We start from the raw sequence: 112,302 nt of genomic DNA, 5'->3' as shown, positions 1-112,302 counted from the left end.
GTAACCGGCGCGCCAGCGATGCCCGCAGCGTAAAGGCCGGGATCCGCCTCCAGCATCTTCAGTGTAAGATAGCCGCCATAGGACCAGCCATCGATGGCGATCCGCCCGGCATCTACATAGGGCCGCGATTGCAGGAACATCGCACCCGCTTTCTGATCCGCCACTTCGACCGTGCCCATTGCCTGCCGAATTGGACGTTCAAAAGCGACACCGCGGTTGGCGCTGCCCCGGTTGTCGATCTGGAACCAGATGTATCCTGCATCCACGATCGCCTGTTCCAGCGCGCCACCCCAGCCATGGGTCACCACCTGCACGTGCGGTCCGCCATAATGGGCAAACCATACCGGGTATCGCAGATCCGGATCCATCGTGGGCAGGATCATGCGATAGTGCAGGGTTGTCCCGTCATCGCCTGTCAGCGTGCCGAACACGGGCGTTCGATGGCTTGCTGCGTGCGGGGCATAGGGGTGATCGGCATCCAGCGCGTTTTGCGCCACCCAGGCAAGGCGCTGGCCGGCAGCGTCCGCAAGATAGGTCTGCGGCGGCTGAACAGGCGATGATCGCGTCACGATCAGCGTTGTCGCGCTCCGATCCATGCGCGCGTCATGCGTAAACCCCAGTTCGGTCAGACGCACAGGCATGCTGCCCTGTTGCTGTTCCTGTTCCTGTTCCTGTTCCTGTTCCTGTTCCTGGCCGGCTTCCGAGCGCACGTCCGGTCCGTAATCCACAGAATATACGTGATTTTCGAGCACATTGTCGCGGGTTCCGGTCAGCCACAGCCGTTGCCGCGCCTCATCCACCGCGAGGAGATCTGTAACCACCCAATTGCCTGTAGTCAGCTGCGTCCATTGACTATCCACAAACCGGTAGAGATGGCCGAACCCGTCCCGTTCGGACCACCAGATTATCGAACCGTCCGCAAGGAACCGGTAATTGGATGTCTGGTTCAACCAGTGCCCGTCGGCCGCCGTTTCGCTAAACAGGATGCGGCTTTGCCCAGTACCAGGATCGACGCGGAGCATATCCATCCTGGTCTGGGCGCGGTTCTGCCGCTGCACGTACACGGCACTGGAGTCCGGTGCCCAATCGACGCGCGTGACATAGATGTCGGCATCATCGCCCAGCTGTGCTTCTATCAAGCCTGCTCCATCGGGTTTTACAAAAAACAGACTGATTGCGACATTAGGTGTGCCAGCCGCCGGGTAGCGCTGCTCGAAAACCTGTGTGTTGCCTGCGCCGATGGCGGTGCGCTGCACGATGCCCACTTGCGCCTCGTCGAACCGCAAGACGGCAATCTGTGTTTCGTCGGGTGACCACCAATACCCGGTGTCACGTCCCATTTCTTCCTGAGCCACGAATTCAGCTTCGCCCCAATGCACCGTTGTACTCGCCTGCGCCGGCGTCACGGGTGCAGGTTCGGCACCGACAGGCGCGACGAACAGGCGTCCATCGCGAACAAAGGAGAGGAACGTGCCTTGCGGGCTGAGCACGGGATTGAGCTCGCTCTGCGCACTGTCAGTCAGGCGCCGGGTCGATCCATCCAGCCGCGCCAGGTACAAATCGCCGTCGAGCGGCACGAGGATCGACTGTCCATCTGCACTCCAGCTGTAGGAAACAATGCCGGCAAGATCTCCGATCCGGGCGCGTTCGCGCTGCATCTTTTCCGCTTCGGACAAAGCGCGGCCTGCACCCAGTTCTTGCGAATCGACCAGCATGGACATGGTGCCGGTAGCAAGATCCTGCACCCATAGGTCAAACCTGTTGCGATCATCCATCCGGGGCCGCAACACGCTCAGATATCTGCCATCAGGAGACAGGCGCAGCTCGCGCGGCGCAGACCCGTCAAGCGCGGGGCTGGCGAACACTCTTTCCAGCGTCAGCGGCTGCTGCACGACGGGCGGTACCGGCATGTCGAGGCCAGGCAGTTGCGGTCCAGATGAACGCGCAGTCGAGAGGGCGGACACCCGGGCGTCCTGCGCGTTAGCACCAGGCGCTGCACACGCCATCAACACAAATCCTGCAAATGCGGTGGCGAATGCATGCACCATGTCAGGCTTTTCCTTTCGGTAATGCAATCACCAAATGCCCTCTTCGGCGTAGTGCTGCGCCACGCCACATGGGGCGGCATCCTGAAGGAAACCGCCCCATCGAAACATGCTTGCACAGGCACAGCAGACAGGCTGCGATCAGCCGTTCTTGCGATCGTCCCGGCGCTCCGCGATGCGGGCGCGCTTGCCGGTGCGTCCACGCAGATAATAAAGCTTGGCGCGGCGCACGATGCCGCGGCGCACCACGGTGATTTCGTCCACGATTGGCGAATACAGGGGAAACACGCGCTCCACCCCTTCGCCAAAGCTCATCTTGCGCACGGTGAAATTCGAACCCATGCCGCGGTTCGAGCGGGCAATGCACACGCCTTCGAAGTTCTGCACACGCTCACGCGCACCCTCGACCACGCGCACGCCGACGCGAACGGTGTCACCGGCGCGAAATTCCGGGATTTCCTTGCCTTGCTTCAGGCTCTCGATGGCTTCTGCCTCAAGCTGCTGGATCAGGTTCATGTCCTGGTACTTTCAATCATCGTGCCGCGCGCCAGAGGCAGGCTGAATCCGACCGTCACAATAACGATCCCAAAGATCCGGCCTGCGTAACCGTGTGTCATCCTCCGCCCTTTGTCTACGCCAGGCGGCGATTTTCGCATGATCCCCCGATCGCAGCACTTCGGGAACCGTGCGCCCTTCCCACTCAGCGGGCCGGGTATATTGCGGATGCTCCAGAAGGCCGTTCTCGAACGATTCCTCCACACCGCTATCCGCCGCGCCCATTACGCCGCGCAACAGCCGAATGCAAGCATCCAGCAGCAGCAGCGCCGCCGGTTCGCCGCCCGATAGGACCACGTCGCCGACGCAGATTTCTTCCACGTGGCGCCCGGCAAAGATCCGTTCGTCGAAACCTTCAAACCTGCCGCACAAGACGGTGACGCCGCTCCCCTGCGCCAGCATGCGTATGCGGCGCTGCGTCAGCGGGGCACCACGCGGCGTCATCGCCAGCACCGGCGCTGTGGGGGAGGTGGCGCGCACATGATCTATCGCCCGCGCCAGCACGTCGGGTTTGAGCACCATGCCCGCACCGCCACCCGCTGGGGTATCATCAACCGTGCGATGCCGGTCCTGTGCAAAATCACGCAGCTGGACCGTATCCAGCGACCAAATCCCCGTAGCCAGTGCCCGGCCAGCGAGCGACATGCCCAGCGGCCCCGGGAACATGGCGGGGTAAAGCGTCACGACCGTTGCGGCAAAACTCATCCTGCCGACGCTCCGCACATGCGGTGATCAGTCATCGTGAAAGCCGTCGGCGACCTGAAGGCACAGCTCATCCCATTCGGGTACTGCTTCTGCCGTCATCGGCACCATGAAGCGCTTGCCGTTCATGCGTTCGATTTCGACCACATCTCCGGCGCCGAAATTCTCCACCGCCACCACAGAGCCAAGCGGCTGCCCGGACGTGGTGGTAACCCGCAGCCCCAGCAGGTCAGCATGATAATATTCGCCCTCGCCGGCCGGGGGCAGCATTTCGCGCGGCACGGTCAGCACGCTGCCGCGCAGCGCTTCTGCCGCATTGCGATCAGCTATCTCGGCAAAGCGGGCGATTGCCCCGCCCTTGCCATCCTCACGCAGCTTCACCAGCGCCAATGCGCCATCGTTGAAGACGCGGAACCGCCGCAGCGATTCCACGCCTTCACCAAACAGCTTGAGCCGCACCTCGCCCGTCACCCCATGCGCGCCTGTGACGGCAGCAAGGGTGACGACGCGCTGCACCAAGGGTCAGGCCTCCGCCGGCTGTTCGCCACCCTCGGCAGGCGCCTGCGTGGACTCGCCCGCAATCGGCTCTCCTGCATCGCCGGCTTCGCCGCTCGGCGTGGCGACATTGGCGTTCTGGGTTGCTGCCTGCGCTGCGGTCAGAGCCTCTGCCGCTTCGGCGGCCTTGGATGCACGCTCTTCCTCGCGCTCCTTGGCCTTCTCGCCCGGCTCACCCTTCTTGGGGTTGCTGCGTGCAGCACGTTCCTTGATGCCCGCCTTGTCGAGGAAGCGAGCGACCCGATCGCTCGGCTGCGCGCCGACGCCCAGCCAGTAGCGCACGCGATCCTCGGTCAACTTGACGCGGTTTTCATCGTCCTTGGCGAGCAGCGGATTGTAGATACCCACCTGCTCGAGATATTTACCATCACGCGACGACCGGCTGTCGGCAACAATGATCCGGTAATAAGGACGCTTTTTTGCACCGCCACGCGACAAACGCATTGAAATTGCCATTGTATATCAACCTCTTTCGTTAAATTTATACATTCGTTAGATCATTTGTTGCCAAGCAGCTTCGCCAGATCAGGCGGCAATTGCCCACCCGCACCTGCTCCGCCGCCAAGCCCCGGCATTGCGGCATCCAGCCCACCCTTGCCGAACAGCGCGCCCAGACCCTTGAGACCGCCCATCTTCTTGATCTGCTTCATCGCCTTGGACATTTCCTGGTGCATCTTCAGCACCTTGTTCACGTCCTGCACCTCAACGCCCGATCCCGCCGCAACGCGCCGCTTGCGCTTTGCGTTCAGCAGGGCCGGCTTGGCCCGTTCGTCCGGCGTCATGGACGAGATGATTGCATCCATGCGCAGCAAGACGCGGTCGTCCATGTTGGACGCGGCCATCGCCTGCTTTGCCTTTTTCATCCCCGGCATCATTCCGGCGAGCGCACCCAACCCGCCCATCTTGGTCATCTGCTGCAACTGCATGCGAAGGTCGTTCAGATCGAATTCGCCCTTCTCCATCCGTTTTGCGAGACGCTCGGCATCCTCGGCCTTGACCGATTCGGCTGCCTTTTCGACGATGGACACGATATCGCCCATGCCAAGGATACGGTTGGCAACCCGGACGGCGTGAAACTCCTCGATCGCGTCGAGCTTTTCGCCCGTGCCAGCAAACTTGATTGGCTTGCCCGTCACCGCGCGCATGGACAGGGTGGCGCCGCCACGCGCATCGCCGTCCATCCGGGTCAGCACGACACCGGTCAGCGGCACTTCGCCAGTAAAGCTCTGCGCGACATTGACCGCGTCCTGTCCGGACAGGGCATCGACGACAAGCAGCACTTCGCGCGGGACGGCAACGGACGCAACCGCCTTCATTTCCGCCATCAGGGCTTCATCCACATGCAACCGGCCGGCGGTGTCCAGCATCAGCACGTCAAAGCTTTGCAGCCGGGCCGCCTGAAGCGCGCGATTGGCGATCTCCACCGGCTGCTGCCCTGCAACGATGGGAAGCGTGGCGACATCGGCCTGCTGCCCCAGAACCGCAAGCTGTTCCTGTGCGGCGGGGCGGTTGACGTCGAGCGACGCCATCAGCACCTTCTTGCCTTCTTTCTCGCGCAGGCGCTTGGCAATCTTGGCCGTGCTGGTCGTCTTGCCCGACCCCTGCAAGCCGACCATCATGATGACGACCGGCGGCTTGGCATCGAGGTCCAGACGCGACGCATCCTCGTCCCCGCCGCCCAGCATCTCGACCAGCGCATCATTGACGATCTTGATGACCTGCTGCCCCGGCGTGACGGACCGCAGCACCTGCTGGCCGACGGCCTGTTCGGTGACCTTGTCGATGAAGCGACGCACCACGGGCAGCGCGACATCCGCTTCCAGAAGGGCGATCCGGACCTCGCGCATGGCGGCGCGGACATCGTCCTCCTGCAGGGCGCCGCGACCACGCAACGAATCGAACACGCCGTTGAGCCGGTCGGCCAGCGATTCAAACATGATGCAACTCCTCTGACGCACGCGCCTTGCGCAGGACGTGAGCACCTTACGCGAAAAACGCCGGTGGGCGAAACCTCGCCAACCAGCGCAGCGCGATGCAGCGCGCATACGATATCGTCACGATCGGCACTCATGGCCGGGTCGTGAACGGCAGTCTCTTACGGCAAACACTTCTGTCCGGCAAGAGGCAGACGATACTCTGGCAAGGGTGGACGCAATCAGCGCTTGCGCATAGAGCGTGCGCGATGCGCGTACCCTTCACCAAAATGCACGGCCTCGGCAATGATTTTGTCGTGTTCGACGCGCGCGAAGCGGTGCTGCCACCCCTCACCCGCAGTGTCGCAACCGCGCTTGCCGACCGGCGCACCGGTATCGGTTGCGACCAGATCGTGCTGATCGAAGCATCGGTGATTGCCGATTGGAAGATGCGGATCATCAATGCCGATGGCAGCGAAGTGGAAGCCTGTGGCAACGCTGCGCGTGCTGTAGGGCTGCTGCTCAAGGCTGCGGCAACGCTGGAGACACTTGGCGGCGTGATCTCCATCCGGCCGGATGGCGAGGCGAACGAGATTGCGGTGAACATGGGCACGCCCTCGTTCGACTGGTGCGCGATCCCGCTCGCCTATGCGATGGACACGCTTGCGATGCCCGTGGCATGGGATAGCCTCGACCGGCCCGTAGCAGTCAATGTCGGCAACCCGCACCTGGTCTTCTTCGTTGCCGACGCAGAGGCAGTGCCGCTCCATGAACTTGGTCCGCAGATCGAGAACGATCCGCTTTTTCCTCAAAGGGTCAATGTCAATGTAGCAGCGGTTGACGCGCGCGACGCCATCACCCTGCGCGTGTGGGAACGCGGCGCCGGGCTGACCCGTGCCTGTGGTACAGGTGCGTGCGCCACGGCGGTTGCTGCCATGCGTCTGGGCCTGGTGGACCGCAAGACCAGCGTGTCCTTGCCCGGCGGGGTGCTTGCGATCGAATGGGCAGACGATGACACGATAATGATGCGCGGGCCTGCTGCCATTTCCTTTACCGGCTCGTTCGACTGGGGTGATTACGCATGAGCCAGGCTCAGGTCGTGACTTTGGGATGCAGGCTCAATCTTGCCGAAAGTGAGTTCATCGCCGCCATGCTGGAACGGGGCGGCGATGGCGGCCGCACGGTCGTTGTGAACAGCTGCGCAGTTACTGCCGAAGCAGTGCGCCAGACCCGCCGGGCCATCCGCCGCCTGCGTCGTGACCATCCCGACGCACGCCTGCTGGTTACAGGTTGCGCGGCCGAGATCGACCGCAAGGCGATTGGCGCAATGGACGAGGTAGACGGCATCATCCCCAATGCCGCGAAGCTCGACGCGAGAAGCTGGAACCTGTCGCCGCCGCCCGCCGGTGCCGGTATCCAGCCGCGCAATCGGGCACACACCCGCGCCTTTGTCGCGGTGCAGAACGGCTGTGATCATGCCTGTACCTTCTGCGTTATCCCGCAGGGGCGAGGCGCAAGCCGGTCACTGCCGGTGGTTGAAGTGCTGCAAAGGGTGGATGATCACCTTGCCGCAGGCGCAGCGGAAATTGTCCTGACAGGCGTGGATGTGACCTCCTGGGGGCACGACCTTGCTAACGCGCCTTCTCTGGGCAAACTGGCTGCGGCGATCCTGGATGCCTTCCCCGAGCTTCGCCGGCTGCGGCTCTCCTCGGTGGATGGGGCCGAGATGGACCCGCTGCTCATCGAGCTTTTCATGCAGGAGCCGCGCATGATGCCGCACGTCCACCTGTCGCTTCAGTCAGGCGACGACATGATCCTTAAGCGGATGAAGCGTCGCCACAGCCGGTCCGATGCCATTGCGCTGACCGAACGCTTGCAAAAGGCACGTCCCAACATTGCGATCGGCGCCGATCTGATTGCAGGGTTTCCGACCGAGACACGCGCCATGCATGAAGCGACGCTGGCGATCGTGCGCGAATGCCGGATCGTGCACGGCCATGTCTTCCCGTTCTCACCCCGGCCCGGCACGCCTGCTGCACGCATGCCGCAGGTCGATCAAGTCGACATCAAGGCGCGCGCGGCACAATTGCGCGAGGCAATTGCCAACGAACGGGCCGCATGGCTGCAAACGCTGGTCAATACCCGGCATGTCGTCCTCGCCGAGGGCGATGGCACCGGTCATGCGGAAAACTTTGCCCGCTTCCGCCTGCCGGCCGGGGTCGCTGCGGGCACCATCATCGAATTAACGGCCACCGCTGTCGAAGACGGGCTGTTGCTGGGGAGTGTTGCATGACGCAAAGCTGGTCTGACCGCATTCTCGGCGGATTTCGCAAGACATCGGCCCGCCTGTCGCTGAACCTTGCCGGGATCGTGGGCAAGACCCGGCTGACCGACGCGCAGCTCGACGAACTGGAGGACGCGCTGATCATGTCTGATCTTGGTCCTGCTGCGGCTCTGCGCATCCGGGAAAGGATTGCCGAACACCAGTTTGACAGCGGCGCCGATGAACAGGCGATCCGACTGGTGGTTGCAGAAGAAATCGCCAGCATCTTGCGGCCTGTGGCAAAACCGCTCGATATCGTGGCCTTCCCCCGCCCGCAGGTCATTCTCGTCATTGGCGTGAACGGGTCGGGCAAGACGACAACCATCGCCAAGCTGGCGCATCTGTTCCAGGAACAGGATTACTCCGTCATGCTGGCTGCGGGTGATACATTCCGCGCCGCCGCGATCGGTCAGCTGAAAATCTGGGCGCAACGGCTGAACATCGACATTGTGACAGGACCCGAAGGCGGCGATCCTGCCAGCGTGGTGTTCGACGCAGTCAAGGAAGCGACGCAGCGCGGCATTGATGCGCTCATCGTGGACACCGCCGGGAGGCTGCAGAACCGGCGCGAACTGATGGATGAGCTTACCAAGATTCGCAAGGTGCTTGGCCGCCTCAACCCCGAAGCGCCGCATGATGTGGTGCTGGTGCTGGATGCCACCAACGGACAGAATGCCTTGCAGCAGGTGGAGGTCTTCCAGCAGATGGCCGGAGTGACGGGATTGATCATGACCAAGCTTGACGGCACCGCACGCGGCGGTGTGCTGGTTGCAGCGGCACAGAAGTTCGCGCTGCCCATCCATGCAATCGGAGTGGGGGAGCAGCTCGACGATCTGCGCCCCTTCGATGCCGACCTTGTCGCGCGGGTTATCGCAGGAGTGGCATGATGGCGCAGCAAAGTCAGGAAAAGGCCAGATCGGGCTGGTTGAACATCGCGGTCGATTACGGGCCGCTGCTGATCTTTTTCCTTGTCTATCGCTATTACAGCCCCGACGGCGACAATGATGCGGTCGGTGAAGTGTTCGCGGTGGTGAAGGGCACTGGTGCGTTCATCGTCGCAGCCCTCATCGCGCTTGCATTATCCAAGTGGAAACTGGGCCACGTGACGCCCATGCTGATGCTTTCAACCGCTCTCATCGTGTTTTTTGGCGGGTTGACCATCCTGTTCCAGGATCCGGTGTTCGTGCAGGTGAAACCGACCATCATCTATGCCTTGTTCGCTGCAGCGCTGTTGATCGGCGTGTGGCGCGGCAAAGCTTTGCTGCGCACTTTGCTCGATGCCGCGTTCGAGGGGTTGTCCGATCGCGGCTGGATGCTGCTGTCGCGCAACTGGGGCGTTTATTTCATTTTTCTGGGCGCGCTGAATGAAGTGCTGCGCCAGACGCTGAGCTTCGATGGTTGGCTTGCGGCCAAGCTGTGGGTATTCCTGCCGCTGTCGTTCCTGTTCACCTTCACCCAGCTGCCGATGATGATGCGTGAGGGGCTGGGCAAGGAGCAGGAGGCCGAAGCGCTGACCAAGCAGCCGCCGACCGGGGAATGACGGTTCAGATCTTGAGCTGACTGCCCAGTTCCACCACCCGGTTGGTCGGCAGGCGGAAGAACTCCATCGCGCTGGCCGCATTGCGCAGCATCCAGGCAAACAGCTTCTCGCGCCACAACGCCATGCCGGGTTTGTCTGCGCTCAGCAGCGTCTGGCGTGACAGGAAGAAGCTCGTTTGCATCATGTCGAACGTTTCGCCGCACATGCGCACCTCCATCAATGCGCGCGGCACGTCGGTTTCCTCCAGGAAGCCGAAATGCAGCTTCACGCGGTAGAAACTCTCGCCGAACTGCTCGACCGACGAACGATGTGTATCGGCCACGTAAGGCACATCCTCGATGACCACGGTCAACACCACCACGCGTTCGTGCAGAACCTTGTTGTGCTTGATGTTATGCAGCAGCGCCGATGGCACGCCGGCATGGGCTGAAGCCATGAACACGGCAGTGCCCGGCACCCGTGCTGCAGAATTGTGCGCCGATTTGGCAAATACGCCCAGCGGAATGGATTCCACCGCCATGTTCTGCCGCATCAGCGCACGGCCGCGGTTCCACGTCGTCAGCATGGTGAAGATGATGAGCCCCATCACCAGCGGCACCCAGCCGCCATCGGGAATCTTGGTGAGATTGGCGGCCAGATAGGCAATGTCGAGCACGAAGAACAGCGTCAGCAAAGGCGCCGCTTTCCACCAACTCCAGTTCCACAGCTTGCGCAGGACGACGGCCAGCAGGAAATTGTCGATCAGCATCGCGCCTGTCACTGCGATGCCGTAGGCAGCGGTCAGGTTCGAGGAACGCTGGAACACCGCCACCAGCACGAGCACTGCGATCATCAACGCCCAGTTCACCACCGGGATAAAGATCTGTCCGGCGGTTTCCGACGTGTGCTTGATCGTCATGCGCGGCACGAAACCCAGCTGTATTGCCTGCTGCGTCACGGAGAAGGCGCCTGATATCACCGCCTGGCTCGCAATGACAGCCGCCATCGAAGCGATGAGGAGCAGCGGCCACTGAAACCATTGTGGCGCAAGATAATAGAACGGACTTTCAAGAGCGGCCGGGTTGCGCAGCAGTAAGGCAGCCTGCCCCAGATAGTTGATGGTCAGCGCCGGCAGCACGAACACCAGCCATGAAACCCGGATCGGTGGCCGACCGAAATGGCCCATGTCGGCATACAGCGCCTCTGCCCCGGTCACGGCCAGAACCGCCGCGCCCATGGCAAGAAAGCCGCGCAAGGGATCGGCGATGAACATGGTGATGGCGTAATGCGGTGAAAGCGCGGCCAGAACCTCGGGCATGCGCACGATGCTGGCAATGCCCAGCACCGAAATGGTGGCGAAATAGACCAGCATGACCGGGCCGAACAGGCGCGCAACCCGCGCGGTACCGCGCGACTGGATGAAGAACAACCCGACGATGATGACCATCACGATCGGCACGACGACATCCTTCAGGCCCGGCGAATAGACCGCCAGCCCCTCGATCGCGCCCATCACCGACACCGCCGGCGTAATCATGGAATCGCCGTAGAACAGCGCGGTGGCGAACACGCCCATCAACACGACGTAACGGGTGCCGCGCTTGTCCTTGCGCAGCGCGCCCTGGATCAGGGCAATAAGCGCCAGGCTGCCACCTTCACCGCGGTTGTCGGCGCGCATGATGATGGTGACATATTTGACCGTCACGATGATGATCATCGACCAGAACATGAGGCTGATGATGCCGAACACATGCAATTCATCGAGCGGAAGGGGATGATGCCCGGCAAAGGTGTCGCGCATGGCATAAAGCGGGCTGGTGCCGATATCGCCGAACACCACGCCAATCGCGCCGACCGCCAGCTTGAGCACGTTCTTCTCGTGCGCCCGATGCTGGTCCGCCGGCAGGCCTGCGGGCAATGTTGAGACTGTCTCGTCGCGGACGATATCGCTCATCGGTGTTCAATGCCCCCAAGGCTGTATCGCACCGCAGAACCTAAGCTTGGCCCTGCAGCAGCGCGCTGAGCCGCTTAGCAGCAGCCTTCAGGCCCGGCAAGCAGATCGGCCATCGGAGCACCAAAGGTCAGCGAGGAGGCGGTGCCGCCGGAGCTTGTATCGGGCTTGCCTGCTTCGGGCCCGGCGATTGTAGCGGTTCCAAAGCCTGCTCCTGCTCCTGCCCCTGTGCTTGGGCCGACCCCTGTCTCTGGAGCGCGAGGATCATGTCCAACTGCTTCACCCTTGACGCAAGATCCGCTTTCCACGCAGCATCGGCGTCGCCCGGCTTGGCCAGCAGCTCTGCCCAGATCGCTCTGGCATCGGCGAACCGGCCCGATTGGGCGAGCGCCAGGCCGGTGAAAAATGGGGGGCCAGGATGATCAGGCGCAATTTCCGCGGCGCGCTTGTATGCCAGAAGCGCAGCAGGTGTGATGACGCCGTCGGTATGACCAACCAGCGCGTTGCCCAGCGCCAGCCACAGATCCGCATCGTCAGGCGACTGCCGGATTGCGCCACGCAACAGCCCCGCCGCCGTGCCGAACTGTCCCCGGCGGGCAAGCGCGTCGGCGGTAATGAGGAAAGCGGAACCCGAAATTTCTCCACCGCCCAATGCCTTGCGCAGCTCCACTGCTCCATCAAGGTCGGTAGTGACTGTCTCGCGAATTGCGCCGGGCGATCCTGCAAAACCGGGGCTGCCTTGTGCGGCATAACCGGCAAGGCCGATCACGATTGCAGCGCCTGTGACTTCCCACAGCCTGCGCGGCAGCTTCAGGACAAGGACCATGATGGCAAAGGACGCAAGCCCCAGCGCGACGGCGAGGATCAGACCCATCTGAACAGGCTCACGGTTCGCTCGATCCGACGTTCGCCTTGCGAAACCGCCGCCGCAACAGCAGTACCGCAAGCAGGATCAGCAACAAGGGAGCAGCAAACAACGGCCATGTGGAGGGGTTCACCACTGGCTTGTAGCTGACATAATCGCCGTATCGCTCCATCAGCCACGCGCGGATCGCCTCCGGGTCCTCCCCCGCCGCGATCCTGCTACGCACTTCGTTTCGCATGTCTCCGGCCATGGGAGCGTCGGAATCGGCGATGGACTGGCTCTGGCAGGTGAGGCAGCGCAGGCTTTCCATCAGCGTTTGTGCCTGCGCCTCGGCCATGGGATCTTCGAGCTGAACATAAGCGTAGGGTGCCGGCGGCAAGCTTTGCTGCGCCAGCACATCCGTGCCGCCAGGGAGCGACAGCAGTAGCGCGCATGAAAGAGCCTGGCGCAGACTGCGCGGCAGCCGAAGCGGCGAGCGGGGCATCATGCCGGCAGCGGCCTTTTCGCTTTGCGCCATTCCGAAATGATCCGGGGTATGTCACGATCCATGATCGGCCCGATATGCTGATACCGGATAATGCCGGCGCCATCCACGACAAAGGTTTCCGGCACTCCTGAAGAGCCGATGGCCAGCTGCACCTTGCTGACATCGTCCTTGCCGATCGTACGGTAAGGGTTGCCATGTGCATCAAGGAACGCTGCGATATCTTCACGGCGGTCGCGGATCGCGATGCCATCGATCGCGATGCCTTCCTGCGCCAGCGTGGAAAGCTGCGGCGCTTCGACTGCACAAGGCACGCACCAGCTGGCAAAAATGTTGAGCAGACGCGGTTGACCAGCACCAAACGCGGCAGAGGACAAGCCGACGGCACTGTCGAGTTCCTCGTCAGCTTTGTCGCCGAGTGCCGGCGGCAAGGCAAATTCGGGCAGCGGCCGGCCGATCATGGCGCTTTGCACATCGCGTTCCGCAGGAGCGAAGAGGCCGCTTAACGCAAGCGCAATGAAGCCGGCGAACAGTGCCAGCGGCAGCCAGACTGCCCAGCCGCGGCCGCTGTGCCGGCCCGCCTTCATGCCAACGCCGCGCTATCCTGGCGCCGTTCGGCAATGCGCTGACCGATCGCGCGACGCTTCACATCTTCCGTAACCCGCCCAGCCAGAGCGATTGCGCCGCCAAGTGCGACGAGCAGGCCACCGATCCAGATCAGCGGGACAAACGGCTTCCACCAGACCCGCAACTGCCAGCGGCCATCATCCGCCTGTTCTCCCAGTACCGCATAAAGCTGCCCGTTCCATCGGGTGACAAGCGCCGATTCGCTGGTGGTCATTTGCGGCATGGTAAAATTGCGGGACTGTGGATGCAGCAGGATTTGCGGACCTTCACGATAGGAAGCGACCAGCCTGGCCTCCAGCGCGGTCCAGTTCTGTCCGGCAACAGGTTCGATGTCCAGCAAGCCCAAAGTCCACGGCCCCACCATTAGCGTGTCGCCGACAGCAGTGGCCGCAAGTCGTTCTGTGGTAAAGGCAGCGTTGCTGGCCATGCCGGCAAGCGCAACCGCAATGCCGAAATGGCTGATCACCATGCCCCATAAAGGCAGCTTGGCACGGCGGAGGTCACGCCGGACCAGCGGCAGCAGGCTGGCAATCGCCAGCATGAAGGCAAGAGCCAGTCCCCCGAGCGGCAGCAGCCCCATATCGGGCGCAAACACCCAACCGACTAGCAATGTAAGCACAAGAACAGCGAAGGGCACAATCAGCCGCCCGGCAATCCGGGACAGGCTGTCATCGCGCCAGCGCAGCAGCGGACCAATGGCCATGACCACCAGCATGGGAAAGACAAACACCGCGCTGGCCGGATTGAAATAGGGTGGCCCGACCGATACCCGAACCCCAAACGCTTCGGTGACAAGCGGATACAGCGTGCCAACCAGCACGATCCCCAGTATCGCTGTCAGTGCGACATTGTTGAACACCAGACTGGCTTCGCGGCTGGACCATGCAAACTGCTTGCCTTCGTTCACCGTACTTGCCCGCAAACCGAACAGGGCAAGCGCGCCGCCGATGTAGATGCACAGCAAAGCAAGGATGAAACTGCCTCGCTCCGGACTGACGGCAAAGGCATGCACGCTCGTCAGGATGCCCGACCGCACGAGGAACGTGCCAACCATTGACATGGAAAACGCGATCACACCCAGCATGATCGTCCAGATTCGCAGGGCATCGCGCGCGGCAAGCACGCTGACCGAATGCAGCAGCGCCGTCGCAGCCAGCCATGGCATGAGCGAGGCATTTTCCACCGGGTCCCAGAACCACCAGCCACCCCAGCCCAATTCATAATACGCCCAGTAGCTTCCCGCCGTGATGCCGATGGTAAGAAAGATCCAGGCACCCAGCACCCATGGCCGCATCGCACGCGCAAAATCAGGGCCGACCTGCCGCGTGACCAGTGCGCCTACTGCAAAGCTGAATGCCACCGACAGACCGACGTAACCGAAATATAATGTCGGTGGATGGAAGGCGAGCCCGATATCCTGGAGCAGCGGGTTCAGACCCGCACCTTCGGTAGGAACCGGCTTGATCCGTTCAAAGGGATTGGAGGAGAATAGCAGGAACGCGTAGAACCCCAGACTGACAAACGCCTGCGCGGCCAGCGTCGCTATCATGGTGCGTTCGGGCAACCTTCTTTCAAGCAGCGCCACAAGCGTGCCGGAAAGCGCCATGACCGCCACCCACAGCAGCATTGAACCTTCGTGGTTGCCCCAAGATCCGGCAAATTTGAAGATGAGCGGCTTGAGCGTGTGCGAATTGGTGGCCACCAGCAGCACGGACAGATCGGTCCGCAAGAACAGCCAGATCAGCAGGAAGAACGATAGCGTCGCCAACACCCCTTGGGCAATCGCCACAGGCCGCACCGCCTCTGCGTAAGGAGCCCCTGCGGAGCGCAGTGCCAATGCTCCTGTGACAAGTTGCAGTAGCGCCAGCGCCGCCGCGAGCCACAGCAGGACAAGACCGGCTTCTGCAATCACCCGCTCGTTCCCGGCCTGCTTTTCCCGACCAGACCTTGAGCCTGCGCGTCCGTCATGTCCTGCAATTCACGCGGAACGTAATTTTCATCATGCTTGGCGAGCAGATTATCGGCAACGAAAATGCCATCTGCGGAAAGCCGACCTTCAGCGACGACTCCCGAACCTTCGACAAACAGGTCAGGCGTGATGCCGGAATACTGCACCGGAACAATCGCGGTGCCGTCGCCGACCAGGAAGCGGACGGTTACCCCGTCGGCCTGCGTGACCAGCGAGCCTTCCTGCACCATGCCGCCCAGCCTGACTGCCTGATCGGGCGTAGGTGACGCTGCGAGCATGTCACTTGGAACATAGAAATAGCTTGCCTGATTGCGCAGCGCATAGGCCGCCAGCAGCCCTGCTGCGATGAGCACGAAAACAGCGACGATCAGCAACACCAGCCGCTGATGCTTGGGCCGCAGGCGTGTTGCCGCAAGTCCCGTCATTTGCGGCGCACCTCTTCCCGGCGCTGTTCAGCGCGTTTCATGCCGAACCAGCTCCATGCAACCATGGCCAGTGTTGCACAGACACCGATCGCGTAGGCGGCAATGACAAAAGGCCAATGCTGCAGACCTTCGTTCATGATGCGCATCCTGCCATCCTGCAATGCCCTTGCCTTACGATAACGCCCTGCGGCGCAGGCGTGCTTCTGTCTGGACCTGCGCCAGCAAGGTGCGCATGCGCGCCAGCACTATTCCTGCAAACAACAGCGAAAATCCGAGCGTTGCCAGCAGGAGCGGCAAGAGAAACACGGTGTCGATGGCCGAATTGCCCAAGGTGATGCTTGGCGGCTGATGCAGCGAGTTCCACCAGATCACCGACCGGTTGATGATGGGAATATTGACCGCGCCGACAAGCCCGAAAATTGCCGTCACCCGGTTGCCGCCAGCACCCGCCGACATATCGCGCTGCGCTGCGCCCGCGAGCGCGAGATAGCCAAAGTAGAGGAACAGCAGCACAAGCATCGAGGTAAGCCGGCCGTCCCATACCCACCATGTTCCCCATGCCGGCCTGCCCCAGATGGAGCCGGTTACCAGGCAAACAGCGGTAAACACCGCGCCAGGTACGGCCGCCGCGCGTGCCGCAATCGCCGCCAGAGGGTGACGCCATACCAGTTCGACCACGCTGGCAATCGCGATCATGGTCCAGCCGCCCATGCCCAGCCAGGCAGCGGGAACATGGAGGTAGAGAATACGCACCGTCTCGCCCATCAGCCGGTCCGCCGGTGTGGCAAAGACGCCCCAGAACATGGCGACCGCCGTCAGCACCAGACCTGCCACAAGCAGCAAAGGAGTCAGCCAGCGGGCCATGCGCAAGAACCGGGCGGGATTGGCAAAACCGTGCATGTCGTATCCAGCCATGCTTTGACAGCGCCGGGCCAAAGCTGCAACCCGTAGAATCGGGATCTTGCAAGGAAATGCCGGCCTTCATGCCGATTGTCAGGCGCGTCCCAGCCGCGCCCGCGCCATTGCATCGGCAACAGCGGACGGAGTTCTGCCGGTGCTTTCACTTTCGCTCCAGATCTCGCGAAGCCGGTTCGGGATCTGCTCGATCCTGCCTACCACTTCCTCACGTTCGGCAATGCGCCCGTCCTGTCGGGCAAGGTATTCGATTGCGACCGAAATGATGCCGCCTGCGTTCAGAACATAGTCCGGAGTGTAGAGAACGCCGTTTTCCTCCAGTATGCGGCCATGCTCGGGCCGCGCCAGCTGGTTGTTTGCTCCGCCTGCGACAATCTGCGTCCTGAGCTGTTCGATGCCATGATCGTCGAGGATCGCGCCGAGGGCGTTGGGGCTGAACACGTCGCACGGAACGCTCATGATGCGATCGGCGGATACTGCCTCCGCGCCCAGTTCCGCAGCCAAGGCCTGTGCACGCTTTGCATCCACGTCACCCAGCGTGAGCCGGGCGCCGTCACGGGCAAGCAGACGCGCCAGCCGCCCGCCCACGCTGCCTGTCCCCTGTATCACGACATGAACACCGGCCAGATCTTCCCTGCCCAGCCGATGCTGCACTGCGGCCGCAAGTCCAAGGTAGATTCCCATGGCCGTGAACGGCGACGGATCGCCGCCCGCGCTGTGTTCGCCCTGTACCGGAAGGCCCGTTACATGAGTGGTGTGTGCGGCGATCCGGACCATGTCCTGCTCGGACATGCCGACATCCTCGGCGGTAACATACTGCCCGCCCAGAGCCTCTACCGCCTTGCCGAAGGCGGCCAGCATCTCCGGCGTCTTTGTTGCTTGCGCATCGGCAATGATCACTGCCTTGCCGCCACCCATGGGCAGGTCGGCCATTGCGTTCTTGTAGCTCATGCCCTGGGAAAGGCGCAGCGCGTCTGTCACTGCATCGTCACGATCGGGGTAGTGCCAGAACCGCGTGCCGCCGGCACCGGGTCCAAGATGCGTCGAATGAAGCGCGATCACTGCGGCAAGCCCGCTTCTGACATCGTGGATCAGCGTCACCTTCTCATGATCGTCGAAGGCGGGATTATTCCACATCAGCATGTCTCCGGAGGACGTGCGGCAGCGCGCCTGCTGCTGCGTGGCGAGCAGCGCAAGCGAATACCATTGGAAAAATGGGGCGATCGACGGGTCTTGAACCCGCGACCTCCGGTACCACAAACCGGCGCTCTAACCAACTGAGCTACGATCGCCACAACGAGGCGAGGTCATCTTCGTCATGACCCGAACCGCCTGTTTTCACTGCCCTGCCTCTACGTCAAGCGCTAAGGCAAGCCTGCGCGCCCTCTTGCACAGGATGCCGGTCTTGTGAAGGAAAAACGATGCCATTGACAGATGATGCGCAACAAAATGCTCGCGGGACCCGGACTGCGCAAAGCGCGGGCGTGGCCATCAGCGCCGCCGTGATTCGCCGCATGATCAGGAAAACCCGCGATCGCCTGTCCCATCAAGCAAGCTCGAGTATGGAATCGCTGCGTGCAAGAACGTAAAGTGCAAGACCTGCGTCTCTTGCACGGCGGATCGCCATGCTGGTCGGCGCCGAGATCGTGACCAGACCGCCCAATCCCCCGCGCACTGCCTTTTCAACCAGTTCATAGCTGCATCGTGCGCTCAGAAGCGCAAACATGGGCCGTTGCTCCTGTTGCGCGGCAAGGGCGCCGATTGCCTTGTCCAATGCATTGTGCCTGCCGACATCTTCACGCACGATCGCGATCCGCCCGTCAGGAGCGCAGATGGCCGCTGCGTGCATGGCACCTGTCGCGCGGCCAAGCGGCTGCAGCGTCCGGAGCGCGCGCAATGCGGCAAATACGGCAGCAGGTTCCGGTCGGCAGGGCACCGCCACCTGCGGCAGGGAACGCGCTACTTCGGCAAGCGTCTCCATCCCGCACAATCCGCAACTTGAATCGCCAATGCGGCGGCGGACGCGAGCGACCATCGCCTGCGCTGTTCCACCCGGCAGCGTGGTGCGCACAATCCAGCCATGCTCCACCTCGGCAAAATGACTGGACAACGGGGCAGTTTCAGGCGTCAGCAATCCTTCGCCTATGGCAAACCCGCGCGCGTAATCGTCGAGGTCGACCGGCGTTGCCATCATCACGGCATAGGTAATTCCATCGTATTCCAGCGCCACAGGAACCTCGACCGGCAGATCGCGGTCAATCCTGCGGGTCGGCGTGCCAGCGGCAAAATGCTCGACAAAGGCTTGCCGGACAAGGCCGCTGGTCATTACTCCTTTACCAGGCGGACCGGCACGCCCTTGGACGCCGGCGTCTTTGACAGCACATCATGATACCATAGCGGGACAAGCGGGTTGAGTTCGGGAAAATACCCTGCGACGCACCCCGACGGAAGGTTGAACGGGGTAACCTTCAAGCCCTTGACCACCCGGCGCACGTCATCGCCCGCATCCCCGACCAGCGTTACCATGTCCCCGTCGCTCAACCCGTCGCGCGCCATGTCCTGCGGGCTGACCAATACGATCATGCGCGTCCCTTCCAACCCGCGCAGCCGGTCGGAATGGCCATAGATCGTGGTGTTGAACTGATCGTTGGAGCGGACCGTAACAAGGTGGTAGCGCCCTTCGGCCTCTCCGATCCCGCAAGCATTGAGCACTGTCGGGTCAGTGAACTGCGCCTTGCCGCTGTCCGTCTTCCAGATACGGTCATGCGCTCCGTTGCCACGGTAGAATCCCCCCGGCTGGTTCATGCGCGCATTCATGTCGTGAAACTCGTCCAGAAATGTGCGGGCGATCAGGTCGCGGATGATGCCATAATCACCCATCCATTCATCCCAGCGCAGCTTTTGGCGCGGCGGCAGTGTCGCCTTTGCCAATTCGCATATGATCGCCGTCTCGCTTTTGAGATGCTCGCTGGCCGGCGCGCGCTTGCCGATGGAGCCGTAGATATGGCTGAAACTGTCCTCCATGGTGACGGTCTGACGGCCAGATGCCTGCACATCATCCTCCGCACGCACGAGGCATGGCAGAATCCACGATGACTTGCCGGGCATCATGTGCGTCTTGTTGAGCTTGGTCGCGATGTGCACGGTCAGTTCCATGTCGCCCCAGGCGGCATGCACCCGTTCATGATCGGGTACTGCCTTTGCCAGATTGCCGCCAAGACCGATGAACCCCTTGTTGGTTCGGTCAAGCACGGCTTGCACGAACTCCACCGTGGTGTGTCCGTCCTCCGGAGGGGTCTCAAGGTCGAACAATTCCCGGTACTTGGCGACCGGGGCGAGCTTTGTCTTTTCGGTGATGCCGACGGTTCGCTGCCCCTGCACGTTGGAATGACCGCGAATAGGCGTGCAGCCTGCGCCCTGCCGACCGATGTTGCCGTTGAGCAGGAGCAGGTTCACCAGCATGCCGATCGCCTGCGAACCATGCACATGCTGGGTGATGCCCATGCCGTAGATACCCATGACATTGCGCGCTTCGGCGTAGACATCGCCAGCCCGCTCCAGCTCGGGACGGTCGATGCCGCTGTTGCGTTCGATCTCATCCCAGCCGGTCGCATCGACTTTTGCCCGAAACGCATCAAGACCCGCTGTATGCTGAGCGAGAAAATCGTCATCGAGAACAGGTTTTGCTCCTGCTGCCCGGGCCATGGCGTCGCGTTCCAGCACACGCTTGCACACACCCATCAGCGCGGCAATGTCACCGCCCGGCTTCACCTGCATGTAAAGGTGCGAAAGGCTGGTCGGCCGCTGGGTAATCATCTGCACCGGGTTCTGCGGATCAATGAACTCCAGCAGGCCCTTCTCGCGCAGCGGGTTGAACGTCACGATCTTGCAACCGCGCTGCACCGCCTGCTGCAGCGGGCGCATCAGTCGCGGGCTGTTGGTGCCGGGGTTCTGGCCAAGATAGAAGATGGCATCGCAATGATCGAGATCTTCAAGCGTGCAGGTGCCCACAGGAGAGCCGATGACTTCCTTCAACCCGACCGACGTCGTTTCGTGGCACATGTTGGAACTGTCGGGCAGATTGTTGTGCCCGTAGGCTCTTGCGAAAATCGCATAGAGATAGGACGGTTCGAGCGCCGCCTTGCCAGAAGCGTAGAAGGTCACGGCTTTGGGATCGAGACGGTTCAGTTCGGCGGCGATGTTGGCAAACGCCTCCTCCCAGCTGGCGCGGACGTAACGGTCGGTCTGCGCGTCGTAACGCATCGGCTCTGTCAGCCGGCCACGCATCTCCAGTTCGTAATCGCTGCGGCTGCGCAGTTCGGTGACGGTATGCTGCCATATCCATTCAGGCGTGCAGCGATCGCTGGTCAGGTCCCACAACGTCGCTTTTGCGCCATTTTCGCAAAATTCCGCCACATGCGGATTGGGCGGCTTTGCCCAGGCGCAGGACGTGCACATGTGGCCTTCGGGCTTGTTCTGGCGATAGAGGGTTTCAGCAGCACCCGGCCCTGCCCGTTGCTTCAGCTCGATACGGGCGATACCCTGAAGGGAACCGAAACCGCCGGCGGCGCCATGATATTCCCGCGGCTGCGCCAACGTTCGGGAGGAGGATCCGTTTGCCGAGTGCAGCGGCGTTTGCGCCTGCTGGTCAGGCTGCTGCCCGTTGAAATGTGTTTCCTCGCCGCTTCCGGTGTGATCCGCCGCCATGCCCTGCTCCCTTGCAGCAGTATGGATGCGCTGCCTGCATCCTCCTGCGATGATTGAACGACTGAACCTCCAGTTCGTTCACCGGATTTATGAAAGCCTGCCCGTGATGCTCACGAACCCGTGATGTTTACAAAAAAGGGGCAGCCGAACCGGCCGCCCCCAATCGTGCATCAGATCATGCGCTTACTTCTTGAGCGACAGGCCGCCAAAACGCTTGTTGAAGCGGGCAACACGGCCACCTTCGTTGACAAGCCGCTGTCCACCTGTCCAGGCCGGATGCGACGTCGGGTCGATTTCCAGCGTCATGGTGTCGCCTTCCTTGCCCCACGTTGAACGGGTCTGGAACGTCTCTCCATTCGTCATCTGAACGGTGATCATATGATAATCGGGATGGGCATCGGCCTTCATGGCATGGTTCTCCATAGATGTAGCCGGTTCCGACCGGCCTGAAACTTTCATCGGGGACAGGAACGACACCCGGAAAATCGCGCCCTTACGACAGCGGCGTCTCGCTGGCAAGGGTCTGGGGTGCTGGGGTACTGGCGCGCGGCACCTGATTGCGCGCCAGCACCCTTGCTGGTATCTGCACGGCTGATTGCCGCCTGTCCGCGCGGCGCCACCCCGGGAAACTGCCTTGCCATCTCCATCCTTGTGCCGCGCCAGCCTGACGTTTGGCGCTGCCTGCCTTGCCATGATTGCCCTGCCCGTGCAGGCACAGGAGGCAGAGACGTTCCAGCGCGTTCGTGTCGGAGTAGGTCCAGGCTTTGGCCCTGCCTATCCGGGGGCTGGCGATGTGACATTCGGTCCTTATTTCGACATTGACCTTGCAGCTGACGGCGAGTTGTTCGGGTTCGAATCGCCTGACGAAAGCTTTGGCATTCCGGTCGTGGAGTTCGGCGGTTTCTATATCGGACCGGCGATCGCTCTGACCGGCAAGCGCAAACAGGAGGATACCGCGCCGGGTCTGCGCACGATCGGCACGACGATAGAGCCTGGAGTTGCGCTTCAGGCTGAACTGGGTGATCGTTTCTATACCTATGCCGAGGTGCGCCGCGGGATCAACGGGCACAATGCTTTTACAGGACAGGCCGGCGTCGATTACATCGTCCGGGCGGCCGATAGCGACTTTGCCGTGTCTGTCGGGCCTCGGCTGAAGTGGGGCGATGCGAAACACGCGCAAGCGTATTTCGGCGTGACGGACGCAGAGGCTCTGGCCAGCGGGCTGGATGCTTACGACCCTGATGGCGGCATCCAGTCAGTTGGCGGCGTCGCCAGCATCGATCTGCCGATCGATGGTAAATGGGGATTGATGAGTTTCGCCGGATATCAGCGCCTGGTCGGCGATGCAGCGGATTCTCCTGTCACACGGCTGTTCGGCAGCCGTGACCAATGGACCGGCGGCGTTGTACTGACCTATACTTTCCGCCGCAAACGGTAGAGCCAATCTGTCGCACAATAACGATCGATTGGCTCTCCCGGCCTCAGTCGGCAATCATTGCGGTAAACTGCGTTTCGCAGGTGACCCTGCCCTCGATGTCTGCCTTGCCGTGGAATTTGCAGACCCGCGCCCGCTTCTGGACAAAACCGACACGCAGGTTGAGCAAATGACCTGGTTCCACCGGCGCCCTGAACTTGGCATTTTCTATGCCCATGAACAGGACGAGCCGGCCCGTGCCTGCCAGTTGGAGTGTCTCTACAGCAAGGATGCCTGCCGCCTGAGCCAGCGCTTCTATCTGTAGCACGCCCGGCATGATCGGACGGCCGGGAAAATGGCCTTGGAAGAACTGCTCGTTGCAGGAAACGGCCTTGACTGCATGGATCGCGTCATCCGCAGCAAGCGATATCACCCGGTCCACCAGCAGCAACGGGTAGCGGTGCGGCAGATATTCCAGGATCCGGCGGTGGTCGAACACGTCCGTTACGTCGCTTTTTCCTGCTGCGTCTTCGCCTTGCATCGTCATCTTGCCTCCACCGGGTATCAGCGACCCGGAGCGGCGGCATTGCCCTGCGGCTGTTGCGGCTGCGGCTGACCCTGCGCGGCGAGCGCCTCGCGCTGCGCCCGCGGCATCCAGCCTGCGGGCGGCACAAGCTGCGCCTGCGGGATAAGGCGGTCAAGCTCAGTCAGGATGTCCTGATTGAGATTATACGCGTTGTCTGCGGCCAGCACTGAATCGGGTGTGAGGATCAGCGTGATCTTCTTGCGTCCCTGTGCGGCCTGCAAGGCCTGCGGCAATTTTTCGCTGATCTGTTCCAGCACATAAGCGCGTGACATGCTCACCGGGCCCAGAAGCTGCTGCAACTCGGCCTGTCCGCGCTGCTCCAGCTGCTGGATCTGCCCGGCCTGCTGCTGGAGCGACTGTTGATTGGGCGAAGCTGCCTGGCTGTCTGTCTGGATGCGGGTATAAAGCGGCTGAAGCTGGGCGGCCAACGCTTGTCGGCGCTGTTCGGCCTGGTCGATCTGCGCCTTGTAAGTGGTCTGCCGTTGCGTTTCAGCGAGCTTGTAGGCGGCCGAATTGACGACGATCGCGTCGGGATTGGCAACCGCGATCCCCGGCACGATTTGCGCGGTAGCGGGCGTCGCCACCAGCAATGCGGCAGGTGCGGTGCCGGCGATCAGTGCCGCTGCGGCGGCTTTCATCATCATGTTCATCAAAATTGCGTCCCTACGTTGAATGAAAAGGCTTTGGGGTCGTCACCGTCTTCCTTCAGCAGCGCTTTGGAAATGTCGATTCGCAGCGGTCCGAATGGCGAGTTCCAGTTGACGCCGATGCCGACCGCGACACGCGGCTTGGGTGTATCACCCAGATATTGCTCCACAAACGGGCCGACGACCAGCGCGTTCGGCGTCTTGCCGTCAGGCGCGGTCGCCTGATCGGTGTAGATGATCGAGGGAAGGGGCTTACCTTCTGCATCGACCCGTTGCGCATACAAGGGGGTCGTTATACTCTGCGTCAGCGGGTCGGTAAGCGCAAAGACGGCACCTGCATCCACGAACAGCGAGGGACGCAACCCCAGCTCACGCGCACCCGATCCCAGCGGGATCTCCAGTTCGGCACGGGTCAGATAATAAGCCTTGCCGCCCAACGCATCGTCGGTCCAGCGGTCGCGATCGTCGCTTACCGTTTCGAAGATGCCATCGTCATCAGTATCCAGCAATGGCTTGCGGATGACCCGCGGACCCACACCGCGGATGTCGAAGCCGCGCATCTGCGGATTGCCCAGGAAGAACCGGTCGGTGAGCCGGATGTCGTCAACGAACGCGCCGCCCCGACTTTCCAGCGCGTGGATATATCCGCCTTCACCCTGTACCGAGAAAACGAAGCCGCTGCCCATACCCCAATACTTGGCGCCGTTGAGCCGCCCACGCAGGTATTTCACCGATCCACCAAGCCCGGCAAAATCGCCGCTTACGGTGACGCGTTCGCCCTTGCTTGGCCGCAACCGGTTGTTGAGCGTATCGTACACCAGCGAGGCACCGACCAGCGAACTCGTGCGATTGCCAAGTGCGTCACACAGATAGCGGCCGGCAAGCAGCGGTTCGCAAGTGCGGATGCCGTCATTGTCGAAATCGGCGAAATACTGGTCCCCCAGTGTCACATCCTCGACCTGCAGTGTGTACCGGCCGATGATCGTCATGTATTCGCTAAGCGGTGTTCCTGCGCGCAGGGAAAAACCTGTGGTGGTGTTTTCGTAAGTCGTGTTGCGGTCGTTGTTAAAATAGTTGAAGCTGTTATAGTCACGCCGGTAAATATCGGCTCCGAACGAAACATTACTGTCGAACACATAAGGTTCGGTAAAACTGATCTGTGCTGATTTGGTGTATCGCGAATAGTTGAGCGACAGCCCGACTGTCTGGCCGCGACCGCGGAAATTGCGCTGCTGGATGGAGCCTTGCAGGATGAAGCTTTCCAGACTTGAAAACCCTGCCGACAATTGCAGTTCGCCGGTGGGCTTTTCCTCGACATTGGCAGCCAGCACGATGCGGTCAGGCGTGCTGCCCGGGCTTTGCTGGATCTCGAAGTTTTCCTGAAAGTAACCGAGCGAATTGATGCGGGCAGTGGACCGGCGCACCTGCAGGGAATTGAACGCATCGCCTTCAGCCAGCCGGAATTCGCGGCGGATCACCTTGTCCTGCGTCAGCGTGTTGCCGTTGATGTCGATCCGTTCGACATAGACGCGCGGCGCCTCGGCAATCTGAAACGTGACGCCCATGGTGAGGTCGTCCTTGTTGCGGGTGTACTGCGGCTGCACATCGCCAAATGCATAGCCGAATGCACCAATGGTCTCGGCCAGCCGCTCGATCGTGTCCTCGACAAGCTTGGCATCATACCAGTCGCCTTCATCCATCGGCAGAGTTGCGGTCAGCGCCGTGTCGTCGAAGTCACGGATCTGACTGTCGACCTTGACGTCGCCGAACTTGTAGCGTTCGCCCTCTTCGACGACATAGGTGATGATGAAATCGCGCTTGTCGGGCGTAAGCTCGGCCACGGCGGAAATCACGCGGAAGTCAGCATAGCCCTGCGTCAGATAGAACTGGCGCAGCTTCTGCTGATCGAACGCCAGCTTGTCGGGATCATAGCTGGTGTTGCCGGAAATGAACGAAAAGGTGCTTGTCTGCTTGGTCAGCATCTCACCGCGCAGCGTACCGTCAGAAAACTTCTCGTTGCCGATGACGTTGATCTGGCGGACCTTGGACTTGGGACCTTCCTTGATCTCGAACACGATATCGACGCGGTTCTGGTCAAGCTGCACCGACTGCGGTTCGACCGTGGCAGCAAATCGACCCTGCCGCTTATAGAGTTCTATGATGCGGGCAACATCGGCACGCACTTTCGAGCGGGTATAGATCTGACGCGGAGCAAGCCGGATTTCAGGCAAGATCTTGTCGTCCTTCAGCCGCTTGTTGCCTTCCAGCACGATGCGGTTGATGACCGGATTTTCCTGAACCTGAATGACGACACGGCCATCGTCCTGGCCGATCCTGACGTCGGCGAACAATTCGGTGGCGTACAGATCCTTCAGCGCAGCGTCGGCCTTTGCCTGCGTGTAAGTGTCACCAGGCGCAAGCTTGATATAGGACAGTATCGTCTGCGCCTCCAGCCGCTGTGCCCCGGCCACGCTAACGCTTCGTATCGTCGGACCCTGCTCCGCCATGGTAGCAGAAGCCGGTACAGGTGCTGTTTGCGGAAGGTCTGCAGCCTGCGCTACGGCCGGGTCCTGCGTCGCGGGCGACTGCAACGGTGCAGTCTCCTGCGCATCCGCAGGCGCTGCCCAGACAGGCACGGACAGGGCAGTGCCCGCCAGCAAGGCGAGTGCCAGCCGATTTCTCGGACCGGCCGCCGCCGTCATGCTGGCAGGCTTGTCAAAGGCCTGTAAACCTTGGTTCCGACTTGCTGTCACTGTATATCCCGTCGTCTGTCTGTTTACCCGGAGAGGCCGGCCCGGCCCCTACCGCGGTTTACCCGTCCGGCACCGGTCGCTGCCCCGTCCCTGATCGCCGCCCCATCCGCGAGAGGCGTTCCTGCCGCATGTGTGCCGCAGGAGCAAGCGTCCCGCTTGCGCAGCCTGACAAAGGAAGCTGGCGTTGCTTGAAAATGCTGCTTGCTTCGCATCATCAACTCCCGAACAGATCGAGGGAGGCAAGGTCGATAAAGGTCACGAAAACCATCAGCGCCAGCACCAGCGCCATGCCTGTGCGAAACGCCCATTCCTGCCCACGTGCTGAAACAGGCTTGCGCCGTATCGCTTCTGCCGCATAGAAAGCCAGATGCCCTCCGTCGAGGACCGGGATCGGCAGCAGGTTTATAAAAGCCAGATTGATCGAGATAAGCGCTACAAATCCGATGAAGGCGCGCCATCCGGACACCAGCTGTTCGCCCGAGAATTTGGCGATCTTGATCGGACCGCCAAGTTCATCGACTGATCTGCGACCCGACAAGATCTGCCACAGACCGACCAGGGACAGCTTCATGATCTTGGCGGTTTCGCGGGTCCCGGCGCCCAGCGCCTCGATCGGGCCTACCGGCTGCAGTTCCCCTGCCGTCGCAAATACGCCAATCTGCCCCATGCGGAAGCGATTGCCGAACCGGTCCTCCTCTTCGTGAACCCCGATCACCATCTGGGTGTCGAACTGGCTGCCGTCTCGCTCGACGGTCAAATCGAGATTTTCACCCGGATAAGGCAAGACCTTGTCGCGCAACTCCTGGAAACCGTCGATCGAACTGCCTTCGACGGCTATAATGCGGTCGCCTGGCTGAAGCCCGGCCTGCGCTGCGGGTGAACCGGCCACAAAGCCGCCGATTACCGGCTCTGTTACAACCTTGCCATACGCAAAGGTGAACCCGGCAATGATCAGGATCGCAACCAGCAGGTTGGTGACTGGCCCTGCCGCAACAATCAGCGCACGCTGGCCCAGAGTGCGCGCCTGGAAGGTCCGGTCACGCTCCTGCGGCGGCAAATCCAGCCACTCCTGTGTCGGCTGGCTGGCCGGGTTCATGTCTCCGGCAAACTGCACATAACCGCCAAGCGGCAAAGCGGACAATTTCCAGCGCGTGCCATGCCGGTCGGTAAACCCTGCAAGCTCCTTGCCAAAGCCGATCGAGAACGCCTCGGCCTTGACGCCGAACCAGCGACCAACCAGGTAGTGGCCAAGTTCATGCACCACCACCAGCGGGCCGAGCACCAGAGCAAAACCGATGATCGCGGTAAAGATGTTGGCGTTTTCGAACATCACGCGTCCTGCAGCATTCCTGACGCCCTGACGCGGGTTTCAGCGTCAATCGCAATGACCTCGTCGAGGCTGGCGACCGCCGGAACATGAGAGCAGGTGTCGAGCATCTGCTCCACCATTGCCGCGATCTTTGTGAACCCGATCTGACCGGCAAGAAAAGCCGCGACCGCAATTTCGTTGGTGGCATTCAGCATCGCGGGCGCGGAGCCACCTCGGGCGCAGGCCTCCCGTGCAAGCCGGGTTGCGGGAAACAGCGCCTCATCGGGTGTACGAAATTCAAGTTTCCCGATGGCGGCAAGATCGAGCGGTTCACACGGCGTCGTCATGCGTAGCGGCCAGGCAAGCGCCGAGGCGATCGGGACACGCATGTCCGAAGGGCCAAGCTGGGCGAGCGTCGAACCATCGGTGTATTCCACCATGGAATGCACCACCGACTGCGGATGAACAATGATCCGCAGCCGATCCAGCCCGACGGGGAAAAGATGGAAGGCCTCGATCAGCTCGAGCCCCTTGTTCATCATGGTGGCAGAATCCACGCTGATCTTGGCACCCATATCCCAGTTGGGGTGCGCGACTGCTTGTGCAGGCGTTGCTGCCATTATCTGCTCGCGCGTGGCATCGCGAAACGGGCCGCCACTGGCCGTCAGCGTGATGGTGCGCACTTCCGACAGGCGATTGCCCTGAAGGCACTGGAAAATTGCATTGTGCTCCGAATCGACCGGAAGCAGCGTTGCGCCATGCCGGGCGACAGCTGCCATCATCACCGAGCCTGCGGATACCAGCGCCTCCTTGTTGGCAAGCGCGATCGTCTCTCCCTGCTCGATTGCGGCCATGGTAGGGGCCAGCCCGGCACAACCTACGATGGCTGCCATCGTCAAATCGGCACCGCTTGCCGCAGCCTCGATCATGGCCTGCTCTCCAGCGGCGGCCTTGACCTTGCTGCCGGCAAGCGCGCTTCGCAGCGCAGGCAGACCTGCTTCATCGGCAACCACAGCGAGTTCGGCGCCGAACTCGAGCGCCAGCGTTGCAAGTTCCTCCGCCTGCGTATTTGCTGTCAGGGCAATTACCCGCCACTGCGCGCGATTGCGCCGCAGCAGGTCGAGCGTCGATGATCCCACCGACCCGGTAGCGCCAAGAATGCTGATGGAGCGGGGCGGTTCGTGCATCGTCATGCCTGCATCATCGTTGGATAGAGCACGCCGACAATCAACAGCACGGGCAGCAGGCCATCAGTACGATCGAAGATGCCGCCGTGCCCGGGGATCAGTCGTGACGAATCCTTGACCAGAGCCCGGCGCTTCATCCAGCTTTCGAAGAAATCTCCGGCCTGCGCTGCTATTGCCAGCAACGCGCCCAGCATTGCGGCCACGCCGTAGGGTGCAAGAGACCCCTGCACTGACGCACCGCCGCCTGCTGGCGTGGTGACCGCCACATGAGCGGCAACCGCCGCACAGCACCACAGCGCCGCGCCGATCATGCCGCCCAACAGCCCTGCCCAGGTCTTCGACGGGCTGATCCGGGGCGCGATCTTGGGTCCGCCGATGGTGCGACCGGCAAGATACGCGCAGGTGTCGGTCATGACTGCAACGCCAAGCGCAAAGACGAAAACCGCAGCAGGCATGGTCACGGCCATGACTGCAGCTGCGCCGATGTAAAGCGCGCCGCCTGCAAGCCAGGCAAGCGCGTGTCCGGTGCTGACTGGCCAGCGCCGGACAAGCCGCGCCCATTCCCAAAAGGTCGCTGCTGCAACGATGAGGACAAGCGCATCAAGAATCCAGCCGCCGCGCCACAGCGCAAAGCCGGCAATGGCAAGCATGAGGACCGCGCTGGTCAGCCGCACCGGCAGGTCGGTATTGCGTGCACCCTGCGCGCGGACCTTTGACCGCACCGGATCAGCGTCCGCCATAACGTCGTTCCCGGCTGGCGAACTGGTCCATGGCCGCTTGCAGATGCTGCATCGTGAAATCGGGCCACAAGACGTCGAGGAAACACAATTCGGCGTAAGCCGCCTGCCACAGCAGGAAATTGGACAGGCGCACCTCACCCGAGGTACGGATCAAGAGGTCAAGCGGCGGCATGTCGGCTGTGTCAAGATGGCGGGCAATGCTGGCCTGCGTAACCTCTCCTTCCGCCGCTGCCGCACGCGCCGCGCGGGCAATTTCCTGCTGCGCGCCATAGTTGAGCGCGATCGCAAGCGTGGTGCCCGTGTTGCGACAGGTGCGATCAACGGCATCTTCTACGAGAGTGACAGCTTCTGAATCGAAGGCATGATAGTCACCCAGCACCTTTAGCCGAACGCCATCCGCGGCAAGTTCATCAAGATCGGCACGAATGAAATGCTTCAGGAGCGTAGTAAGATCGGAAATCTCATCCTGGGGACGACGCCAGTTTTCCGATGAAAAGGCAAAGAGCGTCAATGCCTCCAACCTGGTCTGCCTCACCCCACGCAGCAAGGCACGCACCGCATCCACTCCCCGCTTGTGACCAATCGCGCGCGGCAAGTGACGCCGCCGGGCCCAGCGCCCGTTGCCATCCATGATGATGGCAACGTGCCGCGGATGACTGCCCGCGCCTGGCCCGGCCAGCGCAGCAGACGCCGCAGCGGGAAAAGGCGCAGCCGCGCTCACTGGCTCATGATTTCCTTTTCCTTGGCAGCAGCGGCGGTATCGACATTGGCAATATGAGCATCGGTCAGCTTCTGGACTTCCTCTTCAAGCCGCTTGCGCTCGTCTTCGGAAATCTCTTTCTTCTTCTCGTCGGTTTTCAGCATTTCCATACCGTCGCGCCGCACGTTGCGAATGGCCACCTTGGCTTTCTCCGCATATTGCCCGGCCAGCTTGGCAAGGTCGCGGCGACGCTCTTCGGTAAGGTCGGGGATCGGCAGCCGGATGTTCTGCCCGTCTATCATCGGGTTGAGACCCAGCCCGGCTGACCGGATCGCCTTTTCGACCGGCGTCATGTTGGATCGGTCCCAGACCTGCACACTGAGCATGCGCGGATCCGGTGCGGAAACTGTCGCCACCTGGTTGAGCGGCATGTTGGCTCCGTAAACCTCCACGACAATCGGGTCGAGCAGGCTGGTGTTGGCACGCCCGGTACGCAGACTTGCAAGATCGCCGCGCAGCGATTCGTTGGCACCGTCCATGCGGCGCTCCAGATCAGCCTTGTCATACTTGGCCATCTTTAATTCCTCTCAGCCTGTTCGTTGATCTGTGGTGTCGCAAACGACCGTCTGGACACCGTTGCCTTCAAGGACACGGGCCAGATTGCCCTCCTCGCGGATGGAAAAGACGATGATGGGAATGCTGTTGTCGCGGCACAAGGCAACTGCAGAAGCGTCCATCACTTTCAGATTTTCGGCAAGAACAGTGTCGTAATCGACCACATCGTAGCGTTTGGCATTGCTGTCATGCTTGGGATCGGCATCGTACACGCCATCCACGCTTGTTCCTTTGAACAGCGCATCGCATTTCATTTCGGCAGCTCGCAACGCGGCCCCGGAATCGGTCGTAAAATAGGGGCTGCCAACGCCAGCGGCAAAAATGACGATGCGCCCCTTGGCAAGGTGGCGTTCCGCCCGGCGGCGGATCACCGGCTCGCATACGGTGTCCATCTGCACCGCGGATTGCACGCGTGTTGCAACGCCGAGCTTTTCGAGACTGCTCTGCATCGCCAGCGCATTCATGACGGTTGCCAGCATACCCATGTAATCCGCCTGCGCCCGGTCCATGCCACTGGCCGCACCGGCCATGCCACGAAAAATATTGCCACCGCCGATCACCAGGCAAATTTCAAGCCCGGTCTGCTTGACTGCGACAACCTCGGCGGCAAGCCGATCGACATAGGCGGTATCAATGCCGAACTGCTGTTCCCCCATGAGGACTTCGCCGGACAGTTTCAGCAAAATGCGTTTGAATTGGGGCAAGGCCATGGGCGAGAACGTTCCGCAAACGGAGAAAGTGCGCTCCTTAGCCGCCCTGCGAGCCGGGCGCAAAGAGAAAGCCCGCGCCAGGCGAACCTGTGCCGTTAACGGAGCTGATGCGGCAAAGCGACGCTACCAGCTACAGCATCAGACGCAAACGGCCGCCGGCCTCGATCGAGACTGGCGGCCGTTCCGCTAGAATACAGCGTTGATCAGCCAGCGGCAGCGGCGGCAACCTCTGCGGCAAAATCGCTTTCCTGCCGTTCGATACCTTCGCCAAGCTGGAAGCGAACGAAATCCTTCAGCACGATTTTTGTACCAGCGTCCTTGCCTGCCTGCTCCACGATCTGCGAAACCGGCGTCTTGTTGTCCATCACGAAAATCTGGCTGAGCAGCGCATTTTCCTTGGCGAACTTGTTTATCGCGCCTTCGACCATCTTTTCCTGCACGTTTTCCGGCTTGCCACTTTCGGCAGCCTTGTCCCGTGCGATACCACGCTCCCGCTCGATCAGGTTGGCGTCAAGATCCTCAGCGGTGAGCGCCTGCGGAAAAGCTGCTGCGATATGCATTGCAAGCTGCTTGCCCAATTGCTCGAGGACAGCGGCGCCCGCGTCGCTTTCCAATGCAACAAGCACGCCAATCTTGCCGAGATTCGGCGCGACGGCATTGTGCATGTATGGAACCACCAGGCCGCTTGACACCGAAACGCTTTTGATGCGGCGAATCGACTGATTCTCGCCGATCGTGGCGACATTGTTCGTCAGCTTTTCGGCAATGGTGCCGCCGCCCGGGTAATCCGCCGCTTTCAGCGTCTCGACGTCATCGCTGCCAGCGGCAAGCGCCTGCTGTGTGACGTTGCGAACAAATTCCTGGAACTGGTCGTTCTTGGCAACGAAATCGGTTTCCGAATTCACCTCGACAGCAACGCCGCGAGCGCCTTCGACAGCGACGCCGACAAGCCCTTCAGCTGCAGTGCGGCTCGATTTCTTCTGCGCTGCTGCAAGACCCTTGGCCCGCAGGAAATCGACGGCAGCCTCGATGTCGCCACCTGTCTCCTCAAGCGCCTTCTTGCAATCCATCATGCCCGCGCCGGTCTTTTCGCGCAGGTTCTTCACGTCAGCGGCGGTATAGGCCATTGCGTCGTACCCTCTTACATAAATAAAGCTCCGCCGTAACGTGTTTCCACATCCGGCGGAGTTGATTGTTAGTCCAGAACCGTCCGCGTCAGGCGACTGCTTCTTCCGCCACCGGCACGTCCATGGCACCGATGTCGGCACCGGAATCGGCAATACCCTTGGCGTTACCCTTGGTCGCGGCCTGCGCAATTGCATCGCAGTACAGCCGGACGGCACGGCTGGCATCGTCGTTGGCCGGTACGGGAAAGGCAATGCCGGACGGATCGACATTGGTGTCGAGCACTGCCACCACGGGAATGCCAAGCACATTGGCTTCCTTGATCGCCAGTTCCTCGACATTGGCGTCGATCACGAACATCACGTCGGGAATGCCGCCCATGTCACGGATGCCGCCCAGCGACATCTCGAGCTTGTCCCGCTTGCGCGTCAGATCGAGAATTTCCTTCTTCGTCAGACCGGAAGTATCGCCCGACAGCTGATCCTCAATGGTCTTCAGTTTCTTGATCGACTTGGAGATCGTCTGCCAATTGGTAAGCATACCGCCCAGCCAGCGATGGTTGACGAAATACTGCCCACTGGCCAGCGCAGCCTCCCGGATGGGGTCCTGCGCCTGTCGCTTGGTGCCGACAAACAGCACCTTGCCGCCGGCCTGCACGGTGGACGATACAAAATCGAGAGCGCGCTGCATCAACGGCACCGTCTGCGACAGGTCGATGATGTGAATGCCATTGCGTGAGCCGAAGATATACGGCTTCATCCGCGGGTTCCAGCGGTGGGTCTGGTGGCCGAAATGGGCTCCGGCCTCGATCAATTGCTGCATGCTGACGCCAGTGGACGCCATAGGTAATTCCTTTCCGGTTGAGCCTCTGGAAGACGGGAACCGGGAACAGCAAGTTCACGGCACCGGCATGTTTGCCTTCCATGTGGAGTTATCCGCAAGCCAATGCGCCGGTCATGATGGCTGACGCAAAGATTGCAGACACGCGGCGCTTAACAGCACGGCGTGCAAAATGGAACCAAAAAACGGTCTCGGCTAAGCGCGCGCGCCACGATCCGATGCGTTCAACTGCGCCTGCTTGACCTTGCGATAGCGGATAAAGCCGTAGGGTAGGAGCGCAAGATAGATTGCACACACCGCGACCAGGGTGAACCACGGTTCAAGCAGTGCAGCAGCGCTCATGATGCCCAGCAGCGCAATCAGTTCGATGCGAATGGAGCGGCGCGGCTTGAGCGCGGCCCAACTGAGAGTAGCAAGGTTCGAAATCATGAGAAACGCTATCGCCACGATCCACAAGGCAACCAGGACCGGTTCGCGAAACAGCGGTTCGCCAAATGCCATCCACAGATACAGCGGGAGAAACGCCAGGCCTGCCCCGACAGGCGCTGGAACACCGGTCAGAAATCCGGCCGATTTGTGCGGCTGCTCCTCTTCGTCGATCTGGGCATTGAAACGGGCAAGGCGCAGCATGCAGCACAACGCCAGTGCGAGCGCGGCAAACCAGCCGATCCGCGGCAGATCCTGCAACGACCACAAGAAGATGATGAGCGCAGGCGCGACTCCGAAGGACAGCGAATCGGCAAGACTGTCGAGCTCTGCTCCAAAGCGGCTCTGCGCCTTGAGCAGCCGGGCAATGCGCCCATCGATGCCGTCCAGCAGCCCGGCCAGGACAACAGCAAGCACAGCCTGCCCCCATGCGCCATCTGTTGCAAAGCGGATGCCGGTCAGGCCGAAGCACAATGCAGCAGCGGTAATCGCGTTGGGCACGATTGCCCGCACTGACAATCCGCGGCTGCGGCGCGATGGCACCGCGCGTTCCCCCTGGCTGATCCTTGGACCGACATCGCCGGCTTCTGCCTGACGGAGCTCGTGGTCATGATCGTTCATAACGCATATCCTTCGATCAAAGATGCCTCGCCAAGCCTTGCAAGCACCGTTTCTCCAGCGATGGTCCTTTGTCCCAGCACCACGCATGGTTCGGTTCCGTGCGGCAGGAAAACATCGACCCTGCTGCCGAAACGGATGAGGCCGATCCGCTGCCCTGCCCCAACCTGATCGCCGGGTTTGACGAACGGCACGATGCGCCTGGCGACGACACCTGCGATCTGGGTGAGGCCGACCTGCACGCCATCGCTGCGTTCGATCAGGGTATGCTGCCGCTCGTTGTCCTCGCTTGCCTTGTCGAGTTCGGCGTTGACGAACTTGCCAGGAATGTAGGCAATGCGCCGGACCATCCCCGCAATCGGGCTGCGGTTGATATGCATGTCGAACACGCTCATGAAAATGGAGATGCGGGTGACCGGTTCCCCGATAACCGTCCTCATTTGCGCTGCGTCATCCACCAGCAGCTCCAGCGGCAGGGACGTTGTCGCGATGCAGGTGATCATTCCGTCAGCCGGAGCGATGACAAGGCTATCGTCCTGAGGAACCACCCGCGCAGGATCGCGGAAGAACGCCAGCACCCACACAGTGACAGCAGCCATCGGCCAGGCCAAGGTTTCCCATGCCATATAGGCAAAGAACAGGGTCAATCCGGCGGCGATCACCGCGTATTTGCGACCTTCGGGGTGGACCTGCGGCCAGTGCCACCGGGCATCGCCCCGCCCGCGATTGTCGAGAACTTCTCCTGCCATGGTATCAGCACCTAGGCCATCGGACGAAAGGCGGCAAGCAACTGGCCGTTGCGCGGTGACATTCGCCAGACCGGCAGCGCGTGACCGACAACGAAGCAACGCCCCTAGTGTCGATGTCGGCACCGACAACGACATGTCGCCGCTGATCATCTTGTTAAAACCACATGCGACAACGCGTCATTGCGGGATGACGCGGGTATTCAGCCCCTTGGAACAGTGTCGGTGACCATCACATAGGCACCGGCACATACGCCGGTTTTCATTCCTTCCTGCCGCAGCCTGCAAAGCAACCCTAATCCGAAGAACGACTGGAAGTGCGCAAGATTGACAGGCGGACAATCATCCCGGCATCATCGTTGCACGCGCGGATGGAAGGGCAGAGCTGCCATGGGCCTGCGGCATACAGTCCACAACGGGTAAATTTGCACCGCGATCACAGCGCGGCAGAGCTAGCCGCCTGTTGCGACGCCCACAAAACACCGTGCGGGACTGGCAGGTAACAGGACCTGAGCCAGTCAGCACGGACTGCCTCTTCCTGTTTGGCGAAGCAACCGTTCTCGCATCTTTGGCAAAGCGCAACGCCAGTCGCAAACGTCCATGTGCGCCTGCAACGATCTGGTGTTTCAGATGCCGCCAGCCGCGCGCGCCAGCCAAGAACATGGTCGATGCGACGTTTCAGGATGCCACCACAGTCGACCTTGGCGCCGATCGTGACGTGTGCGGCACGCTGATGCACCGCCGCGCCCGATTGGCCGCTATCGCCGCGATCGTGCCCCATCTTGGACGTCTGAATAAGCGGGCAGGCCGACGCACATGTGAGCGCACCGCCTCCTCCCCAAATTGTGACGGTCGAAGGGACGGACCAAAATACCCGGGGCGGTATTTCTGTGCAACGGCAGCGCCAGGAGGCGTTCCCATAATTGATCTGTGGTGGTTACCGAAGGCGCAGATGCGCCGGATGGAGCCGTGTTTTTTTGCTTTCACGCGGAGTGCCGCGGGTAAATGATCGCCGGTTATCAGCGGGATTATCCTTGTGATCCGCAACGGCCTGCGCTGGCGCGATGCACCCGTCGATCACGGCCCGCCCAGGACGATCTATTACCGGTTTGTCCGCTGGAGCCGCATGGGCGTGTGCAACAAGATTTTCGCAGGCTCGGCGGTTCAAGGACGCCAAGCCGATCAGTTGATGATTGGTCCCACTTGTCCGAAGGCGCATCGCACGGCGGCCCGTCGCTTGAAAAAGAGGTTGTTCCCAGACGTACTGGACGCACCATAGACGCATTGAGCTCAAAGCTTCACGCGATGTGCGATGGCGCGGGGCGGCCGCTGATCCTAGGGCAGATGAGCGATTGCAAGGGCGCGGCATCACCGCATGCATCCCTTCAAAAGCCATCCGCAAAATTCCCATTCCTCATGACCGCGCACTCTATTGCCAGCGCCACAATGTCGAAGATGTGTTTGGCAGGATCAAAGACCGGCGTTGCATCCACACCCGCTGTGATCGGTGCGCCTACACGGCCTTTTGGGCCATCTGCATCGCCGCAATCGTCACCTTCTGGATCACTTAAATGAGTCCTGAGCCTGGTGGCCGGTTCGAAGTTGAAAGAACAGCTTGTCGCCTACAGCGTCGATGCGACAAAGATCCAAGTGACCGCTACGCCAAGCAGACGCCATCTATACCACTGCCCCGCCCAGTTTTTGCAAAAACGCTCCTCCGACATTCTTCCATAAGCTGTACTTCGATCCGCGTCTGTCGAGCTGGTACAATACAGGTCCGGACTCGTTCCGCTGGTTCGCAAGCAAAGCCGGGCAGAGAAACAACCTGATCTTCATGCCACATGGCATGTTGTTCCGAAAAGCCATACACACTTTGTCCGAACACAAGATCGGCAGAGTGTGAGCCGAAATCCCTGAGGAAACGCGCGAGGCTTCAAACATGCTGATCGACGTTGACGGACCGCGCCGCTTTGATATGTCTTCCTCCTTGGAGCAGACGGTGACCTCGGCGAAGCATCAAGTCAGATCCACGGGTTCCTCGTGCGCTCGCGGGTCGTGTTCCTGCTAGCCTCCAGGAGCGCTCTCGGCTCGCAAGGAGAGGCGGCGCTGCCCTTCCTCCGAATAGGGAAGAGGGAAGAACATCTATTCGACGTAGTATCCGCACTCGCCAACCGGGCCGCGATCGGCAAGCGCTGTTGCGCCGAGCAGGTGCAACTGGTCGCCCACACCTTTGCCTTGTCCGACACGCCAGCAGCGGAGCGGGCGGCCAACGCGATCGCTGCCGCGGTCGCACAGCGAAACGGCGGGTTGCAATGCGGATAGCATACGTGATCAACTCCATGGAGGGGGGTGGAGCGCAAACCTCTCTTCCCAAGATCGTCTGCGCGCTCGAGAAGGCCGGAGCACATGTGCGTGTTCTGGCACTCACCCGGCGCAACGGGCTTGCCATAGAGAGATTGAGGACGAACGGCATCGAAGCGGTTGTGCGCGATGGCGGCGAGAAGGACCACCTCACCGCCTACCGCTGGATCCACGATCAGGCGCGTGAATGGGCTGCAGATGTGATCTGGACCTCTTTGACCCGCTCCACTCTCCTTGGGCAGATTGCGGGCAAAACGCTTGGCATTCCCGTTGTGTCCTGGCAGCACAATGCGTTTCTCAAGCCCTGGAACGAACGGCTGCTGCGCTGGCGTGCCGATGCTTCGCACATCTGGGTGGCGGACAGTTTGCAGGTGGCCGTATTGACCAAGGACCGCCTGGGCGTTGCGAAAGAATGCCTCATCACCTGGCCCATCTTCGCCGCCGAACCGTGTGCTCTCAAGGCGCGGCCCTGGAAGCCGGGAGAAACCCTGCAGGTCGGCAGCCTCGGAAGGCTCCACCCGAACAAGGGTTACGACATCCTTATCGACGCGCTTGCCATGATGCACGCCGAGCGCCTGACGCCGAGTACGCCCTTCCGAATTGTGATCGGAGGCACCGGCGCAGACGAGGCTGCACTGCGCGCCCGCGCCTTGAACAAGGGAGTGGAAAGGATCTACTTCACAGGGTTTGAAAACGATACCGCAGGGTTTCTGGCAAACCTTCATCTTTACTTGCAACCGTCACGCCGTGAAGGCTTCTGCATCGCCGCGCATGAAGCGATGCAGGCGGGCTTGCCGGTCATCGTGTCCCGCACCGGAGAGATGCCGTTGACCGTCGACAATCCTGCCATTGGACGTGTGGTGGAAGTTGCCGATCCGAAGTCGCTGGCTACCGCGCTGAGCCAATTGCTGAGTGCCCCCCAGGAACTCGCTGGCATGGGACAGGCAGCACGAGAGCGGGTGCTGGAGAGGTTCTCGCAAACTTGGTTTGATTCTGTGGGGGCGACAAGTGTTCGGCGCCTTGAAGACCTTCTCAGTCAACGTTGAGCACGCGCCACCCGCGCGCTGCCGCCGGTGCCCGCTTGCCGTAGTATTCAATGCGCAAGGAACTTTATGCCTTAAAATAAACATGAGCAAGATCTTGGCTGGATCGGTAGAAGAGCACTCTACGCAGCGTTTAGGCAAGTAAGCGGCTGTCCCGACGCGGCAAGCAAAAGGTTTAATTTGACGGCTGGTATCAGAGACTCACGAGCGAAAGCCCATAGATCAGCTCAGGACCTATTGGCATAGCGCGGTAGCCATGTGCAGGTGGCGGCAAGGCAGAGGAAGCCATGAAACGAGACGGCAATCTTGTCGTAGCGGGCGCGATGCGGCGCAATTGCCCGCAAGCATTGCACAGCCGCTCGACATGGTTCCGATCGCGGTTAGCGCCGATATTCGTATGAAGCTGGATCACGGCGGTTGGCCTCGGGGATGACCGGGAGGATGTTGTGCAGCAGCAGTGTTTCGCGGACGGCGTCGCTGTCGTATCCCTTATCGGCGAGCAGCGCCTTGAGAGGGTTCACCGGCAAATCAAGCAACTGGGGCACAGCACGACACCAGGACACCTCGTCGCCGGTCAGGCCGAAGCCAGGAGGGCGTCCCTGACGGTGTTCTGCGCACGCCTGCGGCTCCACCGCGGGCCTAAGTGCGCATTGGGATCTTGCTCGTAAGGCCGCCGCAGCTTTGGCCAGAGCCTTCCTTGCAGCCCCCGTTTAGCGCCCGCTACTGCAAGAATGGCCGCATTCTCGGTGTGATATTGGCGGGCAGCCACGCGGAACGTCACCCTGGCCGCAGCTTCGTCCTTTTTCTCGGCCAGAACGTCGCGCTTTCCAACCTTGATCGCGTTGCGCAGTTCGTCCGCTTTAGCGCGCGCTTGTGCCAGCGAGACGATCTTGGCGCTACCCAGCCTCACAGTTTGGCGCTTTCCGTCACACTGGATCCGCACAAGCCCTTGCGCACTGCCTGCTCCGCCGTCACGGTTCGCCCGCACTTTAAGAAACAAACCGTCACCGTCCTGATAGGTGCCGGGTTTCAAGAGATTTGCCCTGACTGCCAGCGCCGTAAGCTTGCCCATTGCGTTCCCCCACACTTTCCGACCCCATTTTGAGAGGCCAATGTGTGGGGGAAAGCCGATTTACCCCCACACTTCCCCCACACTTTGCTCCGGCTGTATGCGAACGACACCGGACGCAGGGGGACGATTCGCTAAGATTTTCGGGACTTCCACGATCTTTTGCGGATGCTGGCGAATAAGAAGTTGGTGGACAGGGCTGGATTCGAACCAGCGTACGCTCTCGCGGGCAGATTTACAGTCTGCTGCCATTAACCACTCGGCCACCTGTCCACACAGGGCGATGCTGCAAAGCAAAAGGCTTCGCGGCGGAACCAGGGAATCCGATTACCCTCTGGCCGTGCCGCGCTCCTTTGGCGAAGCGGTGCTTGCCTGTCAACAGGCAGGCTGGCAGGAGCGTTGCGCAGACACAGGGATTGAACAGGAACATGGCAAAAAAGGACCAGCGGGCGTTGCGCGGTCGCGCAGGGCGGATGCAGGGCGGCCGCGGGAGCGGTCGTTCAGGCGCGGCACCGGTGCGTCTGTGGGGACAGCATGCCGTTGCCGCCGCGCTTGCCAATCCGGACCGCGACATCATCAAGATCTGGGGCACGCGCGAAGCGATCGATGGCTTGCTTGCAAACGATGATCTATCGATGCCGGCGCAAACGGGCATTGCCTATGCTCAAAGCGCGGACCTAGGGAGGATGGTCGCCCGCGACGCACCGCACCAGGGCCTGGTGCTCGAATGCGCGCCGCTGCCCGACAGGTTTGTCGCCGATGTAGCGGCGGGCGAGGCCAACGCACCGGTCGTCGTGCTCGACCACGTGACTGATCCGCACAATGTGGGTGCGATCATGCGATCCGCCGCAGCGTTCGGCGCTGCCTGTCTGGTGACGCAGGACCGGCATGCGCCAAGTGAGACAGGAGTATTGGCGAAAGCAGCTTCAGGCGCGCTGGAAACACTGCCGTGGGTGCGCGTGGTCAATCTTGCAAGAACACTCGATGAATTGGCCGACGCCGGATACTGGCGCATCGGGCTTGACGGCGATGGCGAGACGAACCTTTCAAAGGCACTGCCCAGCGGCCCGGTTGCGCTGGTGTTGGGCGCGGAAGGTGACGGCTTGCGTTACAACATCGGTCAGCATTGCGACCAGATCGCGCGACTGCCGATTGCAACCGCGGTGGAAAGCCTCAACGTCTCCAACGCGGCGGCAATCGCGCTTTATGCCTGTGCCATGCGGCCACACATCAACATCTGACCGGACCGCTTGACTGGCCATGCGCCCGCATGGGCACATCCACGCGTGATGCGCCCATGTTCAAGACAGCGTAACCAGATAAGGCGCCATCATCGCGGACCGTTGCCGCTGGGGTCAGATCAATGTGCGGTGGCCGAAATGACGCCGGTGGCAGGGACGGGCTGACTGGCAAGATCATCAGCCTCGCTCCATTCGATGGGCCGCGTAGGCTCTGCTAGCGCCAGTTCCAGCACCGCATCCACGTGACTGACAGGAACGATGTTCAGCCGGTCAAGAATGTTTGCCGGGATCTCGACCAGATCCTTGCGGTTCTCCTCCGGAATGAGGACAGTGGTGATGCCGCCCCGCAGAGCCGCCAGCAGCTTTTCCTTCAGCCCGCCGATCGCCAGCACCCGCCCCCGCAGCGTAACCTCGCCGGTCATGGCGACATCGGCACGCACGGGGATACCGGTCAGCGTCGATACCAGCGATGTCACCATGCCGACACCGGCGCTGGGTCCATCCTTTGGCACCGCCCCTTCGGGCAGATGGATGTGGATATCCTTGCGCTGGAAGATGGACGGTTTGATGCCATAGGCAGGTGCGCGCGCCCTGACAAAGCTGAAAGCCGCCTGCACGCTTTCGTTCATGACTTCGCCAAGCTTGCCAGTCGTGCGTGCCTGTCCCTTACCAGGAACGGTCACGCTTTCGATAGTCAGCAACTCGCCGCCAACTTCGGTCCAGGCAAGACCGGTGACCGCACCGACCTGATTTTCCTCGTCGGATACACCGTGGCGATACTTGCGCACGCCCGCGAAGTCGCCAAGGTTCTCAGGTGTGATGGTGACGCTGGTTTCCTTGCCTTCCAGGATCCGCCGCAGGCTTTTGCGCGCCAGGCGGGCGATTTCCCGCTCCAGCGTGCGCACTCCTGCTTCCCGGGTGTAATAGCGGATAAGATCGCGCAGCGCCGCATTGGTCAGCGTGAACTCGCCTTCCTTCAGCCCGTGCTGCTCTACCTGCTTTTCGATGAGGTGACGCTCGGCGATTTCTACCTTTTCGTCTTCGGTGTAACCTTCAAGGCGAATGATCTCCATGCGGTCGAGCAGCGCCTGCGGCAGGTTGAGCGAATTGGCAGTGCACACGAACATCACGTCAGAAAGGTCGTAATCGACCTCCAGATAATGGTCCTGAAACCTGGAGTTCTGTTCAGGGTCCAGCACTTCCAGCAGCGCAGAGGCAGGGTCGCCCCGGAAATCCTGCCCCAGCTTGTCGATCTCGTCGAGCAGGAACAGCGGATTGGACGTGCCGGCCTTCTTCAGATTGGTGATTACCTTGCCCGGCAGGGAACCGATATAGGTGCGGCGATGCCCTCTGATCTCGGCTTCATCCCGCACCCCGCCCAGCGACTGGCGCACAAATTCCCGCCCCGTTGCACGCGCGATCGACCGGCCAAGCGACGTTTTGCCAACGCCTGGAGGTCCGACCAGACACAGGATCGGCCCCTTCAGCTTGTTGGTGCGCGCTTGTACGGCAAGGTATTCGACGATGCGATCCTTTACCTTTTCAAGAGCATAGTGATCGGCGTCGAGGACTTCCTGCGCCTGGCCGATGTCCTTTTTCAGCTTCGACTTCTTGCCCCACGGCAGGCCCAGCAGCACGTCAAGATAATTGCGTATTACGGTCGCTTCCGCGCTCATTGGCTGCATCGCCTTGAGCTTCTTCAGCTCGGCAGTGGCCTTGGCCTTGGCTTCCTTCGACAGCTTCAGCTTTGCGATCTTTTCGGCAAGCTCGGAAAGTTCATCGCCGTCGTCACCTTCGCCGCCCAGCTCCGACTGGATCGCTTTCAGTTGCTCGTTGAGATAATATTCGCGCTGCGTCTTTTCCATCTGCCGCTTGACCCGGCCGCGGATGCGCCGTTCGACCTGCAGCACGCCAAGCTCGCCTTCCATGAACGACATGCCCATTTCCAGCCGCTTCAGCGGATCGCGTTCGTTCAGCATGGCCTGCTTGTCCGATACCTTGACCGCGATGTTTGCGGCTATCGCATCGGCAAGGCGCGAGGCATCGTCGATCTCGGAAAGCTGTTCGCCCGCGTCGGATGACAGCTTCTTGTTGAGCTTGGCATAGTCGCCGAACTGCTCGGTCGCCTGCCGCATCATGGCGGCAGCTTCGTTGCCGGAAGCGGTGATCTCGTCGAGCATCTCTGCCTCGGCCAACAGCATTTCGCCCGTGTCCTTTACAGACTGCAGTGTGGCACGCTCCTGACCTTCCACCAACACCCGCACGGTGCCGTCAGGAAGTTTCAGTAGCTGAAGAACGCTGGCAACCACGCCCACGTCATAAAGGTCCGTTTCAGCGGGGTCATCGCAGGCAGGATCTAGCTGGGCGACGAGCAGGATGCGCTTGTCGCCTGCGCCATCCTCCTCATCTGCAGCAGCACCTGCACCATCCTCGGCAGTGCCGGGCTGCGCCATCGCTGCCTCGAGCGCGGCCACGGATTTCTCCCGGCCGACGAACAGCGGCACCACCATGCCAGGGAAAACGACAATGTCGCGCAAGGGAAGAAGCGGAAAATCTGCCATTGATCATGTGTCCAAACTGCCGGGCGGGAAATTAAGCGCACGGTCTTTCTGTCTGCAAAAGTGCTTTCCCCAGATATGGGAGCGCCCCGCGAACGCGCAAGCAGGCGTGTTCCCGTGCCGCGGCGCTCAAAGACCCAGCTTGGACAAATCGAAGCCCGGCGGCAGACCCGATTGCGACTGGATCTTCTGCATTTCTTCGTTGGCGCGATTGTCGGCGCGGCTGCGCGCATCGTTGAAGGCTGCGGTGATCAGGTCCTCCAGCATCTGCTTGTCAGAAGGCACGATCAGGCTGTCATCGATGCTGACACCGAGGATGCGGCCCTTGGCCGTGCTGCGGATCTTGACGAGGCCGCCTCCCGACACGCCTTCGACCTCGATGTTGTCCAGCGTCGTTTGCGCATCGGTCATCTGTTTCTGGATCGTCTCGGCCGCCTGCTGTGCAGCCTGGATCATTTCTTCCATCGATTTCATCGTGCCACTCCTTGATTGTGTCAGGCCATTCCAGACCATTGCTGTTGCTAAGCCCGGTGCCATTTGCGTTCATGCACCGCGGCGACTTCTGCATCTTCCATCAATTGTGCGCCTTCGAATGCAGCCATTGCAGCTTGCACCAGCGGAGCGTTGCGAACGATGTCCCGTTCCGCTTGTGCCTGCGCCTTTGCAGCTTCGCCAAGCGAGGGTTGCGCTTCTACGCCTGCTTCGGCCAGCACCACGGTCCACGGTTCTGCCGTGGCACGCGACAGTGCATCGCGCAATTCTGTCCGCAGATCTTCGTCATATCCTGGCGCTGGTCGATACACGAGGCTGCCTTGCGTCAGCGCAACGACGCGCACCCAGTCGCGCATGATCTGCCCCGCCTGCAGCATTCCTGCGTCCTCCACCTGCGCAACCAGATCAGCCCAGGAAGGAGGCGGTGACGCTGCCACCGTCAGGGCCGACATTGCGGTGGCAGGAACAACTGCCTGCCCCTGCCGGGACGTCTCTGGATCCACCGATCCTGCGGCGATTGATGCTGCACCGGCGGTCAATGATTCCAGCTGTCGCGCAAGTGTTCCGGGGTCCGGCATGTCGGCAGCGTGCATCACCCGCAGCAGCGCCATCTGCGCTGCAACCAGAGGATCAGGCGCAGTACGCACCTCTTCATAGCCTTTCAAAAGCAATTGCCAGAGCCTGTGCAGCTGCGCCGCGCCAAGCCTGGCGGCAAACTGCTCGACAATATCGCCATCGGCAGCGGCAGCCGCTTCCCCCCTTGCACCTTTCAACCCTGCTTCTGTGGCCGTGGCGGCAAGCTGGTGCAAAGTGATACGATGGACAAGCTCCATCTGTCCGCGCAGCAGCGCGACAGGCTCCACGCCGAGCGCATATTGCTGCTCCACGCCATCAAGCAGCGCCGCGCCCTTGCCGCCGAGCAGATCCTCCAACATGCGGCCTTGCACGCTCTTGTCTGCAAGGCCGAGCATCTCGCGCACCTGCGCTGCCGTAACGATTGCGGCCTTGCCGTCGCTCGCCATGTCGGCATGGGCGATTGCCTGATCCAGAATGGAAAGGCCGTCCCGCACCGATCCTTCGGCAGCGGCCGCGACGATGGCGAGTGCCTCGTCTTCTGCTTCCACGTCCTCCTGTTGGCAGATCCAGGCGAAATGATCCTTCAGCATCGGCGCGGTGATGCGGCGCAGATCAAAACGCTGCGTGCGTGAGAGCACCGTCACCGGCAGCTTGTCGACCTCGGTTGTGGCAAACAGGAACTTCACATGCGCAGGCGGTTCTTCGAGCGTCTTGAGCAAGGCGTTGAACGCGTTGCGCGACAGCATGTGCACTTCATCGATGATGTAGATCTTGTACCGTGCCGAAACGGCGGCGTAGCGCACCGCCTCGATGATTTCGCGCACGTCATCGACGCCGGTGTGGCTGGCCGCGTCCATCTCGATCACATCGATGTGCCGCCCTTCGCCGATTGCGACGCACGGCTCACACTGGCCACACGGCTCGATCGTCGGCCCGCCAGCACCGTCGGGGCCGATGCAGTTGAGCGCCTTGGCAATCAGCCGCGCGGTGGATGTCTTGCCGACACCGCGAACCCCGGTCATCAAGAAAGCATGCGCCAGCCGGTCGCGACTGATGGCGTTGGCCAGCGTGCGCACCATGGCGTCCTGACCGATCAGCTGGGCAAAGTTGCGAGGCCGGTATTTGCGTGCCAGAACGCGATAAGGCTGCACCGGCGCCGGACCGGCATGGCCACCGTCGGCTGCGCCGAAGAACTCAGGGGAATCATCCATAAGTCACAAGCTAGTGGTGAGCGCGCAGTTTGTCGAAGATTTCACGACGTCCCGGATGGTTGCCAGACAGCGTGCAACTGCTGCGCGGGCCCGCGTGGCAAGCGCGGGAAAAAGGAGCCGGATGACCCGCAGCAATCCGTTGTGGCTGCTTCCTTCCGGATCTGACCAGGTTGGCGAACGCAAGCGTCCACCCGACTCCCGTCGCGGGCTATGCCGTTGGTCGGCAGCGTTGGCAAGGGCAATGCGAACCACTTGGCAATAGATGCGGCATGGACAGTGCTGCCACGCGACGATCCGCCTCTTTTCAGCGAAAATTGTCCGCGTAGGCCTGGATCTTCAACCGGCGCGGTGGCGTGGGCAGAACATGGGCCGCGATGGCGTATTTTTCGGCATAGGCAGTGGCCGCCTCGCAGGTTGCAAACTGCAGCTGTACCTGGGCCCGGGTATCGCCAGATCCTGCCCACCCCATCAAGGGATCGGGCTTCTTTGCCTCCGACGCTTCAAACTCCAGGATCCAATCGTCGGTGCGTGCCCGACCGGACTGCATGGCGCTTTTAGGGCGCTGATAGATGCGTGCTGCCATGGCTTTCGCGATTGGCGCATCACTGAGGTGAAATCAAGCCTGCTGGCCCCCTGTACGCCCTTTTTCGAAGGCGTTCCGGGTTTTGAGACTGGGCGCCTCCTCCCAGGGCCGTTCCGGCCAGCGATGGCGGGGATACCGACCTTTCATGTCGCGTCGTACATCGACCCAGCTGCCGCGCCAGAACCCCGGCAGGTCGGCGGTCGCCTGGATTGGCCGTCCGGCAGGGGAAGTAAGCTGCAGGAGCAGCGGTCGCGGCGGACTGCCCGACAGGGGGTGCAGGTCGAGGCCGAACAGCGCCTGCACCCGCAAGGTCACCTGCGGTCCACCAGGCGCTGCATAGTCGATCGGGTGCGATGATCCGGCAGGCGAGACAAACAGCGGCGGTGCCACTCGTTCGAGCGTCTGCCGCGCCGTCCAGTCCAGCCGCGCGTAGAGCGCATGGTGAATTGCCGACACGTCAAGATCGCCAAGGCTGCGGCTGCCGCCCACAAGCGGCAGGAGCCAGCACTCCGCTTCTGCCAGCAAAGTCGTCGGTGCCAGCTCTTCCAGACCTGCAAAATGCGCTCGCATCAACAGAGCCTGGGATGCAGTGCCGAGTGGGAGCGCATCAAGGCCCGCGCTGCGCAATTTCGCAACAAGCATGGCGGCAATGGCTTCTTGGTCAGGGTTCGGATCCGGCCCTTCGGCCAAGGTGATCGCGCCCAAGCGGCGTTGCACCCGCGCCTCGACCCGGCCCTCGTGCCACCGCAGGACAGACCGGCGGTCAATCCTCTGCGTAAGCCATTGTTCCACTGCCTTTGGTTCGAGCGGCGTGGCAGCCATGATCCGCGCCCCGCTGGCTTCTCCTTGGGCGGCCGTGACGCTCAGCCATTCGCTGCGTGCCAGCGCGGAAGCGGGATCGAGGCGCAGGCCACGCCCACCAGCGGTCAGCCAATATTCGCCCGAAGCGTCGCGCCGCCGCGCCACCTGCTTTGGAAAGGCTTGCGCAAGAAGGACGCCGCACGACGGCACTTCATGTGGCAGGGGTTTATCTGATGGAGACCTGTCGGGCACATTGGCAATCTGCTGGGCCAGTCTTGCCCATCCGGCTGCCAGAGCCCGTGCGGCATCCGCATGCGCGTCCGTGCTGCGGTTCCATTGCGCAAGCCGGACCGACAAATCATCGCTTGTGCCGCCCAGCCGCCGCTCCTGTACCAGCAGGGCGAGCCTTGCCGCAGTCTGCGATGCGCCATGACGGGCGCCGTACAGCACCATGGCTGCCAGCGGCGGTGCCAGTCCCATGCTTTCCAACTGCGTCCCATGAGGGGTCAATGCGTCATTTTCATCGATTGCACCCAGTGCCCGCAGCCCGGCGCGCGCGACCACCAGTGCAGCAGGTGACGGGGGATCGAGCCAACGCAGATCTTCTGCACGGGTGCCCCATTTTGCCAGGGTGAGCGTCATGGGCGCAAGGTCGGCGCCCAAGATCTCCGGCGGATCGAAGGATGGCATGCCACTGCTCGCCGCCTGCTCCCACAACCGGTAGCAGGTGCCCGCCCGCTGGCGGGCTGCCCGGCCAGCCCGCTGCGCCGCCGATGCCTGGCTGGCCCGGGTTGTCACCAGCCGCGTAAGCCCCGTTTCGGCATCGAACCTCGCCCGACGGGAAAGCCCTGCATCCACCACGATCGAGACGCCGTCCAGCGTCAGCGATGTTTCGGCGATGGCAGTGGCGAGTACTATCCGCCGCCTGCCCTGCTTGTCGCGGACGAGTGCGCGCCGCTGCTCTGCCGGTGCAACCTGACCGTGCAGCAGCAGCAGGGCAGCTTCGGGAAGCTGCGGTGCGAGGATCTCGTGCACGCGATCGATGTCGCGCACACCGGGCAGGAAAACGAGGATATCGCGCGATGGATCATCGGCAGTATCTGCCCAGGCCCTGCGTACCGCCCGCGCGACTCTGTGCTCCACCCGCTGATCCGCGCCGCCGCCGTCGTGAACAATGGCAAGGGGATGGGAACGGCCCTCGCTTTGCACCACCGCTGCATCGCCGAGCAGCTCGGCAAAGCGCGCGCCATCAATCGTTGCCGACATGATGAGGATGCGAAGATCCGGGCGAAGCACGCTCTGCGCTTCCAGCGCCAAAGCAAGACCCAGATCGCTGTCGAGATGACGTTCGTGCGCCTCATCGAAGAGCACTGCGCTTATCCCTGCCAGATCAGGATCGCTGGTGATGCGCGATACAAAGATTGCCTCTGTCATGACAATGATGCGGCTGACGGCAGACACCCGGCTATCCATGCGGGTCGCATAGCCGACCGTCTGCCCTGCCTGCTGCTGCATCTGTGCCGCCATGCGTTCGGCAGCGGCCCGGGCGGCAACCCGGCGCGGGCTGAGAAGGAGGATGGAGCCGCTGCACCAAGTCTCGTTCAGCAAGGCTGGAGCGATGCCGGTGGTCTTGCCGGCACCCGGCGGCGCGATCAACACCGCCTTGCCCCTTGCGCGCAAGGCCTCGGCAACTTGCCCGATGACGGCTTTTACAGGAAGTGGCGCGTCCGCCATGGCGAGTTCAGAAGCGGCGGGATACTGCGAATTGCACCGCCTCGATCATTGCGTCGCGAGCAGCATTGACAGGGAAGCCCGAGATCGCATCAATAGCCCGGTTGGCGAAGTGACGCGCACGTTCGCGCGTATCCCTGACCGCATCGTGCCTCGCAATCAGCGCGATGGCGTGAGCAAGATCATCGTCGTCCACGCTCCGGCCACGGATGGCTTCCTGCCAGAAGCTGCGTTCGGCTTCATTACCACGCGCGTAGGCAAGAATGACAGGCAAGGTCATCTTCCCGTCCCGGAAATCATCGCCCTTGTCCTTGCCGCTTTCACCGACTTCGGAATCATAGTCGATGGCATCATCTGCAAGCTGGAAGGCGATGCCCAGATTGCGGCCGTAATCGTCCAGTGCCTGTTCTACCTTGGGATCGCGTTCTGCCACCACAGCGGCAATCCGGCAGGCGGCAGCGAACAGGGCGGCGGTCTTCGCGCCGACAATGTGCAGGTACCGTTCCTCGCCCGTTTCGACCTGGCGCTGCGCGGTAAGTTGATCGACTTCGCCTTCTGCAATGATGGCACTGGCGCTGGAGAGGATCTTCAGAACCTTCAAACTGCCATCCTCCACCATCAGCTCGAAGCTGCGGGAAAAGAGGAAATCTCCGACGAGCACGGCTGCAGGATTGCCGAACACGACGTTTGCCGCCTGCTTGCCACGACGCATGTCCGAGCGGTCGACGACATCGTCGTGCAACAGCGTTGCTGTGTGAATGAATTCGACCGCCGCTGCCAGCTTGTGATGGCGCACCCCTTCATATTCCAGCAAGGCTGCACTTGCCAGCGTGAGCATGGGACGCATCCGCTTGCCTCCGCCTGCGATCAGATGGCCGGCAAGCGCAGGAATCAGCGGGATCTTGGATTGCATCCGGTCAAGGATGATCTGGTTCACGCCACCCATGCCATCGGCAGTCAGCGACAACATCGGCGTCAGGGTAGGAGCCTGCGCCGGTTCGCCTGGATACAGTCTATGCACGCTTGCACTCACGCTGGTTCGTTTGGGGGCGATGCGCACGCAACGCAAGGACAGAAGTTGGTCAGGTGCAGATTTATCAATCGTGCGCCAATTCGCTTTGCACGGCGGCATCCACGCCTGCTAGGCTGTTGTTCATGAACGCACAAGCGAACACAGATGAAAGCGCCCGCCCGCCCGAGGAGGTGCTTGCCGCCTTTCGCCGCAGCATCGACAATATCGACGCAGCGCTGGTGCACATGCTTGCCGAACGGTTCCGGATCACGCAGGCTGTCGGCAGGTTCAAGGCGCAGACAGCACTGCCGCCGGCCGATCCCGCGCGCGAGGAGCGGCAGATCGCACGGCTGCGCAATCTCGCCGCAGAAGCCGATCTTGATCCTGAATTCAGCGAAAAATTCTTGCGCTTCATCATTGACGAGGTGATTCGCCACCACGAAACTGCGCGCCTTCGCTGATCTCAGGCCGGGCGTGGCAGGCGCAATCGGGCAAGCAGGCCGCCAAGGTCCTCGCTTTCATGCAGGGTAACGCTGCCGCCATAAATTTCCGCTACGTCGCGCACGATGGCAAGCCCAAGGCCCGTTCCCGGCTTGTTGGTGTCGAGCCGCACCCCCCGGTCGAAAATGCGGGCACGCTCATTTTCGGCGATGCCAGCCCCGTCATCCTCGATCCAGATTTCGCACTGTTCGGCTTGCGGTCGCGCATCAAGCGTAACAAACACGCTGCCGCCACCATATTTGGCAGCATTCTCGATGAGATTGCCGAGCAGTTCGTCCAAATCCTGCCGTTCGACAGCCACGACGACGTGGTGCGCACCGCCAATGTCGAAGCGAACCTTGGGGTAGAGGCGTGCAACGGCTCTTTCCACACCTTCGGCAGACGCGCGGACTTCGGCCCGGGCCTGCCCACTTGCCCGACGGCCAACCGCGCGTGCACGCGCAAGGTGGTGATCGACCTGTCGGCGCATGACTGCCGTTTCGCGCTGCACCACTGCATCAAGGTCAGGCGCATGGGCAGCAGCCGCATTGTTGACCACGGTGAGCGGCGTCTTGAGTGCATGGGCAAGGTTGCCGGCATGGGTGCGCGCCTCCTCGGCCTGTCGTTCGGAATGAGCAAGCAGCGCATTCAGTTCGTCGACCATGGGTTGCACCTCGAGCGGCAGCGGTTCGTCCACGCGGGCTGCACCGCTGACGCGGATGCGCTGAATTGCGCGGCGTACGCCCCGTAGCGGGGACAATCCCAGCCAGGTTTGCATGGCGGCCATGAGAACAAGCCCGACACCCAGAATTGCAAAGCTGTAAACGAGGATCGAGCGGATCCGCGCGATCTGCACATCGAGTTCGCCGCGTGATGCAGCGACCGTGAACCACCAGACCGTATCACTGTCCGGCAGAATGATAGGCCGCTGCATGACCCGCAACGGCTCGCCGACAAATTCGAAGCTGTCATAGACAACGGGATTCATGTGACCGGCCGCCTGCACCTTCAGCGTGCGATCCCACAAGGAGCGGGAAGGGAAATCGTCGTGACCCTTGCCGGCAATCTGCCAGTAAAGTCCGCTGTTGGGTTCCAGAAAACGCTGATCGCCCAATGGCCGGGAAAAGAACACCTCCCCGCCAGGACCGATCTCGGCAGATGCCACCATGGCGGTCAGCATGTATTCGAGCTGTTCATCGAAATTGCGAGTGACAAGGCTGCTCAAGGTGCGATCGAGCGCCACTCCGCCTGCAAGCAGGAGAATGAAGATCCAAGCAAATGCAATCAGCATCATGCGGCGGGACAATGACCCCGTATGGCCGCGGGGGGGCATTGTCTGCTGTTCTGGCTGCTGCTCTGCGGATGGCGCGACCGGTTCCTTGAACCCGCGATCCCTGTAATCGCCCAGCCGTGCTGCACGAACGCTGGCATTGCTGCTGTCCCGAGCAGCGGCTGCCAGCGCTGGCATGTCAGCCGCGCGGCGCGTCAGCGGGATCATCAAGGCTGTAGCCAAGTCCGCGGATGGTGGTGATGACATCGGATCCCAGCTTCTTCCTGATCCGGGTGACGAAAACCTCGATTGTATTGGAATCTCGATCGAAATCCTGATCGTAGATATGTTCGATCAGTTCTGTGCGGCTGACGACCTTGCCCTTGTGATGCATGAGATAGGAGAGCAGCTTGTATTCCTGCGCGGTGAGCTTCACCGGCTCGCCATCGAGTGTTACCCGGCCCGAACGGGTGTCCAGCCGCACTTCTCCGGCGACAAGTTCCGATGTGGCATTGCCCGTCGAGCGGCGGATGAGCGCCCGCAACCGTGCGATCAGCTCTTCTGTCTGAAACGGCTTGGCAAGGTAGTCGTCGGCCCCTGCGTCAAGTCCGGCTACCTTGTCTGACCAGCTGTCGCGGGCAGTCAGCACGAGCACGGGGAAGGTCTTGCCGTCGCGGCGCCACATGTTGAGCACCGTAAGCCCATCGATCTCTGGCAAGCCAAGGTCAAGAATGACCGCATCATACTCCTCTGTCGTGCCAAGAAAATGGCCATCCTCGCCATCGGCGGAAAGATCGACGGCATAACCGGTCTGTTCCAGAGTTGTCTTGAGCTGCTGACCAAGCGTGGGTTCATCCTCCACAATCAATATGCGCATTCAAGATCCCCCTTCATGGCAACGCACCCACGCCGCTTCTGGCGGAAAGAACGGACGACATCGGGTAAAGGTCCGACCGACTGCCTGTACGGCCTTTTCCATGGCTAAAAGCGAACGCAACTGGCCATCACGATCATCCACTCCGAAGAGTGACCGAGGAAAAGCAGGAACAGCCTCGGCCGGGCCGCTCACATCACCTCAAGACGTTGATGATGCGTCCGGTCCGGGCATCCACATCCACAAACACCACCCGGCCATCCTTAATGAACTTGAGCCGGTAAGTGCTGGCCACAAACTCGTCCATGCCCAGATAATCCATGTCGCGCATGCGAGGCAGCACGCGCGATTCTATCTGACGCAAGGTCTGCACGTTGCCCGCGCGCAATTCCCGCCTTGCCTCCACCTGCCCGTCACGCTGGTTGGGATCGGCAGATGCCGGCACCGAAAATCCGGTCGCGGTCAACCCGCCGACACAGATCGCCAGCAAGGCAAGAACAAGATTGTTGTCGAGGCGAGGCATAATGGCAGTCTGCCTGACACCCGCCCATTGAACAAGGTCTGAATGATCAGCGGGTCATCTCGAACTTTACCGTCAGATTGACCGCAGTGCCTACCTGACCCGGCTTGACGGGCGTGCTGACTGCATCACGCGGCGCGCTTAGCATTGCTTCCTGCATGGGCATGGGCCGGGCGCTGTGCATTATTTCCTGAACGGCCAGCAACCGCACGCCGGCATAGCCTGCCATGCGGGCAAATTCCTGTGCGCGCGCCTGTGCAGTCTCGAACGCCTTGCTTCGTGCCTGTGCCTGGGCCGGTGCAGGGTCCTGCAAGCCGAAGTCGGGGCCGGACAGATTGGTTGCTCCTGCCTCGACTAGTGTGTCAAGAACCCGACCAATAGGGGCAATGTCGGTCAGTTCGACGCGGACCGTGTTGCTGGCGTCATAGCCGAGGAACTTCGGCGGATCGTCATTACGATAATCGTAGCGCGGGTTGAGTGTGACACCCGTGGTCTGGATCTTGCGATCGGGGATGCCGAGTGCGGCAATCCTGCCGATGACCTGCTGCATGGCCTGTGCATTCTGCTGCATCGCCGCGGTCGCGGTGGGCGCGCGTGTAGTGACCCCTGCGCTGATAGTGGCCATGTCGGGGTCGGCAAGCACGGTCTGGCTGACGGCAAGCTCGATTGCCGGTCCGGCGACCTGCACCTGCACCTCGGCGGCGTGGGCAGGTACGGACAGACCGGCTGGCAACATCAGTACGGCCAACAGTGCGGCGCGTTGCCGGACGGAAACGGAATGCAAGGCGGAGGCGCGCATAGGGACAATTTCTCCATCAGTGATGCTTGTGCACATACGCATGCATCATGTCTGCTTCTCCATGGCTTGCGCAAGCTTAACCTCGTCCTTACGTGCGGCCTTATGGCACAGGCACCGATCTTGAGCTGGGACGGGCTTGGCCTTCAGCAGGGCGGCGGATGGCTGTTTGGCGGACCGGGCACTGATGGCCTCGACCTCCATGTCGGACCACGCGACCGACTGGCGTTGATCGGACGAAACGGAGCGGGCAAGACGACGCTGCTCAAACTGGTGGCCGGCACGCTTGAGGCTGATCGCGGCAAGCGGGTGATGCAGCCGGGGACGAACATCGTCTTGCTGCAGCAGGAGCATGATTTTACGCCTTATCGCTCGCTGATGGATTTTGCGCTCCATGGCGATGCTGCCCCTGCCCGCCATGAGGTCGAAACGATTGCCGGCCAGCTTGGCATCGACATGGAGCGCGATGCGCAAAGTGCCAGTGGCGGCGAGCGGCGCCGGGCGGCAATCGCACGCGCACTTGCGCTAGATCCTGACCTCCTGCTGCTGGACGAGCCGACCAATCATCTCGATCTTGCGGCCATCAAATGGCTGGAAGATTGGCTGGGCCGTTTCAGAGGTGCGTTCATCGCGATCAGCCATGACCGCACTTTCCTGACCCGGCTCACGCGCGCCACGCTCTGGCTTGATCGCAAGGTTCTGCGACGCAAGGAAGTGGGGTTCGGCGGCTATGAAGCGTGGGAGGAGCAGGTCCAGACCGAAGACACCCGCGCGACGCAGAAGCTGGACGCAAGGCTGAAGCTGGAAGCGCACTGGCTGGAGCGCGGCGTCACAGGGCGTCGCAAGCGCAACCAGGGTCGGCTTGAAAAGCTGTATGAAATGCGCGCCGCCCGTGCCGCAATGATCTCGACGCAGGGAACTGCGCGCCTCGCGATCACAAGCGACGACGTGAAAACCAAGGCAGTCATCACGGCCGAAGGGGTAAGCAAATATTTCGGCGAGGGAGAGGCCCGACGCACGATCATCCGCAATTTCGATCTTCGCATCCAGCGCGGCGACCGGATCGGCATTGTAGGCGCCAACGGCACGGGCAAGACCACTTTGCTCAAAATGCTGACCGGTGAGTTGGCACCTGACGAAGGCAAGGTCACGCTGGCCAACAGCCTCTCCTGCGTCCTTATCGATCAGCAGCGCAGCCTTCTTTCCGATGAAAAGCGCCTGCGCGACGTGCTGGCTGAAGGCGGTGACTGGATTGATGTGCGCGGCGTGCGCAAACATGTTCAGGGATATCTGAAGGAGTTCCTGTTCGACCCGGGGCTTGCCGATGCGCGTGTGGGCACCCTGTCAGGAGGTGAGCAGTCGCGGCTGTTGCTGGCGCGGGAGTTTGCGCGCTCTTCCAATCTGCTGGTCCTTGATGAACCTACCAATGATCTGGACCTGGAAACTCTTGACCTTCTTCAGGAGGTGATTGCCGATTATGATGGCACTGTCCTGCTGGTCAGCCATGACCGCGACTTTCTTGATCGGACTGTCACGATGACGCTGGGTCTCGACGGCAGCGGCATGGTCGATATTGTTGCAGGTGGTTATGCTGACTGGGAGGCAAAGCGCATTCGTCGGGCAGGTTCCCCGACCCAGTCCGCTGCCGCCGCCACGCCTGCGTCGCACGCAAAGGCACCGGTAAGCGCAATCGCCTCCACGCGAACCAAGCTGTCATACAAGGACCAGCGTGACTACGATCTTCTGCCGCGGCAGGTCGAGATGCTGGAAGATGCGATAGCGCGCGATGAGGCGTCGCTCGCTGATCCTGACCTTTACACACGCGATCCGCAAGGTTTCGAAGTATTGACGGCTGCACTCGATGCCAAGCGGGCGCAGAAGGAAGCGGCCGAAGAACGGTGGCTGGAACTTGCCGAACAGGTGGAGGCGCTTGGCTGACGATCTGCGGCCAGATCGGATCAACCCTGTATGCGGTAATAGGCAGCAATCCGGTCCAGCGCGATTTTCAGGACAAGCTTGCCGCTCCTTGTGGGCCACGATAGCGCCTTTTCTGCGTCAATCAGGCTTTCTCCGGCGCACACCACTCGCCACAATATGTCTGACAGGTCCTGGCCTGCGGTATCAAGAGCAGCATGGAACCGGGTTTTTGCGGCAATCTGCCGCTCCGAAGGCGCAAGCCCGCCGTCGCCAGAGCCCTTGATGCGGACAGCATCCCAGCGCATCGTGACCGAAGGAGCCATTTGCGCCCGTTCATAATCGGACCGCAGCCGTTCGCCGGCGTCCAGCTGCCGATCGGATAAATGGCCGCGTGAGTGAAGCCAGGTAAGCGGCGATTCGCGAAGGTTCACACGGGCAGTTCGCGCGCCTGTTGCTGGTGTAGAACCGCCAGGGCGCGATCCTGCATTGGTCAGTTCGCGAATTGCGTAGTCACCCGTCATATCGCCGTTCCTTCTGCGCCGTAATGAGACGACGCTGGCGCAAGGCTGTCATTGTAGGAAAATAAAAACCTAAGCGCGGTAACATCGGGACAGGATGATTTTGAAATGATCAATCGCATTCGCGCCGTGCGGCAGGGTCAGGGCCTGACATTGGCGGAACTGGCCGAGCGTTGCTCGCCACCTACGACGGCCCAGACTGTCGGACGCCTTGAAACCGGCATGCGCACGCTTTCGATTGACTGGTTGAACAGGCTTGCCGGCGCGCTCGACGTCTCTCCGCAGATGTTGCTGTCGCATGTGGATGATGAACCTTCCATGGTGATAGCCGTGTTGGATGGAGCAGGCGCAGAGGCGCTGACGAGGACACGAGAGGCTATTGCGCCCACAAGCCTGATGGGAGGTCCGGCAATCAGCATGATCGAGGTAACAGGGAGTGTGGGCGAATACCGCACAGGAGACCAGATCTGGGTGCGCAAGGTGGCGCTGGAAGATGCAACCCGGGCGACCAATCGCGATGTTCTGGTGCCCAGAACAAGTGGCCGTTATGTGTTCGGCAGGCTGCTTGATCAGAATGCCACATCAATCTGTGTGTCGCCGCACGGCGTCGGCCAGGAGCCGATCACCATGCCGGCTCCACCGTGGATGGCAGTGGCAGTCCTGCTTACCCGGCCGCTTTGATCATACTGTAAGATATCATCAAGGTGCCGGGTCCCGCACCGCTTCAATCCTCAGCACGGCCGCACCTTGTGCTTGGCAATAGCTAACCGGCTGTCAAGCCTCTCCGCGGGCAATCCGCTCCTGTCGATCCATGGCGGTTTCTTTCGGCACGAAACTGTTGGCATCGACCTTCAGCCAGATCAGGATGGGCGCTGCCATGTAGATTGATGAATAGGTGCCGATGAAGATGCCAAGCGCTATCGCTGCTGCAAAACCGAAAGTCGCATCGGGACCAAGCGTCAACAGCGCAATCAGCACCATCAGTGTTGTCAGTGAGGTAACAACCGTCCGTGCCAAGGTTTCGTTTACCGAAAGATCCAGAAGTTCCTCCAGCGGCATCCGGCGAAACTTCTTCAGATTTTCCCTGATGCGGTCGTAAACGACGATGGTGTCATTCAAGGAATAGCCGATGATCGCGAGGATCGCGGCAACGATGTTGAGGTCGAATTCCAGCTGACTTATTGCGAAAAATCCCATGGTAAGGGACACGTCGTGCAGCAGGGACAGCAAAGCGCCTACACCGAACTGCCACTCAAATCGGACCCAGATATAAATGGCGATAGCGACCATTGCCGCCAATAAAGCCAGCATGCCTGTGTTGAACAGTTCATCCGACACTTTGCCCGAAACAGAGTCCACGCCATCGATCCGAACGTCAGGATAGGCCGTCTTCATTGCAGCGGTAATCTGCTGCGTCATGCGATCGGCAAGTACGATGACGTCGCTGCCATCCTCTGTAGCCTCTGGCAAACGCATCCGGATCGACACTTCGTTCGGCTGCCCGAACCTCTGGATGATTGGGTCGCCGAAATCCAGCGCACCGATTTCACGGCGCAGATCCGCCACTGGCGCATTCGCGCTCTGAGTAAAGGTTGCACGGATCATCTGACCGCCGACGAAATCTACTCCGAGATTCAGACCATTTACCGCCACCAGCGCCCAGCTTGCGATCACAAGGATCAGGGATACGACGTAAAACGGAACACGCAGGCGCAGAAAACTGATATTGGTGTCATCAGGGACGAGTTTCACAAGTTTCATATAGCCGCCCTTAAATCTGCAGCTCAGCGGGACGCCGCTTGCGCAGATAGCGCGCAACCCACATCCGGCTCAGCGTCACGGCAGTGAACACGGACGTGACGATACCGATGATGAGAACGATGGCAAAACCGCGAACCGGACCGGAGCCGAACAGAAACAGGAGGACGCCTGCGATGACATTGGTGATGTTGGCATCGAAGATTGCCCGCCGCGCTTCCCGGTACCCGACTTCGACGGATTGCAAGACCCGGCGGTTCCTGCGACGCTCCTCGCGGATACGTTCGTTAATCAGGACGTTTGCATCAACGGCAGTGCCGATCGTCAGGACGAACCCTGCAATACCCGGCAGCGTCAGGGTCGATCCCAGAACTGCCATGATCCCGAAGATCATCAGGACGTTGAGCACGATGGCGAAGTTGGCGTACACGCCGAAACGCCCATAGGTCACGACCATGAAAGCCATCACCGCGGCGCCGCCCACGATCAGGGCGAGCATGCCCTTGCGAATGGAATCTGCGCCAAGATCAGGGCCGACGGTACGCTCCTCCACGACCTGCAGGTCCACCGGAAGAGCGCCTGAGCGAAGAGAGATAGCCAACGCATTTGCCGTTTCTACAGTAAAACCGCCGCTGATCTGCGCAGTGCCGCCAAGAATGGGTTCGTTGATATTGGGAGCGGACAGAGCCTCTCCGTCCAGAATGATGGCGAACGGCTTGTTGACGTTCTGCGTTGTGAGTTGAGCAAAGCGCCTGCCACCCTCCTGATTGAAAGTGATGTTAACAACAGGTGCGCCGTTCTGGTCATAGCCCTGCCTTGCGTCGGTCAATTGATCGCCTTGGATCCCACCAAGTCTCTTGACCGCGATCTGCCCCTGTTGATTGGCGCCAGGAGCGAAATTGAGCAACTGGCTTCCGGGCGGAGCAATCCCTTGCGTCAGATCAGAAGGTGCTGCGGACTGATCCACCAGCTTGAATTCCAGCTTGGCGGTTTGGCCAAGAAGATCCTTCAAGGCCTGAGGATCACGCAAACCGGGCACCTGCACCACGATACGGTCGCTGCCCTGCCGAATGATGGTTGGCTCTCGCGTGCCAAGTTCATCAATCCGACGGCGGACCACGTCAGTTGCTGTGTCCATCGCCAGTTCAATGGATTGTTCAAGACCTTGGTCAGTTGGCGCCAGGATGATGCGCGTTCCGTCAGCGACACGAATTGTCCAGTCGCGCTGTCCAGTCAGCCCAACACCCTCTGTAAGCGGCAGAAGTGCTTCACGAGCCGCATCAATCTGCCCGCTATCTTCTACCATAAACGTAAGACGGCCTGCCGAACGGGAGATCTCGCCGGTTTGAACCTGTGGCGACGTGTCGCGCAAAACCCGTCGCACGTCTTCTTCCATCGATTCGAGCCGCTGCGCGCGGACTTGCTCGACATCGGCTTCAAGAAGGATGTGGCTGCCGCCGGCCAGATCAAGCCCAAGGTTTACCTCCGGGTCAGGAAGCCAATTCGGCCAATTGCCGCCTGCCAGCGATACCAGAGAAGGTAAGGCAAAGAACACGCCAAGAACGGTGATCGTGATCAGCCAGATGACTTTCCAGCGGGGAAAATCGAGCATTGATTATCTCAGTCGTTTGCCGGCAGATTGCCGTTAGCTGGCAGAACGTCACCGATCGTTTGACGCACAGCTTTGACCCGAACATTCTGGGCAAGTTCAATCTCGACAAACTGATCATCAAGCTTCACGATCTTGCCAACCAGACCACCTGCGGTAACCACCCGATCGTTTTTCTTGAGGCCTGCAATCTTTGCCTGATGCGCCTTCTGCCTCTTCATCTGAGGACGAAAAACCAGAAACCAGAAAATCAGGCCCATCGCAACAAGCAGCAGCAGGTTCATGATTGCAGGAGGGCCGCTCGCAACTGGTGCTGCGGCAAGAAGTACTTCCGGGCTGTTCATATAGGAAAATTACCAGCTTGGAGAGAAAAATCGTCAATCGATGCTGCTGTTCGGCAGACTTCATGTCGGAGGCGATTAGCAGCAATGCCGAACCGTGGCAACAAATGAGGCATTACACATGCCTGGGTTCGAACCGCTCAAATTGACAACGCTGTTCGGCTTGCCAAGCGTCATGTGCAAACCTATAGGTCCGGCATGGTCGGGACGTAGCGCAGCCTGGTAGCGCATCACACTGGGGGTGTGGGGGTCGGAGGTTCGAATCCTCTCGTCCCGACCAGTGGACAAGGATTTAGCTCACGATCCCCCGAACTTTGCTGAGCATTTTTGGTCCGGTGGTGCCCAGTGGTGCAATCCACAGCAATAGCGTAATGCGCGTTGCATTGCGGATGCACACAATCTGCGGTCTGAAATTGTAACCGCGCTCTGGCGACACAGCTTCGCCGCCAGAAAGCAGGAACAGCTCTCCCTCAGACATTTGAAATCATGCAGGTGAGGGACGGGTTCGTGGCGTTCCTGAAGAAGCTTACCGGAGCCGCCTTCGATGCAATCATTTGGTCAGATGTGACGGAAAAATGCAGGCCGCCGCCCGAGCAGGCGCGGGGGACAATGGAACCTTGCAATTGCCCGTAGCGGGTCAATTGGCTGGTGCCTGCTCGCTATCGCAATCGCTTTCGCGCCAGAGTACCACGCCCCTGTTATCACCGCCCTGATCTTTGATAGCGTTGCATTCTTCTGGTCCAACAATCAGTCCAGGCAGCGGACTGAGCCCCAGATCGAATATCTGAACCGGCCAGCTGAGCAACGATTGCTCGTCAGTATTCTTCCGCTCTCACTTCTTCCGGAGAGTCGGCCAAATCCGAAAGCAGCGACGCCGCCTGAATTGACGAACCGATCAACCGCACGAGATTGGCGCAGTTGGCCAAGAACTCGACGGAAAATCCTGCGGCGAACAGCGGATGAGAGAGCTCAGGCCGGGAGATGATTGCGCTGTCGCGCCGGATGCGTTGCCCAACGGGAGAATACTCGGTGTGCGAGAGCTTCTTAGCGTTGAGAACTGCGCTTCGACGTGAGCGCGAGCCGTTCCATAAGCAGGTGCATCTGTTCTCGAACGGCAAGGGGGAAGCTGGGCGGGCGCCTTTTTCACGTCGATCTTCCAATCCAAATTCATTGTGTTTGGAATGTCGACACCCATGCGGCACAGCTATGACAGTTCGGTCTACCTCGCCTTACTGAGCGAGTTGCCCGCGGAGATGTGAGCCTTCCACCATGCGTCCGGATCTCCGGATTGCCCAAAAGCAACTTCCCGAACGGCAGCTGGAAATAAAGGTAGAGCGCGAGCACCACCTCCTCATCGCTCCAGCGATTCCGCGCGGTGCCTTCCAATGCCATGACAAAGGTTTGGGCAGAGTGCCGCGCGGTGCAAGCAAGGCTGGTATTGCGGCCTGTTTCTCCATCGGTCTGGCGGCTTCGTTTTGAGCACCCGCACTGCTTGGTGCAACGAGCCACCAACACGAAGGGAACATTCCGCAGCCTGCACGCGCCAAGCTCCCACACCCACTATTGCTCCCGAGCCCAAGGCTCCGGATTTCATCGCCGGCACGTCAGCAATCGCCGCGAGACAGCCTTCTGGACCAAGGTCGGAGCCGCCTGGTTCCACGATAACCGCAATGGTTGTCCCCTTCAATTCGAGGTCGTGCCGATTAAGGGCGGATCGCGTTGCGGACGCCTCTTGATGATGAGACCGAGCAGCCAGCCCGGCGCCTATCGGTCGTTGATGCCGATGGCCTAGCACTACTTTGGCAGATTTTCTGTGGTGGTTTTATTGCAGTGGGGGCAACGCATCGGCGGTGGTTGTGCCAGCGCTGTCAGGATGGCCTGTCGCACTGCAGGCAGGGTTGGCTGAGGTGGTGGTCCGGCGGTTCTTTTTTCCCTTTGGCCTGCTTGAGACCGCGGGATTGCAGGAAGGCAAGAGCCATCATAGCCATCAGGCAATGTCGGTGGAGGCCTCGCGAGGATCGTCCTTCAAAATGGTCCAGGCCGAGCTCTTCTTTCAATTGCTGGTGCGCCTGCTCACAGACCCAACGTCCCTTGATCGCTCCGGCGAGCTCTTTCAGGGTAGCGTCTGCAGGAAGGCTGGAGAGATAATGTTTACGCTCGCCGGTTGAGCGATGCTCACCGACAAGCCAGACTTCTTCGCCGGGCAGATGCTGTGCGCCTTTGTCGAGGATCCGCTGGACGGGACCATCGGCGACACGCACCCGCAGGGTGGCGAACCGGGCCCAAAGCGGGCCCTTAGTTCCGCGCCGCCAGCCAACCGTGCTCCACTTTGCCGTCTCCAGCATCGCCTTTGCCGATACTGATTTGACATAGGGTATGGCATTCTTGCAAGGACGACCGCGTCCGGCGACAGGAAAAATCATCGTCACATCGGCGGGATAGATCTTCTGCCTGTATGGGATACCCACCGCCCGGGTGAGGCGACGCTCGCTCAGGCCCTGCCGGAATGAAACAGAGAGCCATAACCGGCATCCGCCAAAACGCAGCCGAAGCGGATCCCGGCGGCGCGGATGCGATCGATCCTGGCCAATGCGATTTCGGGCTTGGTGATATAGTCCCTGCGGTTCTGCGGCACCCCGGCACGATCTAGCCGAGCCGGATTGCTGACCCAACTCTCGGGCATAAACAGCCGAAGCCCTGCCATGACCGGGACTTCGCGGGACGCCAGTGTCACGGATACCAGCGTCTGGCAGTTGGCGTTCTTGCCCAGCACCGTGGCATATTGCAGCGCAACGCCCACCGAACGCTTTTCCCTTCTGGGGCAAGGCCGTGTCATCGATGATTAGCCATGCATCCTTACCACCAACCATCCGGTCCGCCTCGGCAAGCAACGCTACTTCCAGCGGCTGCTCATTCCAGAGGCCGCTTGCTACAAAATGGTGCAGTTGATCATAGCTCGCTTCCAAGGTCCGTGACGCCATCGGCTGCACACTCTTGCGATCGCCAGGGCCAATCAGGCCAGCTATATAAGCGGGACACATCCGGGCCCGCGTCTTGTGCTGCAGCGCTGACGCAAACGGTTCAAGCCGAACCTCAAGATCGCGTCGCCAATCCTTTGCCATCACCAGCCTCCATAAAAGCTGGCTCCCTATGAATCAGCGAAACCTCGCGTTGGAAATCCCTAAAATTACAGATCTGCCAAAGTAGTGCTAGGCTCGGACACGCCTGTCAGCGCGCAGCGCACTAACCGATTATGAGGGGGAGCCTTGACGTGCGTTTGCTGACGATGGATTTGATCCCTCCGAAGCTTGCCCGTCCGAGATTGACTTACCGAAATCGTCTTCACGCAACCCTTGAGCCACAGGCGCGAGTAGCAGCGTCAAATGGCGTTCCTGATCGCGGTCGTCCCGCCTGCCGATATGCGAAAAACGGCAGATTTAGCTAATACGCTAATTCCAGCATAAGCTCGTCGGACGCCCCTCTACCGAGGCAGGCCTTCACGCCACCGTTGCCCTAGCCGGAACCCGGTCGAGCACCTCGATAGTTTTCAGTTCCAAACCTGGTGCAAGCTGCGCTTAGCGCAGCGTCATTGCAGAGCCAAAGTGGCTCAACGATTCGCTCATCGTGTTGAGATCGAATCCCCGCTGCGAAGCGGAAGTCAAAGTGGTAAGGCATGTCGTGCCACGGGCAAATGGTGATCTCGGCTTCCTTGAGCAACCCCCGCCAGGAGGTTGACCTAGCCGAACCGCTCGCCTGCCTCATCACAGAAAACCAACCCATCGGTCGTCACCTATGGCATCCGCCAAATGCGTAGGGGATCAAGGTTGCATGCCGGTTAACCGGATGTGCCGGGTTCGCTGACATTCGGCCATTGAGCTAGTCACCGTCAGAATACGCTTGTCGAGATCGATATTTGACCATGTCAGGTCGAACAGCTCGCCCCGTCAACAACCATTATTGAGCGACAGCAGCAAAATCGGGTTCAGGTGGGTCGATAAACGCTATGTTGCGTATCGTGGGCGGCATCACATAGCCGCGCTGGTCTCGCAATCTGTTGGCGCTATTGTGCTTTGCCCGGCAACGTTCCGCATAGGCACCGACCTCCTAACACAGACATATCTCCCCCGCCTCCGAGAGGTTGCGGACCTCGAGCATGGCAACAATCCGGGCCTTCTTCACCCGCGTCAGCGGGTTGGATGAGATCAACTTCCATTCGACCGTTCGGTTGAGGCAAGCCCTGATCAAGGCTATATCGCGGTTAATCATTTGATGATTTAAGTCGCAATCGGTTTCAGCCGCACGCCAGCACTCCAAATCAAGCCGGACGAGCTTGTCGAGCTTGCGATCACGCATCTGACCTTCAGTCGCGAAACGTTCTGCTTGTGTGCCCGCTGGTTGGCCGTGGTCTAGGTGAGGCAATCGCCGTCGAAAGATAGTAGGCACTTCTAGCGTGGGCTTATGCCCACAATTGGATCAATGATTTGAAAGTATCCTGCCAATATGGTTCGTGCCGCTTCGCGCGCTTCTGACGGGCTCGCCGGATCGCCCTGCTCAGCCAGACCGCTTGCCGCGTGCAAAGATTTGCAGTTGAATAACATAGCTTAGCAGGCGGCGTCTTTACGACAGCAGATGATGATAAAGTCGGCTGTTATATGGTGTGAGGCCTTCAAGGCAAGCCTGCAACCGGAATATTGACGCTTTTGCCACAAAAAAGGGGCCAGAAAATCCGGCCCCTTTTCATGTTGTCTATTGAACGTGTATTTACATGCCCGAACCCGGACCATAGGTGATTTCCACCCGACGGTTCTGCAGTTCACGAACACCATCGGCAGTTGGGACCCGCGGATTGGCTTCGCCAAATGCTTGGCCACTGATTGCCGTAGATGGAATATTCCGAGCCGACAAATACGAACGCACCGACTGGTTGCGACGTTCGGAAAGGCCGAGGTTGTACTGCACCGAACCGGAGCGGTCCGTGTAACCTGCAAGCATGATCGGAACGCGATTGCAGCTGCCGTATGCACTGATTGCACTATCGAGCACAGTCGCCGCTTCGGGAGTAATCTGCGAAGAATCCCAATCGAAGAACACGATGTACGGCCCAGTGTTGCACTCAGCAACGGAAGGTGGCGGCGGAGGCGGTGGCGCCACTGGCGGCGGTGGTGGCGGTGGCGGTGGCGGTGGCGGTGGCGGTGGCGGTGCAGCATCCGCTCCAAAGTTGAAGCTCAGAGTGCCAAGCAGCGAATGGGAAGTGAAATCCCCACCTGCATTACGGCCAAGACCATCGACGAAGTCTGCGCCATCAAGATTGAAGTAGCGGTACTTCAAACCCACATCGACCGTACGTGATAGCGGTGCGCGAACGCCGGCAATCGCCTGCCATGCAAACCGCGTATCGGAATCGTCCAGAAATCCTGGGCCACTCAGGTCAACATTTGCATCAACCTTGAGGCGGCCAACACCGGCGCCACCACCGACAAAGCCCTGAAGCCCGTCATCGGCACCGAAGTCTACCATGGCATTGGCCATGAACGAAAGCACTTCAGCCGAGCCATCAACTTGGTAGACACCGTCCGGAACGATGTTACCATTCGACCCGCCGGGCACAACGCCCGTCGAAGTCAGCTCGTCCATATCTGCCTTCTTGTACGATCCTTCGACCTCGAGGCGGAACGCTCCGAAATCATACCCGACAATACCGCCGAAGTCGCCACCATAGTCGAAATCAGCACTAGCAGTGCCGATGTTCACGTCATCATCATCAATGTTACGAACGTCAAAGTCCGTATCTTCTACAATCATGGCACCGCCATCGAGTTCGATGTACCAGGCACCATCCCGGGCAAGAGCGGGCGAAGCAATGGCTGTCGAAGCCATAGCCAACCCAATTACCAGTTTACGCATCAGCGTTTCCCCTTGATTTTACAATTATTGATAGAGGCCACGGCCCGGCTTCTACCGATTGTTAGATATCCACGCAAGCAAGTAAGATGTATTGAGCGTTGCATTTCAGCATCACTTAGCCACCCATAGACAATTGGCGGACGGCGCATTTTACCCTCACGTTCCTGCAGTAATGCTATCAGCGTGGGTTGGTTCCTGTCACGAGGTCGAAATCACGCCGGCAGCAGCAAGCGCACTGAGAATCTGTTCTATGGCCTCGCGTGCTTGGGCATCCACCTGTGTGCCGCCTGCTGGCGCTGTAATGTCGGCTGCAACCTGCCAACCGTCCACGTACCGCCTGTCCCTGCCGAGCTCCTTGTCAAACACACGCATGCCGACCACGGGCTCTACAAAGATCCACTGACCATTCTGGCGGCAGGCAATCTCGCCCTCCCGCCCCGCGAACACACCTTCTGCGGCTTCCATGACAAGCCAGCTTTGTCCGTCCGCCGGAACAGCAGGAGCAGTTATTGCTCCGCCTTCGACAGCACAATGGATGATGGCATCTGCACGCGCAAACGCCTCGTTCACGAAGAACTCTTTTTGCGCTTGTGCAGCAAACAGAAATGGAAGGCCAAACCGCGCGGTGGTATCTGCAAACTGCGGAGGGTTCATGGTCAAACTCCTTATTGATCAAATGGAATAGCGGACACTCGCCGGCAGCGAGACCGAAACCCGGCCAACCTGCCGGATCAGAAAGTTGCCAGACCTTGCTCCGCTCAGCGCAGTGGACAATTCCTGAGCGGAAAGATGCAGGAAGGGTTGATCCACATCCCATTTGCCTGCCAGCCGCTCGCCACTGACAAGCCGTACCTCGTATCGCTCCAGATTCTCGGGCAAAGGCGTTTCCACATCGTTCAGCCATGCCCAGGCACCGCGTGCGCGCCGGGTCCATTTTACGTCCACCCCATTATCAACACGGCGAAAAGCCTTTGCCGCAACCGGGCTCAGCGGCCGCAAGGACGCCCCGATCAGCGCAACAGATGCCGAGATGGGTTGTGCATCGGCAATGCTCGACGCGTAAATTGCATCTGCGGTAGGGTTGAATACCTTCTCCGGTGTAAGGCGAGTAAGACGCCCGTCCAGAAGGACGAACGGCTCATGACCCCTATGGCTGCTTATTGCAGCTTCCGTCCCCCCCCGACCTCGCAACAGCAATGACAAACGCCAGCGACCAGCACCCAGCGCTTCGGCGGAGCCAAACTGGATCAGCTCATCGCCTATCAAAGCGCGATTGGCGCCTTGCGACAAAGACATCAAATCGGCGCCGACCAGACCGAGATCATCTGCGCACAGCTGCACGACGATCTGCGTTTCGCGATCAATAACGTGGCAAGAGGCTGGCGCCAGCACTTCCTGAACGGTACCTATGATAGCCCGCTCGCGCCTCGCAGCACCGATTGGCTCGAGACCTGCGCCGTCGCGGCTTACGAAAAGCGTAGCGCCGGTCCAGCCGCTGGCACCTGATGACGTAGCTGCATACATATTTGCGACGTCTGGTGACCCAACTCCATCCCAAGGCAGTTCGAACACGACAAGCTGGGTTGGTCCTCCAAGCTGGTCGGGAGCCTCATTTATGGCGCCTGAGTCACCTGCAGGAACGGCTCCTTGCGACAGAATGCCACTGACTGCCTGCAGTTCCAGTTCGACACCGCTGCTTCCCCACTCGAATGCCATGACCTGCCATAGCGCGGGATCGCCAGGCACCTGCACGAACGATCCTGCCTCGATGTTCGGATCCATGCTCGCGACGCGATAAAGTACTCTGCCCTTTTGTGCTGACAAACGCACTGCAGCCTTGTCAGCCAGCTTGCGAGCATCATCTGACAGCAGTGTTGCGGGCAGCTCAAGCGTTACAGGGTCGCTGTTGAACGACGCTGTGCTGCGTTGCAGTCCCGGCTGATAATCACGATCGTAATCATAATAGCGCAAGCTGACCTGTGCTGCCTTATGCTGTGCGGTTCGCTGCCGGGAAAAGCCTTTCTTGAGCCCTCCATCGCTGTCCCAACCCTCCAGTGGCGCAGGCAGAGGAGCCGCAGCGGCGGATGCCGGCGTGGCATCCTTGATCTTCAGGACAGATCCCGTGACGCTGCAGCTTACCGGAAAGACTGGATCAAGCATGGCAAGAGCATCCAGGTAACTCCCGTCAGAATGGCTGAAGCCTGTCAGCCCGGCCAGAGGCCGATCGATGGCCCCCGCAGTCTCGGAAAGCACGTCGGTCAGGGCAACTTGCAGTTCATCGGCGATGATCTCGAAGGTCAATGCCGGCAGTCTGTTCCCGAATTCGGCAAGCTGCAGATCTTCGAAGACGACGTAAGCAAGGCCGCGAAATGCCGGGCAGCGATCCAATCCCACATCCGCGGCAATCAAGGGATCGACCTGCTGGTCTTCCTCGCCCAGATAGGTTCGCAAGACACCACCAACCTTCAGATCCCCTGCCCTGCCGCGCAAAAGATTGCCATCAGCCCAGATCCGTCCGATGCTGCTTATCGGCCGGCTGCTCAAAGCAACTGCGAACGAAGCCGTATAGGAATAGGCTGCAACACTGCCGCGCCCCTTGCCTCCACCGACCTTCTCCTTGCGCTCGATAAGCTCGGTTGCCCAGATCACGCTCCCTGCCGACCGCACCTTGCCGAAATGCCTGGCAACCGGGCTGCCGTAACTTGATGTTGTGACGCGAAGATCGTTTAATCTTGGGCCTTCACGCGTGTTGGATCCGATGATCGCACCGTCGATCGACCTGCCGGCAAGCGCGCCGATCGCGCCGCCGAGTGGCCCGCCCAAGGCCGTGCCCACGGCGGTAAGAACCAGAGTTGCCATTGCTATCGTCCTTCTTGGGAGATCGTGAGCCGCCAGTGGCGTTCGGTATGCCACCCCTGCTCGGCCTCGCTCTTGACCACACGCCGCAAGCCTGCGTGAGCATGGATGTAGCAATTTGGTCCGGCAAACAGCGCCAGATGAAGCTGAACTGGCCCCAGCCGGAACAACAGGATGTCACCCACTCGTCGCGCTTCGCCATCAAGTCTGACCAGGCCGCTCCCACGTGCATGCTCCAGCAGGCGATCGACGTTCAGATTTCGCAAGCTGTAGCTTACAGGCAGGTCGAGCGGCCGGCCCGCACGCGCCGCTGCCGCGCCAATCAGGCCGACACAGTCCAATCCAGTGGCAGGATCACGGCCACAAAGCCGAAAGGGCGTGCCGACAAGACTTTCTGCTGCCTGTGCCATGCGCTGGCCGATCATGCTTCGCTGACCGGATATCGGCTTATGCTGTCATTGCCTGGCAGGAATGGCTCGCCCCGAAAATTGGCCACATTGCCAAACCTGTCGGCACAGGTCTGCACGCGATGGTCGCATCCTTCGCGCGCTATTGCACGGGTCCCGGCATTCGGCCTTGTGCGCAGCACAGGATCAAGCACAAGCTTGCCATCGTTGATCGCGACAATCCGGTGGGAACTGCCAGCTGCCGGACCATCGATCCACCGAAGCGTCCCTTCCAGCAGCAGCATCGGGTCGAGGGCATCACCAGACAGGGAAATCTCCTGCGTCTGCGGATCCACTGCGCCGATGAACACCTCGTGGGTGAAACGCGGCGCGGGCAGATTGCAGCCGGGCCCGCAAAACAGGGCACGACACGATGGGCTTGTCCGGGGCACAGGCTCCTTGCGAAGAACAGACTTTGCAGATTCCAGCTCGGCCGTGAACTCAAATTCATCGTGATTGACTGCGCCAATCGACCCACCGAACAGCGTCTTGTGTTCCATGTTTCGCCAGTCGACCAGCCCCATCTCCACCGTGGCGCTGTCATAGCAACCCTGCGCGATATCATCCGACGTGATCGCTTCGTGGGTAAAGGCTCCGTGAGCCTCGGCACTGTCTGGCTCAAGTCCGCTGGTCAGGCGTACCGCGGAATGGACCAGTCCGGGCGATGCGCGATGTCGAATGTCGTCGAAGACAAGATCACGATCATGCGACGTAAAGCCGAACGTAATTCCATCCCGACGATAGAGCCGCCAGAAACTTGCCACGGTTTCAAGCTCCCCTGCAAACCAGTGCCTGTTCATGACATTTCCCTCACCTCGAGAAGCGGGATGCTTGGTGCTTCTCCTGCGGCGAACACCGCGCCGTTGATGTCAATCCGGTCTTCGGCAAAGCGGACCGGCACATCAAACAGAAACCCCGCCCGCACCGCCGCACCGAATGCAGGCGCAGTGTCGAAATTAATTGTACCCAAAGGACCGAGCACCCAGTCTCGCGTAGCCACGCCATCAACACTGATCAGGATAGTTTCCGGATCTGGCCGTGTGATGCGACGCTCCTGCGGATCGCCACCGGAGCCGTACCGCTTCAAAAGGGCAAAGGCGCTTCTCGAGCCATCGCCAGTGCCAATCAGCTGGTCAAAGGCAGTTGGCTCGCCAGTCATTTGCCTTGAACTGCAATCGTAAGAATCGCGAAGGCGGAACGCCCGTGCAGCGCCGCGTCGGGCACGGAAAAACTCGATCAGAATGCCCAACTCGGCTTCTGACCGCACACCTGGCCCTACATCGAACCGCAGCCTTGCATCTGACCAGAGGGCGTTGCGATGCTCATGTCCCGATGCCGTCACGACCACATTGGTAGAAAATTCTGGCATGACGGCTGAACCGCGCCCTAGGCCGAGCGGATAAGCTATATCATCAAAAGCTTGCATATCATCCTCGCGACGCATTGATGGCAGCCGGACATAACCGTCACGAACTACCTGTGGTGACGCCCAGACGAAGCAACGCGGCACACCTCGCTCGCGCGCCTCGTCCAGCCCAGCATCGATAAATTGCCATTGCACAGAAGCATCCTCCTGCCGCAGCACAAAACCGGCAAGGTAGTCTTGCTCTTCTATGGGATACCCCAATCGTTCGTCGACCAGCGCATAAGCCACGCGACGCAGGTTCTGGCGCCCGGCGGTGAGCCAATCGTAATCTTCGATCTGCAGCCGATCAAAGGCAGGACTTGCCCAGCCGACCGGCAGGTTGGCACGCAGAGCCTCCGGCATTACAGGGTCCAGAACGGTCGGAAGGAAAGCCAGCAGCCTTACATCCGCTCCTCCGCTGCCAGCCGCCGTTCGAACAGCGGCAGTCAACTCAGCGGTGGAGCGCGCCAACATCGCACCTGCCTTGTCCAGCAGCGCCTTGCGTGCTGCATCTAACGGTGCGGCCAATGTTTCAATGACAAGCGGATCACCGCCAAATTCTGCGCGCGCAGCCTCGTCATATATACAGATGCGCCCATCGCCGAAAACCCACCACCATGGTTCACCAATCTGAAAACGCACTGGGGCACCGGCAGCCTGCAGCATTGCCACCACTTCGCGACCCACCTTTTGCAAATAAGCCATGGCCGCAGTGTTGGCAGGTGAAAGCAGGCTTGAAGGTGGATCCCACCCGGTTTGTGCAGGATTGCCGCTTGCATCACGTTGCTGCCATGCAGGCGGGCAATGCTGCGCCAGCAATTCATAAGAAAGAGAAGCTATCGGTTCGAAGCCAAGCCGAACACATTCTTCAAAGAACGACCGGTGCCATGCCTGCGCAGCGACGTTGAAGGCAGGCGCGCGATCATCGACCAGAAAAACTCCAGCCCCTTCTCTTTGCAGCGTGAAATAATGGCTCATGCCTAGATAATGGACAATCTCACCGCGGTAGCCCAATGCACGTATGTTGCGCAGCAGCCGCGCCGGTGTCTGGGTCCCGCTATCATCAAAAGCAGTGCACATGCCGATCCCATGAGGCGGCAGGATCACATCGCCTACCTCCATGACTGCACCTGCGCCGTCCACGCGGATCGAATCCATCTGCGCCCACCCTTCGGCAGGCACAGGCAGATCGCCACCTTCAGGATCGTAGGCAGCTGAAACAAGCGAGATGAACATTCGATCGATATCGCCCGCAAAAACGGCATCGGCTTCATCAGGCAGAATGAAGCCGGCACGAAGCTCGGAAAACGGCAGCGTGACGACCGCATCTTCGGGCAAACCTTGCGCATAATTCCAAAGACGTACGAACCACGTCCGCGCATTGCCACTGCGATCCCGACCTTCGATGGTCAGCGTCGGTCCGTTTGGCACGTCAAGCGGCATGATGCCTTCAGAGCGCCAGCGAAAGCTCAACGTCGAATGACGATAATCCCTGCTGGTGGTGTAGGCGGCAAGCGGATGGTCAAGTGTATCCTCGCTATCCCAGATCAGACCGGCCAGATCTTGTTGCCGGTAAAATACGCAATCAACGCGCAACGCGTCATGAGCCGCAGTCGTGACAGCTGCCATCATCGGCCGGGGGAAGTTCACGGTCCAGAACCGCGGATCGAAGCGCTGAATATAATCGCGTTCCTGCCCGTTGCGGGTCTTTGCAAGCCAGTAAGCCATATCAGGACAGTCCTTCGATCACATCAATCTGCGGTGAGCGCCCGGCGAACCGCGCTGGCCACTTGGCGGCTTGAACGTTGCAGGTTCTGAGCGGCAGTACCGCCGGGTGGTGTGGTAAGGTGGATGGATACCCGCACATCGCGCGGCTGTGCCATCGAGGCTCCTTGCTCAATTCGTCCAGCTGCTGTCGGCACGAACACTTCGGGGCCACGCTCTCCCACCAGATATGCCGCATTGGGAGCTACATTGCCGCCCGTGGCCCGCCCGGGGAGACCGAGGATCGAGCTCAACAGGCTGGTTCCTGCAGAGAGCAGGCCACCGCCTGCACCGCCCATCTGCGCCATACCTGCCTGCATCGCACGGCCGGCAATATCATCAAGGACATTGATGGCTGCCCGCTTCAGATCGTCAAAGCCAAGCTTGCCGTTGCGCAACGCACCCGACAGGCTGCGCTCCAGCACATCGCCCGAGCGGGAAAAACCATCGATCAATGTAGTGTCGAACTGGCTGCGCATCTTTGCAATATCTGCGGCAAACCCTTGTGTGTTGGCGCGCACGTCGATCATCATCGCATCAAGATCATCATCCATCTTCCTGCTCCATCAGCTGTTCCAACTTTGCTCTGTCAAACGTTGCGGAGGTGCCGCTGCGCGTTTCGACAGCCTCAAGCACGCTTGCCAGTTCGGCAGGCGTCGCCTCCCAGAACTCCGGCGGCCGCCATCCCAGCAGCAAGGCGCAATGCCCGGACAATTGCCGTGCAACAGTCCCGAACCGCTTTTCTGGAGAGTCCATCAGTGCAGACCTTGCAGGACCTGCTTCAGAATGGAGCGCAACGCCGGGGCGGACGCTGCCAGACCCTGCTCCACCACAGCTGCACCAACATCCTCCCGACCAATCCCGGACCGGTCAGCCAGGCAGTGCCAGAACAGGGCAGACATCTCGCTCAGCCTCAGCTTGCCGTCACCGGCACGCTCCACCAGCTCGAACAGCGAGCCGAGATCTTCTTCTGCAGCAACAAGCGCGGCAAAAGTCGGCCGCAGCCGCCGCTCCCTCCCGCCGATCATCAAGAAGCTTTCGCCGCGCAGCGGATTGGCCGCTGCATCGCCGCCGCCCGTCATGCAGTTACCGGATAGACGGGGCCGGAACTTTCAAGCGCCACTGTATAATTGCGCTCGCCATTGAAATCGCCTGCATAATCGAGCCGCTGCACCAAGAATCGTCCGCGCATGCGCTCCCCGCCCTCGAAGCTCAGCTCGTAGTCGTCGATCCGGCCGGTAAGCGCGTTTTCGCGGATCGCGGCTTCTCCATCCGATCCCAGGAAGATGCCGGCTGCGCTCACGGAAACCTGGCGAACTCCGGCGCCCGACAGCAGTTCACGCCAGCCTCCCGATGCCTTGTTGGTGATGACCACCGCATCACCTGAAATTGACATCTGCGTTGTTCGCAGCCCCGCGACAGTTTCAAAATTGGGCGGATTTTCGCTGTTCCCGATCTTGAGCAGGAATGCACTTCCCTTCTGGGCTGTCATCTGGATTCTCCATCAAAGGTGATTTCAGGCCGCCAACAGGCGGAAACGATGTTCGATCAGGACCGCACGCGTGGCGGGCAGCCGCTGCTGCGTGCGGGCACGCAAGAAAAGGACAGAGGCTATGGTGAAGTCAGGTTGGTTTTTCGCCAGACCCGCGATCACCTCTTCGATCCTGCGCACCAGGCCTGACGCCGTTGCAGGATCATCTCCGCGGCACTGCAATTCGATGGCAAGGCGGATCTCGCGCCCTTCTCCGGTTTTGTGGCTCCAGTCGACGCTCGCGCTGGCAACAAGGGCAAGCCAGGGCAGGCTTGCTCTTGCCGGAGCTTCTTCGGTAATGCTGTTAAGCTCGGCAGACAGTACCGGGTCATCGGCAAGCGCTCGCAAGACGAGGGCGCGAAGGGCGATCTCCATGCTGTCAATCCTTTCTGTCAGACGTGAACTGCGGCCACAGCCATTCCGCCTGCCGCCACCGGCACGGATCGTCCCTGAAATCGCGGCTTGCATGCGCTACAGGCCTCGCTTGTCGCGCGACCCGCTGCGCCGCCGCGCGCGCCAGCGCTGCCCAGTCAAAGCGGCTGCCTGCACTGATCATGTCAGCCGCATCCGTCGCCACGGCTGCCACAGCGCCGTTACCGCAAGCGGAGGCGCCACAGAGGCATCGGCCGCATCGCGGGAGCGATGGTGGTGTGCTGCCAGCCGGACGATCCCATGGCGCAATGCTTCGGGAAGGCTGGCCCAGTCGGTAACCATGCCCGCCCGGTAACGCACGCTCACCCGCGTAGCGCCGCCGGCCTCCGTGATGCGAAAGCGACCCACACCATTTGCATCGATTTCGCTGCGGAATGCAGATTGAGCCAGGACTTCGCGTGTGCCATCGCCATGAACGCCAGTGACAGAGACGACCTGTTGAACAGGCCGCGTGGAAACCTCCTGCCAGCCACCTGGACTGAACGGCGCGCGCGCCGCATGCATTTCTTCGAAATCCCGCTCGATCAGGCTGACACCAGTATACCCTTCACAGATATCGAGTGCAGCAACCAGCAATTGGAACAGCAGCGCATCTTCGCGCATGGTATTGATGCCAAGCCATTGCTTAAGCTCGGCAAGAGCCGCAGCCGGCAACGCCATAGGCGCAATGATGGCGCGCTTCATGAGGGCAGCCTTTCAAGTCGAGTGGGTTGGACCTGCCAGCCCGCGCTTGCGATCGCTCGCAGCCACGGGCCGACAGTAGGCATGACGCAAGGGGTTGACGCCTTGCCCTAGGCAGATTGCTTACGCCTCGATGCGAAGCAGCTTGATCGCATCGGAATCCAGCACCTGTCCGCCGATCCGCTTCGTTGCGTAGAAATGCACGAACGGCTTGTGCGTGAACGGATCGCGCAGGATTGCGGTCGCGGAGCGCTCGGCGATCAGATATCCTGCACGAAAGTTTCCGAACGCGATCGGGCACTCGCCTGCGGCAATATCCGGCATGTCCTCCGCTTCGACAATGGGATAGCCAAGCAGACGATCAGGCTGACCTTCGACCATGCCCGGCTGCCACAGGAACGCTCCGTCGGTCGTCTTGAGCTTGCGCACGCTCGCCATGGTCGCAGAGTTCATCACCCAGCTTGCGCCCTGGCGATGCGAAGCCTTCAAAGTATGCACCAAATCGATCAACCGTGCCTCCGGTTCAGCGTCGAAGCCAATCCCGTCGCCTGATCCGACATATTGGAGGGAGCCAAAAGCGCGCACCCCGTCGCCAAGGGCAGATAGCGTCGCCGTCAGGAAACCAGCCGGCTGATCGACGCCAGAGCCATGGACAAAAGCCTCTCCTTCGGCACGCGCAAACTCCGAAGCGATTTCGGCAGCAAGCCAGCTTTCCAGATCGAATCCCGCATCATCCAGCATTGCCTGGCTCGCGGCCGGGTTGGCGAACAATTCGCCAGTGGGCGGCGCGATCTCGTGGAACGCAGGCGTGGCAGTCTCCGGCCGGGCTGCCGTTTCGCTGACCCAGCCCGATGCGGTGCCGCCTGATGTGACCAGCTTGCGATATCCCGACGTGCCTGTCTGCACCACCTGGGCGATGCTGCGGATGGGGCTGATCTCGACGAGGGTGCGGGCGATCATCGCATCGACCTCGCGCGGCACGGCATAGCCACCGTCGCGGGCAACCGCACCAGAAATGCTTTTCAGCTCTGCGTCACGGCCGCTGCGCAGATAGCCATCGACAAACCCCTTCACCTCTGCCGTGCGGTCAGGCTGACCTCCATCGATGACAGGACGCGAAGCTGCCCGGCTGACCTTTTCCAGTCGCGCCCTGACCTCGTCCACATCGGTACGCAGGCCGACAATTGCCTCGTCTGCGGCATCTTGACGGGCAACGATGTCGAAGGACGCATCGAGGTTTTCCGTCTTGTATTCCATAGTCATCAGGCAATACCCTTTCGCACATGAAAAAGGCCGCCGGAGGCAGCCTTTGAAACGCCACAAAGATTATGGCGGAATGATCGCCTGCCACACGGCAGGAGCTTGAACTTATGAAACGCAGTGAATACGCGAACCATGCTGCATCGGTCGCGAAACGAGGCTGACCTCAAACAGATCGACGCAGTGCAGCGCACGCCCTTGCCGCCCATCACCGAGCACTGCCATGTCAGCGTGCCGCGCCCGGTATCCGAATGAAAGACCGCTCAACCCGCCTGTCTTTACCAGACGCGCAGCGCGGCTTGCCGCATGGTCAATGCAGCCAATCACGCGCAAGCCGCGCTCATCCTCACAGATGCGCTCAATCCAGCCGACGCGCTGATCGCACCGGTGCTGCCACAGCAACGCAAGACGCTGATCTGACATACGCAACTCGGCAAGACTGCGCAGGAAGGCACCTTTTTTGATAAGATCGCGCCCGGCATCCACTTTATCGAATAGCGCGGCATAACCCGCAAAACGCAAGCCGGCATGATGTGCCACGCTCCTGTGGTGATCAATCCGGCTCATTTCAGGATCTCCCCTGCGCCGAAGCGCAGGGCAATCGCGAACAGCAGGAAAGCCAACATCGCGCGCACGGTCCAGTCGATGACCGCCTTCCAAGCGCTGCGCTTGGCATCGCGCCACGCGCGCAGCAATTCGCGCAATTCGGCAAGGTCGCCATGCGCAGTCGCATCATCCAGTCCCATCCGGCTCAGCACACGTCCGGCGCCAAGCTCGCTTGCCTCCTCGACCACCGCCCGCAAGGTGACCAGGTCGCCACCTGTCTCCTTGGCCTGCGCAATCAGTCGGGCCAGCATGTCCTCGCGCGTCATGGCCGTTCTCCTCCGGTTACTGCGGCGGGCGGGCTCAGTCCCAGCATGCTGCGCTTCTCGGCATTCGTCAGGAAATCCGCCCCGCTAACCAGAGACCACAGTTTCTCGCGATCCTCGGCAAGCGCCGGCACCTGATCCAGATCTACGCGCAGCGCAACATCAGGCCACCAGGCAGCAAGCGCCTCACCCAAAGCGTCGAGAATCTTTGCCGCCAGTGGCAGCAGTGTCAGCCGCCACAATGCACGATTGGCCTCGCGATAATTGGAATAGGTGTTGTCTCCCGGCAGTCCCAGCAACATCGGCGGTACTCCAAAAGCCAGCGCAATGTCCCGTGCCGCTGCCGACTTCAATGTGGCAAAATCCATATCGGCCGGCGACATCGACAGGCTTTGCCACTTCAACCCGCCTTCAAGCAGCATGGGTCGGCCTGCATTGCCGCTGCCTTGAAAAGCAGAGGCTAGCTCGGCCTTCAACCGGTCGAACTGCTCGGCAGTCAACGTGCTGCCGTCGCCTGCATCATAAACCATCGCTCCCGATGGACGCGCCGCGTTTTCGAGCAACATCCGGTTCCAGCGCGATGCCGCATTGTGAATGGCCACCGACTGATCGGCCGCTGACAGGCTGCCGGCACCATAATGATCATCACCAGGATGAAAGGTCTTCACATGGACAAGATTTGGATATTGCGCCTCATCCTCGACCGGCAGGTTCACCAGACTTTCGCCCACCCGGTAGCGATAGGCCTGCGGCCAGCCATCCGGCCCTGGCAGCACGCTGATCCGCTCCGGGCGCAGCGCGAAAAGCTCGCAGGGACGGCCTTGCGCATCCTTGATGATCTGAATGTAGCCATTGCCATGCAAAAGTACCTGAGCGGCCAGCGTTTCCAGCAGTGATTGCCCCGCGCTCGTCGCATTGACCAGCTTTGCCAATTGGGGATCCATGGACATCAGCGGCGCACTCGCCACTCCTTCAGCGACCATCCGCACAGCCCGCTGCGCCACCGGATTTTCAATGAAGGCGCGTTGCACCGACCCTGTATATTCATATGGTGCTGACCCTGTCTCGCTATCGGCAAAAAGCCAGGGGGAGGCAAAAGGCGGCGCCAACGGAGGACGCGCCGCGGGCGCCGCCTTGAAAGCGGCCCCCAACGTCTGCAAAAATGACATAAAAGGCTCCTATTGCACCCAGATCCGCGGACGCCCGCCGGTGCCCAGCATCAGTTCGGTCAATGCCCATACCAGCGCATCGGCACGGTCGGGCGAACGGCCCGGCCCGTGATATTGTCCACCTGCACCCAGCGCGCACATTTCATCTTCAAGCTCGGCAAAATGTCCCTGGTGGCGTACCCTGCCAGCTTCATAGAGCGCAGCAATTGGCTCGGCACGGGCAACCTTGCCTCTGCTGGCGTGCACCAGCCGGATCGGCAGCGAAACATCGGCGGCCCGCATGACGCTTTCGACCATCGCGCCGCCCTGGTTTGCTTCGGCGACGATCCGATCGGCATTCCACAGCCGCGCCGCACCCGCCGCAGCCCTGGCCCAGCGTTCGGGGCTTGGCTTGGTTACCGAACAATCGGCAAGCACGCGTGCAATCCCATCATCGCCCAGCCCGACCACCACGATGCCGCACGCATCGCCCTTGGCACTTGCCGGTGGATCGACGCCGACAACGATGCGCGTCAGCGCACGCCCCGCCGGCTCCCGGCAACGCTCCAGCACATCGCGGCTCCACAACGCCCCCTCGACATCCTCCAACATCTCGCCGTCAAGCTCCTGCCGTCCCAAGGCGCTGCGTCCGAAGGCGGCACGAATATCGCTCAGAAACCGGGCCGGCAGATTGCCTGCATTGTCGTAACTTGTTCCGCGGGTGACCACGGTATCACCGATCTTTTCTGCGGACAGGAGCCGCTTCAACAGCGGCACGGCACGCGGCGTGGTCGTCGCCAGCACCTGCGGACATTCCCCAAGGCGCAGGCCAAATGCCAGATTGTCCCAGGCCGCACTCGCCCGCCCGCTCGACATGTCCCACTTGGCAATTTCGTCACACCATGCATGGCTGTGCTGCGGTCCGCGCAGGCTTTCAGGCTCAGCAGCGGAATACAGAAACGCCTGCGCCCCTGTCGGCCAGGTAAGGCGGCGCAGCGATGGTTCGAAAACCGGCCGACGATGCGGCGGCGAAATGGACAGAATACCGCTTTCCCCCTCCACCATGACAGCCCGCGTTTCAGTCAGGGACGATCCGACAAGCGCTATGCGTGCCTCAGGGTTGCGGCGAACGACCGTCCGCACCCATTCGGCGCCTGCACGGGTCTTGCCAAACCCGCGGCCTGCACAGATCAGCCACACCCGCCAGTCGCATTGCGGCGCCAGCTGCTCGGGCCGCGCCCACAACTCCCAATGCCAGCGCAACTCCTGCTGCTCGGCTTGCGTCAACAGCGACAGGACAACCGCTCTTTCCTCTGCCTCCAGCGAGAGCAGCCAGTTCAGCCGTGCGACGATGCTCATGCATCGTCCGATCGATCTTTGTTGCTGTTTTGTTCTTCGTCTTTCGCTCCCGCAACGTCCTGCAGGCGGTTAGCTGCCTGCATCCTGTCCCGCATCATATCTAGCTTCGCGTTGATGGAATCGAGTGCTGCCTGTTCATCTTCCTGATCGCGCATGGCCCGGATCTTGCCGACCGTGGTGCGATGCGCGACCAGGAGCCGCATGGCACTCGCATTGTCATATTTGCGCTTGCGCTTGGCTTCGGAACTTTCAACCGTTCCAGCGCGCAGCCTGTGCAAGAGGTCCATCTCCATCGCATCATAACCATCACACAAGGCGGCGAACCATCTGCGGGCAAATTCGCTTTCGCTCTGCCGCGCCTTGTAAACCGTGCTTACGTCCATCTTTGCCGCTCTGGCAGAAGCCGCGACATTCGACGTGCGTGACAAAGCATCGAGGAAGCGCTCCCGCCAATCATCGTTCCCGCCCTTGGACGCAGGCGCCTTGCCTTTCGCCATGGTTCACTCCCATCCTGTTATGATCGGCTGCATCGGATCCGGTTCGCGGCGCTAAAAGCTGCCGGCTCGTTACACATTATCGCGATGTTCCGTTTCTCTAACCAATCAGCGTGACAATGTCAATCTAATTTAACCTCTATGGTTATATCTGATGAGATTTTCGCTGTCAGAGGGATCAGCTTCGGCCTAACAGAACGCTCCTGTAACTTGTGCGAATGGCTTCGGCGTGCTGCGAAAACTATATGACTGGACTGTCGCCAAGGCGGAGCATCCCCATTCCGAACGCTGGCTGGCAGCCATTTCCTGCATGGAATCGAGCTTCTTTCCAATTCCGCCACACCCGCTGCTCGGCCTCATGTGCCTTGCTCGCCCGGACAAGGCGATTCGTTTTGCCATCATCACCACCATTGCTTCGGTGGTGGGCGCACTCATCGGCTATGCAATCGGCTTCTTTCTCTACGAAACCGTCGGCAAGGCGCTGCTCGCCGCCATTGGCCTTGCTGACGATTTTCCCATCGCCGCATGTTACCTGCGCACATACGATGTGGAGATCATCATCCTTGCCGGCACCACGCCTGTGCCATTCAAGCTTCTCACCATCACTGCCGGCTTCATCCACATGGCGCTGGTGCCATTCATCCTTGCGAGCATCGCCGGACGGGCGCTCATTTTCATGAGCGTCGGCGTGCTGTTCCGCATCTTCGGCGCACGCATCAAGCTGTTCATTGACAAATATCTTGGTGCCGTGACCGCTGTCTTCACGGTACTGCTGGTAGGCGGCTTCCTCGCGCTCTCCCTCATCGGCAGTGGCGAGACCGCGCCTGACGATGCATGCGCCGCCGCAACACTTGCCGCTCCTGTCAGCTGACGCGGGTTCAGATAATGCCGACTGCCTTGCCTGCTTTCTCGAACATCTCCAAAATGTCACTGACCTGCTCCTGCGTGTGTTCGGCACAAAGCGAACAGCGCAGCAAGGTGACATTCGCAGGTGTGGCAGGCGGCCGCGCCAGATTGACGTAAAGCCCCTCACGCAAAAGCGCATTCCACATCGCGGCACCCCGCTCCAGATCAGGCATCAGCACTGCAATGATCGCGCTTTGCGGGGTCTTCGTGCCGAGCTGGAAGCCAAGCTCCTGCAACCCTGCATGAAGGCGGCGCGAATTCGCCCACAAATGCGCGCGCTTGTCCGCGGCGTGCATCAGCTTGCGGATCGAAGTCGCCGCGGTCGCCACCACGCTCGGCGGCAGCGAAGCGGTGAACACATAGGGGCGGCACACCAGCCGCATGATGTCGAACTTGGGATGATTGGAAACGCAAAAGCCGCCAACAGTTCCGACGCTTTTGGAAAAAGTGCCGACGATGAAGTCCACGTCATCGATAACGCCGACATCCTCGGCAACGCCGCGTCCGTTGGGCCCGATGAAGCCCATGGAATGCGCCTCATCGACCAGCACCATCGCGCCATTTGCCTTGGCAACTTTTACCATCTCCTGAAGCGGCGCGACATCACCAAGCATGGAATACACCCCTTCAAGGATGACCAGCTTGCCGGCTTCTGCAGGAATGCGTTTTAACCGCTTTTCCATGGCTTCGATATCATTGTGCTTGAACGGCACGACCTCTGCCTGCCCCAACGCACAGCCATCCCAGATCGACGCATGCGAATCGATGTCAAGAACGATGTAATCACCCTTGCCGGCAATGGTGGAAATAATCCCCAGATTGGCCTGGTAGCCAGTGGAAAACACCATGGCATGATCCATGCCGTAAAATTCGCGCAGCGCTTCCTCGACATCGCGATGTACGGCATAGGTGCCGTTTAACACCCGGCTGCCCGTCGTCCCCGATCCGAAATCTTCCAGCGCCGTCTTGCCAGCGGCAATGACGTCGGGGTCGAACGTCATCCCCATGTAGTTATAGGTGCCAAGCAGGATCGTCTCGCGTCCGTTGCAAATGGCGGTAACCGGCGACAGCACCTTTTCCATCACCATGGCAAAAGGATCGGCAAGACCGCTTTCCAGCAGTTCGCGACGCTGCTGGATCAGCGGATCGAATTTCGTGAAAAGGTCCCGCTCTCCCTTGAGCGGAGCAGGCACCGGGTCCGGCCGATGGGGCTGGCTGATCGCCTCAGTCATCGCGATCAGCCCTGACGCAGCCGCGTGACGGCATCGACAAGCTGACCGTAGGTTTCGATTTCCGCCTGCTGGTTCATGCTGATGATGATGTCGAATTCATCCTCTATCGCCGCGACAAAATCCATCACCGTCAGGCTGTCCCACTCCAGATCCCTTGTAAAGCTCGTCTCCTCCGTGATTGTGACGCCTTGCTTGTTGAAGGTTTCTATGAGGGTGTCGATACGCGTCTTCGTCTCTTGGCGGTCCATGATCCGGCCGTTCTCCAGCATTGTGCATTCGCCCGTTTGGCAAAGCGACCGGATTAGCGCCTGTCAAGACCGGCATGTCTAACGAGCAATCAGAAAGCCAAGCCGGACGCCGCTACAGCTGGCCTGACGAGGGATGGACCCAGAGCCGAAAGGCGGACCAGACCGACGACGAGCACGCTGCATGATGGATCATGTGTTGAGGCAGGCGCAGCCACCCTTATGCGCGTGGCAACTTGCCCTCTTGCACTGCAATCCCTAGCTTTCAGGTTCGACCGGTTGCTCCTGTCCTCACATTCTCTGCCCTTATGCGTTCTGGCCTCATGTTTTTTGCCCATAGCTCACTGACCCCACCTATCTCACCGCAACCTGTCTTTCCTCTCCTCGCGCCTTGCGCCCTTACCTTGCGAATGGCTTTGCTCGATGAAAACAGTTTCCCCTGCGCCCGACGCGGACACGCTTGCGTTGATGACCCTTGCCTGGGTGCTGCAGGATGACAGGCGCGCCGAACGGCTGCTTTCCTTGACGGGCCTCACACCTGACCTTTTGCGCTCCGGCCTCGCCGATGTGCAGGTGCAACTGGCAGTGTTCGAATTCCTTACCAATCACGAGGCCGACCTGCTGGCCGCAGCCGATGCCCTCGACTGCGACCCTGTCTGCATCATCGATGCGCATGCGGCGCTTGCGACAAGGGTAACATCATGAAAACCACCGCTTCCAGCCGCCCGCTTATCATTACCGATTGCGACGAGGTGCTGTTGCGGATGATCCCGCATTTCCGGGACTGGCTGGAAGAGGACCACGACATCCTGCTCGATTTCTCCCGCGGCTTTGGCGATGGCATGCGCCGCCGCGGCGAACAGGAACCCCTGCCGCATGCAGAGATGTGGAAATTGCTCGGCAGCTTTTTCGATACGCAGATGCACCGGCAGGATGCGGTGCCGGGGTCCATTGCTGCCATGCACACGCTGTCCGATCATGCCGAGGTGGTGGTGCTCACCAATCTTGAACATTTTCGCAACGATACACGCCGCCGGCAACTGGCCGCTCTTGGCCTTGATGTGCCTGTCTATACCAATCAAGGACCAAAGGGTCCTGCACTGCAGGCAATCCTGGCGGAACGGGGCGAACATCGCCCGGCCTTTTTCATCGACGATCTTTCAGTGCATCACAATTCCGTCGCCGTTGTTGCCCCTGCGGTGACCCGGCTCCACTTTGTCGGTGAGCCAGGAGTTGCGCCCCACGTCGAATGTGCCTTCAAGGCTGGCGATGCCCACGCCCGGATCGACGATTGGCAGACAGCTCTTTCCTGGCTCCTCAAGAATATCGAAGGACAAGATTCATGAACGGTGACGTTATTTCCGAGCGTCTGACCCAGCTTGGCGTTACCCTGCCCGATGCCGCCGCTGCCGTCGCCAGCTATGTGCCTGCCCTTCAGACAGGCAACATGCTGTATATTTCAGGCCAACTCCCTTTTGTGGATGGCGTCCTCAAGAAAGGGCGGCTGGGTCATGACGTGTCGCTTGACGAAGGCGTCGCTGCAGCACGGGCCTGCGGCATCATGATCCTGGCGCAGGCGCAAAAGGCGCTCGGCTCGCTCGACCGGATTGAACGCATTGTAAAGCTTGGCGCGTTTGTTGCCTCAAGCTCCGATTTTACAGATCAGCCTGCGGTTGCGAACGGCGCTTCTGAACTGATCGCCGATGTTCTGGGCGAAGCGGGTCGTCACACCCGAAGCGCTGTTGGCGTCGCGGCGCTGCCGCTGGGAGCCTGCGTGGAGATTGACGCGATCTGTATGGTTCGGCCTAACTGATCTTGGTGCTGGTGATACCTCACTTTTTCCGCCCCGAAACAGCGGACGGCCTCAACTGCCCGGCCGATCCTGCAGAATGTCCATCTGGTGGCGCTCGCCGCCGGGAATGTCACTGATATGCCGCAAGGCCGTTCCGTGCGGATAGCTCCCGATGTGTCGAGCCTGCCTGCCGGTCAGTGGGACGCACTCGATGCCACAGGAAATCCTTTTACGAGCCACCGCTTCCTGTCCCTGCTGGAAGAAGCCGGCAGCGTCGGCGGTCGTTCCGGTTGGAAGCCTGCCCCGCTGGTGATGGAGGGGCAGGACACATCGCTCAGCGCCGCCGTGCCGCTTTACATCAAGGGGCACAGCCAGGGCGAATATGTGTTCGACCACGGCTGGGCTGAGGCATGGCACCGGGCAGGCGGCAGCTATTATCCCAAGCTGCAGATCGCGGTGCCGTTCACGCCAGCCACCGGCCCGCGCATCCTTGCCCGCAACCGGGACGATGCCGCTGCCATGATCCAGGCGATTGAAATGCTGTGTGATCAACACGGCATGTCCTCTGCCCATGCGACCTTTGTCGAGCAGGATCAGTTGCCGCTGTTTCGTGACGCCGGGTGGCTCATTCGCCAGGATGTGCAGTTTCACTGGCAGAACCGTAATTATGCCGATTTCGAAGCGTTCCTTGACAGCCTTTCGTCACGCAAGCGCAAGGCAATCCGCAAGGAACGTGCCCGCGCAACGCAGGGCCTGCAGATGCTGGATCTTACCGGCAGCGAGGTTCGTCCCGACCATTGGGATGCATTCTGGCAATTCTACCAGGACACGGGCGCGCGCAAATGGGGGCAGCCCTATCTCACCCGCGCGACGTTCGATCTCATCGGCGAGCGCATGGCGGATGAAGTGCTGCTGATGCTGGCCATGGACAACGGCACGCCTGTTGCAGGAGCGCTCAATTTCATCGGGCCGCAAGCGCTCTACGGAAGATATTGGGGCACATTGGTCGACCGACCTTTCCTGCACTTCGAGCTGTGCTATTACCGCGCCATCGACGCTGCAATCGAACGCGGCCTTGTCCGCGTGGAGGCAGGCGCGCAAGGCGCACACAAGCTCGCGCGTGGGTACGAGCCTGTTCACACCTTTTCTGCTCATTACATCACCGATGAGGGGTTCAGGGCAGCGGTAGCCGATTTCGTAAAGCGCGAAGCCGAGCAGGTTGGCGCCGATCGCGACATGCTCGCGGCGATGGTGCCGTTCCGCAAGGCAGAGTGACAGCGGGACATCGTATCAACGGACAGCCTGCGAACGGACAGCGTGCGAACACGGCCTGTGGCTGAGTATCATCGGGCGGTCCTAGGGAAGCTGGCGATGCAGCTTGTGTGCAGCAGAACGAATATCTATAGGCGCAAGCCGAGGGGCATGCTGGACTGGGTCATCGGCGAAACGCCGCGACTCTCAAAGGCGGAGGACAACATGGATCAGGGAACCGCAACCGAAACCGACATCCTGTTGCAGGCGCGGCGCAGGGTCGGAGGTGACTACACGCCAAGCGTGCAGGAACCCTACATGAGCGACCACCAGCTGGAGTTTTTTCGCCGTCTGCTGGTGGAGTGGAAGCAATCCATCCACAACGCTGCTGCAGACACGCTGCTGCATCTGCAGGATGGCCCTTTGCGTGAGCCTGACCCAAACGATCGGGCATCAAGCGAGACGGACTGGGGCATAGAACTCCGGACAAGGGACCGGCAACGCAAGCTTATCGCCAAGATCGACGCGGCGCTGCGGCGGATCGATGACGGCGAATATGGTTATTGCGAGATCACCGGAGAGCCGATCGGCCTTGGTCGTCTGATTGCCCGACCAATCGCGACCATGACGATCGAAGCGCAGGAGGCGCACGAACGCCGGGAACGTGTATCACGCGATGATTGACGCCCCTGATATCAGGCACTGTGTCTTCAAACAGCTTGTTAAGACGTTGTTAGTTGGTTCTATCTACATAAGCGAGGCTTGATGACCGAACAGCGGGTAAGGCAGGATAGCGAGGCAATGGCAGATCGGGACATGCGCAGGCAGGAGCGCGAATCGCTGTTCCTCGCTGCACAATTGCGAATCGACGGACATGACGAGCCTGTTGCAGTAAAGCTGCGCAACATTTCCGATTTCGGGATCATGGCGGAAGGTCTGATGCGGGTATCGCGGGGCGACCGCCTTTCGGTAACGCTGCGCAACATTGGCTGGGTTGCGGGCACCGTGGCTTGGGCAGCGGGCGATCGCTGCGGGATTGCGTTTGACCATGAAGTGGCATCGCACAAGGTGCTTTATCCGGTTGATGACGCAGATCTGCCAGAATCTTCTGGCCGCAAGCCCGAGCTCGACGGAACACCGCAAGGTTGATCGGCAGCGGGTGCGGCCAGGCTGACGCGCACGTTTCTTCCTGCTAGAGCGGCCGTATGGTGATGTTCGGAGCAAGAAATCGGTCGTGCGCGCCGATACTGGCATGCATGCTGCTGCTGTCGTGCAATGCACCGGAAGATCGCGCCATCGAAATCATCCTTGTCGAAGGCGCAGGATCGAACAGCTTCTCGCATGAGGATGATCCCGGCGCTCAGGTGATCCGCGCAGCCACTCACGAGGGGCTGGTCAGCTTTGATGCAGAAGGGCGGATCCGACCCGGCATCGCGGAACGCTGGATCGTCACGGACGACGGACTGAGCTATATTTTCCGCATCGCTAATGGTCTGACCGCACCTGACGGCACGCAGGTTGACGCTGCCATGGTGCGCAACACCTTGCGCAAGGCAATCGCCTCGCAAGACAATACCGCGCTCGGCCTTGATCTCGACATCATCGATAATGTGCGTGCCCGCACCGGACGGGTCGTGGAAGTGCAGTTAAGCGCGCCCATGCCTGAGTTTCTCCAGTTGCTGGCGCATCCAACCCTGGCGCTGGTGGACCGCGTAAATGACGACGGCATGGTCCTTTCCGAACAGGACGGGCGAGCCAGTCTGGTGCCGCGCCCCATCCCTGGCACAAGTGACGCGTCAGGATCGTCGCTGCCGATCCGTCCGCTACAGCTTCGGCGTCTTGCTCCCTTGGAGGCCGTGACTGAATTCGAGGAAGGAGCCGCGGACATCCTGCTTGGTGGCGGCATCGATGCGCTGCCGCATGTCCGGCGCGGCGGGCTGCTGCGCGGAACCATCCGGCTTGATCCTGTTGCCGGTCTGTTCGGCCTTGGTGTTGCTCCTGGCGGAGGTTTTCTCGCCGATGCCGCCAATCGCGAAGTGCTATCGCTTGCCCTTGATCGGGAGCAATTGATCACCCCCTTCGGCATCGGTGGGGGCTGGAGCCCGCGCATCGGGATTGCTCCGCCCGAACTTTCCGCCCTTGCCGGACAAGACGCGCCGCAATGGCAGGCACTGCCGCTGGAGCAGAGGCAGGCGATAGCGTCGGCAAGGGTCGCCCAGTGGCAGGCGGCAAATGAACAGATTGCGCCGCTCAGCATTGCTCTGCCGCAGGGCCGCGGCGGCGAACTCATATTGACACGGCTGAAAGCAGATTACGCGGCGATCGGCATTAATCTGGTGCGGGCAGACGATGCAAACCGGGCTGATCTGTGGCTGATCGATGCCGTGTCGAGCTATAGCCAGCCGGACTGGTACCTAAACCGCCTGAATTGCAAGGTGACGCGTGCTGCCTGCTCTGCGCAGGCCGACGCACTTGTTGAACAGGCCCGCTCGGAAAGTGACCCGATCGTCCGAGCTTATCTTCTGACCCGGGCGGAGGCTGAGCTTACCGCCGTCCAGGGTTACGTCTCTTTCGGGCAGCCGGTGCGGTTCTCGCTGGTGCGCGGCGGACTGGCCGGCTTTGCCGTGAACCCCTGGGCGATTCACCCCTTGTCTGCGCTGGGCCGCGGCCCCAGCTAAGGGGCAGGACGCGAAGGACAGCATATGCCGGACAGGAATGGGATGCCGCTTACGGGCGGTGGAAAGCGCGGCAAAACACTGCACACCGCACAACGCATGGCGGCAGGCATGCCTGGCTTTGGCAGCGACCCTGCTTCAGTGCGGCACCGCGTCGAAGCAATGGAAAGGCTGCTGGAGCGCAGCTTTACCATTCCCGGGACAAAGCGCCCCGTCGGGCTGGACGCTGTTGCAGGTCTGATCCCCATCCTTGGTGATCTGCTGACCGCGTCGATGGGTGCCTACATAGTTTGGGAAGCGCGCAATCTGCACATGCCCAAGTGGAAAATTGCTCGCATGGCGGCCAATATCGGAGTTGATACCGCCATTGGCGCGGTTCCCCTGCTGGGCGATGCCTTTGATTTCCTTTACCGCTCCAATACAAAGAACCTGCGCATCATCCGGGCTCATCTCGACAAGCATCATCCGCAACAGCAGATCATCGACCAGTAAACGGTGGCCGCTGACGGCTGTGAAGCAACGCTAGAAGTCGATGGCCACCCCATCCTTCTCCCAATCGCCATAGCGGGTAGGATCGGGCCGGTCCTTCTCCTCGTGGCGGGAGCCGGGGCCTGGCTGCGGTGCAGGCGCATCTGTCCAGTAATCAGGCTTGGAAAAGCCGTCGGGTCGCGCAGTCGCGCGCTTTGCTGTATTGGTCATGCACCTCACATGGGGGCGCCATGAGATTGCGCAATCGGCAAATTTGCGATGCAAGACAAAGCCTCACACGCTAGCCATTGCCACAACCTGTCTGTGCGGCAATAGACATGTATGGTCGAAACCTCCGGATTGCCCGCCCGCCGCGCTTGCCTGCGCATGCTCGATGCCGTGTCACGCCGCGGCGATACTCTCGATGTTGCTTTCGAACAGGCTACCAGAAACCTGCGCCCGGCAGATGCCGGCCTGGCCCGGGCCATTGCGTCCGAAGTGCTGCGCTGGCTGGTGGACCTTGATAATGCAATCGACAGCGTCACACGTCAGCCGCTCGCGCCTGACGCAAAGGCGCGGATGGTGCTGCGCATGATGCTGGCACAGGCGTGGCGGCTTGGCAGTCCGGCTCATGCCATCGTCGCCACCGGCCTGCCGCTGCTGACAGGTGGCCCACGCAGACTGACGCATGGCGTATTTTCCACATTGATGAAACGGCCCAGCGCGCTGGGTGCAACGCCAACCCTGCCGGCAGAGGTCCAGGCGCGGTGGCAGGATGCATGGCCCGGCCGCCTGCCTTTCATTGCGGCCGCACTGGCCGAACCGCCCCCGCTCGACCTCACGCTGCGAGAATTTGCACAGACTGCTGACTGGGCCGCGCGGCTCGATGCATCGGTTCTTGACGAAGGGCATTTGCGCCTGGCACGCGGGCGCAATGTGACCGATCTGCCCGGTTATGCCGAAGGTGCCTGGTGGGTTCAGGATATTGCCGCCTCCATACCGGCACGATTGCTGGGTTCGGGCAAGGGACGATCCGTGCTCGACCTGTGTGCGGCACCCGGCGGCAAGACCATGCAGCTATGTGCCGCTGGTTGGAAAGTAACCGCGCTTGACAGTTCGGCGCGCCGGCTTGCTCTTTTGAAAGACAATCTGCGCCGCACCGGTCTTGCCGCTCACACCATACAGGCGGATGCACGTGACTGGGCACCGCCCCTTGATGATGACAGGCAAAGCCATGGCGGCTTTGATGCCATCCTGCTCGATGCACCTTGCACCGCGACGGGCACCTGCCGCCGCCACCCCGATGTGCTCCACCGCATTTCGTCGCGCCAGATCGCAGATCAGACGCTGCTGCAAGCCGACCTGCTTACCCGCGCGCGCCAGTGGCTGGCACCTGAAGGAACCCTTGTCTATGCAGTCTGCTCGCTCGAACCTGAAGAAGGCGAGCAGCAGGCACAGGCTTGTGTAAGCCCGGATCTGGATCAGGGCCTGGTGACCGATCCGATCCGGGCCGAAGAATTGCCGTTTGGCCTTGAGCCGGACGATCAGGGGTGGGTACGCACCGATCCCGGCATGTTGTCCGAGCCGGGTGGCATGGACGGGTTTTTCATCGCCCGCTTCAAGCCAGGCTGATCACAGGCTGACTGTATAGACCACCATTCCTGGTTAAAACCGATGCCTGCGCAAGGTGTCTGAACCCGGCCCGTTTACACGCGCCGGGTCCCCGCCCTTCCGTCAAGCGGCCGCCTCTGTCTTGGACTTGCTGGCAAAGCTCTTGCGCAGTTTCTGCAGCTTGGGCGGGATTACCGCCATGCAATAGGGGCTGCGCTGCCCTTCTCCGCTCCAGTATTCCTGGTGGTAATCCTCAGCGTCGAACCAATTGTCCGCATGTTCGATCGTAGTGACGATCTTGCGATCTGTCTGCGCCTGCGACCTTGCGATTGCGGCATGAGCGGCTGCCTCCTGTTCCGCGTTCAGCGGAAAGAAAGCGGAGCGGTATTGCGTACCGACATCATTGCCCTGTCGATTGAGCTGCGTCGGGTCATGTGTCGCAAGGAAAATATCGAAAATTTCTGCCAGCGAAATGACATCGCTGTCAAAGAAGACGCGGATCGCTTCGGCATGGCCTGTATTGCCCGAGCACACCTCCCGGTAGGTCGGATTGTCCGTGGTGCCGCCGATGTAGCCGCTTTCCACCTTGGTTACACCTATTACATCGTTGAAAACCGCCTCTGTGCACCAGAAGCATCCGCCTGCAATCACTGCCTGTTCGTTCGCCATGGTCGTGCTTTCTCCTTCGGCTGCAAAGATAGGCACTGCGCCTGCCGATACCAGCGCTTTGCAAAGCGGGTCTGCACGCTTAGACTGCGCGGCAAAACAGTTTGAGACAACATGCAAGGATGCCTTTGATGAAGACCATGCTCACTGCGATGATTGCTCCTCTGGCGCTTGTCGCTATGCCGGCGATGGCGGATCATCACGCAGCTTTGCACCCCATGGCCAGCGATCCCGCCATGGACAATGCTGCGCCGCAAAGCGCGGTGCAGGATGCCGGGCGAACCGCGGATGCGGTGCGCGACATCTGGCGCCATCCGGCAGAAACGCTTGCATTCTTTCAGGTGAAGCCGGGCATGACCGTGATTGACTACATGCCTGCCGGCGGCTGGTACACGCGGGTGCTGGTACCCTATCTGGGCGCGCAGGGGCGATATATCGGACTTACCCCCGATGCTGCCAGATCCGACGATGCGCGCAGCGCTCAGTATTTTGCCGGCCTGCCGGGCAAATTTGCACAGGAATTGCCGAAGTGGAACCTTGCCGGTGCGCCGGTGATGACGGTCGCGTCCGATGCACCCGATCTGGCTGCTTATGAAGGCCGCGTCGATCGCGCGCTCATCTTTCGCGAAATGCACAATCTTTTCCGCTCCGGCCTGATCAACAATGAACTCACCCGCATCCGCGCCTTGCTGACAGACGAAGGCATGCTCGGCATCGTGCAGCACCGCGCCGGACCGTCGGCGCCTGCTTCCTACACCGAAGGCAGCAAAGGTTATCTGCGTCAGAAGGACGTTGTTGCATTGGTAGAGGCGCATGGCTTCGACCTAGTCGACAGCAGCGAGATCAATGCCAACCCGCGGGACACCGCAAATCATCCCGCTGGCGTTTGGGAATTGTCCCCGAACTTTTCTACCAAGCGGAATGCAGAGCTTGAACCGATCGGCGAAAGCGACCGCATGACGCTCCTGTTCCGCAAACGAAGCTGACGCGGCTGGCGCAGCTGGCGCAACGGTGGTGGACTTGCGCATGGTGCGATCATATCTGATGCACCATGACCCAGATCACGATCGCTGCGCTGCAATGCGCGTTAGCCAGCCTGGACGAGCAGGAGAATATCGCCCGCACCGCCGCCCTTGTTGAGGAAGCGGCGCACCGGGGCGCGCAGATCGTCCTGCCGCCGGAACTGTTCTCCGGCCCCTATTTCTGCCGTACCGAGGATGAGGCGCTGTTTGCCCTTGCCCGGCCAACCGCACAGCACCCTTCTGTTCGCGCAATGCAGGTGCTTGCCGCAAGGCTGAAGATCGCCATCCCGACCAGCTTCTTCGAACGCGACGGACAGCATTATTACAACACGCTGGCGATGATCGGACCTGACGGCGAGATTGCCGGCACCTACCGCAAGAGCCACATCCCTGATGGACCGGGTTATGAGGAAAAGTTTTATTTCCGCCCCGGCAACACGGGGTTCAAGGTCTGGGAATTGTTCGGCACCTGCATTGGTGTCGGCATTTGCTGGGACCAATGGTTCCCCGAAGCTGCCCGAGCCATGGCGCTGATGGGAGCCGAGCTTCTGCTCTACCCCACGGCCATCGGGTCAGAACCATATGATGCCGATCTTGACACGAGCCGCATGTGGCGCCGCGCCATGCGCGGTCATGCCGTGGCCAATTGCATGCCAGTGATTGCGGCAAACCGCATCGGCAAGGAAGGGGAGCAGCAGACCTTTTATGGGCACAGCTTCATTTGTGATGAATGGGGCGATATGATCACGCAATTCGGCCGGGAGGAAAGCGGTGTGCTATGCGCGACGCTAGACCTTGCCCGCGCGGCCAGGCACCGGGCTGGAATGGGCTTTTTTCGCGACCGCCGACCGCAGCTATATGAGCGGCTGGCACAGGACATCTGACGCCTTGAATAGCGTCGGCAAGGACAAGGCGATGATCCCGGTGGCGCTCAACCAAACATGTTACCTGCTGGCGCTTGGCGGCAACATGCCGCATCCGCGCCTTGGTTTGCCGCATCATGTGCTTTGCTCTGCCTTTGATCGGCTGAGCAGCGACACGCTCACCTGTATCGCCAGGTCGCCCATTGTCCCCAGCAAAGCTGTGGGACCGTCGCTGCGCAATTACGCAAATGCTGCGGCGCTGGTGAAAACCACCTTGCTGCCGGGTGAACTGCTCGCTTTTTGCAAGCAGCTTGAGCAGGAGTTCGGCGGCCGAAGCAAGGGGCAGCGCTGGAGCGCACGGCGGCTGGACCTCGATATCGTGCTGTGGTCGGGTGGCCGGTGGAATGCACCCGGCCTTGTCATTCCGCACCCGCTGTTCAGGACCCGGGATTTCGTCTTGCGCCCTTCGGCAGCGATCGCCGGCGCCTGGCGTGATCCGGTGACGGGGCTTACCGTACGGCAGCTTTTGAGCAGGCTTTGCAAGCAAGCGGGTTGACCGGTTGCAAACGGCTGCTTACTTGCGACCCCTGGTGGGGCCCTTAGCTCAGTCGGTAGAGCAACTGACTTTTAATCAGTAGGTCGCTGGTTCGAACCCAGCAGGGCTCACCATATTTTCAAGCACTTGGCGAAAGCTAGAGTGTAATTCGAAATGTCATGTCCGTCTGGTGTCCGTTTAGGACAATCTTGGCGACCGGGTATATCCGAACGCAGCAAGGCCGCGTGACTTGGCGTCAGCGAGCTTTGCTTGTGCATCATGATACCAATCACCTGCGTAGGCGTTGCGTGAGCTAACAGCCTTTCCTTCGATGGTTTTTGGGCCAGTGGAGTTCTTCCAAGGCTGTGTCTGACGAATTAATTCCGCCTGCTTCGCTCGTCTCTCCGGCGTCCATGCCGATTTTGTGCCCATCGCATTAGCTCCTGTTCAGTTCGTTTTGCGACTTAGGCCATTCCGGTCCCTTTCGGAACATCAGAAACATCGTCATCAGCAATGCACCCTGTGTCACTATTGGCCGCCATATTTCTCTCTGGTAACCCGTTGGGATACGTTTCGTCGAAAGGCTGAAAGAGCGAACGGGGATCGACCGACAGATATTGAAACCAGCCAGCGGGATCGAGTGCATTGATGTAAGTTCTCCAGTAGGCTGGGCGGCGAAAGCGGATGTGGAGCGCGTAATGGCATCGCTTGCAGATCGGAAAGGCACATAGAGGACGGCGATAGTCCTCGCTGTGCCAGCCTAGGGGCTTGTCCGGGTGCCGCCCACATACGGAGCAAAAGGTTGGCTGGGAGAGGTTACCTTCTGCGATAGCGGCTCTGATAGCCTTAAGCGCGCCACCGCGTTGCTTGGGTCCGAAGCCATTGTAATACCCTAATGAGCGGACTTCGATGTTTTCGTCATTTCGCCCTCGACTTTTCATCGGCTGCCTCCAAACATCATCTTCGTCATGGTCGAGCCTCCGACAGGATGCGGTAGACTGATGCTCGGCTGATCCCGACTTCGACTGCGATTGCAGACGCACCCTTTCCCTTTGCGTGAAGTTCGGCAACGCGGCCACTCTGACGGCGGGCCGTTGGTGCCCGTCCACGATAACGGCCTTCCGCTTTGGCCTTCGCTATACCGGCACGTTGACGTTCAAGCATAATTGCGCGCTCGAACTCGGCCACTGCGGCGAACATGGTCAGGAGCATCCGCCCGGTTGGAGATTTGGTGTCAACCAGCGTGCCGCCGAAGTCGAGGATGCGCAGGCCGACCTGCTTGGCTTCAAGTGCGGCAACGATGGCGAGCAGGTCCGCCGTTGATCTAGCGAGCCGGTCGAGCCGCGTAACAACCAGAGTGTCACCATCCCGACAAAAATCGAGAGCAGCAGATAGCTGATCGCGCTGCGCAACGGAGGAGACCTGCTCGGTGAACATTTTGTTACAACCCGTTTCTAAGAGGTCGGTTCGCTGCACATCCATGCCCGCGACTTGGTCTGTGGTGGAAACGCGTGCGTAGCCAATAAGCATCTGAATAACCTCACTAATTATGAGATTTTATGCACAAAAACTACTGAAAAGTCACGAGAAAACGACCACTTCCATTGTCAATTTCCGACTTACTCGACTGACTGATACGTGTGCGAAATAAGCAGGAAGCACGAGGTTGAGCGGGTCAGCCGCTCGCTTTGCGATCGCGTGGTGGCATGTGCTGAAGCCATGACCATTAATTGCTAAGTTGTCGCCGAATGGACTATGCAAAAAAAACAGGCGAGCACCCTGCTCCGCCGCTCTATTCAGAAGGTGCATAATTAGTTGGCGGTAAAGCTATACATGCCGATGCCATTTGACCGGTTCAAACAAGAGGGTGACCTTATCGGTAGAATGATCCTAGAATACGGCGAACTTGAATGGATGCTCTGCCTAATGGCAGGTCATCTTCTCGGCGACTTAGATACCGCAATAAAGTCGCTATACCGGTCACGAGGCGAGCTTCAACGGATGGAAGTTGCAGATGCGCTGATCCGGCAACGTATCGAAAACGCGAAACTCTGCCGAACTTACGAGCAGACGTTCGCTCACATGAAGGAGTGTAAAAACCTTCGCAATCAATATGCCCATACGAATTGGCTTCATGCGGGGTCTGATAAGCTCTGCTACATCGCAATTGAGGAAATGGCTAAGAGCAACGAGCCAATCGAAATGGATCAAATGACGCTTTACCATCTCGACCTCGAAACGGTGAAGGACCAAGCTCGTTTTTTCACCGAAGTGATGCAAAACATGGCTTACCTAAACATGGAAGTTCAATTTGTTTTGGGTTCCTCGACGCAAACTGGCTTCCACTACGTGCCGAATATCATGCGGCCCAAGAAGGCTATTAAGATGGACGGATTGGCTTAGCTGCGCACCAGCGGTCTCTCATCTGCTTCGGCTGATCGTTTGGCCAGCCCCACATGGCTCAACAACTTGCGAGAAAGTGTCTCACTGGCGACACTCCAACTTAAATGGGGCGCACTGACGACTGCTTGATCCGCCTCGCAAGGGCAGGGGCTAAAAAAGCAGCCACGTTGACCATTGCTGGCCCACGCCCTCGAAGTCAACTTAGTCATAGTCGCCGAAGTCGAAGCCTCGCAAGAATGATAAGAGCATCAAGCTCTCACGCTTGTTTGAGTTACTCTGCCTTCTACGTGCAGCTACGGCTTGCTTCCTCGGGTTTACGTTTTTGTTTGGATCGTAAAAAACGACATCTCGCTTGTCCATGGCGGCAAAAAATGGAGACGTGAGGACGTTCGATGTATCTTTCAACCAGCCTTTACGAATAGCCTCATAAGCATAAAGCCACGACCAATTGCCGATCGTTCCTTGCTGACTGATCTGCGCCTCCCAGTTGGCAGTCGGCAGTTTGTTCCAAACGAGACCTTTGTCGGCCATGTCGAGAAGTATGAGAATAATAGCACTCGAATTGACAGTCTCCGCCGCTTCACAGAGAAATTTCGAGTTCAATGAAATTTTCAAGCCACGAAGCGTAAAAAGAAGCCAGACAACCTCATAGTGATTGCCATTTTGGATATGACGACAAGCCAGTTCCGTGAAGCGCAAGCGGATGCGTGCCATGGATATTCGCTTATAGTCGTGCTGTAGGTTGATCAGTAGGGCACAAATGCGGTTCAATGCTCCGGGAGATACTGATGCACTTCTGATTAGAAAGGTTTCAACGGTTTCTAAGTCTTGTGTTTTAATACTGCGCCCCTCAATTACTGAAAGAGCATACGAGATAACTGGTGCATACGGGCTATCGAGTTGAAGCCTCAAAGATAGCTGGAGAAACTCTCGGAGACGAGCACCAGTAAGGCGACTGGTGTGCGAGAGAAAAGAAGCGAGTTCCTCTTTCCAGACTTCTTGGAATGGACTTATTATCCTCTCAACGGCGGTCTTGCTTCCATTGATGTCAAGGCCATAACCGCGATAGGTCTGCGAAATTGCTGAAAGCGCCCGCTCTGCTTGATTGAGGTCTGTTGCTCCAACAAACCAATCATCTTGTAGACGATCAATCTGCGCGGAACTGACTTCGCTAAACTTTTCTTCAAATTCGCAATCAATGCGGGATGAAAGAATGTCTGCAAGTATTCGAGATGTCTCTGGTCCGATTGGTATGCCGACTGTCTGCCCACGATTGCAAAAGCGGACCAGTTGATCAAGCCGATCGGCAAGTGCTCCATCATATAATGATCTGTTACCTTTTACCTTCTCCTTTCCGTAAGCTGCCCATGAAAGCGAGTGCGTATAGATTGAGGGGTAGAAACGCGTGATGTCCGTCCTCACTACCCAATCTGATTGCGCTGCGATGTATTCTTTTTTAGCTCGGTGGGCCTCAAAGTTGAGGGGCTTGATCCCCCTTTTTTGATCCGAAGATATTTCGACGCGATCAATTGAAAACCTATTCCGCGAAAGCCACTTCGTGATGGTTCCCCAATTGCTGGCAATCTCTTGTGCGAGCAACGCCTGCGGGATGGGGTGTGTAATGTGGAGATTGCGGCGCTCGTAGCCCTTCTTGGGCGTGGAGATAATTTCTGGATCAGCCCATGCTTTTAGATTGTATGAGTAGGAACCAGACTTTTTTGCCCCCGTTGCAGGAATTTTTGATGCAGCTTTCACTGAAACGAGCTTCGCAGCCTTCCATTCCTCAACGATTTGATCGGCGTGATCGGCAAAATCGGTTGTTGTGAATACTCGTGGCAGTTCCTTGGGGAAATAGGCTCGTCCTAACAACGACTTCAATCTGCTCGCACGATCCACAGTATATGTCCTTGGAACAAAGGTTCAAATCAATCGCCCGCACAATCGGGGAATAAGCTCTTGAGCGTCTAGGGATGCCCACACTGCCTACTAATCAGTCCAAAAAAAATCCGCTGCCAGCCCTGATTGGTGCCGATCCAACCATGATCGCGACTGACCAAAATCAGGTGCCAACCTTGCCAGTAGCCGCCAAAATTCTGGCCCATGCGACCGCACGCGCAGGTGAGCTAATTCGTGGACTACGACATATTCCAGCACCTTCCTTGGCGCGAAGATCAGGTGCCAGTTGATTAGGATGTTGCCTTCTGGGCCGCATGATCCCCAGCCATTGGCGAAGTCTGCGACGCGGATCGACCGGGGAATGAGACCGAACCTCTTGCCGTAATCGGTTGCAATTTCGTTGGCGTCGCGGCGGGCGCGCTGTTTCAGCCAGTGCTGTAACTCGCTAGCGACAAGGTGATCGGCATCCTGCCCAGCCCAATGTGGAAGATCGACAATGAAACCGTTGCGGTAGGTGATGGCGATGCGCTCTGCATCGGTGCGGCGAACGGTCAGTGGCATTTTGCGACCCCGGTAGGGTATCTTCGATCCAGTCATGAACCGGGGCACGGCATGGCGGCCCGCCGTGACCCGCTCCATCTCGCGCACGGTGTTGAAAAGCCACTGGCGCTTGCGGTCGAGAAAGCCTGCTACGGCCTCCTCATCGTCATTTGTGAGCGCCAGCACCTCGACGTGGCCGGGGGTCACAGTGATGCGGCGCTCCGATGCCGTAGCCGAGCGGCGAAGCTCGTAGGGTATTTCCTTCCTGCCGATCTGGAGCGTGGGCATCAGTTGCCGTCCCCATAGGTGTGGATGGCGAAGTCCTCGACCTTCTCGCGGATGGCTTGGGTCTCGCCAATGCCGTGCTCGGTCAGGATGCGCCGGACATCGCGGCGAAGCCTGCGCAGGTAATCATCCATGTGCGTGAAGGCAGGCTGCGTAGTGGAAGCGTCGGAATAAACCGCACCGATGACAATGGCCGCTTGCTGCAACGTAGCATGGTCGGCGTCTGGCACGATTGCTTCGATGATGCGCAGGATCGAAAAGGCGTGCTCATCCATGCCTAGTTCTCCGTGAGCGCCCTGTTCGGCTTGGATGCCTCCGGTCAAGTCCTCGAACTCGGCGAGGCCATCGGCGGCGGCAAGCTGACCTTCCTCAAAGCGGCGGATGATCTCCATCACCCGTTCGGAGAAACGGCCATATTGCGCAGGGTTTTTATCCACCAGTTCACGGGTGGTGCGGCGAAGCTCTGCTGACTTGCGAACGAACGCTTCCTTCAATTCGGCTTCACTCTTTTCACCAGTGTCGAAGTCGTCGGCAAAGTTGGGATCGGTGATGTTGCGCAGGCGAATGGTGGTGGAAAGGCCCGTCGCATGGACGTGCTGTTCCAGCATAGCCCTGATCTTGCCCGAATAGCTGCGATGATCGAGGCTTTCGTCCTTACTGATGGCCTGCGTCGCCAGTCGCAGGAAGGCGGCTGCCCATTTCACCTCGGCGGTCAAGTCCAAGATGGCGGGATCGGGTGACAGGTCAGCATAGACCTTGATGAAAGTCCGGGTCAGCCGCTGGAGGTCGAACCAATCATCCTCCTGCCCCTTCGCCGCCATATCTGCGGCGGCATAGGCTGCGGCCTTTTCGTCCAGCCCATCCAACTTCATGGCCCGCTTCTGTGCGCGGTAACGGGCGTGGGCCTCCTTCAGGTCATTCCGCAGGATGGCAATGTCACGCATTGCGTTCTCGACATCCTCGGAGCGGTAGGACTTGAGCGCCTCATCCAGATGATTGGTGACGCCGATGTAATCCACGATCCGGCCATTGGGCTTTTTTACCGTGCCGCCGTCTGATCCGGTAAACGAACTGGTCCGGTTGGTCCGGGCGATTGCTTGGAGCAGATTGTGCTCCTTCAATGGTTTGTCGAGATACATGACGTGCTCGATGGGCGCATCGAAACCTGTCAGCAACTTATCGCATACGATCAGGAAGCTGGGCTGGCTCCCACGCATCTTGAACTGCTTCTTGGCTTCCTTCTCACCGTCATCGTCAAGGTAATGCGCTTTGAGTTCGTCCCTCACCGCCTGAATGTGCGGCTTCTCGCTATCCTTGTCGTCCTCTTGGCTCTTGGAATAGATGCAGGCGATCATCGCATCGGCCTTGGTCTGCGCTTCCCCGGCATCCATCCCACTGCGATCCAGATCGGCGGCAATGACGGCAGACAGCGCGGCCCGATAGAGGACAATAGCCTCCCGATCCACGGCAACGATCTGCGCCTTGTAGCCGTCCGGCTGGCAGACCGCCTTGAAGTGCTCCCATATATCGAGCGCGATCAAGCGAACGCGCTCCGGGTGTTTGGCGATGGTGGCGAGGGTCAGGCCCTTGCGCTTCAGTTCCTCGCGCTTGTCGTCCGGCAGGTCCACAAACCAGCGGTCGAACAGGATGTCGATCTCCGCCTCGTTGATCGCCCAATCGGTTTTGCGGCCTTCGTAGAGGATCGGCACGGTTGCACCGTCGCGCACGGCGTCATCAATCCCGTATTTGTCCAGATAGCCTTCGCCAGCAATGCTGAACCGGGCGTAGGTGTCCTTGTCGGTCGATTTGATGGGCGTGCCGGTGAAGCCGTAAAAATGGGCATCGGGCAGGGTCGCCTGCAAGAACGCGCCCAAGTCCTTTTCTTGTGTGCGGTGGCACTCATCCACCAGCACAATCCAGTTGGACGAGTTCGGCATCGGGTCTTTCGATCCGGCGAACTTGAAGATGGTGGACAGCAGGATTTGCCCATTGCCGCCCCGGTTCACTGCCTCGCGCAGAGCCGCGACTGATCCGCACTGCACGGGGTTGGGTAGGCCGCAGGCGACGAAGGTGCGGCTGATCTGGTCGTCGAGGTCGATCCGGTCGGTCAGCACGAGGATGTTGGGATTGGCGAGCGTTGGCGCTTCCAGCGTCAGATGGGTTTTGAGCTTCAGGGCAAGGAACACCATCGTCAGGCTCTTGCCGCTGCCCTGCGTGTGCCAGATCAGGCCCTTGCGGTGCTCTCCGCCTGCAACCCGTTGCACGGCCTTGTTGACGGCGCGGAACTGCTGGTAGCGGCAGATTTTCTTGATCTTGCGGCCTGTCTCCGGGTCGGCCTCAAACACGATGAAGTGCGCCAGCAGGTCGAGCAAGCGCGATGGCTCACACAGGCACCAAAGGTCTTTGGCCAGAGCATCGGGGAAGTCCTCGCGACTGCGCGGCCATGCATCGGGCCACGGGCCGTAGAACTGCGCTGGTGCGCCGGTTGCACCATATTCGGTGCGCATCCCATCGGTGATGATGTTGAAGGCGTTTGGGTAGAACAGCCGAGGGATGTCCCGCTCATATTGCTTGATTTGCTCATGAGCCTCATCGCCGGTCGCGGTGCCCTTCAGCGGGCACTTGGCCTCGATCACCACCAGCGGGATGCCGTTTACGAACAGCACAATGTCGGGGATGCGCGTGCGCTGGGCGGTAACGCGCAACTGGCGCACGACATGGAAGGTGTTCCTGCTGGGGTTCTTGAAGTCGATTAGTGCAATCGGGCTGTCACGGTTCTCGCCGGTCAGACGACGGGAATAGCCACCGCGCAGCTTGCGTTGCCACTCCTCATTGTCGGATAAGGTGGCAAGATCGTTGTAGATCGCCTCGGCATCTTCCGCGCCGATCCCGTTCAACTCGCGCAGCGCCTCGATCAGCACGGGCTTGAGGATGACGCGGTTTTCTTCCACCCGCATCGACAGGGCTTGAGCCGGGGAGAGCACCAGCCAGCCCAGCGCCTCCAGCACTTCCATCGCGGGCTTCTCGGCAAGACGGTATTCGCTCATGCGGGCACCCGCACGCGACCGGACAGGAGGTCGGACAACATGGAACCCTTCAGCGTTGATGCCATGTCCAAGTCGGCCTTCGCTTGATTTGCGCTTTCCTGTAATGATCGCAGCGTCTCCACGATCTCCTGTTGCTGTTCTAGAGGTGGTAGAGCTATCGGGAAGGAAGCGTATTCCTTAGCGTTTACATTGGGTTGGGCCTGCGCCCGCTGGTTAGTGTTGATCCATTCCCAATAATGGCTTGTCTGAACCGCAGAGCGAACGAAAAAAGGATCAGCTTTCTCGCGATCTATCTTGAAGCGGATTAGATAGCCAGCGTAGGCGCAAGGGCCATATCTAGGGTCGTAGAGGAAGGTTTTTCCCACAGTCGCCCCACTGCGCGCAAACACCAAATCTCCATCTTCGAGCATATAGCCTGCCGCATCTTCTAGAGTGATGCTCGCCAAGGACGTGGCGATAAGTTCTCCATCATTTGCGATGTCAGTGATACGGACGTATCTCGGAAGCATGGCGTCAAAATCGCGCTTCGACACGTTCGCGCCGTATTCTCCTTTGCCCAATGAGACTTCACCCAAGGTGGCGAGACGCCATCCTTCGTGCATCTGACCAATGCCGGATGTCTCGGCTTGGAGCAAAGCATCGCGGGCCTTTGAGAGCACAGTTCGTGTTTGCTCGACGACTAGGGATTTAGCCACAATCGCCTCATCCACCGACCGCAGCACCTCGGCGATCCGCCGCTGCTCGTCGAGGGGTGGGAGATCACCAGACAGTGCAGCCAACTTTTTCTTGTTGAGGGTGGCGCCTTTGATGGCTTGGTCCGTGTCCGCGTTCGCCACGATGTGCGCAAGCCAATAGGGCAGGAACGATTTATCGAGACCCTCTATCGGCAGAAATGCTGCAATCGCCTCATTGGTAAATAGGTCTGCCCCAGCAATGGCCACTCGACCAATCGTGAGCTTGAAGCTCATCAGCACCGTTCCAGACGCTACGTGTTTGACGTTCGAGTTCGCCACGCCTGCTTCGGTAATTCGCTCCTTGGTTCGGCGTATTACCGCTTCCCGCATGTCGGAGATTGCCACCCAAGGATGTCCATTTCCATCTGCCGCCCAATACTCTGGCTTGGCACGTGATGGCGTGCCTCCAATGGCAATGTGGCACAATTCGCCTAGCGCGGCCCTTCGCCACCCTTCCGGCACCTCACCCGACATAGCCAAGCCTCTTGAGGTGCCCGAACATGACGGCCTCCGCCTCGGTGCGCTTGACGATCAGGAGTTGCAGCTTGGCAACTTCCGCCGCAACATCGACTGCTTCCGCATCCGCTCCGGTTTGCACATAGCGGCTGATATTGAGGTTGTGGCCGTTGGCGGCGATCTCCTCCACCGGCACCAAGCGGGCCAGCTTGTCAATGTCAGCAAAGCCGTGGACGGCATCGGCCAACGTGCGGATATGATCGTCGGTCAGGAAGTTCTGCGCCTTGCCCGGCTGGAAGGTGGCATCGCCATTGACGATCAACACCTTTCCCTCGCGCTCGGCTGGCTTCTTCTTACGGCAGATCAGCAGGGCGGCAGGGATGCCCGCTCCGTAGAACAGATTGGGTGCAAGGCCGACAACCGCCTCGATCACGTCTGCGGTCAGCATGGCCTCCCTGATCCGCCCCTCGGCCCCGCCACGGAACAACACGCCGTGCGGCACGACCACCGCCAGCATCCCGTCATCCTTCAGGCTGGCAAGCATGTGCTGGACAAAGGCCAGATCGCCATAGCCCTTGGGCGGGCAGCCATATTCATCGCGCCCGAACGGATCGCCGTTTTGCCAGACATCGTAGCCCCAGACCTTTTCCGAGAATGGCGGGTTGGCCAGCACCCGGTCATAGGCTCCGATGCCCTCCACGAACTCGCGGGCCTTGGGGTCATATCGTTTGGGGGACAGGATCGTGTCGCCCTTGGCAATGAAGGCGTCATCCACATTGTGCAGGAACAGATTGATCTCTGCGATGCCCCACGTGGCGAAGTTCTTCTCCTGCCCATACAGCGACAGGGACCGGGCATCCTCGCCCCAATCCTTCAGATACTGCACCGCCTCCAGCAACATACCGCCAGAGCCGCAGGTGGGATCATAAATCAACATACCGGGGCGCGGGTCGATGATCTCGATCATCAAGCGCACGATTTGGCGCGGAGTGTAGAACTCGCCGCCCTTCTTGCCCGCGCCTTCTGCGAACATCTTGATGAGGTAGAGGTAGGCGTCGCCCAACATATCGGCTGGCGCATCAGCATTGCGCAGGCGGTGCGTCTCGAAATGGGCGAGCAGCTTCTCCAGCAGCGCGTCTGAAAAGCGATCCTGATTGGCGAAGTCCACCGAGCCGAAAACACCACGCAGACGCAGGTTGGCATCTTCGATGGCGGCGAGCGCATTGTTGAGCCGCTGGCCAATCTGCGTGGATTGCTCACGAACGGCTTCCCAGCGGTGTTCGGCTGGAATGTGGAACCTGTGCTCGTCAGGGTCGGCGGCCTCGGCCTTGTCGCCAGTCTCCGCAAGCAGGGTCTCGTATTCCTCCTGCCACGTGTCACACAGGCGTTTGTAGAACAGCAGGCCGAAGATATATTGCTTGTAGTCGCCAGCATCAACGGTGCCACGCAGAATGTCCGCTGCGCCCCATAGATGCCGTTCAAGTTCTTGCTGCGTCAGCTTCGCCATTGATCCCCCGAGTGCCCGGCGAACCCAATGAACGAGTGCCAAGATTGAATGGCCGGACACTATGCCGGGACGTGTTGACAATCAATGTGGTAGTGGGTGCGGTGCAACGGGTTGCAGGACACGCACCCGCGACAACTAGATCGCAATACGATCCGCTATTTGAAAAAACTCATCCAGACTTGATTGGTGACATCGACTATACGAAGCCTTCAGCCATTTGATTGTGTCGTCCACATCGCGTGGCTCGCTGAATAGGCGATCTACCAGCTTGAGCCATCCATTGCGGGCTATACCGACATCTGGCAGCAATCCCGGAAACCGGCGAAGGGTATAGCCCAGATGCTCAAATCGTTCGCTGACGTATGCGACCGAACTTCGCATTTCAAACGGCCCCGCCCGGTGCTCGGAGATATACCGAGCAAGGGCTTCTTCTGCTCGCTGGGCACACGACATAGTCGGAGCAATCAGGATGATATTGTCACAGTAGACGAAGGCTTGTATGCCTTCCCCCAAGTGATCCGGCAGATCATCCAGTAGCACCGAAAAAATCGCGTTCGACGCGGGCGAACCCTCCATCAAACCGGACGGGGACTTTTCGAGAACGCCATCGCATATACCATTACATACGACGTCATCATTACGAACAGCACGGAACACGTCCGACGCATATTCGCTTCTTTCCCTGCGGATGAACCTGTGTGATCTATAATCGAGCGCCCTTCGGATCAGTGGTTCAGGCAGGTAGGGAAGTTCGTAGACAGCATCGAAGTTGACGCTGGCAAAGGCGCGGGTGATGTCAGCAGAGACCACCGCTTGGGCGCGGGAGCAAAGGGCCAAGACGATTTGGTCGATTTGCCACTCGCGGCCTCGGCCTTTCCAATCGCCGATGTGTGGCCGGGGTTGATGCTGGGCAACGATAAGGTCGGCAGCAAGCATATGCCACATCTTCAATGTGTTCGGGAGTGAACAGATTTTCCGCACGCCGCTAGTGGATCGAGGCTTGTGAAAGTAGCTAATCGTCTCATCGGGAATACGCCGATATTCGAATGATACGACGGGTGCTTGCTGCGCCGCGTTCCACTGAAGGTCGGCCTCCTCTTTCCCGCTGTCCCGGCTCCATATTTCGTGACGGGCATCACTCTGGACCGCATGAGATAAGAGGTATCGTTCTCTTTCGCGGGCAAGCTGGGCGGTGCCGATGGCACTTGTTCCGCAGGTGGCACTGCGGTGGCCGATCTTTTTAAGAAGGCGTGCCCGATTGCGGCGGTGTGATGCCAATGTCATGGCCGGAACCTTGCAACAGTTGCAACGGGCTCTGCTGCGTTCTCCAATGAGACCAGCCATTGTTCGACCGAAGCTCGGCGATAGTAAACCGACCGACCGACTTTGATGCTGGGCGGTCCCTTGCGAAGCCTTGCCCAGCGATGCAGTGTGCGCCGCGATACCTTCAGCCAGCCCGACACCTCGTTGCTGGTCAGATATTCATTCTCCAGATCGATCACCTTACTCATGTCGCCTCCAAATACCGAATGACTCTCGGTGACGGTCTGGAGTTTTTGAGCGGCTACTCGAATGACTGAAATGGGCCGATTAAAATCATTTGCTATTCGAGATTATCAGAAGTTTCCTCGGCGTCCGGTTTTGGGGGCCGCTGCCGTTCGATATTTCCGTGTTCTACCGCTTGCTTGGTAATCCACGCCCAATAATGCAGATCTACAGGATCGTCATTTTCCTGTGCCATGGCCTGCATGAGAACTCGCTGGATGCGCGATGTGGTCTTAATTGGGACCCTCTTTCCCTTTGATTTGAGGAAGCCGTCTAAGCGCATCTCGCAAGCTGGGTCGGCATCGACGATAAAGTCCCTCTCCTGTTCCCAATCCCATGCGTTTCGGATGTCTCTATGCCAGTTGTCATCCGCGGTGCCCCCTTCGGCTCCCCGCAATCCATTTTCTTGCAAGACGTGCAATATCGCTGACCGGAGTGGCGGCAGAGAGTAATTGTCCAAGTCATCGGAAACATATTCGGGCCGGTTTTCAAACTCCCTCTGTTTGCGGAGATAGAAACGAATGAGTTCGTCCAGTATGAATGGAACGTCGGTGAGGCTTCCTCTCGCCGCAGTTACTTCTTCCCTTTGTCGAAGCTCGATACATGCCAGCATTGCCCATGCTGGCGGTCGAGCGGGCCTAACACCAATGGCGAGTGCTACGTATTTATAGTCCGGTGCATTGTCCGTGACCGATTGGAGAAATAACTTCTCTGCGTTCTGTATCTCGTATCCGGCACCATATCTTTCGTTTCGGCCCAATCTTTTACTCCATTGATCTGTCCGAGCGAGCACTCAAGTGCGGTGAAGCGTACCCGAGATTAGTGAAAGCGGGGTATCTAGCGGACGACAAAAGTTGGTTGGATGGTTCGCTCTTTCATGCACACTGATCGTCATCGGTCGTGGTGTCGAGCAGGTTCGTGGCAGCGCGCATCGCCTGATCGGTCAGGTGGCTATATCTCGCAGTCGTGGAAACCTGCGTGTGGCCAAGCAATCCGCCGATAATGGGCAACGAGGCTCCTTTTGATACTAGAGCGGATGCGTAGGAATGGCGAAGGTCATGGATGCGTAGACCTGTGATCTGCGCATCTCGGCAAATGGAGAGAAAAGCCTTTTTGATCTCGACAAGCGCCTCTCCCGTCCTGCCGGGGAACACGTAATCGCTGTCCGAAAGATCCCGAGCGCGTCGGAGAATATCCATTGCTGCTCGCGATAAGGGGACCCTGTGCAGCCGACGTTGCTTGGTATGCGCACTCGGCTTTGTCCAAGCTTCTTGGACAAAGTCCATCTGTTCCCAACGGGCTTTCAGCACTTCTCCCCGTCGCGCTCCAGTCAAAAGCAAAAAGTGAATGGCTAACACAGGGGGGGTGTCGGCACGAGCATCGAGGGCGCTGACAAACCGCCTTCGCTCAAGATCATCGAGGTAACGCTGCCGAGGCGCTTCATTGTTCTTTTTGATCCCCGTTGCCGGGTTCGACGATGTCAGTTCCCAAAATATGGCTTTGTTGAACGCATGGCGGATCGTAGCAATGTAGCGATTGGCCTGAATAGGCGTGTTCTCGCTGATCGCGGAATGAAGTGCTTCAATGTCGCTTGGTCTGATATGAGAAAGTCGTCGGTTCCCAAGTTTGGGCAGGATAAGCCGCCTCCAAAGAGACCGCATGTCCCTTTGAGTGCTCTGCGCCTTCTTACAGAGGATCGACGTATCGTAACGTTCCCAAAGTTGTTGCAGCGTATATTCTGCACGGGCAACCTCTTGCTCCTCCAGCGGGTTACCCCCTGCATCAACACGCATCCTTAGTTTGCCCGCAGCCAGTCGCGCTGCGACAACAGACCATGCTGGATATTGACCGATGGTCATTCTGCGGTCGCGACCTTGGCAAACATAGTTGAATACGAAGGCTGTATGGCCAGTGGCCGTTTTCCTCACACCGAAGCCAATCACGAGCGTGTCGCGCTCAATCTGATACCCCGCCAATGGGGTGGGCATATTTCGGATCAATTTATCGGTAATGCGCGGCATCTCATGTCCGTCCTATGTCCGTCTAAATAACGGATTGAGTGTCCAAAACCGTGCTCGAATGGCGGGTCGGGTAACGCAAACCTATGACGGGAAATGGCGGATTATCGTCATGTTCAGCGATAAATGGCCGAAAACCGTAGTCCGCGCAGATAGATGCGGCCCGAACTTTTAATCAGTAGGTCGCTGGTTCGAACCCAGCAGGGCTCACCATCGTGCCTGCTTGCGACGTCAGCGCAATCTTGCATCTGCATTCCTGCTAGCTTGGAGTTGCATAGGGACGGCAAGGTCCGTCTCGTGCGGTAAAGCCTTGAGAGATATTGACATTTTGCGCCGACTAATCTTGCAGTGAAACACACGACAAATGGGCAAATAGAGTTTTCAGAAAGCGGTGGCCGAAAGGTCGAAAAATGCTCGGGAGAAATTGCGCACAGCGACAGCAACTCGCCCCTTGAATTCAGAACGGGGTCGGCCGCGCCCTCTGGATAGCCTGCCAAGCTTGAAAAGCGGCGAACAAGCTGTTCGCGACCTTGCTGCTCATGGTTGTAGCAACATAATCCAGCCACAGCAGTTGCGCCCGAACATTCGCACAGCGCGCTTGCGCCAACGCATCCATCTCGTAGCAATTACGCAAACCGAATTTCTCCGCCAACTCGACCAGTGATTTTCCGGGGGAGCAGCCAGTGTGAATCCGGATGGTTGAGGGCCGTCGAATGCCCCCATGCGGTCGATGTAAAGCAGGCCGGCATCAAGAACGTGCCGGCATTTCCAGAAGGCTCGTTCGCGACAGGAGACCCAACCACAACGTGGCGATCGTCCGATAGCGCCGCGAGCGGGTTGATCATAGCGAAACAATGCGGTTCTTCAGTTGTCGACATGTGATGACTCCTGACTACAGGTAGACCGTCGACGATCGCCACTTCGAGTGCGCTAAGCATGTTAGGTGCCGCTGGACGCCTCTGAACCATGCACGGCAATCGAGATAGACCACGAAGAGGACATTACGCGGGTGCCGTCCTGCGGCACGATCTCGCGCTGCCGTTCCTTGTTCATGCCGGAAAGCATGCATATCGCGGCGAATTCGACCTCGCCGCCTGTCAGGCTCGCCAACAATTCGGCCGGACCTCAGAGCCAAGATCGGCAAAGCGATCGCAGAAGGCGAGCTTCATCAGGTGTTCGGTCAAAGCGCGCGAACCCTGCTTCGTCACCCTTTCGCTCCAAGCATCCCATCGGTCAATGCGTTCGAGAAGCCTTAGGTAAAAGCGATCACCCGCGTATCTGTAGCGCTCCGGCCATGACAGTGTCCACAAGGTGCTGCGCACCGGGACTGCGCGGGTGATCCGCAGGCCGATGAGCTTGATGACGCGTTCGCCGTCGATCACATCAGTGTCGAAGTGGTGCGCCATACGCGCGGCCACTTGTTCGCGCCGGACTACCAGGTCTGCCGCATCTCCGCGCTGCGGACCGCGCGCAAGGCCCTTGGTGGCCGCTATCCAGTCCAATCCGATTCGCTCGTCCGCATCGTCGCGCGTCCGGGTCGCGACGAGCATCAGAAGAACGGCCCACCCCTCCAAGGTCGGTTTTCCTGTCTGGTCGTCCATCAATCCTACAGCCTTCATGAACGCTCCAAAGAAAGCGTTCATGTCGCCATCACCTGCGAAAATATCCTGGCGCGTTCTTCGGGATCGACGAACCGGCCGTCCATTATCGCCAGATAGGACAGCATGAATTCGAGAATCGCATTCAGGGCCGCTACATAAATCGCAGAAAGACCCAACCGGCCGACCCAAAACGCCTCGCAAACGGAGTCCCACTCCATTCCATCTTCGTCCACCAAAGGAGGTTCCCCGGTATATCCCCGATCGTAGTCAGCCAATAATCCCATGGCAGGTCCGGGTGCCTCTGGTCGGCGTATCGCGCATTGGCATCCGCACCGAAGAAGCTGAAGGAATCGGTTGCCATCAATCCTCTCCGCCTTCGCAGTCAGGTGCGCGAGGGCGAGACATTCCTGATAGACATATGCCTGGTCCCGATAGACATCGCCTTTCCGGGCGGAGCGATTGTAGCCCTTCGGCACGAGATCGCCCACATGATCTGCATCGAAACCGAGCCACCACAGATCTTCGTACTCGAATTCGTCCGTCGTCGTCTGCTCCGTCCGGTAGTTCCAGACTTTCCGTGTCACCGTGACATGGCAGACTGTATAACGTTTGGTTCTGGGCTCACCATATGCGCGCCGGCCAAACCGGTTGGCCTTGCACTCCCTACCATATGTGATGCCGCCATGGACGCTGTTGGGCAGGTCGAGCGGCACGGCATCCGCTTCGAAACCGAACAGCGGGTGATCCGGCCCGACCCCGACGAAGCCGGACAAAGTGCGATTCTTCTGGCGCAGGATAATGCAACCAAGGCCGGTCTCCTGGTCTACCCGGACAATCATCGGATTCGTCATTCCAAGGACCGTCTCCCGAAGGCTTGCGATCCGGGTTGTGGTAAATTCACAAGGCGCCCTTGACTTGTAACGGTTTTGCGCCGGTCACCTGAGCGTTTTTAAGCTCGCAGCAGGAGACCGACGAGATGATGAAGCATTCCGAAGAGTTCAAACAGGAGGCGGTGCGGATTGCGCTGACCAGTGGGCTATCGCGTGAGCGTGTGGCCAAGAATTTGGGCAATGGTAAATCAATGCTGGGTAAATGACTTGCACAGTATCGACCAACTGACCTGGTGTCAGCGCCGCAGGCAGATCTGGCCCGCGAGAACGAGCGGCTTCGCCTTGATAACCGCGTGCTCAAGGAGGAGAGGGACATCCTAAAAAAGGCCGCGCAGTTCTTCGCGAGCCTCATTTATTGCACTGGGGCCAGTGAGGTTTGCGTCCGTGGAGAGCTGGCGTCACATCTGGCCAGTCGAGACGATCTGCCAGGTGATGCAGATCAGCACGAGTGGTTATCGCTCGTGGCGCACGCGACCGGTTAGCCAGCGTTCCCGCACGGACATGGCAGTGCTGGCCCATATCCGGGAGCAGTATAGCCTGAGCCTGAGCCTGAGCCTGAGCCTGAGCCTGAGCCTAGGCAGCTATGGTCGTCCGAGGATGACGATGGAGCTCGAGGAGGCGGGCCTCGGTGTCGGCGAGCGTAGTGTCGGGCAATTGATGCGCCTCAACGGGATCAAGCCGGTCCGCACCCGCAGACACAAGGTAACCACCGACAGCAACCACCGCCTGGGAGTTGCGGCCAACTGGCTGGACGGGCATTTTGTTGCCGCTGCGCCCAACTAGAGATGGGCCGGCGGAAGCGAAGCTGAACGAAGGCGAAGCCGCAGGACACATCACCTGTATCTGGGCGTTGGAAGGCTGGCTCTACCTGGCTGTCATCCTTGATCTGCATAGCCGCCGTGTGGTGGGCTGGGCCGTCAGCAACAGAATGAAGAAGGATCTGGCGATCCGTGCACTCGAGATGGCGGTGCGGCTGCGTAATCCACCGCCAGACTGCCTTTTCCAATCGGATCGTGGCAGCCAATATTGCTCCTATGACTATCAGAAGAAGCTGCAGGCCCATGGCTTTCGTCCATCGATGAGTGGTAAGGGCAATTGCTATGACAACTCCGCCGTCGAGACATTCTTCAAATCCCTGAAGACAGAACTGATCTGGCGGCAGAAATGGCCAACCCGGCGTCAGGCGGAAGCTGCCATTTTCCAATACATCAACGGGTTCTACAACACTCGCAG

Annotated in this window: 109 protein-coding genes, 4 tRNA genes, 1 other RNA gene and 3 pseudogenes (1 of these 117 only partly in view); 28 read left to right on the top strand and 89 right to left on the bottom strand. The window is 60.0% G+C overall.

Annotation, left to right across the window (positions count from 1 at the left end; all coding sequences use genetic code 11):
• From RM533_RS10425 to ffh, 6 genes are all read right to left on the bottom strand, one after another.
• Positions 1-2,048, bottom strand: the 5' portion of a protein-coding gene (locus tag RM533_RS10425; protein WP_432265059.1) for a S9 family peptidase. The gene continues 331 nt to the left of window position 1, outside the view; 2,048 of the gene's 2,379 nt are visible here — the first part of the coding sequence; its start codon is at positions 2,046-2,048; its stop codon lies off the left edge, out of view.
• A gap of 138 nt (positions 2,049-2,186) precedes the next feature.
• Positions 2,187-2,561 (bottom strand): 50S ribosomal protein L19, encoded by a 375-nt coding sequence (gene rplS / locus RM533_RS10420; protein WP_311341167.1) that lies wholly within the window; start codon positions 2,559-2,561, stop codon positions 2,187-2,189.
• A 12-nt stretch (positions 2,562-2,573) separates the two neighbouring features.
• On the bottom strand, positions 2,574-3,305 hold the full coding sequence (gene trmD / locus RM533_RS10415) for a tRNA (guanosine(37)-N1)-methyltransferase TrmD (RefSeq protein WP_311341166.1): 732 nt from the start codon (positions 3,303-3,305) through the stop codon (positions 2,574-2,576).
• Positions 3,306-3,332: 27 nt separating this feature from the next.
• Positions 3,333-3,821 carry a ribosome maturation factor RimM gene (gene rimM / locus RM533_RS10410; RefSeq protein ID WP_311341165.1) on the bottom strand — a complete coding sequence of 163 codons (489 nt, stop codon included), beginning with the start codon at positions 3,819-3,821 and terminating at the stop codon, positions 3,333-3,335.
• A 3-nt stretch (positions 3,822-3,824) separates the two neighbouring features.
• Complete coding sequence (gene rpsP, locus RM533_RS10405; RefSeq protein ID WP_311341164.1) at positions 3,825-4,313, bottom strand: 30S ribosomal protein S16; 489 nt, start codon at positions 4,311-4,313, stop codon at positions 3,825-3,827.
• A 41-nt stretch (positions 4,314-4,354) separates the two neighbouring features.
• Complete coding sequence (ffh, locus tag RM533_RS10400; protein WP_311341163.1) at positions 4,355-5,794, bottom strand: signal recognition particle protein; 1,440 nt, start codon at positions 5,792-5,794, stop codon at positions 4,355-4,357.
• Positions 5,795-6,039: 245 nt separating this feature from the next.
• On the opposite strand from ffh, the gene dapF reads away from it, so the two are divergent.
• The 4 genes from dapF to RM533_RS10380 are packed head-to-tail and all read left to right on the top strand — an operon-like array spanning position 6,040 to position 9,633.
• Positions 6,040-6,855, top strand: coding sequence for a diaminopimelate epimerase (gene dapF, locus RM533_RS10395; protein WP_311341179.1), 816 nt, complete (start codon positions 6,040-6,042; stop codon positions 6,853-6,855).
• Complete coding sequence (locus tag RM533_RS10390; RefSeq protein ID WP_311341162.1) at positions 6,852-8,063, top strand: MiaB/RimO family radical SAM methylthiotransferase; 1,212 nt, start codon at positions 6,852-6,854, stop codon at positions 8,061-8,063. Before dapF ends, RM533_RS10390 begins: the two co-directional genes overlap by 4 nt.
• Positions 8,060-8,980 carry a signal recognition particle-docking protein FtsY gene (ftsY, locus tag RM533_RS10385; protein ID WP_311341161.1) on the top strand — a complete coding sequence of 307 codons (921 nt, stop codon included), beginning with the start codon at positions 8,060-8,062 and terminating at the stop codon, positions 8,978-8,980. The genes RM533_RS10390 and ftsY overlap by 4 nt, the downstream gene beginning before the upstream one ends.
• A complete protein-coding gene (locus RM533_RS10380; RefSeq protein WP_311341160.1) occupies positions 8,980-9,633 on the top strand; it encodes an inner membrane-spanning protein YciB in 654 nt (217 codons plus the stop codon). Before ftsY ends, RM533_RS10380 begins: the two co-directional genes overlap by 1 nt.
• 4 nt (positions 9,634-9,637) lie before the next feature.
• Here the strand turns inward: RM533_RS10380 and RM533_RS10375 are convergent, their stop codons facing one another.
• The 13 genes from RM533_RS10375 to rpmE all read right to left on the bottom strand — a co-directional run bounded on the left by RM533_RS10375 (position 9,638) and on the right by rpmE (position 21,963).
• Positions 9,638-11,566 carry a potassium transporter Kup gene (locus RM533_RS10375; RefSeq protein ID WP_311341159.1) on the bottom strand — a complete coding sequence of 643 codons (1,929 nt, stop codon included), beginning with the start codon at positions 11,564-11,566 and terminating at the stop codon, positions 9,638-9,640.
• 127 nt (positions 11,567-11,693) lie between these two features.
• Positions 11,694-12,437 (bottom strand): tetratricopeptide repeat protein, encoded by a 744-nt coding sequence (locus tag RM533_RS10370; RefSeq protein WP_311341158.1) that lies wholly within the window; start codon positions 12,435-12,437, stop codon positions 11,694-11,696.
• A gap of 10 nt (positions 12,438-12,447) precedes the next feature.
• Positions 12,448-12,912, bottom strand: a complete 465-nt coding sequence (locus tag RM533_RS10365) for a cytochrome c-type biogenesis protein (protein ID WP_311341178.1) — start codon at positions 12,910-12,912, stop codon at positions 12,448-12,450.
• Positions 12,912-13,499 (bottom strand): redoxin domain-containing protein, encoded by a 588-nt coding sequence (locus RM533_RS10360; protein WP_311341157.1) that lies wholly within the window; start codon positions 13,497-13,499, stop codon positions 12,912-12,914. The genes RM533_RS10365 and RM533_RS10360 overlap by 1 nt, the downstream gene beginning before the upstream one ends.
• On the bottom strand, positions 13,496-15,451 hold the full coding sequence (locus RM533_RS10355) for a heme lyase CcmF/NrfE family subunit (protein ID WP_311341156.1): 1,956 nt from the start codon (positions 15,449-15,451) through the stop codon (positions 13,496-13,498). Before RM533_RS10355 ends, RM533_RS10360 begins: the two co-directional genes overlap by 4 nt.
• Positions 15,448-15,933, bottom strand: coding sequence for a cytochrome c maturation protein CcmE (gene ccmE, locus RM533_RS10350; protein ID WP_311341155.1), 486 nt, complete (start codon positions 15,931-15,933; stop codon positions 15,448-15,450). The genes RM533_RS10355 and ccmE overlap by 4 nt, the downstream gene beginning before the upstream one ends.
• Positions 15,930-16,070 (bottom strand): hypothetical protein, encoded by a 141-nt coding sequence (locus RM533_RS10345; RefSeq protein ID WP_311341154.1) that lies wholly within the window; start codon positions 16,068-16,070, stop codon positions 15,930-15,932. Before RM533_RS10345 ends, ccmE begins: the two co-directional genes overlap by 4 nt.
• A 34-nt stretch (positions 16,071-16,104) precedes the next feature.
• Complete coding sequence (gene ccmC / locus RM533_RS10340; RefSeq protein WP_311341177.1) at positions 16,105-16,833, bottom strand: heme ABC transporter permease CcmC; 729 nt, start codon at positions 16,831-16,833, stop codon at positions 16,105-16,107.
• A gap of 93 nt (positions 16,834-16,926) precedes the next feature.
• Positions 16,927-17,991: a Glu/Leu/Phe/Val family dehydrogenase gene (locus RM533_RS10335; protein WP_311341153.1), complete on the bottom strand. Its 1,065-nt coding sequence runs from the start codon at positions 17,989-17,991 to the stop codon at positions 16,927-16,929.
• 72 nt (positions 17,992-18,063) lie between these two features.
• A tRNA-His gene (locus RM533_RS10330) sits at positions 18,064-18,140 on the bottom strand.
• 254 nt (positions 18,141-18,394) lie between these two features.
• Positions 18,395-19,174 carry a formate dehydrogenase accessory sulfurtransferase FdhD gene (gene fdhD / locus RM533_RS10325; RefSeq protein WP_311341152.1) on the bottom strand — a complete coding sequence of 260 codons (780 nt, stop codon included), beginning with the start codon at positions 19,172-19,174 and terminating at the stop codon, positions 18,395-18,397.
• Positions 19,174-21,555 carry an FdhF/YdeP family oxidoreductase gene (locus tag RM533_RS10320; RefSeq protein ID WP_311341151.1) on the bottom strand — a complete coding sequence of 794 codons (2,382 nt, stop codon included), beginning with the start codon at positions 21,553-21,555 and terminating at the stop codon, positions 19,174-19,176. Before RM533_RS10320 ends, fdhD begins: the two co-directional genes overlap by 1 nt.
• A gap of 183 nt (positions 21,556-21,738) precedes the next feature.
• Positions 21,739-21,963, bottom strand: coding sequence for a 50S ribosomal protein L31 (rpmE, locus tag RM533_RS10315; RefSeq protein WP_311341150.1), 225 nt, complete (start codon positions 21,961-21,963; stop codon positions 21,739-21,741).
• Between the two features lie 226 nt (positions 21,964-22,189).
• On the opposite strand from rpmE, the gene RM533_RS10310 reads away from it, so the two are divergent.
• Positions 22,190-22,993, top strand: a complete 804-nt coding sequence (locus RM533_RS10310) for a MipA/OmpV family protein (protein ID WP_311341149.1) — start codon at positions 22,190-22,192, stop codon at positions 22,991-22,993.
• Positions 22,994-23,036: 43 nt separating this feature from the next.
• Here RM533_RS10310 and fabZ read toward each other — a convergent pair whose 3' ends face one another.
• From fabZ to RM533_RS10245, 13 genes are all read right to left on the bottom strand, one after another.
• Entirely contained in the window at positions 23,037-23,510 is a 474-nt protein-coding gene (gene fabZ, locus RM533_RS10305) for a 3-hydroxyacyl-ACP dehydratase FabZ (protein ID WP_311341176.1), read from the bottom strand.
• Positions 23,511-23,533: 23 nt separating this feature from the next.
• The gene (locus RM533_RS10300) at positions 23,534-24,205 is read right to left on the bottom strand and encodes an OmpH family outer membrane protein (protein WP_311341148.1); all 672 of its coding nucleotides are present in this window, start codon (positions 24,203-24,205) and stop codon (positions 23,534-23,536) included.
• Positions 24,205-26,904 carry an outer membrane protein assembly factor BamA gene (gene bamA, locus RM533_RS10295; RefSeq protein ID WP_311341147.1) on the bottom strand — a complete coding sequence of 900 codons (2,700 nt, stop codon included), beginning with the start codon at positions 26,902-26,904 and terminating at the stop codon, positions 24,205-24,207. Before bamA ends, RM533_RS10300 begins: the two co-directional genes overlap by 1 nt.
• A 265-nt stretch (positions 26,905-27,169) precedes the next feature.
• Complete coding sequence (gene rseP / locus RM533_RS10290; protein ID WP_311341146.1) at positions 27,170-28,285, bottom strand: RIP metalloprotease RseP; 1,116 nt, start codon at positions 28,283-28,285, stop codon at positions 27,170-27,172.
• Entirely contained in the window at positions 28,285-29,451 is a 1,167-nt protein-coding gene (dxr, locus tag RM533_RS10285) for a 1-deoxy-D-xylulose-5-phosphate reductoisomerase (protein WP_311341145.1), read from the bottom strand. Before dxr ends, rseP begins: the two co-directional genes overlap by 1 nt.
• A 2-nt stretch (positions 29,452-29,453) precedes the next feature.
• Entirely contained in the window at positions 29,454-30,191 is a 738-nt protein-coding gene (locus RM533_RS10280) for a phosphatidate cytidylyltransferase (RefSeq protein ID WP_311341144.1), read from the bottom strand.
• Positions 30,178-30,822, bottom strand: coding sequence for a polyprenyl diphosphate synthase (gene uppS / locus RM533_RS10275; RefSeq protein ID WP_311341175.1), 645 nt, complete (start codon positions 30,820-30,822; stop codon positions 30,178-30,180). The genes RM533_RS10280 and uppS overlap by 14 nt, the downstream gene beginning before the upstream one ends.
• Positions 30,823-30,908: 86 nt before the next feature.
• The gene (gene frr, locus RM533_RS10270) at positions 30,909-31,466 is read right to left on the bottom strand and encodes a ribosome recycling factor (protein ID WP_311341143.1); all 558 of its coding nucleotides are present in this window, start codon (positions 31,464-31,466) and stop codon (positions 30,909-30,911) included.
• A 12-nt stretch (positions 31,467-31,478) separates the two neighbouring features.
• Complete coding sequence (gene pyrH / locus RM533_RS10265; RefSeq protein WP_311341142.1) at positions 31,479-32,216, bottom strand: UMP kinase; 738 nt, start codon at positions 32,214-32,216, stop codon at positions 31,479-31,481.
• 203 nt (positions 32,217-32,419) lie between these two features.
• Positions 32,420-33,343: a translation elongation factor Ts gene (tsf, locus tag RM533_RS10260; protein ID WP_311341141.1), complete on the bottom strand. Its 924-nt coding sequence runs from the start codon at positions 33,341-33,343 to the stop codon at positions 32,420-32,422.
• A gap of 88 nt (positions 33,344-33,431) precedes the next feature.
• Positions 33,432-34,184 carry a 30S ribosomal protein S2 gene (gene rpsB, locus RM533_RS10255; RefSeq protein WP_311341140.1) on the bottom strand — a complete coding sequence of 251 codons (753 nt, stop codon included), beginning with the start codon at positions 34,182-34,184 and terminating at the stop codon, positions 33,432-33,434.
• Between the two features lie 192 nt (positions 34,185-34,376).
• On the bottom strand, positions 34,377-35,228 hold the full coding sequence (pssA, locus tag RM533_RS10250) for a CDP-diacylglycerol--serine O-phosphatidyltransferase (protein ID WP_311341139.1): 852 nt from the start codon (positions 35,226-35,228) through the stop codon (positions 34,377-34,379).
• Positions 35,225-35,974: a phosphatidylserine decarboxylase gene (locus RM533_RS10245; RefSeq protein WP_311341138.1), complete on the bottom strand. Its 750-nt coding sequence runs from the start codon at positions 35,972-35,974 to the stop codon at positions 35,225-35,227. The genes pssA and RM533_RS10245 overlap by 4 nt, the downstream gene beginning before the upstream one ends.
• 916 nt (positions 35,975-36,890) lie before the next feature.
• On the opposite strand from RM533_RS10245, the pseudogene RM533_RS10240 reads away from it, so the two are divergent.
• Together RM533_RS10240 and RM533_RS10235 are read left to right on the top strand one after the other, a co-directional pair.
• A pseudogene (locus RM533_RS10240) lies at positions 36,891-37,542 on the top strand (transposase).
• 741 nt (positions 37,543-38,283) lie between these two features.
• Positions 38,284-39,378, top strand: a complete 1,095-nt coding sequence (locus tag RM533_RS10235) for a glycosyltransferase family 4 protein (protein ID WP_311341137.1) — start codon at positions 38,284-38,286, stop codon at positions 39,376-39,378.
• Positions 39,379-39,755: 377 nt separating this feature from the next.
• On the opposite strand, the gene RM533_RS10230 is transcribed toward RM533_RS10235, so the two are convergent.
• The 3 genes from RM533_RS10230 to RM533_RS10220 form a co-directional block, all read right to left on the bottom strand.
• Positions 39,756-39,920 (bottom strand): hypothetical protein, encoded by a 165-nt coding sequence (locus RM533_RS10230; RefSeq protein WP_311341136.1) that lies wholly within the window; start codon positions 39,918-39,920, stop codon positions 39,756-39,758.
• 29 nt (positions 39,921-39,949) lie between these two features.
• A complete protein-coding gene (locus RM533_RS10225; RefSeq protein ID WP_311341135.1) occupies positions 39,950-40,447 on the bottom strand; it encodes an Arm DNA-binding domain-containing protein in 498 nt (165 codons plus the stop codon).
• Positions 40,448-40,631: 184 nt separating this feature from the next.
• Positions 40,632-40,717, bottom strand: a tRNA-Tyr gene (locus RM533_RS10220).
• A 155-nt stretch (positions 40,718-40,872) separates the two neighbouring features.
• Between RM533_RS10220 and RM533_RS10215 the strand changes: the two genes are divergently transcribed.
• Positions 40,873-41,685: a TrmH family RNA methyltransferase gene (locus RM533_RS10215; protein ID WP_311341134.1), complete on the top strand. Its 813-nt coding sequence runs from the start codon at positions 40,873-40,875 to the stop codon at positions 41,683-41,685.
• Between the two features lie 119 nt (positions 41,686-41,804).
• Here the strand turns inward: RM533_RS10215 and lon are convergent, their stop codons facing one another.
• The 7 genes from lon to RM533_RS10180 form a co-directional block, all read right to left on the bottom strand.
• Positions 41,805-44,246, bottom strand: a complete 2,442-nt coding sequence (lon, locus tag RM533_RS10210; protein WP_311341133.1) for an endopeptidase La — start codon at positions 44,244-44,246, stop codon at positions 41,805-41,807.
• A gap of 126 nt (positions 44,247-44,372) precedes the next feature.
• Entirely contained in the window at positions 44,373-44,717 is a 345-nt protein-coding gene (locus RM533_RS10205) for a YbaB/EbfC family nucleoid-associated protein (protein WP_311341132.1), read from the bottom strand.
• A 47-nt stretch (positions 44,718-44,764) separates the two neighbouring features.
• Positions 44,765-46,522 carry a DNA polymerase III subunit gamma/tau gene (locus RM533_RS10200; protein ID WP_311341131.1) on the bottom strand — a complete coding sequence of 586 codons (1,758 nt, stop codon included), beginning with the start codon at positions 46,520-46,522 and terminating at the stop codon, positions 44,765-44,767.
• A 107-nt stretch (positions 46,523-46,629) separates the two neighbouring features.
• An RNA gene (gene ffs / locus RM533_RS10195) (signal recognition particle sRNA small type) lies at positions 46,630-46,724 on the bottom strand.
• Positions 46,725-46,826: 102 nt separating this feature from the next.
• Positions 46,827-47,105, bottom strand: coding sequence for an ETC complex I subunit (locus RM533_RS10190; protein WP_311341130.1), 279 nt, complete (start codon positions 47,103-47,105; stop codon positions 46,827-46,829).
• A 33-nt stretch (positions 47,106-47,138) separates the two neighbouring features.
• Complete coding sequence (hrpB, locus tag RM533_RS10185) at positions 47,139-49,640, bottom strand: ATP-dependent helicase HrpB (RefSeq protein ID WP_311341129.1); 2,502 nt, start codon at positions 49,638-49,640, stop codon at positions 47,139-47,141.
• Between the two features lie 7 nt (positions 49,641-49,647).
• Positions 49,648-50,607 (bottom strand): polyprenyl synthetase family protein, encoded by a 960-nt coding sequence (locus tag RM533_RS10180; RefSeq protein ID WP_432265060.1) that lies wholly within the window; start codon positions 50,605-50,607, stop codon positions 49,648-49,650.
• 185 nt (positions 50,608-50,792) lie between these two features.
• Here RM533_RS10180 and RM533_RS10175 point away from each other — a divergent pair, with 185 nt between their 5' ends.
• Positions 50,793-51,110: a chorismate mutase gene (locus RM533_RS10175; RefSeq protein WP_311341127.1), complete on the top strand. Its 318-nt coding sequence runs from the start codon at positions 50,793-50,795 to the stop codon at positions 51,108-51,110.
• A 2-nt stretch (positions 51,111-51,112) separates the two neighbouring features.
• Here RM533_RS10175 and RM533_RS10170 read toward each other — a convergent pair whose 3' ends face one another.
• The 4 genes from RM533_RS10170 to RM533_RS10155 form a co-directional block, all read right to left on the bottom strand.
• The gene (locus RM533_RS10170) at positions 51,113-52,462 is read right to left on the bottom strand and encodes a sensor histidine kinase (RefSeq protein WP_311341174.1); all 1,350 of its coding nucleotides are present in this window, start codon (positions 52,460-52,462) and stop codon (positions 51,113-51,115) included.
• 136 nt (positions 52,463-52,598) lie between these two features.
• Entirely contained in the window at positions 52,599-53,276 is a 678-nt protein-coding gene (locus tag RM533_RS10165) for a response regulator (RefSeq protein ID WP_311341126.1), read from the bottom strand.
• Positions 53,277-53,469: 193 nt separating this feature from the next.
• Positions 53,470-53,796: a PepSY domain-containing protein gene (locus RM533_RS10160; protein WP_311341125.1), complete on the bottom strand. Its 327-nt coding sequence runs from the start codon at positions 53,794-53,796 to the stop codon at positions 53,470-53,472.
• A gap of 46 nt (positions 53,797-53,842) precedes the next feature.
• Positions 53,843-54,541 (bottom strand): SIMPL domain-containing protein, encoded by a 699-nt coding sequence (locus RM533_RS10155; protein WP_311341124.1) that lies wholly within the window; start codon positions 54,539-54,541, stop codon positions 53,843-53,845.
• Between the two features lie 153 nt (positions 54,542-54,694).
• Between RM533_RS10155 and RM533_RS10150 the strand changes: the two genes are divergently transcribed.
• A complete protein-coding gene (locus RM533_RS10150; RefSeq protein ID WP_311341123.1) occupies positions 54,695-56,527 on the top strand; it encodes an ABC-F family ATP-binding cassette domain-containing protein in 1,833 nt (610 codons plus the stop codon).
• Between the two features lie 20 nt (positions 56,528-56,547).
• Here the strand turns inward: RM533_RS10150 and RM533_RS10145 are convergent, their stop codons facing one another.
• Positions 56,548-57,027 (bottom strand): DUF6456 domain-containing protein, encoded by a 480-nt coding sequence (locus RM533_RS10145; RefSeq protein WP_311341122.1) that lies wholly within the window; start codon positions 57,025-57,027, stop codon positions 56,548-56,550.
• A gap of 105 nt (positions 57,028-57,132) precedes the next feature.
• Here RM533_RS10145 and RM533_RS10140 point away from each other — a divergent pair, with 105 nt between their 5' ends.
• A complete protein-coding gene (locus RM533_RS10140) occupies positions 57,133-57,705 on the top strand; it encodes a helix-turn-helix domain-containing protein (protein WP_311341121.1) in 573 nt (190 codons plus the stop codon).
• Between the two features lie 93 nt (positions 57,706-57,798).
• Here RM533_RS10140 and secF read toward each other — a convergent pair whose 3' ends face one another.
• The 3 genes from secF to yajC are packed head-to-tail and all read right to left on the bottom strand — an operon-like array spanning position 57,799 to position 60,735.
• Complete coding sequence (secF, locus tag RM533_RS10135) at positions 57,799-58,785, bottom strand: protein translocase subunit SecF (RefSeq protein WP_311341120.1); 987 nt, start codon at positions 58,783-58,785, stop codon at positions 57,799-57,801.
• Between the two features lie 10 nt (positions 58,786-58,795).
• Positions 58,796-60,394 (bottom strand): protein translocase subunit SecD, encoded by a 1,599-nt coding sequence (gene secD, locus RM533_RS10130; protein WP_311341119.1) that lies wholly within the window; start codon positions 60,392-60,394, stop codon positions 58,796-58,798.
• An 8-nt stretch (positions 60,395-60,402) separates the two neighbouring features.
• A complete protein-coding gene (gene yajC / locus RM533_RS10125; RefSeq protein WP_311341118.1) occupies positions 60,403-60,735 on the bottom strand; it encodes a preprotein translocase subunit YajC in 333 nt (110 codons plus the stop codon).
• 200 nt (positions 60,736-60,935) lie between these two features.
• Here yajC and RM533_RS10120 point away from each other — a divergent pair.
• Positions 60,936-61,012: transfer RNA gene (locus tag RM533_RS10120), tRNA-Pro, on the top strand.
• A gap of 535 nt (positions 61,013-61,547) precedes the next feature.
• Here the strand turns inward: RM533_RS10120 and RM533_RS10115 are convergent.
• The 22 genes and pseudogenes from RM533_RS10115 to RM533_RS10010 all read right to left on the bottom strand — a co-directional run bounded on the left by RM533_RS10115 (position 61,548) and on the right by RM533_RS10010 (position 80,884).
• Complete coding sequence (locus RM533_RS10115) at positions 61,548-61,892, bottom strand: hypothetical protein (RefSeq protein ID WP_311341117.1); 345 nt, start codon at positions 61,890-61,892, stop codon at positions 61,548-61,550.
• A gap of 662 nt (positions 61,893-62,554) precedes the next feature.
• Positions 62,555-63,854, bottom strand: a pseudogene (locus RM533_RS10110) (IS701 family transposase).
• A 982-nt stretch (positions 63,855-64,836) separates the two neighbouring features.
• Entirely contained in the window at positions 64,837-65,085 is a 249-nt protein-coding gene (locus tag RM533_RS10105; protein ID WP_311341116.1) for a hypothetical protein, read from the bottom strand.
• Positions 65,086-65,493: 408 nt separating this feature from the next.
• Positions 65,494-66,636, bottom strand: coding sequence for an OmpA family protein (locus tag RM533_RS10100; protein ID WP_311341115.1), 1,143 nt, complete (start codon positions 66,634-66,636; stop codon positions 65,494-65,496).
• Positions 66,637-66,834: 198 nt separating this feature from the next.
• Positions 66,835-67,290, bottom strand: a complete 456-nt coding sequence (locus tag RM533_RS10095) for a DUF2793 domain-containing protein (RefSeq protein ID WP_311341114.1) — start codon at positions 67,288-67,290, stop codon at positions 66,835-66,837.
• Positions 67,291-67,308: 18 nt separating this feature from the next.
• Positions 67,309-69,495 (bottom strand): GTA baseplate fiber-binding domain-containing protein, encoded by a 2,187-nt coding sequence (locus tag RM533_RS10090; RefSeq protein WP_311341113.1) that lies wholly within the window; start codon positions 69,493-69,495, stop codon positions 67,309-67,311.
• Positions 69,496-69,497: 2 nt separating this feature from the next.
• Positions 69,498-69,917 (bottom strand): NlpC/P60 family protein, encoded by a 420-nt coding sequence (locus tag RM533_RS10085; RefSeq protein WP_311341112.1) that lies wholly within the window; start codon positions 69,915-69,917, stop codon positions 69,498-69,500.
• Complete coding sequence (locus RM533_RS10080; RefSeq protein ID WP_311341111.1) at positions 69,914-70,738, bottom strand: DUF2163 domain-containing protein; 825 nt, start codon at positions 70,736-70,738, stop codon at positions 69,914-69,916. Before RM533_RS10080 ends, RM533_RS10085 begins: the two co-directional genes overlap by 4 nt.
• A complete protein-coding gene (locus RM533_RS10075; RefSeq protein WP_311341110.1) occupies positions 70,735-73,071 on the bottom strand; it encodes a DUF2460 domain-containing protein in 2,337 nt (778 codons plus the stop codon). Before RM533_RS10075 ends, RM533_RS10080 begins: the two co-directional genes overlap by 4 nt.
• Before the next feature lie 23 nt (positions 73,072-73,094).
• Entirely contained in the window at positions 73,095-73,661 is a 567-nt protein-coding gene (locus RM533_RS10070) for a tail tape measure protein (protein WP_311341109.1), read from the bottom strand.
• Positions 73,654-73,863, bottom strand: a complete 210-nt coding sequence (locus RM533_RS10065; protein ID WP_311341108.1) for a phage tail assembly chaperone — start codon at positions 73,861-73,863, stop codon at positions 73,654-73,656. Before RM533_RS10065 ends, RM533_RS10070 begins: the two co-directional genes overlap by 8 nt.
• Positions 73,863-74,189, bottom strand: coding sequence for a gene transfer agent family protein (locus RM533_RS10060; RefSeq protein ID WP_311341107.1), 327 nt, complete (start codon positions 74,187-74,189; stop codon positions 73,863-73,865). The genes RM533_RS10065 and RM533_RS10060 overlap by 1 nt, the downstream gene beginning before the upstream one ends.
• Positions 74,186-74,599 (bottom strand): phage major tail protein, TP901-1 family, encoded by a 414-nt coding sequence (locus RM533_RS10055; protein WP_311341106.1) that lies wholly within the window; start codon positions 74,597-74,599, stop codon positions 74,186-74,188. Before RM533_RS10055 ends, RM533_RS10060 begins: the two co-directional genes overlap by 4 nt.
• Before the next feature lie 24 nt (positions 74,600-74,623).
• Entirely contained in the window at positions 74,624-75,013 is a 390-nt protein-coding gene (locus tag RM533_RS10050) for a DUF3168 domain-containing protein (protein WP_311341105.1), read from the bottom strand.
• 4 nt (positions 75,014-75,017) lie between these two features.
• Entirely contained in the window at positions 75,018-75,194 is a 177-nt protein-coding gene (locus tag RM533_RS10045) for a hypothetical protein (RefSeq protein WP_311341104.1), read from the bottom strand.
• Positions 75,191-75,754: a head-tail connector protein gene (locus RM533_RS10040; protein WP_311341103.1), complete on the bottom strand. Its 564-nt coding sequence runs from the start codon at positions 75,752-75,754 to the stop codon at positions 75,191-75,193. The genes RM533_RS10045 and RM533_RS10040 overlap by 4 nt, the downstream gene beginning before the upstream one ends.
• 120 nt (positions 75,755-75,874) lie before the next feature.
• Positions 75,875-77,014, bottom strand: a complete 1,140-nt coding sequence (locus RM533_RS10035; RefSeq protein WP_311341102.1) for a phage major capsid protein — start codon at positions 77,012-77,014, stop codon at positions 75,875-75,877.
• A gap of 105 nt (positions 77,015-77,119) precedes the next feature.
• A complete protein-coding gene (locus RM533_RS10030; protein ID WP_311341101.1) occupies positions 77,120-77,578 on the bottom strand; it encodes an HK97 family phage prohead protease in 459 nt (152 codons plus the stop codon).
• Complete coding sequence (locus RM533_RS10025) at positions 77,575-77,883, bottom strand: DUF6127 family protein (RefSeq protein WP_311341100.1); 309 nt, start codon at positions 77,881-77,883, stop codon at positions 77,575-77,577. The genes RM533_RS10030 and RM533_RS10025 overlap by 4 nt, the downstream gene beginning before the upstream one ends.
• Positions 77,880-79,049, bottom strand: a complete 1,170-nt coding sequence (locus tag RM533_RS10020) for a phage portal protein (RefSeq protein WP_311341099.1) — start codon at positions 79,047-79,049, stop codon at positions 77,880-77,882. Before RM533_RS10020 ends, RM533_RS10025 begins: the two co-directional genes overlap by 4 nt.
• A 9-nt stretch (positions 79,050-79,058) precedes the next feature.
• The gene (locus RM533_RS10015; RefSeq protein ID WP_311341098.1) at positions 79,059-80,387 is read right to left on the bottom strand and encodes a DNA-packaging protein; all 1,329 of its coding nucleotides are present in this window, start codon (positions 80,385-80,387) and stop codon (positions 79,059-79,061) included.
• Positions 80,384-80,884, bottom strand: coding sequence for a hypothetical protein (locus tag RM533_RS10010; RefSeq protein WP_311341097.1), 501 nt, complete (start codon positions 80,882-80,884; stop codon positions 80,384-80,386). Before RM533_RS10010 ends, RM533_RS10015 begins: the two co-directional genes overlap by 4 nt.
• 226 nt (positions 80,885-81,110) lie before the next feature.
• Here RM533_RS10010 and RM533_RS10005 point away from each other — a divergent pair, with 226 nt between their 5' ends.
• Positions 81,111-81,752 carry a YqaA family protein gene (locus RM533_RS10005; RefSeq protein WP_311341096.1) on the top strand — a complete coding sequence of 214 codons (642 nt, stop codon included), beginning with the start codon at positions 81,111-81,113 and terminating at the stop codon, positions 81,750-81,752.
• A 7-nt stretch (positions 81,753-81,759) separates the two neighbouring features.
• On the opposite strand, the gene spt is transcribed toward RM533_RS10005, so the two are convergent.
• Together spt and RM533_RS09995 are read right to left on the bottom strand one after the other, a co-directional pair.
• The gene (gene spt / locus RM533_RS10000) at positions 81,760-83,019 is read right to left on the bottom strand and encodes a serine palmitoyltransferase (RefSeq protein WP_311341095.1); all 1,260 of its coding nucleotides are present in this window, start codon (positions 83,017-83,019) and stop codon (positions 81,760-81,762) included.
• A 5-nt stretch (positions 83,020-83,024) separates the two neighbouring features.
• Entirely contained in the window at positions 83,025-83,267 is a 243-nt protein-coding gene (locus RM533_RS09995; protein ID WP_311341173.1) for an acyl carrier protein, read from the bottom strand.
• Positions 83,268-83,687: 420 nt separating this feature from the next.
• On the opposite strand from RM533_RS09995, the gene RM533_RS09990 reads away from it, so the two are divergent.
• From RM533_RS09990 to RM533_RS09955, 8 genes are all read left to right on the top strand, one after another.
• Positions 83,688-83,969, top strand: coding sequence for a DUF3572 family protein (locus RM533_RS09990; RefSeq protein WP_311341094.1), 282 nt, complete (start codon positions 83,688-83,690; stop codon positions 83,967-83,969).
• The gene (locus RM533_RS09985) at positions 83,966-84,610 is read left to right on the top strand and encodes a type IV pilus inner membrane component PilO (protein ID WP_311341093.1); all 645 of its coding nucleotides are present in this window, start codon (positions 83,966-83,968) and stop codon (positions 84,608-84,610) included. Before RM533_RS09990 ends, RM533_RS09985 begins: the two co-directional genes overlap by 4 nt.
• On the top strand, positions 84,607-85,077 hold the full coding sequence (locus tag RM533_RS09980) for a RidA family protein (protein ID WP_311341092.1): 471 nt from the start codon (positions 84,607-84,609) through the stop codon (positions 85,075-85,077). Before RM533_RS09985 ends, RM533_RS09980 begins: the two co-directional genes overlap by 4 nt.
• A gap of 117 nt (positions 85,078-85,194) precedes the next feature.
• Positions 85,195-86,331, top strand: a complete 1,137-nt coding sequence (locus RM533_RS09975) for a GNAT family N-acetyltransferase (RefSeq protein WP_311341172.1) — start codon at positions 85,195-85,197, stop codon at positions 86,329-86,331.
• A 201-nt stretch (positions 86,332-86,532) separates the two neighbouring features.
• Positions 86,533-86,991 carry an RNA polymerase-binding protein DksA gene (gene dksA, locus RM533_RS09970; RefSeq protein ID WP_311341171.1) on the top strand — a complete coding sequence of 153 codons (459 nt, stop codon included), beginning with the start codon at positions 86,533-86,535 and terminating at the stop codon, positions 86,989-86,991.
• A gap of 81 nt (positions 86,992-87,072) precedes the next feature.
• The gene (locus RM533_RS09965; RefSeq protein ID WP_311341091.1) at positions 87,073-87,456 is read left to right on the top strand and encodes a PilZ domain-containing protein; all 384 of its coding nucleotides are present in this window, start codon (positions 87,073-87,075) and stop codon (positions 87,454-87,456) included.
• Positions 87,457-87,563: 107 nt separating this feature from the next.
• A complete protein-coding gene (locus RM533_RS09960) occupies positions 87,564-88,985 on the top strand; it encodes an ABC transporter substrate-binding protein (protein WP_311341090.1) in 1,422 nt (473 codons plus the stop codon).
• A 96-nt stretch (positions 88,986-89,081) separates the two neighbouring features.
• The gene (locus tag RM533_RS09955) at positions 89,082-89,474 is read left to right on the top strand and encodes a DUF4112 domain-containing protein (protein ID WP_311341170.1); all 393 of its coding nucleotides are present in this window, start codon (positions 89,082-89,084) and stop codon (positions 89,472-89,474) included.
• Positions 89,475-89,504: 30 nt separating this feature from the next.
• Here RM533_RS09955 and RM533_RS09950 read toward each other — a convergent pair whose 3' ends face one another.
• Complete coding sequence (locus RM533_RS09950; RefSeq protein WP_311341089.1) at positions 89,505-89,681, bottom strand: DUF1674 domain-containing protein; 177 nt, start codon at positions 89,679-89,681, stop codon at positions 89,505-89,507.
• A 111-nt stretch (positions 89,682-89,792) separates the two neighbouring features.
• On the opposite strand from RM533_RS09950, the gene RM533_RS09945 reads away from it, so the two are divergent.
• A complete protein-coding gene (locus RM533_RS09945; protein ID WP_311341088.1) occupies positions 89,793-91,082 on the top strand; it encodes an RsmB/NOP family class I SAM-dependent RNA methyltransferase in 1,290 nt (429 codons plus the stop codon).
• 102 nt (positions 91,083-91,184) lie between these two features.
• Here RM533_RS09945 and msrA read toward each other — a convergent pair whose 3' ends face one another.
• Entirely contained in the window at positions 91,185-91,730 is a 546-nt protein-coding gene (gene msrA, locus RM533_RS09940) for a peptide-methionine (S)-S-oxide reductase MsrA (protein WP_311341087.1), read from the bottom strand.
• Positions 91,731-91,858: 128 nt separating this feature from the next.
• Here msrA and RM533_RS09935 point away from each other — a divergent pair, with 128 nt between their 5' ends.
• From RM533_RS09935 to RM533_RS09920, 4 genes are all read left to right on the top strand, one after another.
• On the top strand, positions 91,859-92,713 hold the full coding sequence (locus RM533_RS09935; RefSeq protein WP_311341086.1) for a class I SAM-dependent methyltransferase: 855 nt from the start codon (positions 91,859-91,861) through the stop codon (positions 92,711-92,713).
• 65 nt (positions 92,714-92,778) lie between these two features.
• Entirely contained in the window at positions 92,779-93,633 is an 855-nt protein-coding gene (gene aguB, locus RM533_RS09930) for an N-carbamoylputrescine amidase (protein ID WP_311341085.1), read from the top strand.
• Positions 93,634-93,637: 4 nt separating this feature from the next.
• Positions 93,638-94,168, top strand: a complete 531-nt coding sequence (gene folK / locus RM533_RS09925) for a 2-amino-4-hydroxy-6-hydroxymethyldihydropteridine diphosphokinase (RefSeq protein WP_311341084.1) — start codon at positions 93,638-93,640, stop codon at positions 94,166-94,168.
• Positions 94,169-94,205: 37 nt separating this feature from the next.
• Positions 94,206-94,281: transfer RNA gene (locus RM533_RS09920), tRNA-Lys, on the top strand.
• A gap of 832 nt (positions 94,282-95,113) precedes the next feature.
• On the opposite strand, the gene RM533_RS09915 is transcribed toward RM533_RS09920, so the two are convergent.
• Positions 95,114-95,677, bottom strand: a complete 564-nt coding sequence (locus RM533_RS09915; protein WP_311341083.1) for a recombinase family protein — start codon at positions 95,675-95,677, stop codon at positions 95,114-95,116.
• 303 nt (positions 95,678-95,980) lie between these two features.
• Between RM533_RS09915 and RM533_RS09910 the strand changes: the two genes are divergently transcribed.
• On the top strand, positions 95,981-96,550 hold the full coding sequence (locus tag RM533_RS09910) for a hypothetical protein (protein WP_311341082.1): 570 nt from the start codon (positions 95,981-95,983) through the stop codon (positions 96,548-96,550).
• Positions 96,551-96,751: 201 nt separating this feature from the next.
• Here RM533_RS09910 and RM533_RS09905 read toward each other — a convergent pair whose 3' ends face one another.
• From RM533_RS09905 to RM533_RS09850, 12 genes are all read right to left on the bottom strand, one after another.
• Positions 96,752-98,446 carry an RNA-directed DNA polymerase gene (locus RM533_RS09905; protein WP_311341081.1) on the bottom strand — a complete coding sequence of 565 codons (1,695 nt, stop codon included), beginning with the start codon at positions 98,444-98,446 and terminating at the stop codon, positions 96,752-96,754.
• Positions 98,447-98,536: 90 nt separating this feature from the next.
• Complete coding sequence (locus RM533_RS09900; protein WP_311341080.1) at positions 98,537-99,274, bottom strand: M48 family metallopeptidase; 738 nt, start codon at positions 99,272-99,274, stop codon at positions 98,537-98,539.
• Positions 99,274-102,318, bottom strand: coding sequence for a type I restriction endonuclease subunit R (locus RM533_RS09895; RefSeq protein ID WP_311341079.1), 3,045 nt, complete (start codon positions 102,316-102,318; stop codon positions 99,274-99,276). Before RM533_RS09895 ends, RM533_RS09900 begins: the two co-directional genes overlap by 1 nt.
• Complete coding sequence (locus RM533_RS09890) at positions 102,315-103,526, bottom strand: restriction endonuclease subunit S (RefSeq protein WP_311341078.1); 1,212 nt, start codon at positions 103,524-103,526, stop codon at positions 102,315-102,317. The genes RM533_RS09895 and RM533_RS09890 overlap by 4 nt, the downstream gene beginning before the upstream one ends.
• Entirely contained in the window at positions 103,516-105,015 is a 1,500-nt protein-coding gene (locus tag RM533_RS09885) for a type I restriction-modification system subunit M (RefSeq protein ID WP_311341077.1), read from the bottom strand. Before RM533_RS09885 ends, RM533_RS09890 begins: the two co-directional genes overlap by 11 nt.
• Before the next feature lie 135 nt (positions 105,016-105,150).
• The gene (locus RM533_RS09880) at positions 105,151-106,299 is read right to left on the bottom strand and encodes an RNA-dependent RNA polymerase family protein (protein WP_311341076.1); all 1,149 of its coding nucleotides are present in this window, start codon (positions 106,297-106,299) and stop codon (positions 105,151-105,153) included.
• Positions 106,296-106,526 carry a helix-turn-helix transcriptional regulator gene (locus tag RM533_RS09875; protein ID WP_311341075.1) on the bottom strand — a complete coding sequence of 77 codons (231 nt, stop codon included), beginning with the start codon at positions 106,524-106,526 and terminating at the stop codon, positions 106,296-106,298. The genes RM533_RS09880 and RM533_RS09875 overlap by 4 nt, the downstream gene beginning before the upstream one ends.
• A gap of 92 nt (positions 106,527-106,618) precedes the next feature.
• On the bottom strand, positions 106,619-107,320 hold the full coding sequence (locus RM533_RS09870) for a hypothetical protein (protein WP_311341074.1): 702 nt from the start codon (positions 107,318-107,320) through the stop codon (positions 106,619-106,621).
• 115 nt (positions 107,321-107,435) lie between these two features.
• Positions 107,436-108,581 carry a tyrosine-type recombinase/integrase gene (locus RM533_RS09865; protein WP_311341073.1) on the bottom strand — a complete coding sequence of 382 codons (1,146 nt, stop codon included), beginning with the start codon at positions 108,579-108,581 and terminating at the stop codon, positions 107,436-107,438.
• 936 nt (positions 108,582-109,517) lie between these two features.
• Positions 109,518-109,688, bottom strand: a complete 171-nt coding sequence (locus RM533_RS09860) for a hypothetical protein (protein ID WP_311341072.1) — start codon at positions 109,686-109,688, stop codon at positions 109,518-109,520.
• On the bottom strand, positions 109,676-110,221 hold the full coding sequence (locus RM533_RS09855; RefSeq protein ID WP_311341071.1) for a hypothetical protein: 546 nt from the start codon (positions 110,219-110,221) through the stop codon (positions 109,676-109,678). Before RM533_RS09855 ends, RM533_RS09860 begins: the two co-directional genes overlap by 13 nt.
• Entirely contained in the window at positions 110,218-111,030 is an 813-nt protein-coding gene (locus RM533_RS09850; protein ID WP_311341070.1) for a hypothetical protein, read from the bottom strand. Before RM533_RS09850 ends, RM533_RS09855 begins: the two co-directional genes overlap by 4 nt.
• A 125-nt stretch (positions 111,031-111,155) precedes the next feature.
• Here RM533_RS09850 and RM533_RS09845 point away from each other — a divergent pair.
• Positions 111,156-112,302: pseudogene (locus RM533_RS09845) on the top strand (IS3 family transposase); the annotation flags it as partial.

This window comes from Croceicoccus esteveae (assembly GCF_031846435.1).
Taxonomy (GTDB): Bacteria; Pseudomonadota; Alphaproteobacteria; order Sphingomonadales; family Sphingomonadaceae; genus Croceicoccus; species Croceicoccus esteveae.
Note: the sequence above shows the minus strand (reverse complement) of the source record. Positions and strands in the feature narration are given on the sequence as shown.

What these genes read in the sequence shown, in the direction of transcription:
- RM533_RS09890 (WP_311341078.1), bottom strand. Translation starts at nt 103,526, where the DNA reads ATGTCGGGTGAGGTGCCGGAAGGGTGGCGAAGGGCCGCGCTAGGCGAA.
- fdhD (WP_311341152.1), bottom strand. Translation starts at nt 19,174, where the DNA reads ATGACCAGCGGCCTTGTCCGGCAAGCCTTTGTCGAGCATTTTGCCGCT.
- RM533_RS10160 (WP_311341125.1), bottom strand. Translation starts at nt 53,796, where the DNA reads ATGCCTCGCCTCGACAACAATCTTGTTCTTGCCTTGCTGGCGATCTGT.
- RM533_RS10390 (WP_311341162.1), top strand. Translation starts at nt 6,852, where the DNA reads ATGAGCCAGGCTCAGGTCGTGACTTTGGGATGCAGGCTCAATCTTGCC.
- RM533_RS09915 (WP_311341083.1), bottom strand. Translation starts at nt 95,677, where the DNA reads ATGCTTATTGGCTACGCACGCGTTTCCACCACAGACCAAGTCGCGGGC.
- RM533_RS09875 (WP_311341075.1), bottom strand. Translation starts at nt 106,526, where the DNA reads ATGAGTAAGGTGATCGATCTGGAGAATGAATATCTGACCAGCAACGAG.
- RM533_RS10225 (WP_311341135.1), bottom strand. Translation starts at nt 40,447, where the DNA reads ATGGGCAAGCTTACGGCGCTGGCAGTCAGGGCAAATCTCTTGAAACCC.
- RM533_RS10070 (WP_311341109.1), bottom strand. Translation starts at nt 73,661, where the DNA reads ATGGATGATGATCTTGATGCGATGATGATCGACGTGCGCGCCAACACA.
- RM533_RS10245 (WP_311341138.1), bottom strand. Translation starts at nt 35,974, where the DNA reads ATGGCAGGAGAAGTTCTCGACAATCGCGGGCGGGGCGATGCCCGGTGG.
- RM533_RS10100 (WP_311341115.1), bottom strand. Translation starts at nt 66,636, where the DNA reads ATGCGTAAACTGGTAATTGGGTTGGCTATGGCTTCGACAGCCATTGCT.
- ftsY (WP_311341161.1), top strand. Translation starts at nt 8,060, where the DNA reads ATGACGCAAAGCTGGTCTGACCGCATTCTCGGCGGATTTCGCAAGACA.
- lon (WP_311341133.1), bottom strand. Translation starts at nt 44,246, where the DNA reads ATGGCAGATTTTCCGCTTCTTCCCTTGCGCGACATTGTCGTTTTCCCT.
- RM533_RS09895 (WP_311341079.1), bottom strand. Translation starts at nt 102,318, where the DNA reads ATGAGCGAATACCGTCTTGCCGAGAAGCCCGCGATGGAAGTGCTGGAG.
- RM533_RS09995 (WP_311341173.1), bottom strand. Translation starts at nt 83,267, where the DNA reads ATGGACCGCCAAGAGACGAAGACGCGTATCGACACCCTCATAGAAACC.
- RM533_RS10080 (WP_311341111.1), bottom strand. Translation starts at nt 70,738, where the DNA reads ATGAACAGGCACTGGTTTGCAGGGGAGCTTGAAACCGTGGCAAGTTTC.
- RM533_RS10345 (WP_311341154.1), bottom strand. Translation starts at nt 16,070, where the DNA reads ATGAACGAAGGTCTGCAGCATTGGCCTTTTGTCATTGCCGCCTACGCG.
- RM533_RS10045 (WP_311341104.1), bottom strand. Translation starts at nt 75,194, where the DNA reads ATGATCAGTGCAGGCAGCCGCTTTGACTGGGCAGCGCTGGCGCGCGCG.
- RM533_RS10090 (WP_311341113.1), bottom strand. Translation starts at nt 69,495, where the DNA reads ATGGCAACTCTGGTTCTTACCGCCGTGGGCACGGCCTTGGGCGGGCCA.
- msrA (WP_311341087.1), bottom strand. Translation starts at nt 91,730, where the DNA reads ATGGCGAACGAACAGGCAGTGATTGCAGGCGGATGCTTCTGGTGCACA.
- aguB (WP_311341085.1), top strand. Translation starts at nt 92,779, where the DNA reads ATGACCCAGATCACGATCGCTGCGCTGCAATGCGCGTTAGCCAGCCTG.
- RM533_RS10040 (WP_311341103.1), bottom strand. Translation starts at nt 75,754, where the DNA reads ATGAAGCGCGCCATCATTGCGCCTATGGCGTTGCCGGCTGCGGCTCTT.
- RM533_RS10105 (WP_311341116.1), bottom strand. Translation starts at nt 65,085, where the DNA reads ATGCGTGATCGCAAGCTCGACAAGCTCGTCCGGCTTGATTTGGAGTGC.
- RM533_RS09990 (WP_311341094.1), top strand. Translation starts at nt 83,688, where the DNA reads ATGAAAACAGTTTCCCCTGCGCCCGACGCGGACACGCTTGCGTTGATG.
- RM533_RS09885 (WP_311341077.1), bottom strand. Translation starts at nt 105,015, where the DNA reads ATGGCGAAGCTGACGCAGCAAGAACTTGAACGGCATCTATGGGGCGCA.
- RM533_RS09935 (WP_311341086.1), top strand. Translation starts at nt 91,859, where the DNA reads ATGAAGACCATGCTCACTGCGATGATTGCTCCTCTGGCGCTTGTCGCT.
- hrpB (WP_311341129.1), bottom strand. Translation starts at nt 49,640, where the DNA reads ATGGCGGACGCGCCACTTCCTGTAAAAGCCGTCATCGGGCAAGTTGCC.
- RM533_RS09965 (WP_311341091.1), top strand. Translation starts at nt 87,073, where the DNA reads ATGACCGAACAGCGGGTAAGGCAGGATAGCGAGGCAATGGCAGATCGG.
- RM533_RS10335 (WP_311341153.1), bottom strand. Translation starts at nt 17,991, where the DNA reads ATGCTGATGTGGAATAATCCCGCCTTCGACGATCATGAGAAGGTGACG.
- RM533_RS10190 (WP_311341130.1), bottom strand. Translation starts at nt 47,105, where the DNA reads ATGGCAGCACGCATCTATCAGCGCCCTAAAAGCGCCATGCAGTCCGGT.
- secF (WP_311341120.1), bottom strand. Translation starts at nt 58,785, where the DNA reads ATGAAACTTGTGAAACTCGTCCCTGATGACACCAATATCAGTTTTCTG.
- RM533_RS10165 (WP_311341126.1), bottom strand. Translation starts at nt 53,276, where the DNA reads ATGCGCATATTGATTGTGGAGGATGAACCCACGCTTGGTCAGCAGCTC.
- RM533_RS10050 (WP_311341105.1), bottom strand. Translation starts at nt 75,013, where the DNA reads ATGGAGATCGCCCTTCGCGCCCTCGTCTTGCGAGCGCTTGCCGATGAC.
- dxr (WP_311341145.1), bottom strand. Translation starts at nt 29,451, where the DNA reads ATGCACGAACCGCCCCGCTCCATCAGCATTCTTGGCGCTACCGGGTCG.
- rseP (WP_311341146.1), bottom strand. Translation starts at nt 28,285, where the DNA reads ATGTTCGAAAACGCCAACATCTTTACCGCGATCATCGGTTTTGCTCTG.
- RM533_RS09865 (WP_311341073.1), bottom strand. Translation starts at nt 108,581, where the DNA reads ATGCCGCGCATTACCGATAAATTGATCCGAAATATGCCCACCCCATTG.
- ccmE (WP_311341155.1), bottom strand. Translation starts at nt 15,933, where the DNA reads ATGACGGGACTTGCGGCAACACGCCTGCGGCCCAAGCATCAGCGGCTG.
- RM533_RS10235 (WP_311341137.1), top strand. Translation starts at nt 38,284, where the DNA reads ATGCGGATAGCATACGTGATCAACTCCATGGAGGGGGGTGGAGCGCAA.
- RM533_RS10015 (WP_311341098.1), bottom strand. Translation starts at nt 80,387, where the DNA reads ATGAGCATCGTCGCACGGCTGAACTGGCTGCTCTCGCTGGAGGCAGAG.
- RM533_RS10180 (WP_432265060.1), bottom strand. Translation starts at nt 50,607, where the DNA reads ATGTTGTCGCTGACTGCCGATGGCATGGGTGGCGTGAACCAGATCATC.
- RM533_RS10055 (WP_311341106.1), bottom strand. Translation starts at nt 74,599, where the DNA reads ATGACAGCCCAGAAGGGAAGTGCATTCCTGCTCAAGATCGGGAACAGC.
- RM533_RS09945 (WP_311341088.1), top strand. Translation starts at nt 89,793, where the DNA reads ATGGTCGAAACCTCCGGATTGCCCGCCCGCCGCGCTTGCCTGCGCATG.
- yajC (WP_311341118.1), bottom strand. Translation starts at nt 60,735, where the DNA reads ATGAACAGCCCGGAAGTACTTCTTGCCGCAGCACCAGTTGCGAGCGGC.
- RM533_RS10150 (WP_311341123.1), top strand. Translation starts at nt 54,695, where the DNA reads ATGGCACAGGCACCGATCTTGAGCTGGGACGGGCTTGGCCTTCAGCAG.
- RM533_RS10375 (WP_311341159.1), bottom strand. Translation starts at nt 11,566, where the DNA reads ATGAGCGATATCGTCCGCGACGAGACAGTCTCAACATTGCCCGCAGGC.
- RM533_RS09900 (WP_311341080.1), bottom strand. Translation starts at nt 99,274, where the DNA reads ATGCCCACGCTCCAGATCGGCAGGAAGGAAATACCCTACGAGCTTCGC.
- RM533_RS10140 (WP_311341121.1), top strand. Translation starts at nt 57,133, where the DNA reads ATGATCAATCGCATTCGCGCCGTGCGGCAGGGTCAGGGCCTGACATTG.
- RM533_RS09975 (WP_311341172.1), top strand. Translation starts at nt 85,195, where the DNA reads ATGCCGCAAGGCCGTTCCGTGCGGATAGCTCCCGATGTGTCGAGCCTG.
- RM533_RS10025 (WP_311341100.1), bottom strand. Translation starts at nt 77,883, where the DNA reads ATGACGCGCGAGGACATGCTGGCCCGACTGATTGCGCAGGCCAAGGAG.
- frr (WP_311341143.1), bottom strand. Translation starts at nt 31,466, where the DNA reads ATGGCCAAGTATGACAAGGCTGATCTGGAGCGCCGCATGGACGGTGCC.
- RM533_RS10175 (WP_311341127.1), top strand. Translation starts at nt 50,793, where the DNA reads ATGAACGCACAAGCGAACACAGATGAAAGCGCCCGCCCGCCCGAGGAG.
- rpmE (WP_311341150.1), bottom strand. Translation starts at nt 21,963, where the DNA reads ATGAAGGCCGATGCCCATCCCGATTATCATATGATCACCGTTCAGATG.
- RM533_RS10020 (WP_311341099.1), bottom strand. Translation starts at nt 79,049, where the DNA reads ATGTCATTTTTGCAGACGTTGGGGGCCGCTTTCAAGGCGGCGCCCGCG.
- RM533_RS09855 (WP_311341071.1), bottom strand. Translation starts at nt 110,221, where the DNA reads ATGAACGCTTTCTTTGGAGCGTTCATGAAGGCTGTAGGATTGATGGAC.
- dksA (WP_311341171.1), top strand. Translation starts at nt 86,533, where the DNA reads ATGGATCAGGGAACCGCAACCGAAACCGACATCCTGTTGCAGGCGCGG.
- RM533_RS09960 (WP_311341090.1), top strand. Translation starts at nt 87,564, where the DNA reads ATGCTGCTGCTGTCGTGCAATGCACCGGAAGATCGCGCCATCGAAATC.
- RM533_RS10320 (WP_311341151.1), bottom strand. Translation starts at nt 21,555, where the DNA reads ATGGCGGCGGATCACACCGGAAGCGGCGAGGAAACACATTTCAACGGG.
- RM533_RS10360 (WP_311341157.1), bottom strand. Translation starts at nt 13,499, where the DNA reads ATGAAGGCGGGCCGGCACAGCGGCCGCGGCTGGGCAGTCTGGCTGCCG.
- dapF (WP_311341179.1), top strand. Translation starts at nt 6,040, where the DNA reads ATGCGCGTACCCTTCACCAAAATGCACGGCCTCGGCAATGATTTTGTC.
- RM533_RS09985 (WP_311341093.1), top strand. Translation starts at nt 83,966, where the DNA reads ATGAAAACCACCGCTTCCAGCCGCCCGCTTATCATTACCGATTGCGAC.
- RM533_RS10200 (WP_311341131.1), bottom strand. Translation starts at nt 46,522, where the DNA reads ATGGATGATTCCCCTGAGTTCTTCGGCGCAGCCGACGGTGGCCATGCC.
- RM533_RS09910 (WP_311341082.1), top strand. Translation starts at nt 95,981, where the DNA reads ATGCCGATGCCATTTGACCGGTTCAAACAAGAGGGTGACCTTATCGGT.
- RM533_RS09880 (WP_311341076.1), bottom strand. Translation starts at nt 106,299, where the DNA reads ATGACATTGGCATCACACCGCCGCAATCGGGCACGCCTTCTTAAAAAG.
- RM533_RS10085 (WP_311341112.1), bottom strand. Translation starts at nt 69,917, where the DNA reads ATGATCGGCCAGCGCATGGCACAGGCAGCAGAAAGTCTTGTCGGCACG.
- RM533_RS10215 (WP_311341134.1), top strand. Translation starts at nt 40,873, where the DNA reads ATGGCAAAAAAGGACCAGCGGGCGTTGCGCGGTCGCGCAGGGCGGATG.
- uppS (WP_311341175.1), bottom strand. Translation starts at nt 30,822, where the DNA reads ATGGATGGCAACGGGCGCTGGGCCCGGCGGCGTCACTTGCCGCGCGCG.
- tsf (WP_311341141.1), bottom strand. Translation starts at nt 33,343, where the DNA reads ATGGCCTATACCGCCGCTGACGTGAAGAACCTGCGCGAAAAGACCGGC.
- rpsP (WP_311341164.1), bottom strand. Translation starts at nt 4,313, where the DNA reads ATGGCAATTTCAATGCGTTTGTCGCGTGGCGGTGCAAAAAAGCGTCCT.
- rpsB (WP_311341140.1), bottom strand. Translation starts at nt 34,184, where the DNA reads ATGGCGTCCACTGGCGTCAGCATGCAGCAATTGATCGAGGCCGGAGCC.
- RM533_RS10300 (WP_311341148.1), bottom strand. Translation starts at nt 24,205, where the DNA reads ATGAACATGATGATGAAAGCCGCCGCAGCGGCACTGATCGCCGGCACC.
- pssA (WP_311341139.1), bottom strand. Translation starts at nt 35,228, where the DNA reads ATGAACGATCATGACCACGAGCTCCGTCAGGCAGAAGCCGGCGATGTC.
- RM533_RS10145 (WP_311341122.1), bottom strand. Translation starts at nt 57,027, where the DNA reads ATGACGGGTGACTACGCAATTCGCGAACTGACCAATGCAGGATCGCGC.
- secD (WP_311341119.1), bottom strand. Translation starts at nt 60,394, where the DNA reads ATGCTCGATTTTCCCCGCTGGAAAGTCATCTGGCTGATCACGATCACC.
- bamA (WP_311341147.1), bottom strand. Translation starts at nt 26,904, where the DNA reads ATGACGGCGGCGGCCGGTCCGAGAAATCGGCTGGCACTCGCCTTGCTG.
- trmD (WP_311341166.1), bottom strand. Translation starts at nt 3,305, where the DNA reads ATGAGTTTTGCCGCAACGGTCGTGACGCTTTACCCCGCCATGTTCCCG.
- RM533_RS10205 (WP_311341132.1), bottom strand. Translation starts at nt 44,717, where the DNA reads ATGAAATCGATGGAAGAAATGATCCAGGCTGCACAGCAGGCGGCCGAG.
- rplS (WP_311341167.1), bottom strand. Translation starts at nt 2,561, where the DNA reads ATGAACCTGATCCAGCAGCTTGAGGCAGAAGCCATCGAGAGCCTGAAG.
- RM533_RS10030 (WP_311341101.1), bottom strand. Translation starts at nt 77,578, where the DNA reads ATGAGCCGGATTGATCACCACAGGAGCGTGGCACATCATGCCGGCTTG.
- fabZ (WP_311341176.1), bottom strand. Translation starts at nt 23,510, where the DNA reads ATGCAAGGCGAAGACGCAGCAGGAAAAAGCGACGTAACGGACGTGTTC.
- RM533_RS10065 (WP_311341108.1), bottom strand. Translation starts at nt 73,863, where the DNA reads ATGGACTCTCCAGAAAAGCGGTTCGGGACTGTTGCACGGCAATTGTCC.
- RM533_RS10365 (WP_311341178.1), bottom strand. Translation starts at nt 12,912, where the DNA reads ATGCCCCGCTCGCCGCTTCGGCTGCCGCGCAGTCTGCGCCAGGCTCTT.
- RM533_RS09850 (WP_311341070.1), bottom strand. Translation starts at nt 111,030, where the DNA reads ATGACGAATCCGATGATTGTCCGGGTAGACCAGGAGACCGGCCTTGGT.
- RM533_RS09955 (WP_311341170.1), top strand. Translation starts at nt 89,082, where the DNA reads ATGGCGGCAGGCATGCCTGGCTTTGGCAGCGACCCTGCTTCAGTGCGG.
- RM533_RS09950 (WP_311341089.1), bottom strand. Translation starts at nt 89,681, where the DNA reads ATGACCAATACAGCAAAGCGCGCGACTGCGCGACCCGACGGCTTTTCC.
- ffh (WP_311341163.1), bottom strand. Translation starts at nt 5,794, where the DNA reads ATGTTTGAATCGCTGGCCGACCGGCTCAACGGCGTGTTCGATTCGTTG.
- RM533_RS10010 (WP_311341097.1), bottom strand. Translation starts at nt 80,884, where the DNA reads ATGGCGAAAGGCAAGGCGCCTGCGTCCAAGGGCGGGAACGATGATTGG.
- spt (WP_311341095.1), bottom strand. Translation starts at nt 83,019, where the DNA reads ATGACTGAGGCGATCAGCCAGCCCCATCGGCCGGACCCGGTGCCTGCT.
- RM533_RS10170 (WP_311341174.1), bottom strand. Translation starts at nt 52,462, where the DNA reads ATGCCCCCCCGCGGCCATACGGGGTCATTGTCCCGCCGCATGATGCTG.
- RM533_RS10370 (WP_311341158.1), bottom strand. Translation starts at nt 12,437, where the DNA reads ATGGGTCTGATCCTCGCCGTCGCGCTGGGGCTTGCGTCCTTTGCCATC.
- RM533_RS09980 (WP_311341092.1), top strand. Translation starts at nt 84,607, where the DNA reads ATGAACGGTGACGTTATTTCCGAGCGTCTGACCCAGCTTGGCGTTACC.
- RM533_RS10280 (WP_311341144.1), bottom strand. Translation starts at nt 30,191, where the DNA reads ATGGCGGACGCTGATCCGGTGCGGTCAAAGGTCCGCGCGCAGGGTGCA.
- RM533_RS10380 (WP_311341160.1), top strand. Translation starts at nt 8,980, where the DNA reads ATGGCGCAGCAAAGTCAGGAAAAGGCCAGATCGGGCTGGTTGAACATC.
- pyrH (WP_311341142.1), bottom strand. Translation starts at nt 32,216, where the DNA reads ATGGCCTTGCCCCAATTCAAACGCATTTTGCTGAAACTGTCCGGCGAA.
- RM533_RS10075 (WP_311341110.1), bottom strand. Translation starts at nt 73,071, where the DNA reads ATGGCTTACTGGCTTGCAAAGACCCGCAACGGGCAGGAACGCGATTAT.
- RM533_RS10035 (WP_311341102.1), bottom strand. Translation starts at nt 77,014, where the DNA reads ATGACTATGGAATACAAGACGGAAAACCTCGATGCGTCCTTCGACATC.
- RM533_RS10095 (WP_311341114.1), bottom strand. Translation starts at nt 67,290, where the DNA reads ATGAACCCTCCGCAGTTTGCAGATACCACCGCGCGGTTTGGCCTTCCA.
- RM533_RS10060 (WP_311341107.1), bottom strand. Translation starts at nt 74,189, where the DNA reads ATGACGGGCGGCGGCGATGCAGCGGCCAATCCGCTGCGCGGCGAAAGC.
- ccmC (WP_311341177.1), bottom strand. Translation starts at nt 16,833, where the DNA reads ATGCACGGTTTTGCCAATCCCGCCCGGTTCTTGCGCATGGCCCGCTGG.